Annotated in this window: 104 protein-coding genes, 1 tRNA gene, 1 other RNA gene and 2 pseudogenes (2 of these 108 running past the window's edge); 67 read left to right on the top strand and 41 right to left on the bottom strand. The window is 55.5% G+C overall.

Features of this window, described 5'->3' with window-relative positions:
* The 3 genes in view from trmB to FHC52_RS00800 are tightly spaced (at most 56 nt apart) and all read left to right on the top strand, a layout consistent with a single transcriptional unit that may run on beyond the window.
* Window positions 1-254, top strand: the 3' end of a protein-coding gene (gene trmB, locus FHC52_RS00810; RefSeq protein ID WP_023294526.1) for a tRNA (guanosine(46)-N7)-methyltransferase TrmB. 466 nt of this gene lie to the left of the window's left edge; the window shows 254 of its 720 coding nt (coding positions 467-720); its start codon lies off the left edge, out of view; it ends in the stop codon at window positions 252-254.
* Window positions 254-580 (top strand): YggL family protein, encoded by a 327-nt coding sequence (locus tag FHC52_RS00805; RefSeq protein WP_003862421.1) that lies wholly within the window; start codon window positions 254-256, stop codon window positions 578-580. The genes trmB and FHC52_RS00805 overlap by 1 nt, the downstream gene beginning before the upstream one ends.
* A 56-nt stretch (window positions 581-636) precedes the next feature.
* Window positions 637-1353: a DUF2884 domain-containing protein gene (locus FHC52_RS00800; RefSeq protein WP_008499762.1), complete on the top strand. Its 717-nt coding sequence runs from the start codon at window positions 637-639 to the stop codon at window positions 1351-1353.
* A gap of 167 nt (window positions 1354-1520) precedes the next feature.
* On the opposite strand, the gene hemW is transcribed toward FHC52_RS00800, so the two are convergent.
* The 5 genes from hemW to FHC52_RS00775 are packed head-to-tail and all read right to left on the bottom strand — an operon-like array spanning window position 1521 to window position 4841.
* Window positions 1521-2669, bottom strand: a complete 1149-nt coding sequence (hemW, locus tag FHC52_RS00795; RefSeq protein WP_008499760.1) for a radical SAM family heme chaperone HemW — start codon at window positions 2667-2669, stop codon at window positions 1521-1523.
* A complete protein-coding gene (locus tag FHC52_RS00790) occupies window positions 2662-3255 on the bottom strand; it encodes an XTP/dITP diphosphatase (RefSeq protein ID WP_023294524.1) in 594 nt (197 codons plus the stop codon). Before FHC52_RS00790 ends, hemW begins: the two co-directional genes overlap by 8 nt.
* A gap of 3 nt (window positions 3256-3258) precedes the next feature.
* Window positions 3259-3555 (bottom strand): DUF167 family protein YggU, encoded by a 297-nt coding sequence (yggU, locus tag FHC52_RS00785; RefSeq protein WP_008499758.1) that lies wholly within the window; start codon window positions 3553-3555, stop codon window positions 3259-3261.
* Window positions 3552-4118 carry a YggT family protein gene (locus tag FHC52_RS00780; protein ID WP_008499757.1) on the bottom strand — a complete coding sequence of 189 codons (567 nt, stop codon included), beginning with the start codon at window positions 4116-4118 and terminating at the stop codon, window positions 3552-3554. Before FHC52_RS00780 ends, yggU begins: the two co-directional genes overlap by 4 nt.
* A 21-nt stretch (window positions 4119-4139) precedes the next feature.
* Window positions 4140-4841, bottom strand: coding sequence for a YggS family pyridoxal phosphate-dependent enzyme (locus FHC52_RS00775; RefSeq protein WP_008499756.1), 702 nt, complete (start codon window positions 4839-4841; stop codon window positions 4140-4142).
* 17 nt (window positions 4842-4858) lie between these two features.
* Between FHC52_RS00775 and FHC52_RS00770 the strand changes: the two genes are divergently transcribed.
* Window positions 4859-5839 carry a type IV pilus twitching motility protein PilT gene (locus FHC52_RS00770; protein WP_063418227.1) on the top strand — a complete coding sequence of 327 codons (981 nt, stop codon included), beginning with the start codon at window positions 4859-4861 and terminating at the stop codon, window positions 5837-5839.
* A 10-nt stretch (window positions 5840-5849) separates the two neighbouring features.
* On the opposite strand, the gene ruvX is transcribed toward FHC52_RS00770, so the two are convergent.
* From ruvX to metK, 8 genes are all read right to left on the bottom strand, one after another.
* A complete protein-coding gene (gene ruvX, locus FHC52_RS00765; RefSeq protein ID WP_021242076.1) occupies window positions 5850-6266 on the bottom strand; it encodes a Holliday junction resolvase RuvX in 417 nt (138 codons plus the stop codon).
* Entirely contained in the window at window positions 6266-6826 is a 561-nt protein-coding gene (locus tag FHC52_RS00760) for a YqgE/AlgH family protein (RefSeq protein ID WP_008499752.1), read from the bottom strand. The genes ruvX and FHC52_RS00760 overlap by 1 nt, the downstream gene beginning before the upstream one ends.
* An 82-nt stretch (window positions 6827-6908) precedes the next feature.
* Complete coding sequence (gene gshB / locus FHC52_RS00755) at window positions 6909-7856, bottom strand: glutathione synthase (protein ID WP_008499751.1); 948 nt, start codon at window positions 7854-7856, stop codon at window positions 6909-6911.
* Window positions 7857-7875: 19 nt separating this feature from the next.
* A complete protein-coding gene (gene rsmE, locus FHC52_RS00750) occupies window positions 7876-8607 on the bottom strand; it encodes a 16S rRNA (uracil(1498)-N(3))-methyltransferase (protein ID WP_021242075.1) in 732 nt (243 codons plus the stop codon).
* Window positions 8608-8658: 51 nt separating this feature from the next.
* Window positions 8659-9366, bottom strand: a complete 708-nt coding sequence (gene endA, locus FHC52_RS00745; RefSeq protein WP_021242074.1) for a deoxyribonuclease I — start codon at window positions 9364-9366, stop codon at window positions 8659-8661.
* Between the two features lie 94 nt (window positions 9367-9460).
* Entirely contained in the window at window positions 9461-9958 is a 498-nt protein-coding gene (locus tag FHC52_RS00740) for a SprT family zinc-dependent metalloprotease (RefSeq protein WP_039024096.1), read from the bottom strand.
* A 58-nt stretch (window positions 9959-10016) separates the two neighbouring features.
* A complete protein-coding gene (galP, locus tag FHC52_RS00735; protein ID WP_220419856.1) occupies window positions 10017-11414 on the bottom strand; it encodes a sugar porter family MFS transporter in 1398 nt (465 codons plus the stop codon).
* Between the two features lie 441 nt (window positions 11415-11855).
* Window positions 11856-13010 (bottom strand): methionine adenosyltransferase, encoded by a 1155-nt coding sequence (gene metK, locus FHC52_RS00730; RefSeq protein ID WP_008499745.1) that lies wholly within the window; start codon window positions 13008-13010, stop codon window positions 11856-11858.
* A gap of 138 nt (window positions 13011-13148) precedes the next feature.
* On the opposite strand from metK, the gene FHC52_RS00725 reads away from it, so the two are divergent.
* From FHC52_RS00725 to speB, 4 genes are all read left to right on the top strand, one after another.
* Entirely contained in the window at window positions 13149-13319 is a 171-nt protein-coding gene (locus tag FHC52_RS00725) for a hypothetical protein (protein ID WP_045335271.1), read from the top strand.
* Window positions 13320-13673: 354 nt separating this feature from the next.
* Complete coding sequence (yqgB, locus tag FHC52_RS00710; RefSeq protein WP_127312443.1) at window positions 13674-13805, top strand: acid stress response protein YqgB; 132 nt, start codon at window positions 13674-13676, stop codon at window positions 13803-13805.
* A gap of 8 nt (window positions 13806-13813) precedes the next feature.
* On the top strand, window positions 13814-15790 hold the full coding sequence (gene speA / locus FHC52_RS00705; RefSeq protein WP_008499744.1) for a biosynthetic arginine decarboxylase: 1977 nt from the start codon (window positions 13814-13816) through the stop codon (window positions 15788-15790).
* A gap of 229 nt (window positions 15791-16019) precedes the next feature.
* Window positions 16020-16940, top strand: coding sequence for an agmatinase (speB, locus tag FHC52_RS00700; protein WP_008499737.1), 921 nt, complete (start codon window positions 16020-16022; stop codon window positions 16938-16940).
* 51 nt (window positions 16941-16991) lie between these two features.
* Here speB and FHC52_RS00695 read toward each other — a convergent pair whose 3' ends face one another.
* Complete coding sequence (locus FHC52_RS00695; RefSeq protein WP_126288429.1) at window positions 16992-18260, bottom strand: OprD family outer membrane porin; 1269 nt, start codon at window positions 18258-18260, stop codon at window positions 16992-16994.
* 209 nt (window positions 18261-18469) lie between these two features.
* The gene (locus tag FHC52_RS00690) at window positions 18470-19228 is read right to left on the bottom strand and encodes a M48 family metallopeptidase (RefSeq protein ID WP_021242066.1); all 759 of its coding nucleotides are present in this window, start codon (window positions 19226-19228) and stop codon (window positions 18470-18472) included.
* A 272-nt stretch (window positions 19229-19500) separates the two neighbouring features.
* Between FHC52_RS00690 and tkt the strand changes: the two genes are divergently transcribed.
* From tkt to FHC52_RS00655, 7 genes are all read left to right on the top strand, one after another.
* The gene (gene tkt, locus FHC52_RS00685) at window positions 19501-21492 is read left to right on the top strand and encodes a transketolase (protein WP_021242065.1); all 1992 of its coding nucleotides are present in this window, start codon (window positions 19501-19503) and stop codon (window positions 21490-21492) included.
* A gap of 326 nt (window positions 21493-21818) precedes the next feature.
* The gene (epd, locus tag FHC52_RS00680; RefSeq protein ID WP_032675470.1) at window positions 21819-22838 is read left to right on the top strand and encodes an erythrose-4-phosphate dehydrogenase; all 1020 of its coding nucleotides are present in this window, start codon (window positions 21819-21821) and stop codon (window positions 22836-22838) included.
* Window positions 22839-22887: 49 nt separating this feature from the next.
* Window positions 22888-24051, top strand: a complete 1164-nt coding sequence (gene pgk / locus FHC52_RS00675; protein ID WP_008499732.1) for a phosphoglycerate kinase — start codon at window positions 22888-22890, stop codon at window positions 24049-24051.
* A 92-nt stretch (window positions 24052-24143) separates the two neighbouring features.
* Window positions 24144-25223 (top strand): class II fructose-bisphosphate aldolase, encoded by a 1080-nt coding sequence (gene fbaA / locus FHC52_RS00670; protein ID WP_008499731.1) that lies wholly within the window; start codon window positions 24144-24146, stop codon window positions 25221-25223.
* A 186-nt stretch (window positions 25224-25409) separates the two neighbouring features.
* Entirely contained in the window at window positions 25410-26264 is an 855-nt protein-coding gene (gene mscS, locus FHC52_RS00665; protein WP_008499730.1) for a small-conductance mechanosensitive channel MscS, read from the top strand.
* 149 nt (window positions 26265-26413) lie between these two features.
* Window positions 26414-27049, top strand: coding sequence for an arginine exporter ArgO (gene argO, locus FHC52_RS00660; protein ID WP_021242063.1), 636 nt, complete (start codon window positions 26414-26416; stop codon window positions 27047-27049).
* Between the two features lie 92 nt (window positions 27050-27141).
* Entirely contained in the window at window positions 27142-27873 is a 732-nt protein-coding gene (locus FHC52_RS00655) for an oxidative stress defense protein (protein ID WP_008499728.1), read from the top strand.
* Between the two features lie 43 nt (window positions 27874-27916).
* Here the strand turns inward: FHC52_RS00655 and argP are convergent, their stop codons facing one another.
* Complete coding sequence (gene argP, locus FHC52_RS00650) at window positions 27917-28810, bottom strand: DNA-binding transcriptional regulator ArgP (protein WP_126288431.1); 894 nt, start codon at window positions 28808-28810, stop codon at window positions 27917-27919.
* A gap of 127 nt (window positions 28811-28937) precedes the next feature.
* Here argP and rpiA point away from each other — a divergent pair, with 127 nt between their 5' ends.
* Both rpiA and serA read left to right on the top strand, forming a co-directional pair.
* Window positions 28938-29597 carry a ribose-5-phosphate isomerase RpiA gene (gene rpiA, locus FHC52_RS00645; RefSeq protein WP_003860091.1) on the top strand — a complete coding sequence of 220 codons (660 nt, stop codon included), beginning with the start codon at window positions 28938-28940 and terminating at the stop codon, window positions 29595-29597.
* A gap of 266 nt (window positions 29598-29863) precedes the next feature.
* The gene (gene serA / locus FHC52_RS00640) at window positions 29864-31096 is read left to right on the top strand and encodes a phosphoglycerate dehydrogenase (RefSeq protein WP_021242062.1); all 1233 of its coding nucleotides are present in this window, start codon (window positions 29864-29866) and stop codon (window positions 31094-31096) included.
* A gap of 102 nt (window positions 31097-31198) precedes the next feature.
* On the opposite strand, the gene FHC52_RS00635 is transcribed toward serA, so the two are convergent.
* From FHC52_RS00635 to zapA, 3 genes are all read right to left on the bottom strand, one after another.
* A complete protein-coding gene (locus FHC52_RS00635; protein WP_126288433.1) occupies window positions 31199-31795 on the bottom strand; it encodes a 5-formyltetrahydrofolate cyclo-ligase in 597 nt (198 codons plus the stop codon).
* 24 nt (window positions 31796-31819) lie between these two features.
* A non-coding RNA gene (gene ssrS / locus FHC52_RS00630) (6S RNA) lies at window positions 31820-32003 on the bottom strand.
* A 41-nt stretch (window positions 32004-32044) separates the two neighbouring features.
* Window positions 32045-32374, bottom strand: a complete 330-nt coding sequence (gene zapA, locus FHC52_RS00625; protein WP_006811891.1) for a cell division protein ZapA — start codon at window positions 32372-32374, stop codon at window positions 32045-32047.
* A 168-nt stretch (window positions 32375-32542) separates the two neighbouring features.
* Here zapA and FHC52_RS00620 point away from each other — a divergent pair, with 168 nt between their 5' ends.
* The 8 genes from FHC52_RS00620 to FHC52_RS00585 all read left to right on the top strand — a co-directional run bounded on the left by FHC52_RS00620 (window position 32543) and on the right by FHC52_RS00585 (window position 42576).
* Window positions 32543-33121: a YecA family protein gene (locus tag FHC52_RS00620; protein ID WP_025912457.1), complete on the top strand. Its 579-nt coding sequence runs from the start codon at window positions 32543-32545 to the stop codon at window positions 33119-33121.
* A gap of 31 nt (window positions 33122-33152) precedes the next feature.
* Entirely contained in the window at window positions 33153-34466 is a 1314-nt protein-coding gene (gene pepP, locus FHC52_RS00615; protein WP_086538466.1) for a Xaa-Pro aminopeptidase, read from the top strand.
* Window positions 34463-35641: a 2-octaprenyl-6-methoxyphenyl hydroxylase gene (gene ubiH, locus FHC52_RS00610; protein WP_126288435.1), complete on the top strand. Its 1179-nt coding sequence runs from the start codon at window positions 34463-34465 to the stop codon at window positions 35639-35641. The genes pepP and ubiH overlap by 4 nt, the downstream gene beginning before the upstream one ends.
* Window positions 35642-35653: 12 nt before the next feature.
* A complete protein-coding gene (gene ubiI, locus FHC52_RS00605) occupies window positions 35654-36856 on the top strand; it encodes an FAD-dependent 2-octaprenylphenol hydroxylase (protein ID WP_126288437.1) in 1203 nt (400 codons plus the stop codon).
* A gap of 397 nt (window positions 36857-37253) precedes the next feature.
* The gene (gcvT, locus tag FHC52_RS00600) at window positions 37254-38348 is read left to right on the top strand and encodes a glycine cleavage system aminomethyltransferase GcvT (protein WP_008499719.1); all 1095 of its coding nucleotides are present in this window, start codon (window positions 37254-37256) and stop codon (window positions 38346-38348) included.
* A 23-nt stretch (window positions 38349-38371) separates the two neighbouring features.
* Window positions 38372-38761: a glycine cleavage system protein GcvH gene (gene gcvH, locus FHC52_RS00595; protein ID WP_008499718.1), complete on the top strand. Its 390-nt coding sequence runs from the start codon at window positions 38372-38374 to the stop codon at window positions 38759-38761.
* Between the two features lie 127 nt (window positions 38762-38888).
* Complete coding sequence (gene gcvP, locus FHC52_RS00590; protein WP_023294511.1) at window positions 38889-41762, top strand: aminomethyl-transferring glycine dehydrogenase; 2874 nt, start codon at window positions 38889-38891, stop codon at window positions 41760-41762.
* 70 nt (window positions 41763-41832) lie between these two features.
* On the top strand, window positions 41833-42576 hold the full coding sequence (locus FHC52_RS00585) for an SDR family oxidoreductase (protein ID WP_032675464.1): 744 nt from the start codon (window positions 41833-41835) through the stop codon (window positions 42574-42576).
* Window positions 42577-42641: 65 nt separating this feature from the next.
* Here FHC52_RS00585 and bglA read toward each other — a convergent pair whose 3' ends face one another.
* Entirely contained in the window at window positions 42642-44075 is a 1434-nt protein-coding gene (gene bglA, locus FHC52_RS00580; protein WP_023294510.1) for a 6-phospho-beta-glucosidase BglA, read from the bottom strand.
* Window positions 44076-44191: 116 nt separating this feature from the next.
* Window positions 44192-44923, bottom strand: a complete 732-nt coding sequence (locus FHC52_RS00575) for a MurR/RpiR family transcriptional regulator (RefSeq protein WP_021242053.1) — start codon at window positions 44921-44923, stop codon at window positions 44192-44194.
* A gap of 265 nt (window positions 44924-45188) precedes the next feature.
* On the opposite strand from FHC52_RS00575, the gene FHC52_RS00570 reads away from it, so the two are divergent.
* Window positions 45189-45848: a hemolysin III family protein gene (locus FHC52_RS00570; RefSeq protein ID WP_021242052.1), complete on the top strand. Its 660-nt coding sequence runs from the start codon at window positions 45189-45191 to the stop codon at window positions 45846-45848.
* A gap of 84 nt (window positions 45849-45932) precedes the next feature.
* Here FHC52_RS00570 and ygfZ read toward each other — a convergent pair whose 3' ends face one another.
* The gene (gene ygfZ / locus FHC52_RS00565) at window positions 45933-46913 is read right to left on the bottom strand and encodes a tRNA-modifying protein YgfZ (RefSeq protein ID WP_126288441.1); all 981 of its coding nucleotides are present in this window, start codon (window positions 46911-46913) and stop codon (window positions 45933-45935) included.
* A gap of 294 nt (window positions 46914-47207) precedes the next feature.
* Between ygfZ and sdhE the strand changes: the two genes are divergently transcribed.
* On the top strand, window positions 47208-47474 hold the full coding sequence (gene sdhE, locus FHC52_RS00560; protein ID WP_006178375.1) for an FAD assembly factor SdhE: 267 nt from the start codon (window positions 47208-47210) through the stop codon (window positions 47472-47474).
* Window positions 47455-47865: a protein YgfX gene (locus FHC52_RS00555; RefSeq protein WP_021242050.1), complete on the top strand. Its 411-nt coding sequence runs from the start codon at window positions 47455-47457 to the stop codon at window positions 47863-47865. Before sdhE ends, FHC52_RS00555 begins: the two co-directional genes overlap by 20 nt.
* Before the next feature lie 6 nt (window positions 47866-47871).
* Here FHC52_RS00555 and fldB read toward each other — a convergent pair whose 3' ends face one another.
* Entirely contained in the window at window positions 47872-48393 is a 522-nt protein-coding gene (gene fldB / locus FHC52_RS00550) for a flavodoxin FldB (protein WP_008499710.1), read from the bottom strand.
* 101 nt (window positions 48394-48494) lie between these two features.
* Here fldB and xerD point away from each other — a divergent pair, with 101 nt between their 5' ends.
* From xerD to lysS, 5 genes are all read left to right on the top strand, one after another.
* Window positions 48495-49391 (top strand): site-specific tyrosine recombinase XerD, encoded by an 897-nt coding sequence (xerD, locus tag FHC52_RS00545; RefSeq protein WP_008499709.1) that lies wholly within the window; start codon window positions 48495-48497, stop codon window positions 49389-49391.
* A 28-nt stretch (window positions 49392-49419) separates the two neighbouring features.
* On the top strand, window positions 49420-50133 hold the full coding sequence (gene dsbC / locus FHC52_RS00540; RefSeq protein ID WP_008499708.1) for a bifunctional protein-disulfide isomerase/oxidoreductase DsbC: 714 nt from the start codon (window positions 49420-49422) through the stop codon (window positions 50131-50133).
* A gap of 5 nt (window positions 50134-50138) precedes the next feature.
* Window positions 50139-51872 carry a single-stranded-DNA-specific exonuclease RecJ gene (gene recJ, locus FHC52_RS00535; protein WP_126288443.1) on the top strand — a complete coding sequence of 578 codons (1734 nt, stop codon included), beginning with the start codon at window positions 50139-50141 and terminating at the stop codon, window positions 51870-51872.
* Window positions 51873-51962: 90 nt separating this feature from the next.
* A protein-coding gene (gene prfB / locus FHC52_RS00530; RefSeq protein ID WP_095908218.1) for a peptide chain release factor 2 occupies window positions 51963-53061 on the top strand; the annotation gives its coding sequence in 2 pieces (ribosomal slippage) (window positions 51963-52037 and window positions 52039-53061; 1098 coding nt in all).
* Between the two features lie 9 nt (window positions 53062-53070).
* Window positions 53071-54588, top strand: coding sequence for a lysine--tRNA ligase (gene lysS / locus FHC52_RS00525; RefSeq protein WP_021242046.1), 1518 nt, complete (start codon window positions 53071-53073; stop codon window positions 54586-54588).
* Between the two features lie 38 nt (window positions 54589-54626).
* Here the strand turns inward: lysS and idi are convergent, their stop codons facing one another.
* The gene (gene idi, locus FHC52_RS00520) at window positions 54627-55169 is read right to left on the bottom strand and encodes an isopentenyl-diphosphate Delta-isomerase (protein ID WP_008499704.1); all 543 of its coding nucleotides are present in this window, start codon (window positions 55167-55169) and stop codon (window positions 54627-54629) included.
* A 163-nt stretch (window positions 55170-55332) separates the two neighbouring features.
* Between idi and actS the strand changes: the two genes are divergently transcribed.
* The 7 genes from actS to FHC52_RS00485 all read left to right on the top strand — a co-directional run bounded on the left by actS (window position 55333) and on the right by FHC52_RS00485 (window position 62549).
* Window positions 55333-56076: an amidase activator ActS gene (gene actS / locus FHC52_RS00515; RefSeq protein ID WP_045335243.1), complete on the top strand. Its 744-nt coding sequence runs from the start codon at window positions 55333-55335 to the stop codon at window positions 56074-56076.
* A gap of 80 nt (window positions 56077-56156) precedes the next feature.
* Window positions 56157-56230 (top strand) — tRNA-Gly (locus tag FHC52_RS00510).
* A gap of 323 nt (window positions 56231-56553) precedes the next feature.
* Complete coding sequence (locus tag FHC52_RS00505; RefSeq protein ID WP_063930129.1) at window positions 56554-57987, top strand: site-specific integrase; 1434 nt, start codon at window positions 56554-56556, stop codon at window positions 57985-57987.
* On the top strand, window positions 57988-58617 hold the full coding sequence (locus tag FHC52_RS00500; RefSeq protein ID WP_032420564.1) for a DUF4145 domain-containing protein: 630 nt from the start codon (window positions 57988-57990) through the stop codon (window positions 58615-58617).
* A 1319-nt stretch (window positions 58618-59936) separates the two neighbouring features.
* Window positions 59937-60233, top strand: coding sequence for a hypothetical protein (locus FHC52_RS00495; RefSeq protein WP_072031571.1), 297 nt, complete (start codon window positions 59937-59939; stop codon window positions 60231-60233).
* A 648-nt stretch (window positions 60234-60881) separates the two neighbouring features.
* Window positions 60882-61451: a recombinase family protein gene (locus FHC52_RS00490; RefSeq protein WP_032420563.1), complete on the top strand. Its 570-nt coding sequence runs from the start codon at window positions 60882-60884 to the stop codon at window positions 61449-61451.
* 783 nt (window positions 61452-62234) lie between these two features.
* Entirely contained in the window at window positions 62235-62549 is a 315-nt protein-coding gene (locus FHC52_RS00485; protein ID WP_015673660.1) for a hypothetical protein, read from the top strand.
* Here the strand turns inward: FHC52_RS00485 and FHC52_RS00480 are convergent.
* Window positions 62546-63352 carry a DUF4225 domain-containing protein gene (locus FHC52_RS00480; RefSeq protein WP_023306876.1) on the bottom strand — a complete coding sequence of 269 codons (807 nt, stop codon included), beginning with the start codon at window positions 63350-63352 and terminating at the stop codon, window positions 62546-62548. The genes FHC52_RS00485 and FHC52_RS00480 overlap by 4 nt on opposite strands.
* A 661-nt stretch (window positions 63353-64013) precedes the next feature.
* Entirely contained in the window at window positions 64014-65843 is a 1830-nt protein-coding gene (locus FHC52_RS00475) for an NACHT domain-containing NTPase (protein ID WP_220419855.1), read from the bottom strand.
* Window positions 65844-66069: 226 nt separating this feature from the next.
* On the opposite strand from FHC52_RS00475, the pseudogene FHC52_RS22725 reads away from it, so the two are divergent.
* Window positions 66070-66371 (top strand): annotated as a pseudogene (locus FHC52_RS22725) (integrase); the annotation flags it as partial.
* A gap of 148 nt (window positions 66372-66519) precedes the next feature.
* On the opposite strand, the gene FHC52_RS00470 reads toward FHC52_RS22725, so the two are convergent.
* The 5 genes from FHC52_RS00470 to FHC52_RS00450 all read right to left on the bottom strand — a co-directional run bounded on the left by FHC52_RS00470 (window position 66520) and on the right by FHC52_RS00450 (window position 73009).
* A complete protein-coding gene (locus FHC52_RS00470; protein ID WP_021242036.1) occupies window positions 66520-67590 on the bottom strand; it encodes an ABC transporter ATP-binding protein in 1071 nt (356 codons plus the stop codon).
* Window positions 67583-69352, bottom strand: a complete 1770-nt coding sequence (locus FHC52_RS00465) for an iron ABC transporter permease (RefSeq protein ID WP_023294491.1) — start codon at window positions 69350-69352, stop codon at window positions 67583-67585. Before FHC52_RS00465 ends, FHC52_RS00470 begins: the two co-directional genes overlap by 8 nt.
* 80 nt (window positions 69353-69432) lie before the next feature.
* A complete protein-coding gene (locus FHC52_RS00460) occupies window positions 69433-70521 on the bottom strand; it encodes an ABC transporter substrate-binding protein (RefSeq protein ID WP_220419854.1) in 1089 nt (362 codons plus the stop codon).
* 168 nt (window positions 70522-70689) lie between these two features.
* A complete protein-coding gene (locus tag FHC52_RS00455) occupies window positions 70690-71385 on the bottom strand; it encodes a response regulator (protein WP_023294489.1) in 696 nt (231 codons plus the stop codon).
* Complete coding sequence (locus FHC52_RS00450) at window positions 71369-73009, bottom strand: sensor histidine kinase (protein ID WP_126288453.1); 1641 nt, start codon at window positions 73007-73009, stop codon at window positions 71369-71371. Before FHC52_RS00450 ends, FHC52_RS00455 begins: the two co-directional genes overlap by 17 nt.
* A gap of 176 nt (window positions 73010-73185) precedes the next feature.
* On the opposite strand from FHC52_RS00450, the gene yjdI reads away from it, so the two are divergent.
* Window positions 73186-73416 carry a 4Fe-4S mono-cluster protein YjdI gene (gene yjdI, locus FHC52_RS00445; RefSeq protein WP_220419853.1) on the top strand — a complete coding sequence of 77 codons (231 nt, stop codon included), beginning with the start codon at window positions 73186-73188 and terminating at the stop codon, window positions 73414-73416.
* A gap of 10 nt (window positions 73417-73426) precedes the next feature.
* Complete coding sequence (locus tag FHC52_RS00440) at window positions 73427-73699, top strand: GNAT family N-acetyltransferase (protein WP_008499687.1); 273 nt, start codon at window positions 73427-73429, stop codon at window positions 73697-73699.
* A 169-nt stretch (window positions 73700-73868) separates the two neighbouring features.
* On the opposite strand, the gene FHC52_RS00435 is transcribed toward FHC52_RS00440, so the two are convergent.
* Window positions 73869-74480 (bottom strand): LysE family translocator, encoded by a 612-nt coding sequence (locus FHC52_RS00435; protein WP_045335276.1) that lies wholly within the window; start codon window positions 74478-74480, stop codon window positions 73869-73871.
* 116 nt (window positions 74481-74596) lie between these two features.
* On the opposite strand from FHC52_RS00435, the gene FHC52_RS00430 reads away from it, so the two are divergent.
* Window positions 74597-75049: an Lrp/AsnC family transcriptional regulator gene (locus FHC52_RS00430; protein ID WP_021242030.1), complete on the top strand. Its 453-nt coding sequence runs from the start codon at window positions 74597-74599 to the stop codon at window positions 75047-75049.
* Window positions 75050-75104: 55 nt separating this feature from the next.
* Here FHC52_RS00430 and FHC52_RS00425 read toward each other — a convergent pair whose 3' ends face one another.
* Window positions 75105-76334 carry an amino acid permease gene (locus FHC52_RS00425; RefSeq protein ID WP_021242029.1) on the bottom strand — a complete coding sequence of 410 codons (1230 nt, stop codon included), beginning with the start codon at window positions 76332-76334 and terminating at the stop codon, window positions 75105-75107.
* Between the two features lie 119 nt (window positions 76335-76453).
* Window positions 76454-76915, bottom strand: coding sequence for a multidrug/biocide efflux PACE transporter (locus tag FHC52_RS00420; protein ID WP_008499683.1), 462 nt, complete (start codon window positions 76913-76915; stop codon window positions 76454-76456).
* Window positions 76916-77020: 105 nt separating this feature from the next.
* Between FHC52_RS00420 and FHC52_RS00415 the strand changes: the two genes are divergently transcribed.
* The 6 genes from FHC52_RS00415 (at window position 77021) to FHC52_RS00390 (ending at window position 83614) form a co-directional block, all read left to right on the top strand.
* Window positions 77021-77887, top strand: coding sequence for a LysR family transcriptional regulator (locus FHC52_RS00415; protein WP_150147483.1), 867 nt, complete (start codon window positions 77021-77023; stop codon window positions 77885-77887).
* Window positions 77888-77980: 93 nt separating this feature from the next.
* Window positions 77981-79159, top strand: a complete 1179-nt coding sequence (locus FHC52_RS00410; RefSeq protein WP_008499681.1) for an acetyl-CoA C-acetyltransferase — start codon at window positions 77981-77983, stop codon at window positions 79157-79159.
* A gap of 240 nt (window positions 79160-79399) precedes the next feature.
* Complete coding sequence (kduI, locus tag FHC52_RS00405) at window positions 79400-80236, top strand: 5-dehydro-4-deoxy-D-glucuronate isomerase (RefSeq protein ID WP_008499680.1); 837 nt, start codon at window positions 79400-79402, stop codon at window positions 80234-80236.
* Between the two features lie 63 nt (window positions 80237-80299).
* Window positions 80300-81061 (top strand): 2-dehydro-3-deoxy-D-gluconate 5-dehydrogenase KduD, encoded by a 762-nt coding sequence (gene kduD, locus FHC52_RS00400; RefSeq protein WP_094944143.1) that lies wholly within the window; start codon window positions 80300-80302, stop codon window positions 81059-81061.
* 293 nt (window positions 81062-81354) lie between these two features.
* Complete coding sequence (locus tag FHC52_RS00395) at window positions 81355-82788, top strand: sugar porter family MFS transporter (protein ID WP_223825726.1); 1434 nt, start codon at window positions 81355-81357, stop codon at window positions 82786-82788.
* A gap of 133 nt (window positions 82789-82921) precedes the next feature.
* Window positions 82922-83614 carry an aspartate/glutamate racemase gene (locus FHC52_RS00390; RefSeq protein ID WP_126288493.1) on the top strand — a complete coding sequence of 231 codons (693 nt, stop codon included), beginning with the start codon at window positions 82922-82924 and terminating at the stop codon, window positions 83612-83614.
* On the opposite strand, the gene FHC52_RS00385 is transcribed toward FHC52_RS00390, so the two are convergent.
* Complete coding sequence (locus FHC52_RS00385) at window positions 83609-84535, bottom strand: LysR family transcriptional regulator (RefSeq protein ID WP_008499676.1); 927 nt, start codon at window positions 84533-84535, stop codon at window positions 83609-83611. The genes FHC52_RS00390 and FHC52_RS00385 overlap by 6 nt on opposite strands.
* Before the next feature lie 121 nt (window positions 84536-84656).
* Between FHC52_RS00385 and lysA the strand changes: the two genes are divergently transcribed.
* Window positions 84657-85919, top strand: coding sequence for a diaminopimelate decarboxylase (gene lysA, locus FHC52_RS00380; protein ID WP_063448246.1), 1263 nt, complete (start codon window positions 84657-84659; stop codon window positions 85917-85919).
* On the opposite strand, the gene FHC52_RS00375 is transcribed toward lysA, so the two are convergent.
* The gene (locus tag FHC52_RS00375) at window positions 85889-86926 is read right to left on the bottom strand and encodes a LacI family DNA-binding transcriptional regulator (protein WP_126288455.1); all 1038 of its coding nucleotides are present in this window, start codon (window positions 86924-86926) and stop codon (window positions 85889-85891) included. The genes lysA and FHC52_RS00375 overlap by 31 nt on opposite strands.
* A 220-nt stretch (window positions 86927-87146) precedes the next feature.
* Between FHC52_RS00375 and FHC52_RS00370 the strand changes: the two genes are divergently transcribed.
* Window positions 87147-87632: a GNAT family N-acetyltransferase gene (locus tag FHC52_RS00370; RefSeq protein ID WP_023294480.1), complete on the top strand. Its 486-nt coding sequence runs from the start codon at window positions 87147-87149 to the stop codon at window positions 87630-87632.
* On the opposite strand, the gene galR is transcribed toward FHC52_RS00370, so the two are convergent.
* Window positions 87593-88609 (bottom strand): HTH-type transcriptional regulator GalR, encoded by a 1017-nt coding sequence (gene galR / locus FHC52_RS00365; protein WP_021242019.1) that lies wholly within the window; start codon window positions 88607-88609, stop codon window positions 87593-87595. The two genes, FHC52_RS00370 and galR, sit on opposite strands and share 40 nt — an antisense overlap.
* 425 nt (window positions 88610-89034) lie before the next feature.
* Here galR and aas point away from each other — a divergent pair, with 425 nt between their 5' ends.
* A complete protein-coding gene (aas, locus tag FHC52_RS00360) occupies window positions 89035-91194 on the top strand; it encodes a bifunctional acyl-ACP--phospholipid O-acyltransferase/long-chain-fatty-acid--ACP ligase (RefSeq protein WP_008499671.1) in 2160 nt (719 codons plus the stop codon).
* Complete coding sequence (gene lplT, locus FHC52_RS00355) at window positions 91187-92380, top strand: lysophospholipid transporter LplT (protein ID WP_023326004.1); 1194 nt, start codon at window positions 91187-91189, stop codon at window positions 92378-92380. The genes aas and lplT overlap by 8 nt, the downstream gene beginning before the upstream one ends.
* 92 nt (window positions 92381-92472) lie before the next feature.
* On the opposite strand, the gene FHC52_RS00350 is transcribed toward lplT, so the two are convergent.
* The 3 genes from FHC52_RS00350 to mutH form a co-directional block, all read right to left on the bottom strand.
* Window positions 92473-93513 carry an NADP(H)-dependent aldo-keto reductase gene (locus FHC52_RS00350; RefSeq protein WP_021242016.1) on the bottom strand — a complete coding sequence of 347 codons (1041 nt, stop codon included), beginning with the start codon at window positions 93511-93513 and terminating at the stop codon, window positions 92473-92475.
* A gap of 131 nt (window positions 93514-93644) precedes the next feature.
* Window positions 93645-93863 carry a YgdI/YgdR family lipoprotein gene (locus tag FHC52_RS00345; protein WP_008499668.1) on the bottom strand — a complete coding sequence of 73 codons (219 nt, stop codon included), beginning with the start codon at window positions 93861-93863 and terminating at the stop codon, window positions 93645-93647.
* Window positions 93864-93991: 128 nt separating this feature from the next.
* Complete coding sequence (gene mutH / locus FHC52_RS00340; RefSeq protein ID WP_021242015.1) at window positions 93992-94684, bottom strand: DNA mismatch repair endonuclease MutH; 693 nt, start codon at window positions 94682-94684, stop codon at window positions 93992-93994.
* A gap of 683 nt (window positions 94685-95367) precedes the next feature.
* Between mutH and rppH the strand changes: the two genes are divergently transcribed.
* From rppH to recD, 12 genes and pseudogenes are all read left to right on the top strand, one after another.
* Window positions 95368-95898: an RNA pyrophosphohydrolase gene (gene rppH / locus FHC52_RS00335; protein WP_013098553.1), complete on the top strand. Its 531-nt coding sequence runs from the start codon at window positions 95368-95370 to the stop codon at window positions 95896-95898.
* A gap of 12 nt (window positions 95899-95910) precedes the next feature.
* Complete coding sequence (gene ptsP, locus FHC52_RS00330; RefSeq protein ID WP_008499665.1) at window positions 95911-98157, top strand: phosphoenolpyruvate--protein phosphotransferase; 2247 nt, start codon at window positions 95911-95913, stop codon at window positions 98155-98157.
* 192 nt (window positions 98158-98349) lie between these two features.
* Window positions 98350-99225, top strand: coding sequence for a prolipoprotein diacylglyceryl transferase (gene lgt / locus FHC52_RS00325; RefSeq protein ID WP_008499664.1), 876 nt, complete (start codon window positions 98350-98352; stop codon window positions 99223-99225).
* A gap of 6 nt (window positions 99226-99231) precedes the next feature.
* Window positions 99232-100026 (top strand): thymidylate synthase, encoded by a 795-nt coding sequence (gene thyA / locus FHC52_RS00320; protein ID WP_008499663.1) that lies wholly within the window; start codon window positions 99232-99234, stop codon window positions 100024-100026.
* Between the two features lie 183 nt (window positions 100027-100209).
* Window positions 100210-100674, top strand: a pseudogene (locus FHC52_RS00315) (prepilin peptidase-dependent protein).
* Window positions 100665-101225, top strand: coding sequence for a prepilin peptidase-dependent protein (locus FHC52_RS00310; RefSeq protein WP_220419852.1), 561 nt, complete (start codon window positions 100665-100667; stop codon window positions 101223-101225). The pseudogene FHC52_RS00315 and the gene FHC52_RS00310 overlap by 10 nt, the downstream one beginning before the upstream one ends.
* Window positions 101222-101623, top strand: coding sequence for a DUF2509 family protein (locus FHC52_RS00305; RefSeq protein WP_021242011.1), 402 nt, complete (start codon window positions 101222-101224; stop codon window positions 101621-101623). Before FHC52_RS00310 ends, FHC52_RS00305 begins: the two co-directional genes overlap by 4 nt.
* A complete protein-coding gene (locus FHC52_RS00300; protein WP_055322092.1) occupies window positions 101608-101931 on the top strand; it encodes a prepilin-type N-terminal cleavage/methylation domain-containing protein in 324 nt (107 codons plus the stop codon). The genes FHC52_RS00305 and FHC52_RS00300 overlap by 16 nt, the downstream gene beginning before the upstream one ends.
* A gap of 12 nt (window positions 101932-101943) precedes the next feature.
* Complete coding sequence (recC, locus tag FHC52_RS00295; RefSeq protein WP_220419851.1) at window positions 101944-105318, top strand: exodeoxyribonuclease V subunit gamma; 3375 nt, start codon at window positions 101944-101946, stop codon at window positions 105316-105318.
* 139 nt (window positions 105319-105457) lie between these two features.
* Window positions 105458-108340, top strand: a complete 2883-nt coding sequence (gene ptrA / locus FHC52_RS00290) for a pitrilysin (RefSeq protein WP_220419850.1) — start codon at window positions 105458-105460, stop codon at window positions 108338-108340.
* Complete coding sequence (gene recB / locus FHC52_RS00285) at window positions 108337-111879, top strand: exodeoxyribonuclease V subunit beta (protein ID WP_220419849.1); 3543 nt, start codon at window positions 108337-108339, stop codon at window positions 111877-111879. The genes ptrA and recB overlap by 4 nt, the downstream gene beginning before the upstream one ends.
* Window positions 111876-113696, top strand: coding sequence for an exodeoxyribonuclease V subunit alpha (gene recD, locus FHC52_RS00280; protein WP_220419848.1), 1821 nt, complete (start codon window positions 111876-111878; stop codon window positions 113694-113696). Before recB ends, recD begins: the two co-directional genes overlap by 4 nt.
* Window positions 113697-113730: 34 nt before the next feature.
* Here recD and argA read toward each other — a convergent pair whose 3' ends face one another.
* Complete coding sequence (gene argA / locus FHC52_RS00275) at window positions 113731-115062, bottom strand: amino-acid N-acetyltransferase (RefSeq protein ID WP_023294467.1); 1332 nt, start codon at window positions 115060-115062, stop codon at window positions 113731-113733.
* A 227-nt stretch (window positions 115063-115289) separates the two neighbouring features.
* Here argA and amiC point away from each other — a divergent pair, with 227 nt between their 5' ends.
* Window positions 115290-115343, top strand: the beginning of a protein-coding gene (gene amiC, locus FHC52_RS00270) for an N-acetylmuramoyl-L-alanine amidase AmiC (protein ID WP_021242006.1). It continues 1200 nt past the right edge of the window; the window shows 54 of its 1254 coding nt (coding positions 1-54); the start codon lies at window positions 115290-115292; its stop codon lies beyond the right edge, outside the window.

Here is a 115343-nt window from a genome sequence, read left to right as displayed (position 1 = left end):
TCGTTCAGGCGCCGTTTGCCGAGCTGGTTAAAAGCAAGCTGAAGCTGGGCGGTGTCTTCCATATGGCGACCGACTGGGAACCGTATGCGGAACATATGCTGGAAGTGATGTCGTCGCTCGACGGTTATAAAAACCAGTCTGCGAATAACGACTATGTACCGCGTCCGGAATCGCGTCCGGTAACGAAATTTGAACAGCGTGGCCATCGTCTTGGTCACGGTGTATGGGACTTAATGTTCGAGAGGGTGAAATAATGGCAAAGAATCGTAGCCGTCGTCTGCGTAAAAAGATGCACATCGAAGAATTCCAGGAAGTGGGCTTCTCCGTTGCGTGGCGTTTCCCGGAAGGCACCAGCGTTGAGCAGATCGATCAGGACGTGGATGCGTTCATCAACGAGGTGATCGAGCCAAACAAACTGGCCTTCGACGGTAGCGGCTATCTGGCCTGGGAAGGTCTGATCTGCACCCAGGAAGTGGGTAAATGCACCGAAGAACATCAGGCCCTGGTCCGTAAATGGCTTGAAGACCACAAGCTCGAAGATGTCCGCGTCAGCGAACTTTTCGACGTTTGGTGGGACTAATAAAGCAGTCAAGGGCCAGCATTAGCTGGCCCATTTTGTCTGAGGGAGTGTTTAAGATGCGCAAAACGTTGCTGGCTGTTGCTTTGATGGCAACCGGATTCACCGCCCATGCGGATTATCAATGTAGCGTCACCCCGCGTGATGACGTGGTGTTAAGCCCGCAAACCGTGCAGGTCAAAGGCGAGAACGGCAATCTGGTGATTACGCCAGAAGGGAACGTCACCTATAACGGCAAACAGTACAACCTGACTGCCGCACAGCGCGAGCAGGCGAAAGACTACCAGTCCGAATTGCGTACCGCGCTGCCGTGGATTAATGAAGGTGCCCTGACGCGCGTCGAAAAGAGCCGCGTGGCGCTGGATAAGATCATCACCAAAGAGGTGGGGGAGAGCAGCAACATGCGCACCCGCCTGACGAAGCTGGACAAGCAGCTTAAAGAACAGATGAACCGGATTATTGAGACGCGCTCCGACGGCCTGACGTTCCACTACAAGGCGATCGATCAGGTCCGTGCCGACGGGCAGCAGCTGGTGAACCAGGCGATGGGCGGCATCCTGCAGGACAGCATCAACGAGATGGGTGCCAAAGCGGTGCTGAAAGGCGGCGGTAACCCGCTGCAGGGCGTGCTGGGCAGTCTGGGCGGCCTGCAAACTTCCATTCAGAACGAGTGGAAAAACCAGGAAGATGATTTCCAGCAGTTCGGCAAAGACGTGTGTAAGCGCGTGGTGTCGCTGGAAGATAGCCGGAAGGCGCTGGTGGGGACGCTGAAGTAAGGTCCCCTAACCCTAACCCTCTCCCTTTTAGGGTGTACGGTCCGGGGACATGGTGAACGCTTTTTAACATCCTTTACCCATGGTGATCGACTGTTTCTTCAGGTCGATCATCTCCACACTCTGCCAGCCTTTCCCTCAGCCGGCAGAACGGGATGCAAAATCCTGAATCAGCCTTCAGCTTCTTCGGCGAGGAACAGCTCAAGAAGGGAATTGAGGAACAGTTTGCCGTGCTCGGTGATCTGCCAGTATTCCTCACATTCCGTGAGATACCCCTGCGCCAGCGCTTCGTCGATCTGCGGGCGAATCACCGACTCCGGCAGCCCGGTGTACAGCGCAAACTCAGCGCGCGGCGCGGCTTCCAGCAGACGGAAGCGGTTCATAAAGAACTCAAACGGCTTATCCGCCGCCTCGACGTCGTGCTGACGCTCCAGGTAGCGGCCTTCCATATACCCGCGAGGGTGGCGGGTTTTGGCAGTACGCAGAATACGCCCGTCCGGGAAGGTCACCTTGCCGTGCGCGCCGCAGCCGATGCCCAGATAGTCGCCAAAGCGCCAGTAGTTCAGGTTGTGCTGACACTGATAGCCCGGCTTTGCATATGCCGACGTTTCGTACTGCTGATAGCCCGCAGCGGTTAACAGCTGGTGACCCTGCTCGAAGATATCCCACAGCGCGTCGTCATCCGGCAGCACCGGCGGACGCGAGCCAAACAGGGTGTTGGGCTCGATGGTGAGCTGGTACCACGACAGATGAGGGGGATTCAGCGCAATGGCCTGGCGCAAATCGTCCAGCGCCTCTTCCAGAGACTGATCCGGCAGGCCGTGCATCAGATCGAGGTTAAAGCTGCGAAGATTAAGACCGGTCGCCAGGTTTGCCGCGCGTTTCGCCTCTTCCGGGCCGTGAATACGCCCCAGGCGCTTCAGCTTCGGCTCGCTGAAGCTCTGCACGCCGATGGAGATGCGGTTCACGCCCGCGCGCTGGTAGTCGACAAAACGGTCGGCCTCAACAGTGCCGGGGTTGGCTTCCATCGTAATTTCAGCATCCGCTGCCAGGTTCAGGCGCGCGCGCACGCCGTCCAGCAGCGTTTGCATCGCCGGGCCTGACAGCAGGCTCGGCGTACCGCCACCAATGAAAATGGTCTTAACTTCACGTCCCTGTGCGTAAGGTACATCGGCATCCAGGTCGGCCAGCAGATGCGCAACGTAGTCATCGTGCGGCACTTCGCCCTTCAGCGCGTGCGAGTTGAAATCACAGTACGGGCATTTTTGCACGCACCACGGGATGTGAATATAAAGACTCAGAGGTGGCAAATTAGCCATTACGCAGTGCTTCCAGTAACAGTTTCAGCGCGCGTCCGCGGTGGGATATCGCGCTTTTTTCTTCGCGGGTCAGTTCCGCAGCGGTTTTGCCCTCGGAAGGGACAAAGAAAATCGGGTCGTAACCAAAGCCGCCGTTGCCAGCCGCTTCACGGGTAATCACGCCCGGCCAGCTGCCGTGGCAGACGATCGGCGTCGGGTCTTCCGCGTGACGCAGATAGACCAGCACGCAGTGGAACTGCGCGGTGCGCTGTTCGTCCGGGACGTCTTTCAGGGCGACAAGCAGCTTTTCCAGATTCTGCTGGTCGGTAGCGTCAACGCCGGAATAGCGGGCAGAGTAGATCCCCGGCGCGCCGCCGAGGGCGTCTACGGCCAGGCCGGAGTCGTCGGCAATCGCGGGGAGGCCAGTTACCTGCGCAGCGTGGCGCGCTTTAATGATCGCGTTTTCGATAAACGTCAGCCCCGTCTCTTCGGCGGAATCCACGCCAAGATCGGTCTGGGCGACCACGTCCAGACCAAAATCATTTAATAGCGAGGCCAGCTCGCGCACTTTACCGGCGTTGCCGGTCGCGAGAACAACTTTCTGCATGGTTTAGTCCTGTTCTGTCAGAGCCGCGACTTCCGTCGGGATAGATTGCGGATTAAGGATTTTTACCTGTTTATGTCGCCCCAGTTCGCCTTTTTCAATGATGACCTGGCTTTTGGCGACGCGAAACTGTTTTGCCAGATATTTGGTCAGATGCGCGTTCGCCTGGCCGTCAACCGGCGGGGCAGTGATGGCGACTTTTAACTCGTCGCCATGCAGTCCAACAATACCGTCACGGCTGGCTTTCGGCTGAATATACAGCCGTAAAACCAGCCCGTCAGCGCAGGTGCTTACGGCACTCATAGCGCCATCCACAGCCCCGGCAGCAGCATATCGCCCGTGGACTGCAGCAGTTCAGCGACCCCCATGTTGATCACATAGAGCAGCAGAACCAGGATCATCGGCGAAAAATCGATGCCGCCCATAGACGGAAGCAGGTTACGGATCGGGCGCAGCAGCGGCTCGGTCAGCTGAATCAAGGCGTACTCCACCGGGCTACGGCCCTGGCTCACCCAGCTCATGATCGCCATGACCAGCAGCACCCAGAAGATCAGCAGACCGATGGTTTTGATCAAAATCAGGACGGCGACAATCCAGATGATCGGCTGGAAGGTGAAGACCATAAACAGCACAATCGCTTTGATAACGCTCAGAATAAACGCCACCAGCAGAGACGAACTGTCGATGGGCCCCATGGCCGGGATAATACGGCGCAGCGGTCCGACAACGGGTTGCGTGATTTTCACGACAAACTGCGAGAACGGATTGTAAAAATCACAGCGGGCCCACTGCATCCAGACGCGCAGCAAAAGCGCCATCGTGTACAGCTCAATGACCGTTGAGAGCAGGAAAGTCAACGTCTTCATGGCGTTCCTCAGGTTTCCTTATTATTTTGAGTAGTCGCGCGCACCGAAAATTGCCGTGCCGATGCGCACCATCGTGCTGCCTGCCGCAATGGCGGCTTCCATATCATCCGACATGCCCAGAGAAAGCGTGTCTACCGTGTTATAGCGCGCTTTAAGCGCCTCAAATGCTACAGCCATTTGCTGTGCCACGGCAAACTGCCTTTCATAACTTGACTCAGGCGCCGGGATTGCCATCAAACCACGCAGGCTTAAGCGCGGCAGTTCGGCCACCTCGGCTGCCAGCGCATCCAGCTCGCTCAGCGCAATGCCGGACTTGCTGTTTTCATCGCTGATGTTGATTTGAATCAGCACGTTAAGCGCTGGCATCTCTGCCGGACGCTGGTCGTTCAGGCGTGTCGCAATGCGCAGACGGTCAACGGTATGGCACCAGTCGAAGTGCTCCGCCACCAGACGGCTTTTGTTCGACTGCAGTGGGCCGATAAAGTGCCACTGCAGATCCGTCTTCCCCTGTTCCTGGAAGTAGCGAATTTTATCCACGCCTTCCTGGACGTAGTTTTCACCAAACGCCCGCTGGCCTGCGTCAATGGCTTCTGCGATGGCGCTCGCAGGCTTGGTTTTGCTGACTGCAAGCAGCGTAATTTCTTCTGAAGCCCGGCCGCAACGCGTTGCGGCGGCTGAGATTTTGTCCCGGACCTGTGCCAGGTTATGCGCAATGTCGTTCATTTTCCGAGGAGTAGTCTATGGATGTGGAAGAAATTGTGGCCCTTAGTGTAAAGCATAACGTCTCCGATCTACACCTGTGCAGTGATTCGCCACCTCGCTGGCGCAGAACGGGCCGCCTTGAACCGGCACCGTTTCCTTCTCCGGACCTCGGGGCGTTGTTAAAAGCGTGGCTCAACGATGAGCAGCAGGGGATATGGTGGGCCAACGGGCAGGTGGATTTTGCCGCTACGGTGGCGGGAGGCCAGCGCCTGCGCGGCAGTGCCTTTAAGCAGATGCGCGGAGTCTCTGTAACGCTACGGCTGTTGCCGCGTACCTGTCCGCAGCTCGCTTCGCTGGGCGCACCGAGGGTTATCCCGGAACTGTTAACCAATGCGTCCGGGTTGATTCTGGTGACGGGGGCGACCGGCAGCGGCAAATCCACGACGCTGGCGGCGATGGTCGATTTTCTCAACCACCATACTGACGGCCATATTCTCACGCTCGAAGATCCGGTGGAGTTTATCTATCAGAGCGCACGTTGCCTGATCCAGCAGCGGGAGATCGGTCAGCACAGCCCGTCATTTGCCGACGCGCTGCGCAGTGCCTTACGCCAGGATCCGGACGTGATTTTGCTGGGAGAGCTGCGCGACAGCGAAACGATCCGCCTGGCGCTAACGGCAGCGGAGACCGGGCATCTGGTGCTGGCGACGCTGCATACGCGCGGGGCATCGCAGGCGATTGAGCGGCTGGTCGATACGTTCCCGGCGCAGGAGAAAGATCCGGTGCGTAACCAGCTGGCCGGCAGCCTGCGGGCGGTGCTGGCGCAGAAGCTGGTTCCTGACTTACAGGACGGGCGCGTCGCGCTGTATGAGCTGCTGGTGAATACCGCGGCGGCGGCAAATCTGATACGAGAAGGAAAAACGTGGCAGCTGCCCGGCATTATTCAAACCGGACAGCAGGCAGGCATGCAGAACTTTGACCAAAGCCTGGCGGAGAGACGGGCGCAGGGGCGGCTGTAGGCCCCTGTGCTTAAAAGCCCTGCTCGAAATAGCTTTCGAGGATGATGACGGCAGAAGCGGAGTCCACGCTGCCTTTATTGAGCGCGCGGAAGCCACCGTGCTCAAACAGACCCGCACGCGCTTCGACGGTGCTGAGACGCTCGTCGTGCAGCTTCACGGAGACGCCAAAGCGGCCATGGATTTTATTGGCGAACTTACGCGCCCGGGCAGTCAGCGGCTGTTCGGTACCGTCCATGTTGAGCGGTAATCCGACAATCACGTCATCCGGCTGCCACTCTTTGAGCAGACGCTCAATGAGATTCCAGTCCGGCGTACCGTCGTTGGCCTTCAGGGCGGTAAGCGGACGCGCGGTACCGGTGATGCGCTGCCCCACGGCGACGCCAATGCTTTTGGTGCCAAAATCGAAGGCCAGAAGCGTTCCGCTCATCAGGCGTGCCCCGCTACGCCAGGCATGGTCAGGATATCAATGCCAATCAACTTCGCCGCGTCGCGCCAGCGATCGGCAATCGGCGTTTTAAACAGGATATTCATGTCCGCAGGGGCGGTGAGCCAGGCGTTATCGAGGATCTCCTGCTCAAGCTGGCCTTTTTCCCACGACGAATAGCCCAGCGCCACCAGCACTTCAGAAGGCTGCTCTGCGGTGCCCAGCGTTTCGAGCACGTCACGCGAGGTGGTGATGACGGTGTTATCCGAAATGCGAATACTGGAAGAGAACACCGGCGGCGTATGCAGGATAAAGCCGCGATCTTCTGCAAGAGGTCCACCCAGCATCACGGGCTTATCAAGCCGGATCTCCGGCAGTCGCGCTTCAGCCGGGATTTTCAGCTTGTCCAGAATCCCTTCAACCTGAAGATTTTCCAGCGGTTTATTAATGATAATACCCATCGCGCCGTCTTCATTGTATTCACAAATATAAACCACGGCGCGGCGAAAAATCGGGTCCTGGAGAGCAGGCATGGCAATAAGAAAGTGATGCTGTAAATTCATTGTCAGAGGTACTGTTTCCTGGTTTAAAAAGCGACAGCGACCAGTATGCGGAGAAACCCGGGCGCTGTCACTCATTGGTGGGTTATTTCTGCAGGCGTTTTTCGATGGCGTCCATCAGCATTCCGGTGATCGAGACCGGGAATTCCGCTTCAATTTCACGAATGCAGGTCGGGCTGGTGACGTTCACTTCGGTCAGACGATCGCCGATGATATCCAGTCCGACGAAGATCAGGCCTTTGGCTTTCAGCGTCGGGCCTACGCGGCGGGCAATTTCCCAGTCGCTTTCGGTCAACGGACGCGGTTCACCCCGGCCACCGGCCGCCAGGTTACCACGGGTTTCGCCACCCTGCGGGATACGCGCCAGGCAGTAAGGGACCGGTTCGCCATCCACCACCAGCACGCGTTTGTCGCCGTCCTTGATTGCCGGAATATAGTTCTGTGCCATGCAGTAACGGGTGCCCAGTTCGGTCAGGGTTTCGGCAATCACGCCAATGTTCGGGTCGCCTTCTTTCACGCGGAAAATCGACGCGCCGCCCATCCCGTCCAGCGGCTTCATGATGATGTCGCCGTGCTTCTGCCAGAATGCCTTCAACTGCGCCTTGCTGCGGGTCACCAGGGTTTCCGGCGTCAGGTCAGAGAACCAGGCGGTGTAGAGCTTCTCGTTACAGTCGCGCAGGCTCTGCGGCTTGTTGACGATCAGCGTTCCCTTCTCTTCTGCACGTTCAAGGATATAGGTGCAGTAGATATACTCGGTGTCGAACGGCGGATCTTTACGCATCAGAATGACGTTGAGATCGGCCAGGGCAATGTCCTGCTCGGTGCCGAACTCATACCATTTGTCGTAGTTCTGCTCGACGTTAACGATGCGGGTGCGGGCGCGGGCTTCACCGTTGATCAGGTAAAGATCGTTCATCTCCATATAGTGGAGTTCATAGCCGCGACGCTGCGCTTCCAGCAGCATGGCGAAGCTGGAATCTTTCTTGATGTTGATGTTTGCGATGGGGTCCATCACGATGCCGAGCTTGATCATCTTTCTCTCCAATAATGCGTCAACCCAGATCGCCAAACCGTACCTGTAGCGCGGTAATGGCCGTGAGTGCCGTTGTCTCAGTGCGCAGAACGCGAGGTCCCAACAGAATATCAGTAAACTGGTAACGTGCCGTCATCGCAATTTCGTCCGCCGACAGGCCGCCTTCAGGGCCAATCAGCAGGCGAACGCGCTCAACGGGCAGCGGCAGCGTATTGATGCTGGCGCTGGCGCGCGGATGAAGATTGAGCTTCAGCCCACTGTCCTCTTCTGCACACCACTCCTCCAGATCCATCGCCGGTCGGATCTCCGGAATACGGTTGCGGCCACTCTGTTCGCAAGCCGCGATGGCAATTTTCTGCCACTGCTGGATCTTTTTGTTCAGACGTTCCGCATCCAGTTTAACGCCACAGCGCTCAGAAAAAAGTGGCGTAATGAGGCTTACACCCAGTTCAATGGATTTCTGAATCGTGAACTCCATTTTCTCGCCGCGCGACATCACCTGGCCCAGATGGATATGCAGCGGTGATTCCCGGTCATCCACTTCACCGCGCAGGACGTTCACGTGTACGCTTTTTTTATCCGCCCTCGTGATTTCCGCGTCGAAAACCTGGTTAGAGCCGTCGAACAATTGTATTGCCTGGCCGGCGCCCATGCGCAGCACGCGGCCAACGTGGTTGGCGGCGTCATCAGACAGGGCGATTTCACGGCCTGCGGTAATCAGTTCAGGATGGTAAATGCGGGGAATGCGCATAGTCAGAAATTCCATGTGTCATGCGATATAAGCGAATTGCCGTAGTGTAGGTTAGCTCTTTTGCGCCTGGCAAGCCCGCTGGACGTAAGGGTTGTGATTCCCCTGGACTCTGGCGATACGCTCGTCGCGCTGGCATTCCCACTCCGTCACCGGGTATTGCTTGTCCCAGGCGTTGAACAACTGGGTCTGCTGGCGGGAGAGGTTGAGATCGTAACGGTCACGCATATAGAAATAGGTGCGGGCAATGCTGCCGCGCGCGCGGGCAGGGGGCTCGGCGACTTTCTCTTTAAAATCAATCTTCATACCGCACTGGCCGTACTGACCTTCGCCACCGTTCCACTGGCTGTACATGAAGTTGCCGCGATCGCCGTTCACTTCGCCCACCGCGGGCTGCAGGTTATGCATGTCGCTTTCCATCTGGCGGTATACCGGATCTTTGGCGCAGTTTTTACGTCCGCCATCCTGCCAGCACTGGCGCTGGTGGCCAAACTGCCATGCCGGAACGACATGTTCCCATTCAATACGGCTGGCGCGGTTTTCGTTTTTACGCACCTTGTAGCCGCAGGACTCAAGGTCTACGACCCCTTTTTTACCCTGCCAGTTAATTTTACAGCCGCAGTAGAAATCGCCCGGTACGTCAGCGTTGACCTTTACACCGGCCGCTTTGGCCTGAGAGAAACTGTTGATACCGTCGGCCAGGGCGTGGCCTGAGAGCGCCGTCGTCAGAAAGGCGACCGCGAGAGAAAAATTACGGGACATCTTACACTCCGTGTCAAAACGAGCCCGCAACGTAACGAATGTTGTTCATGTATGCAATCAGTCAGATCAGGAAAGTTCCTGAAAGTTCAGGTCATTACTCCGCAATCAGCGGCTCGCCGCATTTCACGCAGCGGTAGGTTGCCTCGCCGCGCACCACGCGATTATGGCGGCGGACGGTAAGCTGATGTTGCTGACACTGGCAGCGGTAGGGGAAGGTATTGCGACGCACCGATTCCAGCTCGAACTGATGGGTTCTGCGCGCCGGAACGCCGAGCACCGCTTCCATCATCCACTTCCACTCCTTGCCGTGGGGGGCGACGCGTCCGAAGTGTTTCCACACCAGCAGGTGCGCCAGCTCGTGCGGCACCACCTCATCAATAAACGCCTGCTGGTTTTCCATCATCAGAACCGGGTTCAGGCGGATCTCATAGGATTCCAGCCAGGCGGTACCGGCCGAGGTGCCACGCTGCTGGTAGACGAGTTTGGGTTCAGGGTAATTGCGACCAAGCTTCAGGTTCGCCTGCGCGAGTTTTTCCCGCAGGCTGCGCATAACGGCTTGCTGAATGGCGATGGGGAGACGGGGAGCTTTCATAGGGGCAGAGCATAAAGCGGGAAGCGGGGAGGCGCAAGAGGCGCCTCCCGCAAGAGGATCAGTCGTGAGCGCCGATTTCGCGCAGCGGGCGACCTTTCATCAGGTTACGTTCAATATGTTCCAGCGAAACGTGTTTGGTTTCCGGAACCAGCCAGATAGTCAGCACAATGAAGAAGATGTTCAGACCGGCGTAGACCCAGAAGGTATTGGCATTACCCAGAGTGTTGAGCATGGTCAGGAACGTTGCGCCGACGATCATGTTGGCAATCCAGTTGGTTGCGGTAGAGCAGGTGATACCAAAATCACGCCCCTTCAGCGGCTGGATCTCAGAGCACAGAACCCAGATCAGCGGACCGGCACTCATCGCAAACCCGACGATAAACATCAGCAGCATGCCTACCGCAAAGTACTGGGCGGTTGGGGAGTGAATGCCCACATGCATCATGGTACCGAGGACGCCCATACCGGCCGCCATCACCAGGAAGCCCAGCGTCAGGGTTGGCTTACGTCCCCAGCGGTCCACCAGACCGATGGCGATAGAGGTCGCCAGCACGTTGGTCAGACCCACGATGACGGTCCCCCACATCTGCTCGGTGGTGTTGGTATAACCCGCCAGCTCAAAGATTTTGGGCGCGTAGTACATGATGACGTTCATCCCGGTGAACTGCTGCATCACCTGGAGCAGCACGCCGAGGAACACCGCCCGGCGGAAGTTGCTGTTCTCTTTAAACAGCGCCCAGCCGGACTGTTTGACCTTCAGGCTTTCGCGGATCTCTTCCAGCTCGTTTTTCGCTTCCGCGCTGGTATCGCGCAGGCGCATCAGCACGCGTTCGGCATCGTGGAAGCGACGTTTTGCAGCAAACCAGCGCGGGCTGTCCGGCAGGAAGAAGACGCCAATCAGCAGCAGAACTGCAGGGATGATGATCACGCCGAGCATCCAGCGCCATGCGCCGCTGTAGCTAAACGCCGTATCGGAAAGGTACGCGCCCAGGATACCGATGGTGATCATGAGCTGGTACATCGAAATCATACTGCCGCGGATTTTCTCCGGGGCGATTTCAGACAGGTAGAGCGGGGCGGTATAGGACGCCACGCCCACGGCCAGACCGAGCAGCACGCGGGAAACCAGCAGAACCTCAACGTTAGGCGCTGCGGCAGAGAAGAGTGAGCCGGCCACGAACAGGATCGCGCCAATCATCAGGCTCTTTTTACGTCCGAGCTTGAAGGAGAGCCAGCCGCTGCCGACGGCCCCAACGGCCGCACCGAACATCATGGAGCTGACCACCCATTCCTGGGTGTGAGCGCTAATCTGAAACTCGTCAGTGATGAAAGGTAATGCACCGGCAATCACGCCGATATCCAGGCCAAAAAGTAATCCTGCCAGGGCGGCGAGGAAACAGACGAAGAATGTCATCGCCTTGTTGGACGTACGCCCCTGTTTTTTATTGTCAGGCATTATGCCCTCCAGTTGGGTTATCAGTTTTATTGATGGTAAGGGTAGGTGAGCGACCCGTAAAAATATGTGAGATTAATCACATAGGTGTAATCGGTTACACTCGTGTGCAACCGTAAATAAAATTAAAGCTTTGAAAATATAGAGGTAAATGAAGTGAGGCGCATCGCGAAAGGAGATATTTCAGACTTAACTGAAAGGGAATGTAACAGCAGAAGAATGGCGATCATGCAAAGAGAATAGTCTGAAAGCGGAGGGGTACCGGTGCGGTGTAATCGGTTCCAAAGGGTACACCTTTCAGCCGGGTGGCGGCTGCGCCTTACCCGGCCTACAAATGCCCAAAACTCGTAGGCCCGTGCAAGCGAAGCGCCGCCGGGCAAGGATGATCGCACAAATGCAAAAGGCCAGCCCGAAGGCTGGCCTTTTAAAAGCGATGACAGTCGATTACTTCAGACCGGCAGCTTCACGCAGCAGGGCGGCTTTGTCGGTTTTTTCCCATGGGAAATGTTCACGACCAAAGTGACCGTATGCAGCGGTTTCTTTGTAGATTGGGTGCAGCAGATCCAGCATCTGAATCAGGCCGTATGGACGCAGGTCGAAGAACTCGCGCACCAGCAGGGTCAGCTGTTCTGAAGGCACTTTCTCGGTACCAAAGGTTTCCACCATGATGGAGGTGGGTTCAGCCACGCCGATAGCGTAGGAAACCTGAATTTCACAGCGGTCAGCCAGGCCGGCAGCCACGATGTTTTTCGCCACATAACGTGCCGCGTACGCTGCAGAACGGTCCACTTTTGATGGATCTTTACCGGAGAATGCACCGCCACCGTGACGCGCCATGCCGCCGTAGGTATCAACGATGATTTTACGACCGGTCAGGCCGCAGTCACCCATTGGGCCGCCGATAACAAAGCGTCCGGTTGGGTTGATGAAGAATTTGGTGGCGCTGCTCAGCCATTCGGTTGGCAGAACCGGCTTGATGATCTCTTCCATCACTGCTTCCTGCAGGGATTTCTGATCTATATCTTCGGCATGCTGGGTAGACAGAACCACCGCGTCAATACCGACAATTTTACCGTCGTCGTACTGGAAGGTGACCTGGCTCTTCGCATCCGGGCGCAGCCACGGCAGGGTGCCGTTTTTACGCACTTCAGCCTGACGCTGCACCAGACGGTGTGCGTAGGTGACCGGCGCTGGCATCAGCACGTCGGTTTCGTTGGTTGCATAGCCGAACATCAGGCCCTGGTCGCCCGCGCCCTGTTCCAGCGGATCGGCACGGTCAACCCCCTGGTTGATGTCTGGAGACTGTTTGCCAATTGCGCTCAGTACCGCGCAGGAGTTGGCATCAAAGCCCATATCAGAATGCACATAACCGATCTCACGCACCGTGTTACGGGTGATCTCTTCGATATCAACCCATGCGCTGGTGGTGATCTCACCGCCAACCAGAACCATGCCGGTTTTGACATAGGTTTCACACGCGACGCGCGCTTTTGGATCCTGCGCGAGGATCGCATCCAGCACCGCATCGGAGATTTGGTCAGCAATTTTATCAGGATGTCCTTCTGATACGGACTCGGACGTAAACAGGTGTTTTGCCATGTTTTATTTCACCTAAGAGGAATTTGGTTAGCTCAAGCTGCTGTGTGGAATAGCCAAAGGAGATAATTCTACCAAGGCCTGCAGGTTTTTGACACTGGCAGTATGAGTGTTAATCAGTATAGATGGATTAACATCTGGATGGCTATTTTAGGTCACTTCTTCACCCGATTTCCAGTTTTTTTTGACTCATCTCTCACTCAGTTGAAATTGCTGCTGGCAAAAATTCCTGACGGTGCTGGCAACACGCGCATTTTTGTTTTGCTTTTTAGCCCCCTTCTCGGTATAAAACGCGGCGCGCGGCTCATATAAAATAAGCGCTCGATGAACTCATCGTGTCGCCACTTCCAGCCGGGTAAAGCAGTGAACTTTTAGCTTTGGCTTGGGGTCCGTTTCAGCAGAGGCGGCCGTGGAGGTGATACGAGATAATGAACCATCGTTTTCCGCTAATTCAGCGCAGCCGTTCTGGCGCGCATTTGATTCCCGCAACCCGCATTTCTAGTCTGCAAACCTGCCGATGTTATACCCATCTCGGCGCTTCTCAGGATTCCAGGGCCGGTCACGCTTTGTGAAAACTGAACAAGGGCGCTCTTGTTAATACAAGAGTTTTCTCGTGGTTTCGCCGAACCTTGTCATACAGAGTTCGGATACGTGTTTTACAATGATATGAATAAGAAACCGGTCGCACGGTCTGGATTTCAGCATACTCTGCTGGGAAACGGAGCCGTTTATGGGTTGTTATCGCCGTATAACGCTGCGATAGTAGTCAACTGTTTTACACTTAATACAAAGAGTTGAGGTTCGCTATGTCTGACGACATGTCTTCTTTTTCGCCTTCGTCAGCGGGCGAACAGGGTGTACTACGTTCTATGCAGGAGGTTGCGATGAGCTCCGAGGAAGCCAGCAAGATGCTGCGCACTTACAATATTGCCTGGTGGGGCAATAACTACTACGACGTCAACGAACTGGGCCACATCAGCGTCTGCCCGGATCCGGACGTCCCTGAAGCGCGCGTGGATCTCGCCAAACTGGTGAAAGCCCGTGAGGCTCAGGGCCAGCGTTTGCCTGCACTGTTCTGCTTTCCGCAGATCCTGCAACATCGCCTGCGTTCGATTAACGCCGCGTTCAAACGCGCGCGTGAATCCTACGGCTATAAAGGCGACTACTTCCTGGTTTACCCGATCAAGGTAAACCAGCACCGCCGCGTGATTGAATCGCTGATCCACTCCGGCGAGCCGCTGGGGCTGGAGGCAGGTTCCAAAGCGGAACTGATGGCCGTGCTGGCGCATGCGGGGATGACCCGTTCAGTGATCGTCTGTAACGGCTATAAAGACCGTGAATACATTCGTCTGGCGCTGATTGGCGAGAAGATGGGCCACAAGGTCTATCTGGTTATCGAGAAGATGACTGAAATCGCCATCGTGCTGGAAGAAGCCGAGCGTCTGAACGTGGTGCCGCGCCTTGGCGTGCGTGCGCGTCTGGCGTCACAGGGTTCCGGAAAATGGCAGTCCTCCGGCGGTGAAAAATCCAAGTTCGGCCTGGCGGCCAACCAGGTGCTGCAGCTGGTAGAAATTCTGCGCGAGCGTGGTCGTCTGGACAGCATTCAGCTGCTGCACTTCCACCTCGGCTCGCAGATGGCCAACATTCGTGATATCGCCACCGGCGTGCGAGAGTCGGCGCGTTTCTACGTTGAACTGCACAAGCTTGGCGTGAATATTCAGTGCTTCGACGTGGGCGGCGGCCTGGGCGTGGACTATGAAGGGACCCGCTCACAATCTGATTGTTCCGTGAACTACGGCCTGAACGAATACGCGAACAACATCATCTGGGCGATCGGCGACGCCTGTGAAGAGAACGGCCTGCCGCACCCGACGGTGATTACCGAATCCGGTCGCGCGGTGACCGCGCACCATACGGTGCTGGTCTCTAACATTATCGGCGTTGAGCGCAGCGAAACCACCGAAGCGACGCCGCCGGCAGACGATGCCCCGCGTTCCCTGCAAAGCATGTGGGAAACCTGGCAGGAGATGCACGAGCCCGGCACGCGTCGTTCCCTGCGCGAATGGCTTCACGACAGCCAGATGGATCTGCACGACATTCACGTCGGCTACTCTTCAGGCACCTTCAGCCTGCAGGAGCGCGCGTGGGCAGAGCAGCTCTATCTGAATATGTGCCATGAAGTGCAGAAGCAGCTCGACCCGAGCAACCGCGCCCACCGTCCGATAATCGACGAGCTGCAGGAGCGTATGGCGGATAAGATTTACGTCAACTTCTCGCTGTTCCAGTCGATGCCGGATGCCTGGGGTATCGATCAGCTGTTCCCGGTTCTGCCGCTGGAAGGATTGAATCATGCCCCGGAACGTCGCGCGGTGCTGCTGGACATCACCTGCGACTCTGACGGCGCCATCGACCACTACGTGGACGGCGACGGTATCGCCACGACGATGCCAATGCCGGAATACGACCCGGAGAACCCGCCAATGCTGGGCTTCTTTATGGTCGGCGCGTATCAGGAGATCCTCGGCAACATGCACAACCTGTTCGGCGATACCGAGGCGGTCGACGTGTTTGTCTTCCCTGATGGCAGCGTGGAAGTTGAGCTGTCTGACGAAGGGGATACCGTGGCGGACATGCTGGAATACGTTCAGCTGGATCCGAAAACCCTGCTCACGCAGTTCCGCGACCAGGTGAAAAACACCGGGCTGGACGATGCGCTGCAGCAGCAGTTCCTGGAGGAGTTTGAAGCGGGTCTGTACGGTTATACGTACCTGGAAGACGAATAGTCGCTGATGCCCGGTGGCGCTGCGCTTACCGGGCCTACGAATGTAGGCCGGATAAGGCGAAGCCGCCTTCCGGCATAATGCTATACTCTCTTGAACCCGTGTGCATTACCGGCGATAATTCGCCCCAATTAGCGATTTACGAATCAATCCCTTCCTCGTCGGGTTTAACGACGCGGAGGGGATTTTTTTCATCTGTTTTTAATGTATCGACTTTAAAAGAGGTCAGGACATGAGCACTTTAGGTCATCAGTACGATAACTCTCTGGTATCTAACGCTTTTGGTTTTTTACGCCTTCCGATGAACTTCCAGCCGTACGACAGTGATGCGGACTGGGTGATCACCGGCGTGCCGTTCGACATGGCAACGTCAGGCCGTGCGGGTGGGCGTCATGGCCCGGCGGCGATCCGTCAGGTTTCCACTAACCTGGCCTGGGAGCACAACCGTTTCCCGTGGAACTTCGACATGCGCGAGCGCCTGAACGTTGTGGACTGCGGTGACCTGGTGTATGCCTTTGGCGACGCGCGTGAGATGAGCGAAAAGCTGCAGGCCCACGCCGAGAAGCTGCTGGCTGCCGGTAAGCGCATGCTCTCCTTCGGCGGCGACCACTTCGTGACCCTGCCGCTGCTGCGCGCCCACGCGAAGCACTTTGGTAAAATGGCGCTGGTGCACTTCGATGCCCACACCGACACCTACGCCAACGGCTGTGAGTTTGACCACGGCACCATGTTCTTCACCGCGCCGAACGAAGGTCTGATCGACCCGAACCACTCCGTGCAGATCGGTATTCGCACTGAATTCGACAAAGACAACGGCTTCACCGTGCTGGATGCGGGTCAGGTTAACGATCGCGGTGTTGATGACATCCTCGCGCAGGTGAAGCAGATCGTGGGTGATATGCCTGTGTATCTGACCTTCGACATCGACTGCCTGGATCCGGCATTTGCACCGGGTACCGGTACGCCGGTGATCGGCGGCCTGACCTCAGACCGTGCTATCAAGCTGGTGCGCGGCCTGAAGGATCTCAACATTGTCGGGATGGACGTGGTGGAAGTGGCGCCTGCGTATGACCAGTCCGAGATCACTGCGCTGGCCGCAGCGACCCTGGCACTGGAAATGCTCTACATCCAGGCAGCCAAAAAAGGCGAATAAGCCTCTTCTGGCGTAAAAAAAACCTCTCCCTGGAGAGGTTTTTTATTGCCTTTAAAACACGTTAAACGGGTATTCCACGTAAGCGCGGATCTCGTCCCCACCCACGTTATAATCGCTGGCGTTGCTGGAGACGCGCAGTACGGAATAGCGCAGTTTCAGTTTCAGATCCTTCGCCGGGCCTTCCTGCACCTGGTACTGGATCTGATTAAACCACTCGTGCTCTTTGCCGTTGCTGGTTTCTGCGGTTTTGATGTTGTCCCCGCGCACGTAGGCGGTGGTCCAGCTGAGACCCGGCAGGCCAAGGCCACCAAAGTCCAGACCGTAGGATGCCTGCCAGGAACGTTCATCTTCGCCGTTAAAATCAGACCAGTAGGAGTTTGCCAGCCAGATGGTGTTACCGCCATCACCCACGCCGCCCTGGTCGCGGTAGCCGCCGTAGTTGTAGCCGGTGCTGCCGCTGCTCTGCTGGTACGCCACTTTGAACGTGTGAATATCCCAGATGTAGCTCGCCGCCAGGCTCCAGATAGCGTTGCTGCGGCCCGTGTCGAGGCTGTCCGCATAACTCTGGTCCAGACGGGAGTTATAACCGTTGAAGTCGAGCACCAGCTGCTGCCCGGTGCTGAACGGCTGTTTGAAGTTCAGGCCCAGATATTGCTTGTTCATCACCTCTTCATTGTGAGAGGCGTAAAACGCGCCGCTGAACTGGTCGTTGAACTGGTAGCTCGCGCCGCCGAAGGAGAGGCTCTTCAGCCCGCTGTCGTGGCGGTCGTCACTTTTACGCTGCTCGTCCGTGAAATAACCAGCGTTGATTTCCAGACCATCGATCTCTTTTGAGGTCAGCATGGTGCCGGTATAGCTTTCAAACAGCAGGCGGGAGCTGTCGGCATTCACGATAGGCAATTCTGGTCGCTGATTCCCGTAGCTCAGTACGGTATTCGAGATGCGCATTTTGGCGGTTGCGCCAAACTTTGCCAGATCGGATTTTGCCCGGCCGTCGTTTTCCTGCTTAAAGAAGTCGATGCCGCCCGCGCCGCTCTTGCCGCGGCCGCCGTCCAGGCGCACGCCGTATTGAGCAATACCGTCCACACCAAAGCCAACCGGTCCTTCAGTATAGCCGGATGCAAACGTGGCGATGATCCCCTGACCCCATTCGGCTTTGTCCTGCTGGCCCTGATGATAATCACGGCTGATATACGCATTGCGTAAAAACAGGTCCAGATGGCTGTCGTCAATAAAACCCTGGCTGTCGGATTGCTGGCTTGCAGCGGCAGGTAATGCGGCAAATAAACTTAAAGCAATTAATGATAATTCTTTTTTCACGGAGGGAACGTCTCTGTCTGGATATATTAATTGAATAACTGCAGGGGGGATAATTACCGGAAAAAGTGACCTTTGCAATAATTATGTGACCAGGTGTTTCGATGTGATAGGGCAGATTTGGCGGGGCTTTCAGGGGTGTTATCGATACGTGCTGTTAAGTTAACAATTCATGCGAAATAAAAAGGAGGCAAAACTGCCTCCTTCTGAAATTATTTAATTCCGTCTGCGGCCATACGGTCGCGAATATGCTGTGCGCGCTCTTCTGAGGCAGGGTGATCGTCAAACATGGAGCTTTGACGTCCCGCTTCCAGCTTGGCCAGTTTTTCGAAGCTGGTGGCTAAACCGGATGGATTAATGCCGCGTTTGCGCAACAGATCGTAGGAGTAGTCATCCGCTTCGGACTCCTGACGCTGGGAGAACTGAGAGTTCACCAGCTTTTCACCTACGTCGCCCAGCTGTGACTGCGACAGGCTGCCAACGATACCGCCTGCAGAGGCTGCCGCTGCGCGAATGGCATTGGTGCCCAGGGCTACCTGCATCCCTTTCTTCACGTGGCCCAGGGCAACGTGGCCCATTTCATGGCCGATAACCGCTTCCACTTCGTTGTCGGTCATCATGTCCATCAGCCCGCTGTAAACGCGGATACAGCCGTTTGCCATCGCGAAGGCGTTGACGTCTTTCGCCATGTACACCTTGTAGTTCACCGGCTGGCCGTTGATGTTATCGCCCAGCGCGGAAGCAATCTTATTCAGACGCTGCGTGTAGGTACTGTTAGCCGGCGCAAGCGTGGCTTTTCCGTCCATATCTTTACAGGCCTGGTCGCTCAGCGCTTTTACCTGCGCATCGCTCAGGGAATAGGCCTGAAAAGCCTCTGCGCCTGACGTCATCAGACCGTTAGAATCCATATTCTGACAGCCGCTCAGCAGGAGCGTTGTACCCAGGGCCAGCACTATTGCACGCATTTTCATGAGGTTGCTTCCGTACTCGTTAATCTGAATAAAATCCGAAAAGTGCACCGTCAGCGAAGCCGGTGTTGGGCTAAGTATAAGGAATATCTACAGGGCCGGGCGAGCAGATTGCGCAACATGCGAGCATGATCCAGAGATTTCTTAACAAGCAAAAGAATGCTCCATGTACATGACTTGCGGCTTGGGTTACATTGTTGGCACTTTTTTCCGGCGTAGCCCAAAACGCGCTGTCGTCAAGGGCATGGCCTTTAACAGTCCGATCTGGAGTTAAAATGTCCTCACGTAAAGAGCTTGCTAATGCTATTCGTGCGCTGAGCATGGACGCAGTACAGAAAGCCAAATCCGGCCACCCAGGGGCCCCTATGGGTATGGCTGATATCGCCGAAGTTCTGTGGCGCGATTTCCTGAACCACAACCCGCAGAACCCGTCATGGGCTGACCGCGACCGCTTCGTGCTGTCAAACGGCCACGGCTCTATGCTGATCTATAGCCTGCTGCACCTCACCGGCTACGATCTGCCTATCGAAGAGCTGAAAAACTTCCGTCAGCTGCACTCCAAAACTCCAGGTCACCCGGAAGTGGGTTACACCGCTGGCGTAGAAACAACCACCGGCCCGCTGGGTCAGGGTATTGCTAACGCTGTGGGTATGGCGATTGCTGAGAAGACCCTGGCGGCGCAGTTCAACCGTCCTGGCCACGACATCGTTGACCACTTCACCTACGCGTTCATGGGCGATGGCTGCATGATGGAAGGCATTTCTCACGAAGTGTGCTCCCTGGCAGGTACCCTGAAGCTGGGTAAACTGGTTGCGTTCTATGACGACAACGGTATCTCCATCGACGGTCACGTTGAAGGCTGGTTCACTGACGACACCGCTGCACGTTTCGAAGCCTACGGCTGGCACGTTGTGCGTGGCGTTGATGGCCACGATGCTGACTCGATTAAACGTGCAGTAGAAGAAGCGCGCGCAGTGACGGACAAACCGTCCCTGTTGATGTGCAAAACCATCATCGGCTTCGGTTCTCCGAACAAAGCGGGTACGCACGACTCCCACGGCGCGCCGCTGGGCGACGCGGAAATCGCACTGACCCGCGAAGCGCTGGGCTGGAAATACCCTGCATTCGAAATCCCATCTGAGATCTATGCTCAGTGGGATGCAAAAGAAGTAGGCCAGGCAAAAGAAGCGGCATGGAACGAGAAGTTCGCTGCTTACGCGAAAGCCTTCCCACAGGAAGCGGCTGAATTCACCCGTCGTATGAAAGGTGACATGCCGTCTGACTTCGACGCGAAAGCGAACGAATTCATCGCTAAGCTGCAGGCGAACCCGTCTAAAATCGCGAGCCGTAAAGCGTCTCAGAATGCCATTGAAGCGTTCGGTCCTCTGCTGCCTGAATTCCTCGGCGGCTCCGCTGACCTGGCACCATCTAACCTGACCCTGTGGTCCGGTTCTAAGCCAATCAACGAAGACACTGCCGGTAACTACATCCATTACGGTGTACGTGAATTCGGTATGACTGCGATTGCCAACGGTATCTCCCTGCACGGTGGTTTCCTGCCGTACACCTCTACCTTCCTGATGTTCGTTGAATATGCGCGTAACGCCGTGCGTATGGCGGCGCTGATGAAACAGCGTCAGGTGATGGTCTATACCCACGACTCCATCGGTCTGGGCGAAGACGGCCCAACTCACCAGCCGGTAGAGCAGGTGGCTTCCCTGCGCGTGACCCCGAACATGAGCACATGGCGTCCGTGTGACCAGGTGGAATCCGCGGTAGCGTGGAAATACGGCGTTGAGCGTCAGGACGGTCCTACCGCGCTGATCCTCTCCCGTCAGAACCTGGCGCAGCAGGAACGTACCCCAGAGCAGCTGGCGAACATCGCGCGCGGCGGTTATGTGCTGAAAGATTGCGCGGGCCAGCCAGAGCTGATCTTCATCGCTACCGGTTCTGAAGTTGAGCTGGCCGTTGCTGCATGGGAAAAACTGACTGCCGAAGGCGTGAAGGCGCGCGTGGTTTCCATGCCGTCTACCGACGCGTTCGACAAGCAGGATGCGGCTTACCGTGAATCCGTACTGCCTAAAGCGGTTTCCGCCCGTGTGGCAGTGGAAGCGGGTATCGCTGACTACTGGTTCAAATATGTGGGCCTGAACGGCGCTATCGTCGGTATGACCACCTTCGGTGAATCTGCTCCGGCAGAACTGCTGTTCGAAGAGTTCGGCTTCACCGTTGAGAACGTTGTCGCGAAGGCGAAAGAACTGCTGTAATCACCATTTTGCCCGGTGGCGCTTATGCTTACCGGGCCTACAAATGGCTCGAAAGTAGGCCGGGTAAGCGCTAGCGCGCCACCCGGCTTTTTTGTAAGCATTATTCCACCTAAAATGTGACGCAAGTCATATAGCTCGCTTATTCATCTGGACAGACATTCCTTTTATTCCCCGATTCGCTTATTCTTGCTGAAGCGTTTCAGTCGATTAAATGTTCGACAAATGACCAATCAATCGCAGTTTGTGACAGCAAGGATTCCCCTTCGGGCGTAGCTGGATTACTCTTTCAGCCACCTCAAACTCAGGGATTGCTTTGCAGGAGATCTATGACCGTACGCGTAGCGATTAACGGCTTCGGTCGCATCGGGCGTAATGTGGTTCGTGCTTTGTATGAATCCGGACGTCGGGCGGAAATGACCGTGGTGGCAATCAATGAACTGGCGGATGCTGCGGGCATGGCGCATTTGTTGAAGTATGACACCAGCCACGGACGCTTTGCCTGGGATGTGCGCCAGGAAAGAGATCAGCTTTTTGTGGGTGATGACGCTATTCGTGTGCTGCATGAGAACAGCATCTCCGGGCTACCCTGGCGTGAACTGGGTGTGGATGTGGTGCTTGACTGTACCGGTGTGTATGGCAATCGCGAACATGGCGAAGCGCATCTCTCTGCAGGTGCGAAAAAAGTCCTGTTTTCTCATCCCGGCAGTAACGACCTCGACGCGACCGTCGTGTTTGGCGTCAACCAGCATGAGCTGCAAGCCGAACATCGCATTGTTTCCAACGCCTCCTGTACCACCAACTGCATTATTCCGGTCATCAAACTGTTAGACGATGCGTATGGCATTGAGTCCGGCACCGTGACCACGATTCACTCCGCCATGCACGATCAACAGGTCATTGACGCTTACCACCCGGATTTACGGCGCACGCGTGCAGCGAGCCAGTCAATCATTCCGGTGGATACAAAGCTGGCTGCTGGGATTACCCGAATTTTTCCGCAGTTCAACGATCGTTTTGAGGCGATTGCCGTGCGCGTCCCGACGATCAACGTCACCGCGATCGACCTTAGCGTGACGGTGAAAAAACCGGTAAAAGCCTGTGAAGTCAACCTGTTGCTGCAAAAAGCGGCACAGGGGGCATTTCATGGTATAGTTGACTATACGGAATTACCGTTGGTCTCAGTAGATTTTAACCACGACCCGCACAGCGCCATCGTCGATGGCACGCAAACGAGGGTCAGTGGCGCACACCTTATCAAGACGCTGGTCTGGTGTGATAACGAATGGGGCTTTGCTAACCGAATGCTCGACACCACGTTAGCAATGGCTGCTCAAGGTTTCAGGTAAGGCGCATCGTGCGTCTGCAAAACTTTAAGAATCAACGAGAGGATTCACCATGTCTGTAATTAAGATGACCGATCTGGATCTGGCTGGTAAACGCGTTTTCATCCGTGCCGATCTGAACGTACCGGTTAAAGATGGCAAAGTGACCAGCGACGCGCGTATCCGTGCATCTCTGCCAACCATCGAACTGGCTCTGAAGCAGGGCGCGAAAGTGATGGTCACCTCCCACCTGGGTCGTCCAACTGAAGGCGAGTACAACGAAGAGTTCTCTCTGCTGCCAGTGGTTAATTACCTGAAAGACAAACTGTCCAACCCGGTTCGCCTGGTGAAAGATTACCTGGACGGCGTTGACGTTGCAGCCGGTGAACTGGTTGTGCTGGAAAACGTTCGCTTCAACAAAGGCGAGAAGAAAGACGACGAAACCCTGTCCAAAAAATACGCTGCACTGTGCGACGTATTCGTGATGGATGCATTCGGTACGGCTCACCGTGCTCAGGCGTCTACCCATGGTATCGGTAAATTCGCAGACGTAGCGTGTGCCGGTCCTCTGCTGGCTGACGAACTGGAAGCGCTGGGTAAAGCACTGAAAGAGCCTGCTCGTCCGATGGTCGCTATCGTTGGTGGTTCTAAAGTTTCTACCAAACTGACCGTTCTGGATTCTCTGTCTAAAATCGCTGACCAGCTGATCGTTGGCGGTGGTATCGCGAACACCTTCGTTGCCGCTCAGGGCCACAACGTCGGTAAATCCCTGTACGAAGCAGACCTGGTTGACGAAGCCAAACGCCTGCTGGGTACCTGTGATATCCCGGTTCCAACTGACGTTCGCGTCGCGACCGAGTTCTCCGAAACCGCAACCGCGACCCTGAAATCTGTAAACGACATCAAAGACGAAGAGCAGATTCTGGACCTGGGCGACGTTTCTGCACAGAAACTGGCTGAAATCCTCAAAAACGCAAAAACTATCCTGTGGAACGGTCCTGTTGGCGTGTTCGAATTCCCGAACTTCCGCAAAGGGACTGAAATCGTGGCTAACGCAATCGCAGACAGCGAAGCGTTCTCTATCGCAGGCGGTGGTGACACCCTGGCAGCAATCGACCTGTTCGGTATCGCTGACAAGATCTCCTATATCTCCACTGGTGGCGGCGCATTCCTCGAATTCGTGGAAGGCAAAGTACTGCCAGCAGTAGCAATGCTCGAAGAGCGCGCTAAGAAGTAAGCCATTCAAGGGCAGGGAACCCTGCCCAATTTTCAGCGCGCTTTTAAGAGCTCGCACCTTTTCTAACGGCCGAAGATACAGGACTAAGCAACATGTCTAAAATTTTTGATTTCGTAAAACCTGGCGTTATCACTGGTGATGACGTACAGAAAGTGTTCCAGGTAGCTAAAGAAAACAACTTCGCTCTGCCAGCAGTTAACTGCGTGGGTACCGACTCCATCAACGCCGTACTGGAAACTGCTGCTAAAGTTAAAGCTCCAGTTATCGTTCAGTTCTCTAACGGCGGCGCTGCGTTCATCGCAGGTAAAGGCGTGAAAACTGACATTCCTCAGGGTGCTGCAATCCTGGGCGCTATCTCTGGGGCGCACCACGTACACCAGATGGCTGAGCACTACGGTGTTCCAGTTATCCTGCACACTGACCACTGCGCGAAGAAACTGCTGCCGTGGATCGACGGTCTGCTGGACGCGGGTGAAAAACACTTCGCGGCAACCGGTAAGCCACTGTTCTCTTCTCACATGATCGACCTGTCTGAAGAGTCACTGCACGAAAACATCGAAATCTGCTCCAAGTACCTGGCGCGCATGGCCAAAATGGACATGACCCTGGAAATCGAACTGGGTTGCACCGGCGGTGAAGAAGACGGCGTGGACAACAGCCACATGGACGCTTCTGCACTGTACACCCAGCCAGAAGACGTTGATTACGCTTACACCGAGCTGAGCAAAATCAGCCCACGCTTCACCATCGCAGCGTCCTTCGGTAACGTACACGGCGTTTACAAACCAGGCAACGTGGTTCTGACTCCAACCATCCTGCGTGATTCTCAGGAATACGTTTCCAAGAAACACAACCTGCCGCACAACAGCCTGAACTTCGTCTTCCACGGCGGTTCCGGTTCTTCTGCACAGGAAATCAAAGACTCCGTAAGCTACGGCGTTGTGAAAATGAACATCGACACCGACACCCAGTGGGCAACCTGGGACGGTATCCTGCAGTACTACAAAGCGAACGAAGCTTACCTGCAGGGCCAGCTGGGCAACCCGAAAGGCGAAGACCAGCCGAACAAGAAATACTACGATCCACGCGTATGGCTGCGCGCAGCGCAGACGTCCATGGTGACCCGTCTGGAGCAGGCTTTCAAAGAACTGAACGCGATCGACGTTCTGTAATTTGAGCTGCTAACAGCATCAGAAGGCCCGCAAATGCGGGCCTTTTTTTATGCTTTTTCAATACCCTGCCAGCCCTGTTTTTGTGATCTGTTTGGCAAAGCCGGTGCTTTTTGTTTACCCTTTACTGACCTGCCTGTCTCCATGGGGGATGGATTTTGTGTTTTGGTTTAACAAAAGGAAGAATAAATGGAACAACTCGATGTTGTAGACAGCATCAATAACGCCGGTAACTGGCTGGTGCGCAACCAGGCCCTGCTGCTGAGCTATGCCGTGAACATCGTCGCGGCGATTGCCATCATCATCGTCGGGATGATCGTGGCGCGTATTGTCTCGAATACGGTTAACCGCGTAATGCTGGCCCGTCACATTGACGCCACGGTGGCAGACTTCCTCTCCGCACTGGTGCGCTACGGCATTATCGCCTTCACGCTGATTGCCGCGCTGGGCCGTGTGGGGGTGCAAACCGCCTCCGTCATTGCCGTTCTCGGTGCCGCCGGTCTGGCCATTGGTCTGGCACTGCAGGGCTCGCTTTCAAACCTGGCGGCAGGCGTGCTGCTGGTGACCTTCCGTCCGTTCCGCTCCGGCGAATACGTTGACCTTGGCGGCATTGCCGGAACCGTGCTGCAGGTGCAGATTTTCTCAACGACTATGCGTACCGTCGATGGCCGCATCGTGGTCGTGCCGAACGGGAAAATTATCGCGGGCAACATCATCAACTTCTCCCGTGAGCCGGTGCGTCGTAACGAACTGATTATCAGCGTGGCATACGACTCCGACATCGATCAGGTGAAGTCGCTGATTACCAACATCATTGCTTCTGACGATCGCATTCTGAAAGACAAAGAGCAGACGGTTCGCCTGAATGAACTCGGCGCTTCCTCCATTAACTTTGTGGTGCGTATCTGGAGTAAAAGCAGCGATCTGCAAAACGTGTACTGGGACGTGCTGGAACGCATTAAGCGCGACTTCGACGCCAACGGCATCAGTTTCCCGTATCCGCAGATGGACGTGAATCTTAAACGCGAGAAAGCCGCCGAGTAATCCCCCGACGTTGTAGGCCCGGTAATCGCTAGCGCCACCGGGCTTTACCTTCATAAGCTCCTCTAATACCCAATTAATATTATCCATTTCATCTAATGTGATTCGCGCAGTATAGTCAGCTTCCAGAACAACTCTGCGAGAAAATCATCATGCTATCTTATTATTTTCAAGGGCTTGCCTTAGGTGCAGCCATGATCCTTCCCCTCGGCCCGCAAAATGCGTTCGTGATGAATCAGGGCATCCGCCGCCAGTACCATCTGATGATTGCCCTGCTGTGCGCGGTAAGCGATTTGCTGCTGATCTGTGCCGGGATTTTTGGCGGCAGCGCGCTGCTGATGCAGTCTCCGTGGCTGCTGGCGCTGGTCACCTGGGGCGGCGTGGCGTTTCTGCTCTGGTACGGATTCGGTGCGCTGAAAACGGCGATGAGCAGCAACCTCGAACTGGCGAGCGCGGAGGTTATGAAGCAGGGCCGCTGGAAGATTATCGTCACCATGCTGGCGGTGACCTGGCTTAACCCGCATGTGTATCTCGACACCTTCGTCGTGCTGGGCAGCCTGGGCGGTCAACTGGACGTTGAGCCGAAACGCTGGTTTGCGCTCGGTACGGTCAGCGCCTCTTTCCTGTGGTTCTTCGGTCTCGCCATTCTGGCGGCATGGCTGGCGCCCCGCCTGCGTACGGCCAAAGCCCAGCGCATCATTAATACCCTGGTCGGCCTGGTGATGTGGTTTATCGCTTTCCAGCTGGCGAAAGAGGGGATTCATCATGTCCAGGAATTGTTCAACTAATCCTTGTCTTATGGACAACTGAATAAGACCCGCTAAGCTTGCTGGCATGCGCCCTGTTATTGGGGCACTCTTCGCAACATGGAGGAATGACAGTGAAGTTTAAAGTGATGGCCCTGGCGGCATTAGTGAGTTTCGGTGCGGTGTCGGTGCAGGCAAGCGAATTGCCGGATGGCCCGCACATCGTCACGTCAGGCACCGCAAGCGTGGACGCGGTACCCGATGTTGCAACCCTGGCAATTGAGGTGAATGTGGCGGCGAAAGATGCAGCGACGGCCAAGAAGCAGGCTGACGATCGCGTTGCGCAATACCTCTCTTTCCTCGAGCAGAACGGTGTCGGTAAAAAAGATATCAACTCTGCGAACCTGCGTACTCAACCCGATTATGACTACCAGAATGGCAAAAGCATCCTGAAAGGTTACCGTGCGGTGCGTACCGTTGAAGTGACCGTGCGTCAGCTGGATAAGCTTAACTCGCTGCTGGACGGTGCGCTGAAGGCGGGCCTGAACGAGATCCGTTCCGTGTCGCTGGGCGTTGCGCAACCGGAGAAGTACAAAGACGAAGCGCGTAAAGCGGCGATCGATGATGCCATTCACCAGGCGGAACAGCTGGCTTCTGGCTTTAAGAGCAAGCTCGGTCCGGTTTACAGCGTGCGTTACCACGTCTCTAACTACCAGCCAAGCCCGATGGTTCGTATGATGAAGGCTGACGCAGCGCCGGTATCCGCTCAGGAAACTTACGAGCAGCCGACGATCCAGTTCGACGATCAGGTGGATGTGGTGTTCCAGCTTGAACCTGTTGCAGCACAGCCGAAACCGGCTCAGTAATCTGTAGGCCGGGTAAGGCGTGGCCGCCACCCGGCTTTTCTTTTTAATCCTGTCTCAATACCTTATGCCCGTACGCCAGCAGCGCGTCAGTGACGTTGCGCATCATGCGGCTTTCCGGCGCAAAACGGTGCCAGTAGAGCATCCGACGCTGATACAGCCCCGGCGTTAAGTCAATCAGCTCACCGCTTTTCAACTCTTTCTCAATCTGCAGGTGCGGGATCATGCAGCAGGTCGTGCCCTGGCGTGCAAGCTGCACGAAGGCTTCTGACGAGTTCACGATATGGCACGGCACGCTGCCCGGCGGCAGGTCGAAGTTTTGCTGCAGGAATGCCTGATGCATATCGTCCAGATGGTCGAAGGCAACGGCAGGGGCTTTCAGCAGCGCCGCGCGGGTGACGCCGTTGGGGAAGTAGCGTTCCGCAAAGGTTTTTGAACCCACAAACAGATAGTCCAGGGCGCCTAACTGATCGACAAGGCAGCTTGGCAGCGCCTGAGGCTGAATACTGACCGCCCCAACCACTTCACCGCGACGCAGGCGTTCCTGGGTGCGGGTTTCGTCTTCAACCTGCAAATTCAGACGGATAGGGGAGTCCGCGAGGACCGGCGCCAGGGCCGGCAGCAGCCAGGTTGCCAGACTGTCGGCGTTGACCGCCAGAGAGAGCAGCAGCGGCGTAGAGCCCGTTTGTTCGTCACCCAGCCACTCGTCTTCCAGCAGTTCAACCTGACGCAGCAGAGCGAGGAGCTTTTGCCCTTGCTCTGTTGGACGTGGCGGCACGGTACGCACCAGCAGCGGCTGGCCGAACATGTTTTCAAGCTGTTTGATACGCTGAGAGACGGCGGACTGCGTGATGCAAAGCTTTTGCGCCGCGCGCTCAAAGCCTCGTTCACGAATAACTGCATCAAGTGCCTGTAGTGTTCTGTAGTCCGGACGTTTCATTGCTCTGACTGGCTCCTTAATTTTGCTTATTCTGCACTATGACACAATTTTCCCTTTGTGGCAGACGAATTCCATTCGACGTGTTCTATAATGCGCCCTGAGTTTTCACACCACAGGCAAAACGATCATGACGCAGGATGAACTGAAAAAAGCAGTAGGATGGGCCGCTCTCCAGTACGTACAGCCGGGTACCATTGTCGGTGTCGGTACGGGATCAACCGCGGCACACTTTATCGATGCGCTGGGCACGATGAAGGGGCAGATCGAGGGCGCGGTTTCCAGCTCTGATGCTTCCACGGAAAAGCTGAAAAGCCTCGGCATTACCGTTTTCGATCTTAACGAAGTGGATCGTCTGGGGATTTACGTTGATGGCGCGGATGAAATCAACGGCCACATGCAGATGATCAAAGGCGGCGGCGCGGCGCTGACGCGCGAAAAAATCATCGCCTCCGTTGCGGACAAGTTTATCTGCATCGCCGACGCCTCCAAGCAGGTGGACATTCTGGGGAATTTCCCGCTGCCGGTTGAAGTGATCCCGATGGCCCGCAGCGCGGTTGCCCGTCAGCTGGTCAAGCTGGGCGGTCGTCCGGAATATCGTCAGGGCGTAGTGACCGACAACGGCAACGTGATCCTCGACGTTCACGGTCTGGAAATTCTTGACGCGATTGCGCTGGAAAACGCCATCAACGGCATTCCAGGCGTAGTGACCGTAGGGCTATTCGCCAACCGTGGCGCGGATGTGGCGCTGATCGGCACCGCTGACGGCGTGAAAACCATCGTAAAATGATCTGACGGGGGGAGTCCTCCCCCCGCTAAAAAATTTTTGAAACGCTAAATTCGGTGACTTGTGTCACGTTTTTATGCCTCTTTTGCCGATCCTTCCGCGTTTGTAAATTTCCATAGCATTTTCCTCTGCCATTTTGCGCTGTATGACTTTCCTTCAGCGTACTGACGCAAACGTTCATATTGCTGCAATAGTTTTTTTTGATATGTTGGCTACAGCGGATTTATATCCAGCACAACATCAGTTCAGACAAAAACAGGGTCGGGTAAATGGCAAAGGTATCACTGGAGAAAGACAAGATTAAATTCCTGCTGGTCGAGGGCGTGCATCAAAAAGCAATCGATAGCCTTCGTGCGGCAGGTTACACCAACATCGAATTTCACAAAGGCGCGCTTGATACCGAAGAGCTGAAAGCGTCCATCCGTGATGCCCACTTCATTGGCCTGCGATCCCGTACTCACCTGACTGAAGATGTGATTGCCGCGGCGGAAAAGCTGGTGGCTATCGGCTGCTTCTGCATCGGTACCAACCAGGTTGACCTGAATGCTGCTGCGAAACGCGGTATTCCTGTCTTCAACGCCCCGTTCTCTAACACCCGTTCCGTGGCGGAGCTGGTGATTGGCGAACTGCTGCTGCTCCTGCGCGGCATTCCGGAGGCTAACGCTAAAGCACACCGCGGCGTCTGGAACAAACTGGCTGCGGGCTCCTACGAAGCCCGTGGGAAAAAACTGGGTATCATCGGCTATGGTCACATCGGTACCCAGCTGGGGATTCTGGCGGAATCTCTCGGTATGCATGTCTATTTTTACGATATCGAAAGCAAGCTGCCTTTAGGCAATGCCACCCAGGTTCAACACCTGTCTGACCTGCTGAACATGAGTGACGTGGTAAGCCTGCACGTGCCGGAAAATGCCTCCACCAAAAACATGATGGGCGCAGAAGAGCTGGCGCTGATGAAGCCGGGCTCACTGCTGATTAACGCCGCGCGCGGCACGGTGGTCGATATCCCTGCGCTGTGCGATGCGCTGAAGCGTAAGCATCTGGCAGGGGCGGCCATCGACGTTTTCCCAACGGAGCCCGCCACCAACAGCGATCCGTTCACCTCTCCGCTGTGCGAGTTCGACAACGTGATCCTGACGCCACACATCGGTGGGTCTACGCAGGAAGCGCAGGAGAATATCGGTCTGGAAGTGGCAGGTAAGCTGAGCAAATACTCCGACAACGGTTCTACGCTCTCTGCGGTGAACTTCCCGGAAGTGTCTCTGCCGCTGCACGGCGGTCGTCGTCTGCTGCACATCCACGAAAACCGTCCAGGCGTGCTCACCGCGATCAACCAGATCTTTGCCGAGCAGGGCGTCAACATTGCCGCGCAGTATCTGCAGACCAACTCGCAGATGGGCTATGTGGTCATTGATATCGAAGCGGATGACGATGTGGCCGAGAAAGCGCTGCTGAGCATGAAGGCCATTCCGGGGACGATTCGCGCGCGTCTGCTTTACTGATGGTGCGGTCTGTGGTGTCGGGGGGCGCTGACGCTTACCCGACCTACAATGTTTGAGGATTTACGTATGCCGGGTAAGGCGTAGCCGCTACCCGGCTTTATCCTACCAGACCCATATTTTGCTGGGCGTCACCACCGCCGGCAACGGCACATCCCATTTCTCCACCGGCAACGCCTCCACGCCCTGGCAATCATGCGCGTAGCCTACCGGCTGCAACCCATACTGCTGCCAGTTTTGTAGCGTTCTGTCGTAAAAACCACCGCCCATTCCCAGGCGCTGTCCCTGCTCATCAAACGCCACCAGCGGCGTAATCAGCACATCCAGCTGTGACAGCGGAAGCACGTCGCGCACGTCGAGTTTCGGCTCGCTGATTTTCAGACGATTCACCACCAGCTCGCTGTGCGGGTGATAGTGCAAAAAAAGCAGATTGCCTTCGCTGAACGGGTGCAGCACCGGCAGGTATACCTTCTTCCCGGCGCGCCAGAGTTGCTCTATCAGCGGTTGGGTGTCCAGCTCGCCGTCAAACGACAGAAACAGGGCAACCGTGCGCGCCATCACGACAGGGGGATACGCCATCATACGGGCGGCGGCCTGCTGGGCAAAATGCGCTTGCTGTTCTGGGGTTAACGCACGACGGCGTTGACGAATGAGCTGACGAATGTCCTGGCGTGAAGCTGAAACTTCAGGGAATTGAGTCATGGTAGTCGGTAGAAGAAAAGAGAGGGAATCTCCGAGATGCCGCCGCAGGCTGTAACCCTTGAACCCTTGGTTCAAGGTGAATGTGTCGTCATAGTTTTAAGGCTTCTCGGACGGACCGAGCATGCTCACCAACCATGGAGCGCCACATTCTTGTGGTATGAAATATCGGCTCAGGGGACTGGCCCGCTTGCGAACATCTCAGAGAAATTTTGTCTTCACAGTTACTCTACCATAGTCAACTGAGAAGTGTTATTCAAACTTGGGTCCCGGTCTTTCGGGATTGCGACCTTGATCAAGCAATGCTTGTTCTATGGTCTGCTGGAGCATTTTTATGCGCTGCTCCATGCTTGCCGCGTAGTCGCGGGTCTTCGCTTTTTCCTGAGTCAGTTCATAGCTGATGTTCAACGCGGCGATGAAAACCAGCTGCTCAGTATTTGTGACTCTAGTGCGTTCTTTTAGATCTTGCAACCGCTGATTCAAATCGTCCGCAGCCTGATTCAAAGCATCCCTTTGTTCAGGCGGACAATTCACTCGCAGTGAACGGCCAAAAATCTGGAGATCGACGGGTTGTGCAGACATGCCACCTTCCTGCTGATTGACTGCGCTGCCTTCGCTTACTGCCCCGGGGGCTGCGAAGGGGCGACACTATAGCTACCCTGATGTGAAGATACAAGCCCTTTTCTGGTATCACCAGGGTCCAAAGTGGTAGCATATCATGAAACTTCCCCCCAATGATGACGAATGCGCATGTCTATACAGAACGAAATGCCTGGTTACAAGGATTTAAACCAGTTACTGAACCAGCAGGGAGTCGGTTTAACCCCTGCCGAAATGCACGGTCTGATCAGTGGCATGCTGTGCGGCGGAAACAGCGACAGCTCCTGGCAGCCGCTGATCCACGACCTCACGAATGAAGGGCTGGCGTTTGGTCACGAGCTGGCGGAAGCGCTGCGTAAAATGCACGCCGCCATCAGCGATTCGCTGGAAGACGATGGCTTCCTTTTTCAGCTTTATCTGCCTGACGGCGACGACGTCAGCGTGTTCGATCGCGCCGATGCGCTGGCCGGCTGGGTAAACCACTATCTGCTGGGGTTGGGCGTCACGCAGCCTAAACTGGATAAAGTGACCGGCGAAGCGGGTGAGGCGATCGACGACCTGCGCAACATTGCCCAGCTTGGCTACGATGAAGACGAAGACCAGGAAGAGCTGGAAATGTCTCTCGAAGAGATCATCGAGTACGTGCGCGTGGCGGCACTGCTGTGTCATGACAACTTTACGCGCTCACAGCCGACCGCACCGGAAGTTCGTAAGCCAACCTTACATTAAGAAAAATAACGCACAGGAGGGTGTCATGGTTATCTCGAGTCAAGAGTATTCGCGCCGCCGTCAGGCGCTGCTGGCGAAAATGCAGCCAGGCAGCGCCGCGCTAATTTTTGCTGCGCCTGAAGTGACGCGCAGCGCTGACAGCGAATATCCCTATCGCCAGAGCAGCGATTTCTGGTACTTCACCGGCTTTAACGAGCCGGAAGCGGTACTGGTGCTGATTAAAAGCAATGACACCCACAACCACAGCGTGATTTTCAACCGCGTGCGCGACCTGACGGCCGAAATCTGGTTTGGCCGCCGCCTGGGCCAGGAGGCCGCGCCGGCGAAGCTGGGCGTTGACCGGGCGCTGGCGTTTAGCGAAATCAACCAGCAGCTCTACCAGCTGCTTAACGGCCTCGACGTGCTCTATCACGCGCAGGGCGAATATGCCTACGCCGATGAGATTGTCTTCACCGCGCTGGATAAGCTGCGCAAAGGCTCGCGCCAGAACCTGTCCGCACCTGCCACGCTGACGGACTGGCGTCCGGTGGTGCATGAGATGCGCCTGTTCAAGTCTGAGGAAGAGCTAAATGTGATGCGCCGCGCGGGCGAAATCAGCGCGCTGGCACACACCCGCGCCATGGAGAAATGCCGTCCCGGGATGTTCGAATACCAGCTGGAAGGCGAAATTCACCACGAATTTAACCGCCACGGCGCGCGCTATCCCTCCTACAACACCATTGTCGGCGGCGGGGAAAACGGCTGCATTCTGCACTACACCGAAAACGAAAGTGCGCTGCGCGACGGCGATCTGGTGCTGATTGACGCCGGTTGCGAATATCAGGGCTATGCGGGGGACATCACCCGTACCTTCCCGGTGAACGGTAAATTCTCGCCGGCACAGCGCGCGATTTACGACATTGTTCTCGAATCCCTTGAGACAGCGCTCAAACTGTATCGTCCGGGGACTTCCATGCAGGAAGTGACCGGCGAAGTGGTGCGCATCATGATTACCGGTCTGGTCAGGCTCGGGATCCTGAAAGGGGATGTCGACACCCTGATTGCTGAAAATGCGCACCGACCGTATTTCATGCACGGCCTGAGCCACTGGCTGGGGCTGGATGTGCATGACGTTGGCGCATACGGCACCGACCGTTCGCGCGTGCTGGAGCCGGGCATGGTGTTAACCGTGGAGCCGGGTCTCTACATCGCGCCGGATGCCGACGTGCCAGAAGAATACCGCGGGATTGGCATTCGTATTGAAGACGATATCGTGATTACCGAAACCGGTAACGAAAACCTGACCGCCAGCGTCGTGAAAAACGCTGACGATATCGAGGCGCTGATGGCAGCGGCGCGCGCATGAGCGTGATTATCGTGGGCGGCGGCATGACCGGGGCCACGCTGGCGCTGGCCATTTCGCATATGACGCAGGGCCAGCTTCCGGTGCACCTGGTAGAAGCCGTTGCGCCAGAGGCGTCGAACCACCCCGGTTTTGATGCCCGCGCCATTGCGCTGGCGCAGGGCACCTGCCAGCAGCTTTCCCGCATTGGGATCTGGCAGGCGATTGCCGACCGTGCTACGGCGATCGGGACCGTTCACGTCAGCGATCGCGGACATGCAGGCTTTGTCACGCTGGACGCGCAGGATTACCGGATTGATGCCCTGGGTCAGGTTGTTGAGCTGCACGACGTCGGATTGCGTCTGTTCCGCCTGCTCCAGGACGCGCCGGGCGTCACGCTGCATTGCCCCGCGCGCGTGGCCAGCGTGAGTCGGAGTGACGCGTCGGTCAGCGTGACCCTGGAAAACGGCACCGTCCTTGAAGGCCAGCTTCTGGTCGCTGCGGACGGTTCGCGCTCGTCGCTCGGCACCCAGTGTGGCGTGGAGTGGCGCCAGCAGCCTTACGGGCAGGTGGCGGTCATTGCGAACGTCGCTACCGCAGCTGACCACAACGGCAGGGCCTTTGAGCGCTTTACGCAGCATGGCCCGCTGGCGATGCTGCCGATGTCGGACGGGCGCTGTTCCCTGGTCTGGTGTCACCCGCAGGATAAGGCGGAAGAGGTTAAGGCCTGGTCCGACGAACGTTTTTGTACCGAGCTGCAGAAAGCCTTTGGCTGGCGGCTGGGGCGTATTACCCATGCCGGCAAGCGGACGGTCTACCCGCTTTCGCTGACCACGGCGTCTCAGTCTGTCTCCCATCGTCTGGCGCTTGTCGGTAACGCTGCGCAGACGCTGCACCCCATCGCGGGGCAAGGTTTCAACCTTGGCTTACGCGATGTCATGAGCCTGGCCGAATCTCTGGCGCAGGCGTGGGGCGAGCAAAAAGACTGTGGGGCGTATTCGGTGCTGAGTCATTACCAGAAGCGCCGACAGGCGGATAAAGAGGCCACCATCGGTGTGACCGATGGTCTGGTCCATCTTTTTGCCAATCGCTGGGCACCGCTGGTTGCGGGTCGCAACCTTGGGCTGATGGCGATGGAATTATTCATTCCGGCACGTGACGTGCTGGCGCAGCGGACCCTGGGTTGGGTCGCGCGTTAAGGAGTTATCACCGTGCAAAATGTTGATGTCGCCATCGTTGGCGGCGGAATGGTTGGACTGGCATTGGCCTGCGGATTACAGGGCAGCGGCCTGCGCGTGGCGGTGCTGGAGCAAAAGCAGCCTCAGCCCGTTGCACCGGATGCGCCGCCGGAACTCCGCGTCTCGGCGATCAATGCGGCCAGCGAAAAGCTGCTGACGCACCTTGGCGTCTGGGCAGATATTGTGGCGCACCGCGCCAGCTGCTATCACGGCATGGAAGTGTGGGATAAAGACAGCTTTGGTCATATTGCTTTTGACGATGAAAGCATGGGCTATAGCCATCTGGGGCACATCGTTGAAAACGCGGTGATCCACCACGCGCTCTGGCAGAAAGCACAGCAGTGCGGCGACGTGACGCTGATTGCGCCTGCGCAGATCCAGCAGGTGGCGTGGGGCGAAAACGAGGCGTTTATCACCCTGCAGAGTGGCGACATGCTGACCGCGCGTCTGGTAGTCGGTGCTGACGGTGCCAACTCCTGGCTGCGTAATAAAGCCGATATCCCGCTGACGTACTGGGATTACCGCCATCATGCTCTGGTCGCGACGATCCGTACCGAAGAGCCGCACGGCGGCGTCGCGCGCCAGATTTTCCACAACGATGGCATACTGGCGTTCCTGCCGCTTGCCGATCCGCACCTGTGCTCAATTGTCTGGTCCCTGGTGCCGGAAAAAGCCCAGCAGATGCATGAGGCGACGCCGGAGGCCTTTAACCAGGCGCTGTGCGTGGCCTTTGATAACCGCCTTGGCCTGTGCACGCTTGAAAGCGAGCGTCAGGTATTCCCGTTAACCGGCCGCTACGCGCGCCAGTTTGCGGCGCACCGTCTGGCGCTGGTGGGCGATGCGGCGCATACCATCCATCCGCTGGCCGGGCAGGGCGTCAACCTTGGTTTTATGGACGCGGCGGAGCTGGTAGAAGAGCTGCGTCGCCTGCATCGTGAAGGCAAAGATATCGGCCAGCATCTCTACCTGCGTCGCTACGAGCGCAGCCGCAAGCACAGCGCGGCCATGATGCTGGCGGGCATGCAGGGCTTCCGCGAGCTGTTTGCGGGTGCCAATCCGGCGAAAAAACTGCTGCGCGACATTGGCCTTAAGCTTGCTGACACCCTTCCGGGTGTTAAACCTCAACTCCTCCGTCAGGCGATGGGTCTTAACGACCTGCCGGACTGGCTACGTTAATGTAGACCCCTGTCACACTTTCTTTTCCCGGCCTCTGCGCCGGGGAAATTCCCTCGTTTGAAATATTCTAATTTCACGTCATTTTTCGCATTAGATAATCTAATGTCGTGTTTTTCTCGTTACGGAAATTCGGCCCGTTTTTCCGCACGAAATATCACCATGTGCTAAATCCTGTTAGATCATTGTTAATTTTGTGCGGGGTTAATCGCATTTTTCCAGTGGATAACTCTGTAGGCTTTTCAGCGTTTTTTGGTCATAAGCTAATGTGATGACCTGTTTTGCCTTATGGTTAACCGCCGTTTTCGGTGGTAAGTTCAGGTAAAAGAGAACGTTTGCGTCGGTGCCCGAACGCGGGGCCGATACCGGGTTTCACGGTGAATTTTTCAACGAGGACAAGATGGCTCAACAGACTCCTTTGTACGAACAACACGTGTTATGCGGCGCCCGCATGGTGGACTTCCACGGCTGGATGATGCCGCTGCACTACGGCTCGCAGATTGATGAGCACCACGCGGTGCGCACCGATGCCGGTATGTTCGACGTGTCCCACATGACGATTGTCGATCTGCGCGGTAGCCGCACCCGGGAGTTTTTGCGTTATCTGCTGGCAAACGACGTCGCCAAACTGAAGACGCCGGGTAAAGCGCTCTATACCGGCATGCTGAATGCCTCGGGCGGCGTGATTGATGACCTTATCGTCTACTACTTCACCGAAGATTTCTTCCGCCTCGTTGTAAACTCTGCCACCCGCGAAAAAGACCTCTCCTGGATCACCCAACACGCCGAACCGTATGCCATCGACATCACCGTCCGTGATGACCTGTCGCTGATCGCCGTGCAGGGGCCAAACGCGCAGGCGAAAGCCGCGTCTCTGTTCAACGATGAGCAACGTAAAGCCACCGAAGGCATGAAGCCGTTCTTCGGCGTGCAGGCGGGGGATCTGTTTATCGCCACCACCGGCTACACCGGTGAAGCGGGCTACGAAATTGCGATGCCGAACGAAAAGGCCGCTGATTTCTGGCGTGCGCTGGTGGAGGCGGGCGTGAAGCCTGCGGGCCTGGGCGCGCGCGATACGCTGCGTCTGGAAGCGGGCATGAACCTCTACGGTCAGGAGATGGACGAAGGCGTCTCTCCGCTGGCCGCCAACATGGGCTGGACCATCGCGTGGGAACCGGCTGACCGTGACTTTATTGGCCGTGAAGCGCTGGAGATGCAGCGCGAGAAGGGCACTGAACAGCTGGTTGGCCTGGTGATGAAGGAAAAAGGCGTACTGCGCGGCGAGCTGCCTGTACGTTTTACCGATGCAGACGGCAATCCTCGCGAAGGCGTGATCACCAGCGGAACCTTCTCACCGACGCTGGGCTACAGTATTGCACTGGCACGCGTGCCGGCGGGCATTGGCGAAACGGCGGTGGTGCAAATCCGCAACCGCGAAATGCCGGTCAACGTGACCAAACCGATTTTTGTTCGCGCCGGTAAGCCGGTCGCCTAACTATTTTTATCAGGAGAACTTCAATGAGCAATGTGCCAGCAGAACTGAAATACAGCAAAGAACACGAGTGGCTGCGTAAAGAGGCAGATGGCACTTACACCGTCGGGATCACCGAGCACGCGCAGGAGCTGCTGGGCGACATGGTGTTTGTTGACCTACCTGACGTGGGCACGACCGTGAGCGCGGGCGACGACTGCGCCGTGGCGGAGTCCGTAAAAGCGGCATCAGACATCTACGCACCGGTAAGCGGTGAGATTGTTGCGGTCAACGACGCGCTGAGCGACTCCCCGGAGCTGGTCAACAGCGAGCCTTATGAAGGCGGCTGGATCTTCAAGATCAAAGCCAGCGACGAATCCCAGGTTGCCGCGCTGCTGGATGCGACCGCATACGAAGCACTACTGGAAGACGAATAACGTTGTGCCGGATGGCGCTGCGCTTATCCGGCCTGGAGATCAACGTAGGCCCGGTAAGCGTTAGCGCCACCGGGCAACAGCGTTACAGATAACTACGATTCACTGCACGTTTCAGGAACCATCGCTCATGACACAGACTTTAAGCCAGCTTGAAAACCGTGGCGCCTTCATTGAACGTCACATTGGGCCGGATGCTCAGCAACAGCAGGAGATGCTGAAGACGGTTGGCGCGGATTCATTAAACGCACTGATCGGCCAGATTGTGCCAAAAGACATCCAGCTAGCCACGCCGCCTCAGGTGGGGGAAGCCACCACGGAGTTCGCCGCGCTGGCGGAGCTGAAGGCTATCGCCGGCCTGAACAAGCGCTATAAGTCTTACATTGGCATGGGCTACACCAACGTGCAGTTGCCGCCGGTGATCCTGCGCAACATGCTGGAAAACCCGGGCTGGTACACCGCCTATACGCCGTATCAGCCAGAAGTGTCCCAGGGTCGCCTGGAAGCGCTGCTGAACTTCCAGCAGGTAACGCTGGATCTGACCGGTATGGATATCGCCTCCGCGTCTCTGCTCGATGAAGCGACCGCCGCCGCCGAAGCGATGGCGATGGCGAAGCGCGTGAGCAAGCTGAAAAATGCCAACCGCTTCTTCGTGGCGGCGGACGTGCATCCGCAGACGCTGGACGTGGTGCGCACACGTGCGGAAACCTTCGGCTTTGACGTGATCGTCGATGACGCTGACAAAGTGCTGGATCACCAGGACGTCTTCGGCGTGCTGCTGCAGCAGGTGGGCACCACCGGTGAAGTTCACGACTACGGCGCGCTGATTGCCGAGCTGAAATCCCGCAAGGTGGTTGTGAGCGTTGCCGCCGATTTTATGGCGCTGGTGCTGCTGACGGCGCCGGGCAAACAGGGCGCGGATATCGTATTCGGCTCTGCGCAGCGCTTCGGCGTACCGATGGGCTACGGCGGCCCGCACGCGGCGTTCTTCGGCGCGAAAGATGAATTCAAACGTTCCATGCCAGGCCGTATTATCGGCGTCTCCAAAGATGCTGCCGGTAACACCGCGCTGCGCATGGCGATGCAGACCCGCGAGCAGCATATCCGCCGCGAGAAAGCGAACTCCAACATCTGTACCTCACAGGTGCTGCTGGCAAACATCGCCAGCCTGTACGCCGTGTTCCACGGTCCGGCAGGCCTGAAACGCATTGCCAGCCGCATTCACCGCCTGGCCGATATCCTGGCCTGCGGCCTGCAGCAAAAAGGTCTTAAGCTGCGCCATGCCCACTACTTCGATACCCTGTGCGTGGACGTGGCGGACAAAGCCGCCGTGCTGGCACGCGCGGACGCGGCAAAGATCAACCTGCGCAGCGACATCCACAACGCCGTCGGCATTACGCTGGATGAAAGCACCACCCGCGACGATATCCTGAACCTGTTCAGCGTGCTGCTGGGTGACGCGCACGGTCTGGACATTGACGCACTCGACAAAGACGTTGCGCTCGACAGCCGCTCCATTCAGGACAGCATGCTGCGTAACGACGCCATCCTGACGCACCCGGTCTTCAATCGCTACCACAGCGAGACCGAGATGATGCGTTACATGCACTCTCTGGAGCGCAAGGATCTGGCGCTGAACCAGGCGATGATCCCGCTGGGATCCTGCACCATGAAGCTGAACGCCGCGGCAGAGATGATCCCGATCACCTGGCCTGAATTCTCCGAGCTGCACCCGTTCTGCCCGCCGGAGCAGGCGGAAGGTTATCACGTGATGATTAACCAGCTTTCCGACTGGCTGGTGAAGCTGACCGGTTACGACGCGCTCTGCATGCAGCCGAACTCCGGCGCGCAGGGTGAATATGCGGGCCTGCTGGCAATCCGTCACTATCACGAAAGCCGCAACGAAGGCCATCGCGATATCTGCCTGATCCCAAGCTCCGCCCACGGCACCAACCCGGCTTCAGCCCAGATGGCGGGCATGGAAGTCGTGGTGGTCGCGTGCGATAAGAACGGCAACATCGACCTGGCTGACCTGCGCGCGAAAGCCGAACAGGCGGGCGACAAGCTCTCCTGCATCATGGTGACCTATCCGTCCACCCACGGCGTGTACGAAGAGACCATCCGTGAAGTGTGCGAAGTGGTGCACCAGTTCGGCGGTCAGGTATACCTCGATGGCGCGAACATGAACGCGCAGGTGGGCATTACCTCTCCGGGCTTTATCGGCGCGGACGTGTCGCACCTTAACCTGCACAAAACCTTCTGCATCCCGCACGGCGGTGGCGGCCCGGGCATGGGCCCAATCGGCGTGAAGGCGCACCTGGCACCGTTTGTCCCAGGCCACAGCGTTGTGCAGATCGAAGGCATGCTGACCCGTCAGGGCGCGGTCTCTGCGGCACCGTTCGGTAGCGCCTCTATCCTGCCAATCAGCTGGATGTACATCCGCATGATGGGCGCGGAAGGGCTGAAGCAGGCGAGCCAGGTGGCCATTCTGAACGCCAACTACATTGCGACGCGCCTGAAGTCTGCCTTCCCGGTGCTCTATACCGGCCGCGACGGTCGCGTGGCGCACGAGTGCATCCTCGATATTCGTCCGCTGAAAGAGCAGACCGGCATTAGCGAGCTGGATATTGCCAAACGCCTGATCGACTACGGCTTCCACGCGCCTACCATGTCGTTCCCGGTTGCGGGCACGCTGATGGTGGAGCCAACGGAGTCCGAAAGCAAAGCCGAGCTGGACCGCTTTATCGACGCGATGCTGGCCATCCGCATGGAAATTGACCGCGTGCAGGACGGCGAGTGGACGCTGGAAGATAACCCGCTGGTCAACGCTCCGCACACCCAGCACGAGCTGGTGGCCGAGTGGAACCACGGCTATTCCCGCGAGCTGGCAGTCTTCCCGGCGGGCGTGGCGAACAAATACTGGCCGACCGTGAAGCGTCTTGATGACGTCTACGGCGACCGTAACCTGTTCTGCTCCTGCGTGCCGATGAGCGAATACCAGTAACATTGCTGATGTAGTAACGTAGGCCGGGTAAGGCGAAGCCGCCACCCGGCTTTTTTATTGGGAGAAGAAAATGGGCATTGCACTTGTGACCGGCGCCAGCCGGGGCATAGGGAAGGCCACTGCGCTGCAGCTGGCCCGCGAAGGCTACACCGTGGCGGTGAACTATCATCACAACATTAAGGCCGCAACGGATGTGATCAACCAGATTGTTGAGGCGGGCGGTAAAGCCTTTGCCGTTCGGGCAGACATCAGTGATGAAGCTCAGGTGCTGGCGATGTTTGAAAGCCTCGATCGTGAAGGCGAGCCGCTGACCGCGCTGGTCAATAATGCGGGGATTCTGTTTGAGCAATCCACCATCGAGAATCTCTCCGCCGAGCGCATTAACCGCGTCCTGGCGACCAACGTTACGGGCTACTTCCTCTGCTGCCGGGAAGCGGTAAAACGCATGTCCTTCAAACATGGCGGCAAGGGCGGGGCGATAGTGAATGTCTCTTCCGCGGCGTCCCGCCTGGGCGCACCGGGTGAATATGTGGATTACGCCGCGTCCAAGGGGGCGGTGGATTCGCTGACCACGGGGCTGTCGCTGGAGGTGGCGGCGCAGGGCATTCGCGTCAACTGCGTCCGTCCGGGCCTGATCTATACCGATATTCATGCTTCCGGCGGAGAACCGGGGCGAGTGGATCGCGTGAAAGCGTTACTGCCGATGCAGCGCGGCGGCCAGCCGGAAGAGGTCGCCCAGGCGATTGTCTGGCTGCTGAGCGAAAAGGCGTCGTACGTGACGGGAAGTTTTATTGAGTTAGCGGGCGGGAAATAAGCCGGGTGGCGGCCCGGCCTCCTATTCGTGTAGGCCCGGTAAGCGCAGTGCCACCGGGCAAAAAATCACAGCGCCTCGCCGTTGCTGGCAATCACGCCTTTATACCACTCGAAGCTCTTCTTGCGGGAACGCGACATGTCGCCCGTGCCGTCGTCGTGCTTGTTCACGTAGATAAAGCCGTAGCGCTTGCTGTACTGGCCGGTGGTGAACGACACGCAGTCGATACAGCCCCATGGCGTATAGCCCATCAGATCGACGCCATCGTGGGTGACGGCTTTGATCATCTCCTCCACGTGGGCACGCAGGTAGTCGATGCGATAGTCATCGTTGATGCTGCCGTCTTCTTCCACCTTGTCGTAGGCACCGAAGCCGTTTTCAACGATAAACAGCGGCTTCTGGTAACGCTCGTACAGTTCGCACAGGGAATAGCGCAGGCCCACCGGGTCAATCTGCCAGCCCCAGTCGGACGCCTTCACGTGCGGGTTCGGCACGCTGCCTTCGAAACCGGAAATGGCATCGCCGGTGCCGCCTTCCGCCTTCACCGCGTTGGTCATGTAGTAGCTGAAGCCCAGGTAGTCGCAGGTGCCTTCGCGCAGGATCTGCTCGTCACCCGCTTCCATTTTGATGGAGAAGCCACGACGCTCCCATTCGTTCAGCACGTAGGAGGGGTAGTAGCCGCGCAGCTGGACGTCGGTAAAGACGTAGCGCTCGCGCATCGATTCCTGGGCGAACATCACGTCTTCCGGTTTGCAGGAGAACGGATAGAGCGCCACCATCGCCAGCATGCAGCCGACTTTCATCTCCGGGTTGATGCGGCGCGCGGCCTTCACCGCCAGGGCGCTGGCCACAAACTGATGATGCAGGACCTGGTACATGGTCTCTTCCGGATTTTCATGTTCCGTATAGACCACGCCCGAGCAGCAGTAGCCGAAGAGCGGGGCGCGCCAGTTACGCTGGTTGTTGATTTCGTTGAAGGTCATCCAGTATTTGACCTTGTTTTTGTAGCGCTCGAAGACCACTTCCGCGAAGCGTACAAAGAAATCGACCACTTTACGGTTGGTCCAGCTGCCGTACTCCTTCACCAGGTGCAGCGGCATTTCGAAGTGGGAGAGGGTGATCACCGGTTCGATGTTGTATTTCAGCAGCTCATCGAACATGTCGTCGTAAAACTTCAGCCCTTCTTCGTTTGGCTGCGTTTCGTCACCGTTCGGGAAGATACGCGTCCAGGCAATCGAGGTGCGGAAACACTTGAAGCCCATCTCGGCAAACAGCTTGATGTCTTCTTTGTAATGGCCGTGGAAATCAATCGCCTCATGGTTGGGATAGTATTTTCCCGGCACCACGTCCTGCGTGATTTCGCGCGGCACGCCGTGTGCGCCGCCGGTTAATACGTCGCAAATGCTTGGTCCTTTGCCGCCTTTGTTCCAGCCGCCTTCAACCTGGTGAGCGGCAACCGCGCCACCCCATAAAAAATCTTTTGGTAAGGTCAATTTTTTCATCGCTGCTATTCTCAATAAATGGCTTATTGGCATCGAGTCTAGCAAAGCGAAATTAAATGTCACGATATAACAAATTGGGCATAATGTGATTTGTCACATCCAAAAAACAGGATGTTTTATTCTGCAAGTTTCTTCGCCAGCTTACGGCCGAGAGATTCCAGAATATAGATGACGGGAATTTGCGTGGTGATATCGTAGACGCCTGCAATACGCGTCTGGGGAACGTGCCAGGAGAGATTAAAGTCCGCCAGTTTTGCGAGGCGCGAGTGCTCGTGGCTGGTAATGGAGAGCACCTTGCAGTGATGCAGGCTAAACTGGCTGGCGAAGCGCAGGATCTCCTCGGTCTCACCCGAGACGGAGAGCACAATCGCCAGCGCATTTTTCGCCATGTCATTGGTGACCGGGAAATAAGGGTCATCAATATGGTTACTGAATTTTCCGATATTAGAAAAGAAACGTGCGCCATATTTTGCCAGCGAGCCTGATGTCCCTGCGCCGACAAATATAATGCGTTCCGACGATAAAATAATATCGACCGCACTATCTAATAACGCGTCGAACTCTTCATTATTTACGCTTTTAAAGAAGCTGATTATTTCGCTGGCGCCGAAATTCGCCTGCTGGGGCTCGTTTTGTTCAAGATAAAGCTTAAAGCGAACGCGAAACTCCGAGTAGCCTTCGCAGTTAAGCTTGCGGCAAAAGCGCAGGATAGTGGTCGTCGAGACACCCGCCGCATCCGCCAGCTCGCGGATGGTCATGTACATGACTTTGTCACGGTTTTTAATGACATAGTTGTAGACCATCATCTCCAGGTTATTGAGACTGGCAATGGCGGAGTGGGTGAACATACTCACAATGGCATAACTCTTATTCAGACCTCATGTATCCATCATAACATGCGGCCAGACGGCAGGATCCATTTTTATGCTCTTGATTCTTAATGGTTAAATTTTAATGTGAACAAATGTTAGGTGAAAAATTTATTTATGTCTATGATTTATAGTCATAAATTCTGATGTGAAATTATTTTAGCTAACAGGTGTTCACTGGAATCATTCTCAGTTAGCATAGTGATGCGATGAATAATCATCTTTTGTTTTCCCGGAGTTTTGTATGGTGAGCAGACCATTAATCGCACAGGGATATTCGCTGGCTGAGGAAATAGCCAACAGCATCAGCCACGGCATTGGCCTGGTGTTTGGGATTGTCGGTTTAGTGTTATTGCTGGTGCAGGCGGTAGATGCCAATGCCAGCGCGATGGCTATTACCAGCTACAGCCTCTATGGCGGGAGCATGATCCTGCTGTTTCTGGCCTCGACGCTGTATCACGCGATCCCGCATCAGCGGGCCAAGATGTGGCTCAAGAAATTTGACCACTGCGCTATCTACCTTCTCATTGCAGGTACCTACACGCCGTTTCTGCTGGTGGGGCTCAACTCACCGCTGTCGCGCGGGCTGATGATCGTTATCTGGAGCCTGGCGCTGCTCGGGATCCTGTTTAAGCTCACCATCGCGCACCGGTTTAAGGTGCTGTCGCTGGTCACCTATCTGACCATGGGCTGGCTGTCGCTGATCGTGGTGTACCAGCTGGCAATCAAACTGTCGATAGGGGGCGTAACGCTTCTGGCCTTAGGCGGCGTGGTGTACTCGCTCGGCGTCATTTTCTACGTCTGCAAGCGCATTCCCTACAACCATGCCATCTGGCACGGCTTTGTGCTGGGCGGCAGCGTGTGCCACTTTTTGGCGATTTATTTGTACGTGGGGCAGGTGTAGTTTTTCGTCGGGTGGCGGCTTCGCCTCACCCGACCTACGGGATAAGTAGGCCCGGTAAGCGCAGCGCCACCGGGCGATACAGCATCACTCTTCCAGAGAATACGGCAGCGGCTCGATGCTCAGTGTGTTCACATCGTCACGCACGCGGAACACGCTGTCCGCTTCCATGTCGTTATTCATAACGGCCTGTACCAGAAGACGTCCATCCTCCAGCTGTACGGCGGCTAATACTGTGCCGGTACGGCGCCAGTTTTCACCCATCTTCAGCTCTAAATCTTCACTCGCTTCAGGGACGCGGCTGGCATGTCCCGCCAGCGTCCACAGCGCGCGTTTGTTTGCTCCGCGGAATTTTGCCCGCGCGACCATCTCCTGGCCGGTGTAGCAGCCTTTTTTAAAGCTGATGCCGCCCAGCGCCTGTAAGTTCGTTGCCTGAGGAATAAACTGCGCGCTGTTTGCAGCGTCAATGATCGGCAGACCCGCTTCGATGTTCAGCGCCAGCCACTGCTGACTATTGTTGAGCTGCGCTTCGCCGCGCAGCGCCTCGGTGACGCGTTCGGCAGTTGCCGCATCCGTGACTAACAGGAAACGCTCCGCCGGGTGTTCAAACCACAGGATTGAGGTGGCGCCTTCGCTGACGAGCTGCTTTTCGGCATCCGGCAGTTTGCTGAACAGGTTTTTCAGCGCCGCACGCGCCTGGAAGCCGGCCACACCCAGCAGGACATGTTCGTCGTCTGCGGCAATGGTGACTTTGGAAAAGACCGCGTATTTTTTCAGCTCTTTGAGCTGGGCGTCTCGCAGGCTGCGGCGCTCAATAAAGGCAAAGCCGTCCTGACGGCGGAACAGACGCAGGTTGCTCCACATTTTGCCTTTTGGATCGCAATGGGCGGCCAGCAGGTGCTGGTGTTCGGTCATCTGGCTGACGTCGGCGGTCACCTGGCCCTGCAGATATTTTTCGGCGTCGGCACCGGTGAGCGTTGCCAGCGCCCAGTCATCAAGAGAAATAAGCGTCAGCGGCAGACGCGCAGAGGCGGCGGGCTGGCGAGGAGAAAATGGTGTAAAGGCCATAACGATATCCTGAATTGCTTAACGCTTTGATAATGCCTAATGGTAAAAGAGCCTGCAGGCAATGCAAGCGCTTTCAACAGGCCATTTGTGCCATAAACCGGTTCTGCGTAGCGCCACGCAAAATAGTGTAATCCGCTGTGTTTGTAGGGATTATTCTGGAAGCCTGCTCGTTGATCGCAATATTCCAGTAATGAAACGGTCAAAAACACGTTACACTAGCTGGTGTCCCCGTAGAGAAATAAAGAACACCGAATGGGGTACCGACTGTGCCAAACGTAATGCAGGAAACTGAACATGGATATTAACAACAAGGCCCGTATTCACTGGGCGTGCCGTCGCGGCATGCGTGAACTTGATATTTCCATCATGCCTTTCTTCGAATATGAGTATGACACCTTAAGCGACGACGATAAGCGTCTGTTTGTCCGCCTGCTTGAGTCTGACGATCCGGATTTATTCAACTGGCTGATGAACCACGGCAAACCCGCCGACACCGAGTTGCAACGGATGGTGCAATTAATTCAAACACGGAATCGGGAACGTGGTCCTGTGGCAATCTGATCTTCGCGTCTCGTGGCGCTCGCAGTGGATGTCTTTATTGCTCCACGGCCTGGTTGCGGCCTTTGTTTTACTGATGCCGTGGCCGCTGAGCTACACGCCGCTGTGGCTGCTGCTACTTTCGTTTGTCGTTTTTGACAGCGTACGCAGCCAGCGTCGCATTAATGCCCGTCAGGGAGAGATCAAGTTACTGATGGATTCCCGCCTGCGCTGGCAGGGAAAAGAGTGGGATATTCTCGGTATGCCCTGGATGCTCAACTGCGGCATGATGTTACGGCTACGCAAGGTGGACGGCGGGCGTTGCCAGCATCTTTGGCTGGCGGCTGACAGTATGGATGCTGCCGAGTGGCGAGACCTGCGCCGGATGCTATTGCAACAGACGACGCAGGGGTAATGCGCGTTAGCTAAACTTTTCTGCCATTTCGCCGAGAATCTGCTCGCACCAGGTCTGCAGACGTTCATCGCTAAGATCGTACTGGTTGGTTTCATCCAGCGCGAGCCCAACAAACAGCTCGCCGTCGGCAATAATCGGTTTTTTACTGGTGAACTCGTAACCTTCGGTTGGCCAGTAGCCGATGAACGACACCCCTTTCGGCGCGAGCTTGTCGTGCAGCATGCCGAGTGCGTCCAGGAACCATTCCCCGTAACCCAGCTGATCTCCCATGCCGTACATGGCAATGATCTTGCCGTCGAGATTGACTGAATCGAGTTGATCCCAGATGGCTTCCCAGTCTTCCTGTATCTCACCAAAATCCCAGGTTGGGATGCCCAGGATCAGCACATCGTACTGTTCCATCAGCGCGACCGCGTCATCTTTCAGGTTATGCAACGTCACCAGTTCCGGGCCAATGATGTCGCGAATTTTCTCTGCCGCCATTTCGGTGTAGCAGGTGCTGGAACCATAGAACAGACCAATATTCATCGCGTAACTATCTCAATTCATGCTTTGACTTTGCGCGTAGTGTACCAGAAACCGGTCACAATCAGGCATAATGGCCTGACTGCAGAATCAAAGGGGCTGATGTGGAAAAGGATCTCGCACTCGTTGAACAGTTTCTCGACGCGCTGTGGCTGGAAAAAAATCTGGCCGAGAATACGCTCAGCGCCTACCGGCGCGATCTTACCATGCTGGTGGAGTGGCTGGCCCGTCGGCAGCTCTCGCTGGCGAGCGCGCAAAGCGACGACCTGCAGGCGCTGCTCGGTGAACGTGTAGAAGGGGGATACAAAGCCACCAGCTCTGCACGCTTGCTCAGCGCCATGCGTCGGCTGTTCCAGCATCTCTACCGTGAGAAGATCCGCGAAGACGATCCCAGCGCGCTGCTGGCATCCCCTAAGCTCCCGCAGCGGCTGCCGAAAGATCTCAGCGAAGCACAAGTTGAGAGATTATTACAGTCACCGGCTGTTGACCTGCCGCTGGAGTTACGCGATAAAGCCATGCTTGAGCTATTGTATGCTACCGGCCTGCGCGTTTCGGAGCTGGTTGGCCTGACGATGAGCGACATCAGCCTGCGTCAGGGCGTGGTGCGCGTCATCGGTAAAGGAAACAAGGAAAGGCTGGTTCCGCTGGGCGAAGAGGCGGTTTACTGGCTGGAAACGTATCTGGAGCACGGTCGCCCGTGGCTGCTCAACGGCGCGTCTATCGACGTTCTGTTTCCGAGCCAGCGCGCACAGCAGATGACGCGGCAAACGTTCTGGCATCGCATCAAGCATTACGCCACACTGGCCGGTATCGACAGTGAAAAGCTATCGCCGCACGTATTGCGTCATGCCTTCGCGACGCATCTGCTCAACCACGGCGCGGATTTACGCGTGGTGCAGATGCTGCTGGGACATAGCGATCTTTCCACGACGCAAATTTACACCCATGTCGCGACGGAACGCCTGCGGCAGCTACACCAACAGCACCACCCTCGTGCGTGAGTGCCGACGAATTGTAACAGGATCAACTATGAAAAAGAGTTTCGCGCTGTTCACCCTGCTGGCAGCCTCCTTTACCGGTTTCGCCCATGCTGACGACGCCGCTATCAAACAGTCGCTCGCTAAGCTTGGCGTCACCGGCAGCGATATTCAGCCAGCACCGGTCGCCGGGATGAAAACGGTACTGACCAACAGCGGCGTGCTGTACGTCACCGAAGACGGCAAACACATTATTCAGGGGCCAATGTACGACGTGAGCGGCGCGCAGCCGGTCAACGTGACCAACCAGCTGCTGATGAAAAACCTGAACGCGCTCGAAAAAGAGATGATCGTCTATAAGGCGGCGCAGGAAAAACACGTTATTACCGTCTTCACCGATATCACCTGCGGCTACTGCCACAAGCTGCATGAAGAGATGAAAGACTACAACGCGCTGGGTATTACCGTGCGTTACCTGGCCTTCCCGCGCGCGGGCGTGCAGAGCCAGCCGGAGCAGGACATGAAGGCCATCTGGTGTGCAAAAGACCGCAATAAAGCGTTTGACGACGCGATGAACGGCAAAGGCGTTAAGCCGGCCTCCTGCGACATTGATATCGCTAACCACTACGCGCTGGGCGTGCAGTTTGGCGTGAGCGGTACGCCAGCGATTGTCCTGAGCAACGGGTACGTCGTTCCGGGCTATCAGGGACCAAAAGAGATGAAAGAGTTCCTCGACGCGCACCAGAAACAGGTTAGTGGTAAATAATCCGCGTGAAAGCCCCGATAAAATTGCGCCGCCGCGAGGCGGTTGAACCGATTGATTTGCCGGACGATCTCCCGCCGCTGCTGAAGCGCCTCTACGCCAGCCGCGGCGTGCGTCGTGCTGAGGATCTTGAACGCAGCGTAAAAGGGATGCTGCCCTGGCAGCAGCTGAACGGCATCGAAAAAGCCACTGAAATGCTCTACCACGCCCTGCGTGAGGGCACGCGCATCGTGGTGGTAGGGGATTTCGACGCCGACGGCGCCACCAGCACCGCCCTGAGCGTGCTCAGCCTGCGCGCGCTGGGCTGCGATAACGTCACGTATCTGGTGCCGAACCGTTTTGAAGACGGCTACGGACTTAGCCCGGAAGTGGTCGATCAGGCTCACGCCCGCGGTGCGCAGATGATCATGACCGTCGATAACGGGATCTCTTCCCATGCGGGGGTCGATCATGCCCACGTGCTGGGGATCCCGGTGCTGGTTACCGATCACCATCTCCCCGGTGAAACGCTGCCTGCCGCCGAGGCGATTATTAACCCCAACCTGCGCGACTGTGATTTTCCGTCGAAATCCCTTGCGGGCGTAGGCGTGGCGTTTTATCTGATGCTGGCGTTGCGTACCCTGTTACGCGACAAGGGCTGGTTCGAATCCCGCGGCATTGCCGTACCGAACCTGGCCGAATATCTCGATCTGGTGGCACTGGGTACCGTCGCTGACGTGGTCCCGCTCGATACCAATAACCGTATTTTGACCTGGCAGGGCTTGAGCCGTATCCGGGCAGGCAAGTGCCGCCCGGGGATCAAGGCGCTGCTGGAAATCGCCAACCGCGACCCGCTCAAGCTGGCGGCAAGCGATTTGGGCTTTGCCCTCGGGCCGCGCCTGAACGCGGCCGGAAGACTGGACGATATGTCCGTTGGCGTCGCGCTGCTGCTGTGCGACAACATCGGTGAAGCGCGCGTGCTGGCCAACGAGCTGGACGCCCTGAACCAGACACGTAAAGAGATTGAGCAGGGGATGCAGGCCGAAGCGCTGACCCTGTGCGAAAAGCTTGAACGCAGCGGTGATACGCTGCCGGGCGGCCTGGCGATGTACCATCCCGAGTGGCATCAGGGCGTGGTCGGCATTCTGGCGTCGCGCATCAAAGAGCGCTTCCACCGCCCGGTGATCGCCTTCGCCCCCGCGGGCGACGGCACGCTGAAAGGCTCTGGCCGCTCGATTCAGGGCCTGCATATGCGCGACGCACTGGAGCGTCTCGATACGCTGTATCCGGGCCTGATGATCAAGTTCGGCGGCCATGCGATGGCGGCAGGCCTGTCGCTGGAAGAGGCGAAATTCGACGAGTTCCAGCGCCTGTTCGGCGAGCTGGTCACCGACTGGATTGACCCGGCCCTGCTGCAGGGGGAAGTGGTGTCCGATGGCGAGCTTTCACCGCTTGAGATGACGATGGACGTGGCGCAAATGCTCCGCGATGCCGGTCCATGGGGGCAGATGTTCCCGGAGCCGCTGTTCGACGGCCGTTTCCGCCTGCTGCAGCAGCGCATCGTCGGCGAACGTCATCTGAAGGTGATGGTTGAACCGGTCGGCGGCGGCCCGCTGCTGGACGGTATTGCCTTTAACGTTGACACGGCGGTATGGCCGGACAATGGCGTACGCGAGGTCGAGCTGGCGTACAAACTGGACATCAACGAGTTTCGCGGTAACCGCACCCTTCAGATCATCATCGACAATATCTGGCCAATTTAGCGGCAGTAATCTCTATAAAAAAGGGCGTGGATTCGGTACAATCCCGCTCTTATCACCGCATTTTGACAAGTCCATAAAAGAAAACAGACCATGTTTGAAATTAATCCGGTAAAAAACCGTATTCAGGACCTCACGGAGCGCTCTGACGTTCTTAGGGGGTATCTTTGACTACGATGCCAAGAAAGAGCGTCTTGAAGAAGTAAACGCCGAGCTGGAACAGCCGGACGTCTGGAACGAACCTGAACGCGCACAGGCGCTGGGTAAAGAACGTTCCTCTCTCGAAGCTATCGTAGATACGCTGGATCAAATGGCCCAGGGGCTGGAAGATGTTTCCGGTTTGCTGGAGCTGGCCGTCGAAGCCGACGACGAAGAGACCTTTAACGAAGCCGTGGCAGAACTCGACGTGCTGGAAGAGAAGCTGGCGCAGCTTGAATTCCGTCGCATGTTCTCCGGCGAATACGACAGCGCTGACTGCTATCTCGATATTCAGGCAGGTTCCGGCGGTACCGAAGCGCAGGACTGGGCCAGCATGCTGATGCGTATGTATCTGCGCTGGGCCGAAGCGCGCGGTTTCAAAACCGAAATTATCGAAGAGTCTGAAGGTGAAGTGGCCGGTATTAAATCCGTCACCATCAAGATCATCGGTGATTATGCCTACGGCTGGCTGCGCACCGAAACCGGCGTTCACCGCCTGGTGCGTAAGAGCCCGTTCGACTCCGGCGGCCGTCGTCATACCTCCTTCAGCTCCGCGTTTGTTTACCCGGAAGTTGATGAAGATATCGATATCGAAATCAACCCGGCGGACCTGCGTATCGACGTTTATCGCGCATCCGGCGCGGGCGGCCAGCACGTTAACCGTACGGAATCGGCGGTGCGTATTACCCACATTCCAACCGGGCTGGTCACGCAATGCCAGAACGACCGTTCCCAGCATAAGAACAAAGACCAGGCCATGAAGCAGATGAAAGCGAAGCTTTATGAGCTGGAGATGCAGAAGAAAAATGCTGAGAAACAGGCGATGGAAGACAACAAATCTGACATCGGCTGGGGCAGCCAGATCCGTTCTTACGTCCTTGATGACTCCCGCATCAAAGACCTGCGTACCGGGGTTGAAACCCGTAACACGCAGGCGGTGCTGGACGGCAGCCTGGACCAATTTATCGAAGCAAGTTTGAAAGCAGGGTTATGAGGAACCAACATGTCTGAACAACAAGCACAGGGCGCTGACGCGGTAGTCGATCTTAACAACGAACTGAAAACCCGCCGCGAGAAGCTGGCAGCGCTGCGCGAGCAGGGCGTGCCGTTCCCGAACGATTTTCGTCGTGACCACACCTCAGACCAACTGCACGCTGACTTCGACGCGAAAGAGAACGAAGAGCTGGAAGCGCTGAACGTTGAAGTGGCCGTTGCGGGCCGCATGATGACCCGTCGTATCATGGGTAAAGCCTCCTTCGTGACCCTGCAGGACGTTGGCGGCCGCATTCAGCTGTACGTGTCCCGTGACGATCTGCCGGAAGGCATCTACAACGAGCAGTTCAAGAAGTGGGACCTGGGCGATATCCTGGGCGCAAAAGGTAAACTGTTCAAAACCAAAACCGGTGAACTGTCTATCCACTGCACCGAGCTGCGTCTGCTGACCAAAGCCCTGCGCCCGCTGCCGGACAAATTCCACGGCCTGCAGGATCAGGAAGCGCGCTATCGTCAGCGCTACCTGGATCTCATCTCTAACGATGAATCCCGCAAGACCTTCAAAATTCGCTCCCAGATAATGGCCGGTATCCGCCAGTTCATGGTCAACCGCGACTTTATGGAAGTGGAAACCCCGATGATGCAGGTGATCCCTGGCGGCGCGTCTGCGCGTCCGTTCATCACCCATCACAACGCCCTGGACCTGGACATGTACCTGCGTATCGCGCCGGAACTGTACCTGAAGCGTCTGGTGGTTGGTGGTTTTGACCGCGTGTTCGAAATCAACCGTAACTTCCGTAACGAAGGGATCTCCGTTCGTCATAACCCAGAGTTCACCATGATGGAACTCTATATGGCGTATGCGGATTACAAAGATCTGATCGAACTGACCGAATCCCTGTTCCGTACGCTGGCGCAGGATATTCTGGGCACCACGCAGGTCCCTTACGGTGAAGAAGTCTTCGACTTCGGCAAGCCGTTCGAAAAACTGACCATGCGCGAAGCGATCAAGAAGTACCGTCCGGAAACCAACATGGCGGATCTGGATAACTTCGATTCTGCGAAAGCGATCGCCGAAAGCATCGGTATCAAGGTTGAGAAGAGCTGGGGTCTGGGCCGTATCGTGACCGAGATCTTCGAAGAAGTGGCCGAAGCGCACCTGATTCAGCCGACCTTCATTACCGAGTACCCGGCTGAAGTCTCTCCGCTGGCGCGTCGTAATGACCAGAACCCTGAAATCACTGACCGCTTCGAATTCTTCATCGGCGGCCGTGAAATCGGCAACGGCTTTAGCGAGCTGAACGATGCGGAAGACCAGGCTCAGCGCTTCCAGGATCAGGTTGACGCGAAGGCGGCAGGCGACGACGAAGCGATGTTCTTCGACGAAGACTACGTGACCGCGCTGGAGCACGGCCTGCCACCAACGGCGGGTCTGGGTATTGGTATCGACCGTATGGTGATGCTGTTCACCAACAGCCACACCATCCGCGACGTGATCCTGTTCCCGGCGATGCGCCCGGTCAAGTAAGGCGTTAAGATGTAAAAAAAGCCCCGAAAGGGGCTTTTTTATTGCGCCGCGAAGGCTATGAGTTTTTCGCGGGCGGTCGTCGCTTCCATGACCATCCACGGGCTAAAGGCCCAGGGCGTCGCGTCCAGCGCGCGGAATAGCGCGTCCAGCTCAACCCACTGATAGTCCATCACTTCATCTTCGTTTATCGTCACGTCATTGGTGATGCGGGCGGCGAACACCGGGCAAATTTCGTTTTCCACGATCCCGGATGGGTCGGTTTCCCGATAGCGAAATTCAGGGGCGACGGCGGTGATATCGGTCAGTTCTGCGCCCACTTCAAAGCGGCAGCGGCGGATTATCGCCTGGACTGTCTCTTCACCCGACTGCGGGTGGCCGCACACGGAGTTGGTCCAGACGCCGGGCCAGGCTTTTTTGCTTAAGGCGCGTCGGGTGATTAGACATTCGCCTTTTGCGTTAAAAAGCCAGGAAGAGAACGCCAGATGCAGCGGGGTATGTAACGTGTGCGCGGCATACTTTTCCTGAGTGCCAATCACCATTCCCTGGTCGTTTACCAAAATAACGTGTTCTTGAATACTCATTGATGCTCCAGTGCCAAGTTGCCGAGTGGTTCAGCACCATCAGCCGAAGCATTATACTGCATTCTTATACGAACGGTTTGGCTCGTAGAGCGGAAAAGGGCATGACCCCTGTTCGTTTTGGCTGTTATCATAGTGCGCCATTCACGCTGACCGAGGATCTGTTTTGTTTGCAGGAAGCCTGACGAGAAAACCCCTTACCGCTATTTTTTGCCTGACGCTGACGCTATTACTGGCGGGCTGTTCAGGGAGCAAATCTTCGGATACGGGAAGCTATTCCGGTTCGGTCTACACCGTCAAACGCGGGGACACCCTGTACCGGATTTCGCGCGCAACGGGGACCAGCGTGAAGGATCTGGCGCGGCTGAATAACCTCTCGCCGCCCTACACCATCGAGGTGGGGCAGCAGCTGAAGGTTAGCGGCGGATCGTCCGCGGGTAAAAAGTCCTCTTCGAAAGGCAAAACCGCCAAAGTGACGCCGTCCTATCAGGTGCCGCAATCGTCATGGCCGCCGGTTGGACAGCGCTGCTGGATTTGGCCTGCCAGCGGTAAAGTGGTCGCCCCTTACTCACTCTCTGAAGGTGGCAACAAGGGTATTGATATCGCCGCTGCGCGCGGTACGCCGGTTTATGCCTCCGGGGCCGGGAAGGTGGTTTACGTCGGTAACCAGCTGCGTGGCTACGGTAACCTGATCATGATTAAGCATGGCGAAGACTACATCACGGCCTATGCGCACAACGACACGATGCTGGTCAATAACGGGCAGAACGTCAAAGCCGGGCAGAAGATTGCCACCATGGGCAGCACCGGTACGGATTCAGTGAAGCTGCACTTCCAGATCCGCTATAAGGCGACGGCCATCGATCCGCAGCGCTATCTTCCTGCGCCCGGCAGCAAACCGAAGTGCTAAGTGATTATTTAATCGCCGGTTAGTTGTGAAGAGGCTTGTATGAAGGTGCGTAAGGTCTATAATGCCTTACGCACCTCAAAGCGGGCGTAGTTCAATGGTAGAACGAGAGCTTCCCAAGCTCTATACGAGGGTTCGATTCCCTTCGCCCGCTCCATGACACTTCTGAATCACCTCTATCTTATTGAATCCCTTGGCGATACGGCGAAAGCCTGATTGCAGAGTTACTGACTGTAACCTTCTGTGTAACCCTTCATCGGGGATTATTCACACATGGGACTCTCTGTTGCTGATTACCAGCTATGTCCATCATCATTACCTAAAGAGCTATGTACTCGTGCCGTCTGCTATCTCTATCAGCGCAACGGAATCTACTATTGCCGACTGAAAGCCTATTTATCAATGGACGTCTGGACGGCTAAATGTGGTTCTGTCAGAATATCCTCAGTCTCACTCAGGACACGGAACAGGAGAACCGCTATGCGTCACCATCATCACATCAAGTCAGCACTGAGGGCTATCCATGCCGATAACCCATTATTGACTTATGAAGACATGCGCGGTCATCTTCGAGAGATGGCTGAGATGGAGCTATCGTTAGGTCGTTCAGATATTTTCGAACCGGATATGATGGATATTTACCGTGATCAGTATGGAGAACTTGGGGAGAGTCTTGTTGACGCTATTGCTAGTGAACCATTAACTGTTGACCAGCATCGTTACATTAACGAGGCGCAAGATGTAATCAAGGCCTGCATGGCGAGGGTAGAGGGAAACAGCCAGCCACTGATTGATTATATTGACGGGTTTGATGGAGGAGTGAGGCAGTCGGCTAAGCAGGAGGTAGAAAGCGTAGAGCCACGCCCAGCGGTCACATTAAGATTCCTCGTTGAGCAGTACGAAAAGGAGAATGTTCAGAACTGGAAGCCAGCGACTTTAAAAGAGAACCAGGCGTCGCACAGTACACTCATTGAGATTTTTGATTATCTGGGGCTGACGGACCTGACTGCAATTACCCGAGCGAACATGCTTGAGGTTCGTGATGTGCTCCAGAAGATACCGAAGAACCGTAAGCAACGCTTCAAGGATGTCTCATTGGTTGACCTGCTGGCTACTGGAGAAGCCTACGAGTACATGGATGTGGTGACAATCAATAATAAATATCTGGTCAAGATGGCAGCCTTGTTTAAGTGGGCTGTACGCAATGACCTGTTAATCAAGAACCTGACCGAAGGTTTAGAGCTAAAAGTGCCACCAAAAAAGGCCTCAGAAGCCCGTAAAGCGTTCTCAGTGGGACAAGTGTGTCAGCTTATTGATGCCGCTAAGAGATACGCTCAGAAGCCTTCTGGTAAACCATATCATTACTTTGTTGTTACGCTGGCAGCCATTACCGGGGCAAGACTGAATGAAGTCGCTCAGATTCAGGTTAGAGATGTCAGGATCACCGAGGCCGGGACCGCTTATATTCATATCAATGAAGACACTAGCACTCTGCCCGGTAAGAGCATCAAGAACCCATATAGTGAGCGCCGTGTGCCTCTGGTCGATGGAGCCTATGGTTTCGCATTGACTGACTTTATGGCGCTTGTAGAGGCCCGTAGAAGCGCTGGAGGTGAGGACGCTATGGTGTTCGATGGTCTGAAGCTAATGAAGAATGGTTATGGCGAGCAGGTTAGCAAATGGTTTAACCGGACGTTATTACCTAAGGTCGTGGCTGACCGTGACGGATTGGCGTTCCATTCATTCAGACATACAGTTGCGACTCAGTTAAAACAACAAGGTGTCGAATTGGCATATGCTCAGGCGATTCTGGGACATAGCTCTGGGTCAATTACTTATGACCGATACGCTAAAGAGATTGAGGTGGATAGGTTGGTTAAGGTGATGGTAGGTATTTATAAGGAGATAAAGTAAATGGCAGTTCCATATGAACCAGCGGAGTTCAAGAAAGAAGCTTTTAACTGTCCGTATTGTCAGGCGTATGCTAAGCAAAAGTGGGACCAATTATTTCCCTACTATGATGAAACGGCTTTCCCTATGCATGTGTCACAATGTGAGCGATGTGAGGAGTACTCATATTGGTTTGAGGAGTCCCTCCTAATTCCTGCATCTGCGAATGTTGAAATGCCGAACCCAGACATGCCGGATGACTGTAAAGCCGACTATATGGAAGCCAGAAGCATTGTCAACCTGTCTCCTAAAGGAGCCGCAGCGCTTCTCCGTCTGTGCCTGCAGAAACTGATGGTCCACTTAGGTGAACCAGGGAAAAACATTAACGACGACATTAAGTCTCTCGTGGAGAAAGGCTTACCTCCTCGCATTCAGCAAGCAGCGGACATCTGTCGTATTGTTGGCAATCAAGCAGTCCACCCCGGTGAGATTAGTCTTGATGATGACCCACAGTTAACGCACGGTCTCTTTAAACTGTTGAATATAATTGTCGATGACCGAATTACGAGACCAAAAGAAATCGAAGCGATGTTCCAGAGTATGCCTGAGGGGCCGCGTCAGGGCATCGAAAAGCGCGACAAAAAGAGCGCATAAGATAGTAACGACTCACTATGGGATAGCTCGTGTTCGGCAATCCTATAGTGAACTCTTATTGCGCGAATATCTTGTCGATATTTATGAATTAAAATTCACTTCTAGTGATCTTTGCGTTTTTATTAACTATCTGTTTTATATATGTATTGTAATTAACCCTCACTAACGGGAGAGACACCCATAGGAATAACATAAAGTTTATTCATTCACATACATGCTTTCATATACGGATTGCTCATATGGTTAGACTTCAGGTTGAACCAAATGGTCCCTCGTATTCATCCACGTGTTACTATCCACTTTGCACGTTAGCAGCACGTTCAACGGCGTTTGCATTAACACCTACTATCGGGAGGAGAGCGACACGTTCGAGACAGCATGTTCGAGACACTTCCAGTTCCCACCAGTAGCGAGCAACAAACGGCAATGCCAGTTGCACTAGCTACGCCCATACGCAACGTCAACCGATAGACGAGACCCGAAGGCAGACTGATTGGAAACCATCAGCCTTCATAGTGTCGAGCTTGTATCAGGTCACACGGCAACGTTGCATTCATTCACGTAAACCTTCGTACCTTTCAGGGCGGGTAACATCAGACACCACACGCGCATTGCTTCTAATGTGCTTCTTAAGTGGACTACAGAGATGGGAGGTTGAATAGACGAATTAACAATAATACAGGGCGGAAACTCAAAGTTATTACCTTTAGTTTTACTATTAGGTTGACTTAACAGGACTGCCCTTTAGGTATAGGCTTATTTTAATTAATAATAATACCATTCATAAAGTAAACTATCAGTACCAACAAAGGAGAAAATGTTATTTCTATTTCAATTGTGTCATTTAAACAAGTGTATCGTAATTTAAATATTACTCGAAGTAAACTTATTGAGATCATGAAGAAATTCGATTTGATTAAAACAGAAGGCTTCGAGCGAGTATACCACGATAAGAAAACTGGCCGCGAGGCATTTAGTACTGAGAGATTCTCTGGTGAGTACATCGTTAATCATCATTCTGTGTGTTATAAAAGTGAGTCAGGCGGCAAGGTTCCCCAGCAATTTCTTGATAGTCGAGTTATAGAACTTCTCCGAAGATTAATGGTAGTCAACGGATAGTCGTAAATTGCTTGTCTGTCCTGATAGTGCACCAGTCAGATGCGCGGTGTCTCGTGGTAACTGAAATATGGTTGAATTCCATCGGCAGTAATCATAGATTTTAACGATCAATATCAGTACAATGATCGAAACAAACGATGATGTGAAGTGACAATGTTAAGTTATCCTTGAGTTTTCTATTGTTATCAAAGGATTGCGGGATGTTGAAAGGTATTGGTTCGTTCGTTGGAATGTCGTTGCTCATGCTGGCAGTAGGCTGTATGGCTGGTTATATTTATGGGGGGACCACATGGTCTACATACCATGCAGTCGGAAGGGCCGTTAAAGCATTTTGGTTGGCTTCAGGGGTTTTATTTATTTCAGGTATAGCTTACCGTGCTTTTTTTAATAAGCTATCCTCTGTATGCGGTATACTTCTCGCGTTGTCTTTATGTATCGCATTAGTGCTTACTGGTTATTACTATGCAATTGGTGGTGGTTGGTGGCGTGGGTATTGATATAGGTTAGCAGCAAGTAAGGACTTTGGTGTCTCCCATAAATATCTTTTCCCCTTTGCTTTTATTATATAAGTAATTTCCCTCTATAGGCTTCCAAAGTTTGAACTGAACCGAAGGAAGCCTTATAACTTAGCGAAGAATTATCATTCCAATAGTAATCTTTTTTTATAATTTTACTAATGCTATTTTCAGATTTATTGGGGCGCTTGTTACGAGGTATAACTAAATACCAAAAGAGATTATAAGCATCGCAGAGTGAAAACGTTATGACAGGACTTTATTACTCCTTAAGATTCTACAGTTTGTTATAGAAACAAGGAAGCGAGTCTACACTTTATCAAAATATAACGAAAATTTCTCTGTGCTCATGTAAATGAATCATATGGAATATTGACCCCCATTGGCTTCCCTGAGACCTGCAAAGGGAAGGATAATCAATGGCAAAAGTGAAGATAAAACTAGTTTAACCTAGAAGCTATTATGTTTGTGCTTATAGCAATATTGACTGCCCACTGAGTATCTTTTGAGTACACGCCATTGAGACTAGCCAGCAGTATCGTATTGAGTATTATAATGTGTTTGTTATAAGTCTAATGATACTGTATCGTTAGTGTCAGTTAAATGATACTTAGGGCAGGGAGAGACATAATGAGCAAGACTTTCGGTTACATCCGAGTGAGCAGCAAGGACCAGAACGAAGCACGTCAGGTAGAAGCGCTTAAGGGCCTTTGCGATGACTTGATGATTGACAAGGTATCTGGCAAGAATGCTGACCGTCCAGAACTACAGGAGCTACTCAAGGTGGTTCGTCGTGGTGATGTGGTGGTGGTCAAGAGTGTGGACCGTTTAGCCCGTAACACAAAGGACCTTCTGACCATCCTTGAGACCCTTGTTGACGCTGGCGTTACGGTTCGCTTCATTGATAACCAGATGATCTTTGATGATACGCCCACCAGCCGCTTTATGATTACCATGTTGGGGGCTGTAGGTGAGCTTGAGCGTTCCTTCATTCGGCAGCGTCAGAGTGAGGGCGTGGCGATAGCTAAGGCTCAAGGCAAGTTTAAGGGCCGTCAGAAGGATGACCAGTTAAGGATTGAGGTGGTGAAGCTGTTGGACCGTGGAGACTTGAGCGCTGACCAGATTGCTAAACTTGCTGGATGTGGGAGAGCTACAGTGTTCAGAATTAAGAAGGAGTTAAGTAATGAGGTTGCTAAGTAAATCTCACTATCTCCCTTGGTCAATCTGTTTAGTCGTCTATCAGTTGTTAACTCAACGTCAGAACTTATTGACCATAGGCGTCTATTAGCTGTAACTTCCTATGTAACCCGAGGGACTCTTCGGTGCTTTAGAATCAAATGGTTAACGATTGGAATTACTGTCAGTTCGATTCCCTTCGCCCGCTCCAATCTCCTGACAAATCAACAAGTTATTATTTATCAGTTAGTTACGTTGCCCCGCTTTAGCAGGTACAACTTAAACTACCCATTGTTCTACGCCCGCACCTGTCGCGTGATTGGTCTGTGGTACAAGGGAGCATATCATCACGCTGGCGGTGGTTCAGGTTCTTACCGCGACAGCAAAACAACGAACAAAAAGCCGCATATCTGGCATAACTCCCGAACAGGTTGATCATACGCATTTAAGCCCGATGTGTGGCCTTGTGGCTGCGTAAACAGGTGTATAGTGGTAAACGTACCTGCACACGATATGCAGGCCCTTCCAGCGCTTCCCTCACGCTCCGAAAGGTACACGAGCACCCTGATAAGGTGTGATCCCTCTGACAATCTGATTTGGTCACTGGTGACTTTCGCAAAGCGAAACCAACCAGGTTGGCCTGATGCAGTCGCTATGCTCCGCTTGTTGCTTGTACCACTAACGGGGCTCTATGGCTTCTATTGTCTGAAATCTGATACATTGCACAAACATCATGTGGATTACTGTATAGTTCATCACATATGATTATGTGTGCCATTGCCAGTTAAGAAATGTGGAGAGGACAATATGGATGTTACTGATGAGGCTTTGTTGAGTTCTGGCTTTACACCATCGGATTTGAAGAAGATAAAGAACAACGTTGAAAGCTATGGTGGAACCTTGGGGAATGCAATCAGGGACCTGGCCAGGCGATTTATTCTTGCCGTGTGGGTTGTATCCGGTTGCCTTGCTGTATTCATTTTTCTTGTGATGTTCGCATCTGAGCAGAGTGTTTTCTCTGGTGCTATTGGCCTTTCTTGTGGCGCAGCGGTTGCAATTTTTATACAACCGCCTGTACTTGCTTATAAATCTTGGCGATTCTGTAGAGCGAACAAATCTTAATTAGTACTGTTATCAGTAGCCAGAAGATCAAAAATGACTTTCGCTTTGACACCATATCCAGCGATTTTCATCGTTAGCTTAGGCTTGCTCATTGTGTCAACTTTTCGGTAGTAATCACGCGGCAGCCAACGGAATAATCGCCAAGCCCCGGGTTTCCTTGCTAAGCCGAAGATACTATAGACACTCGCCCCTAGAGTCACCGTATTATAAAGAGCTAATCCACTTTTTGGGCTAAACCCCATGAATTGTGCGGTCTCCATTGCGCCATCAGCAAAAATTCCTTCCGATTTGGATTGTTCACCATAGCGAAGATGGCTTGCTTCTTTTGTTATACCGTTAATACCATCAACAAATAAAACTGCTCCTGCAAGAACTCCAACAGGGGTCATAGTGGACATCATAACCATCCCACCAAATAATGCTGCTCCAGATACCACTATATGAATTGCCGAAATCACGTATCCGACGATTTTATTATTTTCCCTGACAAACTCGACCTTTGCATAAAGTTGGGCGGCTCTGGTTCTTAACAAGCGTTCTTGTTCTTGCAGATTATCTGTTTCGGCACGCAGATTTTTGATGCATGCAATGCATTCTTCATCGGTTTTGGCCCGTCGTGCAGTTTCAAATTCTTTCTCTACGACCTGCCTTATCTCTTCGACAAACTTGATACGTGTTATCCCATCTTGCAAATAGAATGCTGATAGCCGATTTGCAGTTTCGACGAGTTTCCGAGCTTCCAGATTTACCATGGTATCTGACCATGTTCTGTTCCAGCCCCTGTTGAGCAGCGCAATATCCATTAAAGACTCCCTCCCAAAATGTGTCTGGTCATTTTACGTGCAATAAGGTCGAAGACAACAGGAAATACTTTCACAACCCGCCCCCGTGGGTGTCCCGTTGCTTTATCCTTCCAGTTTACATTCTCCTGTTCAAAATATCCCCGGCTCTGTTGGTGATCTGCTAGACCGTCAGCCCAGGCCCTCGGTGAAAAGCACTTTTCTTCGCCAAATATCGCTACGTGATGCCTTCAGCGACACGCCTCACTGCAACAAGCAGTGCAGTTACACAATGCTGCTTTGGGCTGACGGAAGGGAGATAACTTGATGTTTTGAAGTGTATGAGCGTGATGGTAAGGACCACGCGCTAGCTCGTACTCGAAGGCTTCTCTACGTAACGTGCAGTCGTGCAGAAAAAAGCTTAGCGATTGTCATATACACATCTCAGCCAGCACTGGCGAAGCGAAATGTTGTAGCTGCTGGCTGGCTCCAAGAGAGTGAGGTTGAAATTCTATGAAGAATTCTTCCTAGTTTGACTAGCATCTGACTTTATAGATTTCGGTTGCCATAATATGCATCCATACTGAAGCCGATCATGCGTGATTATGAATAATTAGGGAGATAGTCATCAATAGGCTGCAATATTGCGTATATAAGCAGCCTTTAGCCTAGGCTAGATTGATAACTATAAATCAAAGAACTCACTTATGCTTTCAGTTTCATTCTTTATAATTTCATACGAATAAACGTACAAGTCTCTATGGATTAATAAGATATGTTCTTTGAAAATGTCTACAGCATCGTCTAAAAGGTTTAGTACATTTACTAAGTGAATAAAACTTAATTGCTTGGTGCCGCCAACTGGATTGATGATAATATCACTAGGTATATCTTTTAACTTTTCTGATACAAATAACCTACTAATCACTGAAGAATAAAGATTATTATAAATATCACCTATAAAAAGAGCTATCCAGCTCAAGAAAGATGTTGAGTAGTGAAGTGACTGAACTCTATATTTTCCTTCATCACTAACAATTATTGCAGTGGATTCAACAAAAAACTGTCTGAACAAATCTTTATAATCTATTAAAGAAAGCTTGTTCCAAGTGGAAATTTTATAATACTCACATAGTGGAATAACTAAATGTTTATTGCAATCAATCTCATCTGTTTCATGTAAGAATGATATGGTATTATGATATCTATAATCGTTTTTCTTAACATCTTCCATTATTAGAGAGTAAAACTTAGATTTCTTATCGGATGATATGTTTTTAATAAATTCGGCTGCGTGATATTCATGTATCGACTTGTGTATAAATATATATTTGTTATAACCTTCCCTCTGAATTAAACAAGTTACATCAACAAAATCCATGGCTAATGATTCAGGATCGCAGCCATCTAGTTTCCCTTTAAGCTGCATGGCAGTTTTAGTATGTTCTATCAAGGTTTGTTCAGTGAAATCATAATTATTCTTAAATATTGAGTAAAAACAAAATGCACAAAAACAATCATAAGCATCATTATGGCTTAAAGAAGATGATTTCTCACGATCGAAATTCTTCACCTTATCATGTCGCAAATATAGCGTCATAAATAAATTTGAATAAAATTCAACAGTGTTATTGGGTATAATGTCCATATATGGGTAGCAGACATGAAACAAAGTTACCAAAATTGGTGAAGTCATTACAGAAACTAAGTTCTTATTGTTTCTGATAGTATCTTTTATTTTAGGGAGTTGTTCTTTATCTATACTTCCATTGTTGCTATTAAGTTTCTCGATAATTGATAAGATATCATTCTCGTTTAAAAGTTCGACTTTATAGTTGATGATTGACGGCTCGCTACATATAGCGGTACCTGGCCTTGAGGTTGTAATGATTTGCAAAGAATAAGTTAAGTTTAAATTAATAATCTCTTGGAGGATGTTATCCTTTTGATTTGAATTGACTTCATCGTATCCGTCTAACATCAAAATAATTTTATTACTTTTTAGTAACTCTTCAATTTCGATATCAGTGGGACTTAAATTCAAACTTGTAAAAGTATTAAGTAAACTCTTTCTAATACCATCCTGAGTTACTTTACGAAGTTCTATGAAAAAAGGAATTTTATCGCCATTGAATAATTGTTCGACAAAAATTTTCCTTAAGATTGTACTTTTACCCTGCCCTGCGATACCAATGATATTAGTGATCTTTTGATCTTCGATATAAAATCCATCATTTACTGATTGAGGAACTGAAGAAGGTATCACACCACATATTCTTAAAGGATGATACATATCTTTCAGTTGAACATCGTATTCTGAGCTGTGAATAGTTCTCAAGCGAACTACTCTTGATACATGTTTTTCAAGGTAATTTATATACGCATTATTGGTCAATTCCCTTACTAACCTACGAGCGTTTAAATTTGTTCTATCCCAGCGCAAAAAAACTCTATTTAACAGCTGTGTTGTAGCGACTGTTATACCTGCTTTGGCTAATTCCTGATATAAGTCCATAATATCACCATTAATTTTATTTTATTCCATTATCCTTGATAAATGCATGTTTTTCAATAAAAAGGCAAATAAATTGCATTCAGATTTTGCACTAAGTACAAATTGTATTCTTTATACATTATTAAAATGTACCTTTGAAAAGTAGACTCTCTGCGGTACGCTTTTCAGAATCATTCACCTCGATTTTTCACGCAGCGCGCCGGAGGACTTCCGCCCCGGACGGGCCCTGAATGTCCTGATACCCGATGATGATCCTGAGCTTAACCTGTCGCCAGCTGTCATTCTACCCAATGAGAATTTCATGCCGATGCTGCCCGGAGGTAAAGACCCGGTTAATCCTGCCCGGGCCTACCTGCTTTCCCTCAACTTTGCCCGTAGTTGGCTGACCAGGGCCTCGTTCCTCGGTATTGTTGCCGGCATGCTCGGGGCCGCTTCCCTGAGTCCTACAGCTGGGGCAGCCTGCGGCGCCATTACGTAATGGCCGTCACTAAACTCCTGCGCGATACCGGCCGTGCCACTGCCACCATCTGCGGCAGCCCAGGCATTCCGCAATCTCAGTAAACCAGGCAAGTGCAGACGTTGTTGACAACGGAAAAGTAACATTTGAGAGGTAGATTGCATGCTCTCACTCTGTCAAAGCAAAAAGGCCGCATCCCGCAGCCTTTTCTTTTCAAATTCACCCTTTCGGGAACACCCAAACATGCTTCTCCGGCAGCGAAAGATGGCAGTGCTGCGGATCCCGCACCTCATGCCCATACGCGCGGATCACAAAATCATCCCCCACCGTGCGGAACAGATACTCCCAGCGGTCGCCAAGGTACATGCTGGTGAGCAGCGGTAGCTCAAGCTGATTTTCCCCAGGCCCCTCGACCACCGCGACGCGCTCGACGCGGATCACCGCCGTGGCGTCAGCGCCACTCTGCACGCCTTCACCGGCCTGGCCCCACAGCACCCAGCCTTTGCCTTCGATGCGCGCTCTGCCGTCGCGCACTTCGGTGACCTTGCCGTGCAGGCGATTGTTGCTGCCCATAAACTCGGCGGTAAACAGCGTCTTCGGCGAGCCGTACATCTCCTGCGGCGTGCCCTGTTGCTCAATTTTGCCGTTGTTCAGCAGCAGGATGCGGTCGGAAATGGACATCGCTTCGTTCTGGTCGTGCGTCACCATCAGCGCCGATAGCCCGAGCTTGATAATCAGCTCGCGCAGGAACACGCGGGCCTCTTCGCGCAGCTTGGCGTCGAGGTTGGAAAGCGGCTCGTCCAGCAAAATCACCGGCGGGTTGTACACCAGCGCGCGGCCAATCGCCACGCGCTGCTGCTGCCCACCGGAGAGCTGGTGCGGGTGACGTTTGCCAAGATGGCCCAGACCAAGCTGGTCCAGCACGTCCTGCACGCGCTGCTGGATCTCTTTGGCCGGGACTTTGCGCAGCTTGAGCGGATAGGCCACGTTCTCAAATACGGTTTTGTGCGGCCACAGGGCGTAGGACTGGAATACCAGCCCCAGGTTACGCTCTTCCGCCGGGACCTCACTGCGCGGCGTGCCGTCGTAAACTTTATTGTTGCCAATCACAATCGAGCCCTGGGTCGGTTTTTCCAGACCCGCGACGGCGCGGAGCAGGGTGGTTTTGCCGCTGCCGGAGGGGCCTAACAGGGAGACCACTTCGCCGCGCTTCAGGTTCATGGAGACACCTTTTAAAACAGGATTGTCGCCGTAGGTTAAGTGCAGATCGTCAACCGCTAATTCAATCATGTATTTTCACTCCGAAACGAAGGGCAATGCCCAGACCTACCACGACCAGCAGGATGTTAATGAAAGAGAGCGCCGCCACGATATCGATGGCACCCGCGGCCCAGAGGGAAACCAGCATCGAGCCGATGGTCTCCGTGCCGGGTGAAAGCAGGTACACACCCGTTGAGTATTCGCGTTCAAAGATCAGGAACATCAGCAGCCACGAACCGATAAGGCCGTAGCGGGAGAGCGGGATGGTAACGTGGCGGGTGATCTGCCCGCGCGTCGCTCCGGTGCTGCGCGCGGCCTCTTCAAGCTCCGGCCCCACCTGCAGCAGCGTGGAAGAGATAAGCCTCAGCCCGTAAGCCATCCACACCACGGTATAGGCCAGCCAGACGCTGAAAATGGTGCTGCGCAGCGAGCGTAGCCAGACGATGACGTTTTCACGCATCCAGTCGGTCCAGGCGAATCCGGAAAGCCAGCCGGATTTCAGCGAGTTATCCAGCCACATCGGCAGGAACAGGAACACCCACAGGAAGGCCAGACCCGCCAGCAGGCCAGGCACGGCGCGCGGCACCAGCACGCTGTAGTCCAGGAAACGCGTGGTGTTATCCGGCTTGCGGTGCATGGCAATGCCGACAAACAGGTAGCACACCACGGCCAGCGCGCCGCCAATGACGCCAATCGCCATGGAGTTGACGATGGCGCGCAGCAGGTTGGGCTGCGCCCAGATGGTGCGGAAGGTGTTCAGAGAAAGCTCGTCCCACAGCGAAACGCCCACGCCCCAGTTGGAGATAAACGCGCGCAGCACCACGCCGAGCAGCGGAACGCCAATGGTGACGGTGAGCCAGAAGGCAATCACCGCGCCAGCCACCCAGCGCCATTTACCCAGCGGCAGAGCCCGGGCCTGCGAGGCCTTGCCCTTCATGGTGACGAAGCGGTTGGCGGTGCGCATCAAGCGACGCTGGAGCATCACCAGCGGGATGGTGATGCAGATGAGCACCACGGCAACCGCCGCCATCAGGTTATAGGATGGGGTACCCATCTTGTTCGTCAGCTTATAAAGATAGGTCGCCAACACCATATTGCCTTCCGGATCGCCGAGGACCAGCATCAGGCCGAACACTTCCAGCCCGAGGAAGAACAGCAGCACGGTGGCGTACAGAATAGACGGGCGCACCATCGGCAGGCTGACGGAGGTCATCACCTGCCAGGGCGACGCGCCCGCGGTGCGCGCGGCTTCTTCCACGTCGGAGCCCACGCTGCGCAGCGCTGACGAGATATACAGATAGGCGTGCGGGACGTGCGTCAGGCCGGCAATGACCACAATGCTCGACATGTCGTAGATATTCCACGGCACAAAGCCAATCAGCGCCTCCGCCCACTGGGAGAGAAAGCCCACCGGACCGGCGGCCACCACGTAGCCGAAGCCCAGCACCATCGGTGAAACGAAAATCGGGACCAGGATCAGCGGCTCAATCAGCCGGCGACCGGGCAGGTCGGTACGCACCATCAAAAATGCCAGCACGCCGCCCAGCGGGATAGAGATAAAGACCAGCCCGAAAGCCAGAATAAAACCGCTTTTCAGGGCCTTATAAAAATCGGGGTCGGTGAAAATAAAATCAAATGATTCAAAGCTCCACTCTTTTGACGGCGAAAAGAACGGCGCGGACAGGAAGCTCTGGATCACGATAAACGACAGCGGCGTGTAGATAACCAGGGCGGTTATCAGCACGACGATGCCTCGCGGCAGGCTTTGCCACTTTCTGCGTAATGTATTCATGGGGTATCCCTGGTGTTGCAGCCCAGAAAAACGAACTCAGTCGATAAGGGCGCGCGGCGGCCAGCGCCGCGCTCAGACGCTTATTTACCGGCGGCGGTACGCCACTCTTTGATGTACTCCAGGCGTTTTTTCGGCTGCAGGTATTCCAGCAGCGTTTCATCAACCGGGATCGGCTTCAGCGCGTTGCCGAGGATTTTGGTCAGGCCGTCGATATCATTTTTCCCTTCGATATCGTTACGAATGGAGGGAATGTCCGCCTGGTTGGCCAGAATGCCTTGCCCTTGTTCAGAGAGCACGTAGTCCAGCCACAGCTTCGCGGCGTTGCTGTTTTGCGATTGTTGACTGATGAACGACACGCGCGACAGCACCAGGGTGTAGTCTTTTGGATAGGCAATGCCGAGCGACGGATCGTTTTTCGCACGCGCTTCCGCATAAGAACCGAGGATGTTGAAGCCAATCAGGTTTTCACCGGAGGAGACGCGCTCCATCATGGTGCCGGTAGACGACTGCACCGACAGGCCCCCTTTGGCGACGTCGGCCAGGGTCTTAAAGTAGTTCGGATCGGCGTTGTGATCCTGCACCGAGAGCATAAAGCCCAGCCCCGATTTTTCGATGTCGTAGGTGGTGACTTTGTTCTTGAATTTGTCCGTCTGGCTGGCAATCAGCTTCGCCAGCGCGGCGTGAGAATCCGGCACGTCACCGGCCGGGATCAGGCGCTTGTTGTAGATAAAGACCACCGGCTCATAGGTGGTGCCGTAGGCCTTATCTTTCCAGACCGCCCATTTCGGCAGCTGGCTTTGCTCCGGAGATTTGTACTCCATGGCGTAGTCGGTGGCGAGCTTCAGGCCCGTGTCCATCGAAGAGCTCCAGACCACGTCGCCGCTCACGCCGCCGGAAGCCTGTTCGCTGATGAAACGGTTGTACAGCTCGGTGCTGTTCATGTCGTTGTATTCGACTTTAATGCCCGGGTAGGTTTTTTCGAAGCCCTGGATCAGCGGGCCGGCAGCTTTGATGTCGGTGGTGGAATAGATGACAACCTTGCCCTCTTTCGTGGCGGCATCAACCACTTTTTGATACTCAGCAGGATAGCCCTGCGGCAGGGCAGAGAGTGCAGAAGCAGAGAACAGTACGGTAGTGGTAAGCAGAGAAATTCGGAACGTGTTCGACATTATAGTTAACCTTTTAGTTACATTTGAGGAACTAATTGTCAACATAGCGTAAAGCGCGCCTCCGACAATAGGGAGGCGAGGGCAATGATTCCGAAGTGTGATTGTCGCCGTCGTTTCAGCAATTAACACCATAAAATCCGCGAACGTTAGCCAACGAACGGTTGCGGATTACGGTTTATCGGGGGCTTTGCGGTATAACCGGCGAGGATGACCAATATTGCCGTACAGCATTTCAATGCTGATTAACCCACTCTCCACGCAGTATTCGAGGTAGCGACGCCCCGTGGTTTTGCTGATCCCCACGTTTTCCACCACCTCTTCAACCGACATCGCGCTGTCGGGATGCTCGGCGAACAGGCGTTTTATCCGCTCCAGCGTCTGGGGTTCAATGCCCTTTGTGGACGGCGTTACGGAGGCTTCCGCGGCAGGCAGATGAAACAGGCGATCCAGCGCATGCTGGTCGACCACCTTCACCTGCTGTACGGTGTGGATGAAGCGCATAAAACGCTCCAGCGAGGCGTGCAGGCGCTGGAAAAAGACGGGCTTGATGAGGTAGTCAAACGCGCCGCTGCGCATGGCGTGGCTGCAGGTCTGCATATCGCTGGCGGCGGTGATGAAGATCACCGAACACTCATAGCTTTTCAGCAGCGGGTTATCGATAAGCTCCACGCCTTTACCGTCCGGGAGATAGTTGTCCAGCAGGATAAGCCGCGGCTGATGCTGACGAATCAGGCTGCATGCCTGCTCAATCGACGCGGCGATGCCCACCACGCGTAAATGAAAATTCTGCTCGATATACTCGCGATGCAGCTCCGCCAGGTGCGGCTCATCTTCAACGATCACAACATCAAGTGCTCGGGTCATGCTTTTGCCCATTCGGAATAAACACAGAAAAAATGGTCCCTTGTGGCGTGTTGTCGGCAATCTCAATGCTGCCGCCAGCCTTGTCGATATATCCTGCCACCAGATACAGGCCAATACCGTGCTCGGTGCCCACAATGTCGTTTTCACGTTCCGGCTTGCTGCTGAATCCCTGGCGGAAAATATGCGGCTTCATCGCATCCTCCACCCCGCAGCCCCGGTCGGCCACCTCGATCAGCAGCTCCTGGTTACGGTCAGAAATGTAGAGTTCCACCGGCGCGGGGACCGGGGCCTTAAGGGTCGCGTCCACCGCGTTATCCAGCAGGTTACCAATAATGGACATCAGCTCCGTTTCGTTGAGCGTGGCAGGCATGCGGGTGAGCTGGCAGGCGGGATCAAACAGCAGTTCGATCCCTTTTTCGCGGGCGCTGACGTATTTTCCGAGCAGCAGCCCACACAGCGCGGGAGAGGAAAAACGGGCGGAGACAAAGTCCAGCACGCGCTGCGCGCCTTCGGACTGCACCTGAATGTAGCGAATCGCCTCGTCATAGTGTTTCATCTGCAGCAAGCCCACCAGCGTGGCGGTCCAGTTCAGCTGCTCGTGGCGCATAATGCGCAGGTTATCCGCATAGCGCTTGATCTGACTGAGCTGGCTGCTGAGGGTGTTGATGTCATTTTTGTCGCGAAAGCTGTAGACCCAGCCGCTTTCAACGCCGGGTTCGACCTCAATCGCCACGCGGTTGACGATTACCTCCCGCTGGTTCAGCACGGCAATCTGGTCGTGGCTGCCACTGCTCACCGAGGCGTAGCGCTGGGATAAAAAGCCCGGCGACGTCTGCAGAACGTCTTCCAGCGGTTTGCCGATAAGCGCTTTCTCACTTTGCCGGATATCCAACATTTCTCGTGCGGCGCGGTTAATTAAAATCAGCTGCTTCTCATCATTGACGGCAAATACCCCCTCATACATGGCTTCTAATAGCGCGCGCTGCTGCAAAACCAGCTGAGCGATATCTTTCGGCTCCAGTCGGAACATCTGTTTTTTGAGATTGCGGGTAAACAGCCAGGAGAACATAAACAGCAGCAGCAGAAGCCCCGCGCCGTACAGCCCGGACTGCCAGAGAATGCGGGCGTTAATATTGGCAATATAGGAGGTCAGATAGCCGACCGAGACAATACCAATCACCTGGTGCTGCGCGTTAAAGATCGGCGCTTTGCTGCGCAGTGAAACCCCAATCCCGCCCTGGCGCACGGAAATAATGGTTTTGCCCTGTAATACCTCCGCATTATCCCCGCCGATCATCGGTAAATTTATGCGTTCCGGGGATTCCGAATGATAGAGGTGCTGTTCCTCGGTATCGCCAATCACAATGTAGCTGGCATCGCTTTGGGCGCGCAGCGGCTGAATTAACCGGGCGATGCCGGGGATATCTCTGGCCGCGACTAGGGCCGCCAGACCCGGCATCAGCGCGATCTGGCTGGCCTGCACCCGGGCGCGCTGGCCGAGATCGTGATGGAGCTGTCGGTCAATAAAATGAAACAGGATCGTTCCCAGCAGAACTAACAGCAGGCAGGAGAAGCACACCAGCGCTAAAAACAGCTTTACCTGAAATGAGAGTCTGCGTTTCATTCAACCTGCGGATGTTATGTAAAAGTGACATTTCCCGAGCCTGACATGGGCAAATAGCGGACGCAATCTGGCAAGAAAAGAGTTGTGACCTGGCTTTTCGTTTTCGGCGTTATAGCCATCAGGATCCCGTAAGGCTATGCTTCATTCAGCACGATAATAATTACAGAGGCAATGTCATGGATAAAGAGCTACTGGATGTGGGTTACCGGGCCTATACCGGCGAGAAAATTGACGTCTACTTCAACACCGGGATCTGCAAACACTCCGGTAACTGCGTGCGTGGGAGCGCAAAGCTGTTTAATCTGAAACGTAAGCCGTGGATCATTCCCGATGAAGTGGACGTTGAAACGGTTGTACGCGTGATTGATACCTGCCCGAGCGGTGCGCTGAAGTATCGCCAAAAATAAGCGAGGAACCATGGATATTCTGGAAGGCCATAACAAGTTTTACGTGAATGATGCGAACGGCAACCAGGTCGCGGAGATTGTCTTCGTGCCAACCGGCGAGCACCTGAGCATTATCGAGCACACCGATGTGGATGAGAGCCTGAAAGGGCAGGGCGTCGGTAAACAGCTGGTGGCGAAAGTGGTGGAGAAGATGCGCGGTGAGAATCGCAAAATTATCCCGCTGTGCCCGTTTGCGAAACATGAGTTTGATAAAACGCGGGAATATGACGATATTCGGGCGTAACTCACACCGGCGATGGCCGGTGTTTTTTCAGACTGCTGACAACGTGCGATTTGTGAGTTTCGCCCGGCGGCGCTACGCTTGCACGGGCCTACAATGAATTATGCAATTAATTGATATCGTTGTGAAATGTAGGCCGGGTAAGCGCAGCGCCACCCGGCAAAAAAGACAGTTATCTCACCTGCTCAAACAGCAGTACCAGCGCTATCAGCACCATCAACCCTCCCGATGCCCTGCTCACCAGACGGGCCGCCTGTGGCCGGGTCGCCAGCACCGCTTTCGAACCATACCCCACCAGCAGATAGACCAGGGTACAGGTGATAAGGTGCATCATCCCAAGCGCAGACATCTGCATCGCTATCGACCAGCTTCCGGTTGGGTCTGTGAATTGCGGAAGCAGGGCCAGGAACAGCAAAAAAACCTTCGGATTAAGGCCGCTAATGCAGAGTCCTTTCATCGCCCACTGCGTCCAGTTACCCGCATGCTGGGTGGCCTTCTCCGGTGCGGCCGGGTGACGCAATAACGTTATGCCAAGCCACAGGAGATACAGGGCTCCCGCCACGGTCAGCCCGGCTAACGCCAGCGGATGTTGAGCAATCAATACCCCCACGCCTGCCACCACAATCAATGTGGCTAGCAGATGCCCGGACATCAGCCCCATCACCGCCGGGACCACGCGGCGGCCGTTGATTCCGGCGCTAATAGCGTAGGCCCAGTCGGCCCCCGGGGTCATGATGAGCAGAAACGAAACCACCCAAAAGCCGGCCACAATACTCATTTCCATCGTCCTGAAATACTCCCGCAGTGCGTTATACGTTGCGAAAAAGAATATCGCTAACACTGCGAAATAGGCTTTCAATGTTATGCTCATAACACGGTGAAAATGAGAAAATCTTCCACATGGATAGCATCGATAGAAAAATTCTTGCTGAACTGCAGTCTGACGGCCGCCTGTCGCTTACCGAACTGGCTGAGCGGGTGAATCTGAGCCTTTCGCCGTGCCACCGTCGCGTGCGGGCGCTGGAGCAAAGCGGGGCCATAACGGGATACCGTGCCAGCCTCGACCCCGCCAAAATGGGGTTTAACTTCCTGGCAATCGTCTTTGCGACGCTGAAAGAGGGGGACCGCAAGGCGGTCAGCGCGTTTGAAGAGGCGGTGGAGGAGATCCCGCAGATCGTGCTGGCCCAGCGCCTGTTTGGCGATCCTGATTATCTGATGCACGTCGTGACCCGCGACCTTTCCGCTTTCCAGAAGCTCTACGACGAGAAGCTCTCCGCTATGCCCGGCGTGCAGCATCTTCGCTCAACGCTTGTCATGAAAACAGTGGTGCAGGACAGGCCTTTTCCGCTGTAAGCAGGAGGCCGGGACTGAATGGCCTGCCCGGCAGCGCGCCGGGCAGGAAAGGGAATTAGCCGACAAACATCACCGACACGCACAGCACCCCGACGATCAGCGTCAGCAGGTTGCCAATGGAACGGTACGGTTTCAGGGAGGGGATCAGATACGTCGACAGCGTCGGCATGATAAACAGGATCATGGCGATAAGCGGGCCGCTGATGGCGTAAATCATCGAAATGGCGTTCGGGTTAATGCAGCAGACGGCAAAGGTGATTAACGACACCCCCATGATGGATATCGCGCGGTTAAAGGCGCGGCTCTTTTTCACGCCCACCTGGTTCAGCGACGACTTCACGATCTCCGTCGCCCCTTCAATCACCCCAAAATAGGTGCCGAGAAACGATTTCGACATCGCAATAATCGCCACGACAATCCCGGAAATTCCCAGCCACGCCGGTGAAGAGGGCATCATCGACAGCGCGGACAGGATCGTCACCCCTTCCTCTTTGGCGGCCACAATATACGACGGCGGAATAGAGAGCAGGCAGCTGAAGACAAAGAACAGCACGCTCAGGCAGATAATCAGGTACGCCACCTTCATGATTTTCTTGCATTTAGCCATGGCCTCGTCCCCGAACTTCTCGCGGCGGTCAACGGCAAACGTCGAGATAATCGGCGTGTGGCTGAACGCAAACACCATCACCGGAATCGAAATCCAGACCTGGTGCAGCGTATGGCGATCGACGGCCATCTGGCTGGTCAGCAGCGAGGGTTGCCAGCTGCCGATCAGGTAGAGCGAGACAAACAGGAAATAGGCGATCAGCGGAAACACCAGGAAGCCCATCACTTTTATCGTGATATGCCGTCCCATCAGGAAGATCAGATTCAGGACCAGCACCACGCCCAGGCTAACCAGCACGCGAACGGTAGTGTCTACCGTCAGGTGTTTTGCCAGCTGCTCGGTTAACGAGTTGGTGATGGCCACCGCATAAATCTGCACCACCACAAAGAAGGCGATGAAATAGAGCGTGGTGATCAGGTTGCCGATCTTCCTGCCGTAATAGTGCGAAACGGCGCCGGTGATCCCTTCGTTGCCTTTCGTTTTCGACGAGAGGATAAATTGCGCCAGCGCTTTGTGCGGCCAGTAGGTTAAGGGGTAGGCCACGAGGGCGGTAATAAACAGGACGATTGCGCCTGCGGAGCCCAGCTGAATGGGCAGGAAGAGCGTTCCTGCGCCCACGGCCGTGCCGTAGAGAGCGAAACTCCAGAGAGTCTCATCTTTTGACCAAATTTTCGACATTAGAGCAACGTATCAACTATCAAACCATCAGAATGGCGTGCAATTTACCATAGTTATGCCTTAAGAGCGCAGTTGCTTCGAAGGCGTCGGGCCGGAACGGGCGTCCGGCCAGAGGCGGTTTAGCCTGCCAGGGCGCGTCGTTGCTGGCGGCGCTTAAGAAATTTCTCACGCAGATTATCGTACGCCCAGTTATAGAACATGGTGTACGGCAGGAAGAACAGGAAGAAACCTATTTCCAGTGTGAATGCCTGCAGCAGGGTGACGCCCAGCACGGCGGCGACAATCGACACGCCAATCACAATAAAGCCGCATTCGAACCCCAGCGCATGCAGCGCACGCACTTTTGCCGTACGTTTGACGCGCTGAACAGGCCAGAAACGGTCGAAGCCGACGTTATAAATAATGTTCCACAGCATGGCGGTGGTGGCCAGAATAATGGTCAACCCACCCATTTCCACCACGGAACGCTGCATCAACCACGCCGCGGTAGGGGCGAGGATCGCCGTCGCAATCCCTTCAAAACAGACAGCATGAAAGATCCGCTCCGGCAGTTTACGTTGGAGTGCATCCTGATGTTGCATAGCGATAGACCTCGTTAATTCGCCAGTATGGGCGTTGATGTGGCCTATTTTTATCGCTAAAGCTGATATATTAAAGATAGTATCCATCGTAAAAGTAGATAGGTTATGCGCTATTCACCCGAAGCTCTGACCGCGTTTGTCGAGACCGTTGCAGCAGGCTCTTTCTCTGCGGCCGCACGCCGGCTGCGTAAAAGCCAGTCGACGGTCAGCACGTCCATTGCCAACCTTGAAGCCGATCTGGGATTTGAGCTGTTTGACCGCTCGGCGCGCCAGCCGGTGTTAACGGCCCAGGGGGAACAGGTGCTGGGCTACGTGCAGGCTATTCTCGCCGCCAGCACGCGGCTGGATGAGCTGGCGGTGTCCCTCACGGCGCGAACCGAGGCGCGTCTGACGTTTGTCCTTTCCGATACCCTCAACCCGGATGTGCTGGAAGAGATGATGAAGCAGTTTGATGCGCGCTTTCCCCATACGGAATTCGAATGTCTGATTGGCGAGGAGGAGGACGTGATCGATCTGCTGCAAAAGGAGCGCGCGCAGATTGGCCTCACCGAAGCGCGAGACGGTTATCCTACGGATATCGGCGCCATCCGGCTGCCGATGCAGACCCGCATGGCGATCTATGTCGCGACCACGCATCCGCTGGCCGGGCTGGATGACGTTCAGCGTGACGAGCTGCACGGCTGGCGAGAGCTGCGGCTGAGCACCTATCTTGAGCGTGAGGCGGAGATCGCGCGCGGGCCCGTCTGGTCAGCCCCGAATTACCTGTTACTCTTGAGTATGGCGGTACAGGGATTTGGCTGGTGCGTCTTGCCGTGCGCGCTGGTGGAGGAATTTGCCGCCGCGAAATCCCTGGTACAGCTCAATGTTCCCGGCTGGCCGCGGGCGATCGGCATCGATCTGCTGTGGAATAAACGATCCCCTCCCGGCGTTGCCGGAAGCTGGCTGCGGCAGTATCTGCAGGATGCACGCTGATCCTTGTGATTAAACTCACTATTTTTAAACAATTAAGATAATTGCCAGTAACAATCCTCTACTATCGTCATGTCATTTAACACAGAGGTCGTGATGAAAGATGTCGTAATAGTGGGTGCGTTGCGTACAGCTATCGGCTGTTTTCAGGGAGCGCTCGCGCGTCACTCGGCGGTTGACCTGGGCAGCGTGGTGGTGAAAGCGCTGGTAGAACGTAGCGGGATCGCAGCACATGAAGTTGATGAGGTGATTCTGGGACAGGTCCTCACGGCCGGTGCCGGGCAAAACCCTGCGCGACAGGCGGCGCTGAAGGGCGGACTGCCCAATACCGTCTCCGCTATCACTATCAACGACGTCTGTGGTTCAGGATTAAAAGCGCTGCATCTCGCGACGCAGGCCATTCAGTGTGGTGAGGCGGACGTGATCATTGCGGGCGGGCAGGAGAATATGAGCCGCGCGCCGCACGTCCTGACCGACAGCCGTACCGGCGCGCAGCTGGGTAACAGCCAGCTGCTCGACAGCCTGGTGCATGACGGGCTGTGGGATGCCTTCAACGATTATCATATGGGCGTAACGGCGGAAAACCTGGCGCGCGAGTACGGCATCAGCCGTGAGGTGCAGGATGCCTATGCGTTAAGCTCGCAGCAAAAAGCGCGTGCGGCGATTGATTCCGGCCGTTTTCGCGACGAAATTGTCCCGGTCAGCACGCAGCGTCAGGGGGGCGAGGTTATCGTTGTGGATACCGATGAGCAGCCGCGCACCGACGCCAGCGCTGAAGGGCTGGCAAGGCTGAATCCTGCGTTTGAAATGCAGGGCTCGGTCACGGCGGGAAATGCCTCTTCCATTAACGACGGCGCCGCGGCCGTCATGATGATGAGCGAAAGCAAAGCCCTTGAACTCGATCTCCCCGTGCTGGCCCGCATTAAGGCATTTGCCAGCGTGGGCGTGGATCCTGCGTTAATGGGGATCGCGCCGGTCTATGCGACCCGTCGCTGTCTGGAGCGTGCGGGGTGGCAGCTTTCTGATGTGGATCTGATCGAAGTGAACGAAGCCTATGCCGCGCAGGCGATCTCCGTCGGAAAAATGCTGGAGTGGGATCCGCTGCGGGTCAACGTAAACGGTGGGGCGATCGCGCTGGGGCACCCGATCGGGGCGTCCGGCTGCCGGATCCTGGTTTCGCTGGTCCACGAAATGAAGAAGCGCAACGCCCGCAAAGGGATTGCCACGCTCTGTATAGGCGGCGGACAAGGGGTGGCGCTGGCCATTGAACGCTAATTTTTCCTCATTAAAAAAAGACCTCCTCCGGGAGGTTTTTTTTATCGTGATCTTTATCTCCCGACGGTTTTAGCGTGATCCGGGCATCAATTCCGCGATAAACAAAAATAAAAATGAAACGTTGTTTTAAATATAATTGAAAAGCCCACTTTATGCCGATAGTATGTGCTCATCATGTAAAACGGAACGCTGTTTCGTTTTACTTCCCGCCTTCGGGCATGACCACATCTGGAGGTTACCGTGGACGTCAGAGAAAGCATCCACAGCGCGCACGCCAAAACGCTGGATACGCAGGGGCTGCGTAAGGCATTTTTAGTCGAGCAGATATTCGAGGCTGACAGGTACACCATGGTTTACAGCCATATCGACCGCATTGTTGTGGGCGGAATAATGCCCGTCACGAAAAGCGTCTCCGTGGGCGGCGAGGTCGGTAAACAGCTGGGCGTAAATTATTTCCTCGAACGTCGCGAACTTGGGGTGATTAACATCGGCGGGCCGGGCACCATCACCGTAGACGGACGGTGCTATGAGATTGGCCATCGCGAGGCGCTGTACGTGGGTAAAGGGGCGAAGGACGTGGTCTTTGCCAGCATCGACGCCAGCAGGCCTGCGAAATTCTACTACAACTGCGCGCCGGCCCACGCCACCTGTCCAACCAAAAAGGTGACCCCGGCAGACGTCGCGCCCGTGACGCTGGGCGACAACCTCACCAGCAACCGCCGCACCATTAATAAATACTTCGTGCCGGACGTGCTGGAGACCTGCCAGCTCAGCATGGGGTTGACCGAACTTGCGCCGGGCAACCTGTGGAATACCATGCCGTGCCATACCCACGAGCGCCGCATGGAAGTCTACTTCTACTTCAACATGGATGAGGACGCCTGCGTGTTCCACATGATGGGACAGCCGCAGGAAACGCGCCATATCGTGATGCATAACGAGCAGGCGGTGATTTCGCCGAGCTGGTCTATTCACTCCGGCGTAGGGACAAAAGCCTACACCTTTATCTGGGGAATGGTGGGTGAAAACCAGGTCTTTGATGATATGGACCATGTTGCGGTCAGCGATCTGCGCTAGTCGCGGGCAGTGACGCATAAACCTGCCTGTGAGTGACAGGCTCTGAAAGAGTAAGGAATAAACATGATTCTGGATGCATTCTCTCTGCAGGGGAAAGTGGCGGTGGTTTCCGGGTGTGACACCGGGCTGGGTCAGGGGATGGCGTTAGGCCTGGCGGAAGCGGGCTGCGATATCGTCGGAATTAATATCGTTGAACCGACGGAAACCCTCGAGCGCGTGACGGCCCTGGGCCGCCGCTTCCTGAGCCTGACCGCCGACCTGCGTAAAATCGATGCCATTCCTGAACTGCTGGATCGCGCGGTGGCGGAATTCGGTCATATCGACATTCTGGTCAACAACGCCGGGCTGATTCGCCGTGAAGATGCGATCAGCTTCAGCGAGCGCGACTGGGATGACGTAATGGACCTGAACATCAAAAGCGTATTTTTCATGTCCCAGGCGGCGGCAAAGCACTTTATCGCGCAGGGAAACGGCGGCAAGATCGTGAATATTGCCTCCATGCTCTCATTCCAGGGCGGTATCCGCGTGCCGTCTTACACCGCCTCCAAAAGCGCCGTGATGGGCGTGACCCGCCTGCTGGCAAACGAGTGGGCGAAACACAACATCAATGTGAATGCGATTGCGCCGGGTTACATGGCGACCAACAACACGCAGCAGCTGCGTGCGGACGAGCAGCGTAGCGCGGAAATCCTCGACCGCATTCCGGCGGGGCGCTGGGGGCTTCCGGGCGATCTGATGGGGCCGGTGGTCTTTCTGGCCTCGTCGGCATCGGATTATATCAACGGCTACACCGTGGCGGTCGATGGCGGCTGGCTGGCGCGATAGCCCGCATCGGGTCTGGACCTCTGCTTTTGGGCAGAGGTTTTTTTTGCTTAAAAATTGTCAAAATCCATATGGATAAAGACGGAAAATCCATACTAAAAAGTCATGAACGACAGTCATCACACTTTTAATCTTTAAAAATTAGATGATTAGTAAAAGCATGTGATTATTCAGCGTTAGTTGAAATTGTAATGTCCATCACAGAACGCTATGTCGCAGCGAAATAATCCATATCTTCACCTTTTCCCGCCTGACACTTTTTCTCGCTATCTCGTAATTTCACTTAACGAATTTCACTGTTCAGGCAGGAAAATATGACATCTATAAATGACTCTACCCTAATGCCCGCTGCGCTGCGTGATACTCGCCGCATGAACCAGTTTGTCTCTATTGCCGCCGCCGTGGCGGGCCTGTTATTTGGACTGGATATTGGCGTCATTGCCGGTGCATTGCCCTTTATTACCGATCACTTTACCCTAAGCAGCCGCCTGCAGGAGTGGGTGGTGAGCAGCATGATGCTCGGCGCGGCCATCGGCGCGCTGTTCAACGGCTGGCTCTCGTTTCGCCTGGGGCGCAAATACAGCCTGATGGCCGGGGCGATTCTTTTTGTCGCCGGCTCCATTGGCTCCGCCTTTGCCGCAAACGTTGAGGTTCTGCTGCTTTCCCGCGTGCTGCTGGGCGTGGCGGTGGGGATTGCCTCCTACACGGCACCGCTTTATCTCTCCGAAATGGCGAGCGAGAACGTGCGCGGGAAGATGATCAGCATGTATCAGCTGATGGTCACGCTGGGTATCGTGCTGGCGTTTCTGTCTGACACCTACTTCAGCTACAGCGGCAACTGGCGCGCAATGCTCGGCGTGCTGGCGCTGCCAGCGGTGGTTCTGATTGTCTTAGTGATTTTCCTGCCGAACAGCCCGCGCTGGCTGGCGCAAAAAGGGCGCCACGTGGAGGCGGAAGAGGTGCTGCGCATGCTGCGCGATACCTCTGAAAAAGCCCGCGAGGAGCTGAACGAGATCCGCGAAAGCCTGAAGCTCAAGCAGGGGGGCTGGGCGCTGTTTAAAATCAACCGCAACGTGCGCCGGGCGGTCTTCCTCGGCATGCTGCTGCAGGCGATGCAGCAGTTCACCGGCATGAACATCATCATGTACTACGCGCCGCGCATTTTCAAAATGGCCGGGTTCACCACCACCGAACAGCAGATGATCGCCACCCTGGTGGTCGGGCTGACCTTCATGTTTGCCACCTTTATTGCCGTATTCACCGTGGACAAGGCGGGCCGCAAACCGGCGCTGAAAATTGGCTTCAGCGTGATGGCGCTCGGCACGCTGATCCTCGGCTACTGCCTGATGCAGTTTGATAACGGCACGGCTTCCAGCGGACTCTCCTGGCTTTCTGTCGGGATGACCATGATGTGTATCGCAGGTTACGCGATGAGCGCCGCGCCGGTGGTGTGGATCCTGTGCTCCGAAATTCAGCCGCTCAAATGCCGCGACTTTGGCATCACCTGTTCCACGACCACCAACTGGGTATCGAACATGATCATCGGCGCGACCTTCCTGACGCTGCTGGACGCGATTGGTGCAGCGGGAACGTTCTGGCTCTATACGGTGCTGAACGTGGCATTTATTGGCGTCACGTTCTGGCTGATTCCAGAAACCAAAGGCGTGACGCTGGAACACATCGAGCGCAAGCTGATGGCTGGGGAGAAGCTGCGGAATATTGGCGTGTGATCGGATTGCCTGTTTATGTATCCCAACGTATGCAGGAGATAACCGATTTTTGTTTAACAAGGCGCTGAACAGAGCGCCTTTTTTTATTGGCACCGGTTGTGTTAAAAGAAGAAATCAACGAAAAGGAGGGATGATGAAAACGATCGGCCTGTTAGGTGGAATGAGCTGGGAATCGACAATCCCTTATTATCGCCTGATTAACGAAGGGGTAAAACAGCGTCTGGGGGGGCTGCACTCCGCAAGCCTGCTGCTGCACAGCGTTGATTTTCATGATATCGAAGCCTGCCAGTCGAGCGGCGAGTGGGATAAAGCCGGGGAAATCCTGGCTCAGGCGGCGCTGGGGCTGGAGCGGGCTGGCGCCGAGGGGATATTGCTTTGTACCAATACCATGCACAAGGTGGCATCGCATATTGAGAACCGCTGCTCGCTGCCGTTCCTGCATATCGCTGACGCGACCGGGCGTGCAATTGCGGCATCCGGGATGCGCCGCGTAGCGCTGCTGGGCACGCGCTACACCATGGATCAGGATTTCTATCGCGGTCGTTTGCGCAGCGCGTTTGGGATCGAAAGCCTGATCCCTGAAGAAGAAGACCGGGTGCGCATCAATCAGATTATCTTTGACGAGCTCTGTCTCGGCACCTTCAGCGAAACCTCCCGCGCCTTCTACGTCAGCGTCATCGAAAAACTCGCGCAGCAGGGGGCTGAAGGGGTGATCTTCGGCTGCACGGAGATCGGTTTGCTGGTACCCGTTGAGCGAAGCCCTCTTCCGGTATTTGATACCACCGCTATCCATGCTGCGGATGCCGTGGCGTTTATGCTGTCATAATGGGTCCTGCAGGTCAGGTAAGCGAAGCGCCACCTGACGCGCGTGCTCCATGACGTGTTCGGTGAAAGCATCCACCAGCGCGGAAGCCGGACGGTGTAGCGGACGGATCAGGCTCACGGTGAACGGGACGGACACGCTAAAGCGGCGGATGACGATCCCGCTTCCGGCATAATCCAGTGCCGTGAGTGGATTGACCACCGCGACGCCGACGCCGGCACGCACCATCGCGCAAATCGAGGCCGCGCTGTGCGTTTCCACCGCCATTCGCCGTTTGACCTGATGCTCGGCAAACAGGGTATCCAGCAGCTGTCTGTAACTGTCGGTCTGCGACAGGCTGATGTAGTTTTCCCCGTGGAAATCCTCCGGCGTGAGCACCGCCTTACCGGCAAGCCGATGCCCGGCGGGCAGAACGCACACTTCATCTAATGAGAGCAGCTCCGTGCGCGCCGTGCCCGCTGGGGTGGTGAGGGTTTCGGTTAGCCCTAAATCATGGCGCTGTGCCGAAAGCCACTCTTCAAGCAGGGGAGATTCCTGCGGCACGATGGTGAGACTGACCTCAGGATAGCGGGCCAGAAAGGGTTGAAGCAGCATCGGCAAAAAGGATTGCGAAAAGACGGGCAGGCAGACAATCGACAGCTCGCCCTGGCGAAACTCGCGCAGGCTTTCCGCGGCACTTACTATTCTGTCCAACCCGTACCAGGAGCGCTGAACTTCCTCGAACAGGCGTAACCCCTGTACCGTCGGGTGAAGCCTGCCACGGGTGCGTTCGAACAGCTTCAACCCCAGCACTTTCTCGAAGCGCGCCAGCTCGCGGCTCACCGTCGGCTGCGAGGTGTGCAGCATCTGTGCGGCTTCGGTGAGATTGCCGGTGGTCATCACGGCGTGAAAAATCTCGATATGGCGTAAATTGACGGCGGGCATAGGGCACCTGAAAGCAGAGAACTGTCCATATCATTTTTGCATAGACTCGCGATAAAACGATATTTTTTATTCTCCTTGCGCTGTGGCGTAATCATCAAAACGCATTTATCCGGAGAAGACCATGCCACGCCCGCTGAACCAGACTGATACCGATTTGAACGCCGACAACCTGCTGCGCCTGCCTGCCGAGTTTGGCTGTCCGGTGTGGGTCTACGACGCGCAGATCGTCCGCGAGAAGATCGCCGCCCTGCATCAGTTCGACGTGGTGCGTTTTGCCCAGAAGGCCTGCTCCAATATTCATATTCTGCGCCTGATGCGTGAGCAGGGCGTGAAGGTTGACTCCGTTTCACTCGGCGAAATCGAGCGCGCGCTGGTAGCCGGATACGATCCGAAAGCCGACAGCGACGCGATCGTCTTTACTGCCGATGTGATCGACGATGCGACGCTGGCGCGCGTTCACGAACTGCAGATCCCGGTAAATGCCGGTTCTGTGGATATGCTCGAGCAGCTCGGTCAAGTTTCTCCCGGCCACCGCGTCTGGCTGCGCGTAAACCCGGGCTTTGGTCATGGCCACAGCCAAAAAACCAATACCGGCGGCGAAAACAGCAAGCACGGGATCTGGTATGCCGACATGCCTGCCGCGCTGGAGGTGTTACAGCGCTACAACCTGAAGCTGGTGGGTATTCATATGCACATTGGCTCTGGGGTGGATTATGGCCACCTGGAACAGGTGTGCGGCGCGATGGTGCGTCAGGTTGTCGACTTCGGTCAGGATCTGGAGGCGATCTCTGCGGGCGGTGGTCTCTCCATTCCTTATCGCGAAGGGGAAGAGGCGATCGATACCGATCACTATTACGGTCTGTGGAGCGCCGCGCGCGATCAAATTGCCGCGCATCTGGGCCACGCGGTGAAGCTGGAAATTGAGCCGGGTCGTTTCCTGGTGGCGGAAGCCGGCGTGCTGGTTTCGCAGGTCCGCAGCGTGAAAGAGATGGGGTCTCGCCACTTCGTCTTGATTGATGCAGGCTTTAACGACCTGATGCGTCCGTCCATGTACGGCAGCTATCACCACATTACCGCCCTGGCTGCCGACGGCCGCGATTTAACGCAGGCGCCGCGCGTTGAGACGGTCGTTGCGGGGCCGCTGTGCGAATCGGGTGACGTGTTTACCCAGCAGGAGGGCGGCAAAGTGGAAACCCGCGCGCTGCCAGAGGTCAAACCGGGTGATTATCTTGTGCTGCACGACACCGGTGCCTACGGGGCATCTATGTCTTCTAACTACAATAGCCGCCCGCTGCTGCCGGAAGTGCTGTTTGATAATGGCAAGGCGCGGCTGATCCGCCGTCGCCAGACCATTCAGGAACTGCTGGCTTTAGAACTCGTCTGATGAAAATACGGCCCCGTTGTGACCGAATCGCGTAACACCAGCGTGCCGGTAAACGGCGGGATGGCATCGACCGGCTGGTTTCTTGCCAGCCGGATCGCCTGATCGATGGCGGTGACAATCATATTGTCGATGGGCAGATAAACCGACGAGAGCGCAGGCTCCAGCCATTTCGCGCTTGGGGCATCATCAAAGCCGAACAGGGAGATATCCTGCGGGATTTTCAGCCCCGCCTGGTGCAACGCTTTGGACGCACCCAGCGCCATATCGTCGTTACAGGCAAACAGGGCGCTAAACGGTACTCCGTCGGCAATCAATTCCTTGCAAAGCTCGTATCCCCGCGTCATTCCTGCATCGCCGTACTTTATCCGACGCTCGTCCAGACGGATACCATGCTTTTCCAGCGCCTTGCGATAGCCCATCAGCCGTGCTTTACCCGTGGGAGTGTGGATCGGGACGGTGATACAGGCGATCTCCCGATGGCCCTGGCCGATCAGGTAATCAACGGCCTTGAATGCGGCATCCTGCTGTTCGAAGAACACGCAGCGATCCGGCGCCTGGCTCACTTCACGGTTAATGACCACCAGCGGCGTTTTCACGGTGTTCATCAGTTTGACGATCGCTTTTTCGCTCATGTAGCGCGTGTAAAGCACGATGGCGTCGCATTGGCGATCGGCGAGCATCTGCACCGCCTGCTCTTCCTGTTCCGGCGCGTCGTGACCGTCGGTGACGATCAGCTGTTTCCCGTGAGTTTCGGTCTGCCGCGACGCCTGCTGGAGAAGGCGGCCAAAATAAAAGCCGTCAAAGGTCGAGACGACCAGACCAATGCTGTTGCTGGTCTGGTTAGCCAGCGAGCGCGCGAGAAAGTTCGGGCGATAGCCCAGCTCTTCCATCGCAGCAAACACCTGCTGACGCGTACTCTCTTTTACCTGACCTGTGCCGTTCAGCACGCGCGATACCGTGGCCTTCGACACGCCCGCGCGCAGTGATACATCCAGCATTGTTGCCATTCTATATTCCTGCTTCCACGTAACGATCTGCAGTTTACCACAGAGCTTATGCCGTATAAGCGATGCGGGAAGCGCAAAAACTCTGCCACGATCACGCTTTTTGGTAACGATTCATCCGGCCAGCCTGAAGTCAAACTCAATAGCCTGACTCTGGTAAGATAATCACCGAACCGGGCTGGAGCATCAGGCCAGTAAATACATGAGAAAATGCAGGTGAAACATGAATAAGGCTGTCATCCTCCCGCTTTACAAGGCGCCACACTTCGCAGAGCAGGTTACCGACTGGATCTGGCAGGCCTTTGGCGAAGGGCTTCCTCGGGCATTTTTCCACAGCATTGTTGAGCACAGCCAGACGCCTGGGGCATTACCGTTGACGTTTATTGCCGTTGACGGCGAACAGCTTCTTGGCACGGTGGGACTCTGGCGCTGCGATTTGATCACCCGTCAGGATCTCTGTCCGTGGCTGGCGGCGCTCTACGTTGACGACGCGGCGCGAGGCAAAGGGCTGGCGGGGCAGCTTCAGCAGCATGTTATCGCTTACGCCGCGCAGTCCGGGTATGAGGAGCTCCATCTCTGGTCTGCCTGCCGCGACTTTTACGAACGTTACGGCTGGCAGTATATCGGTGATGGGCTGGAATACCCCAACACGCGGGTGCACCTCTACCGTTATTCGCTTTGCGCTTCTGCAGGCGACGCAACGGAGTGACGACGGACCAGCGTCGGGCTAAACAGATGGGTAATTTCCGGCGGCTGGCGCTGTTCAGCCAGCGCGAGTGCCAGCTCGGCGGCCTGCGTTGCCATGGTGATGATTGGGTAGCGCACGGTGGTCAGACGCGGGCGAACGTAGCGGGAGACCAGCACGTCGTCGAAGCCAATCAGCGAAATTTCTGCCGGTACCTCAATTCCGTTGTCATTCAACACCCCCATTGCCCCTGCGGCCATAGAGTCGTTATAGCTGGCAACCGCCGTGAAATTCCGTCCGCGGCCCAGCAGCTCGGTCATGGCCTGTTCACCGCCGCTCTCGTCCGGTTCGCCGTAGGCCACCAGACGGTCATTACACGGCAGCCCGTTTTCACGCAGGGCATCGTAGTAGCCCTGCAGACGGTCTTCCGCATCAGAAATGGGGTGATTGGAACAGAGATAGCCAATCCGGGTATGGCCCTGCTGAATCAGGTGCCGCGTGGCAAGCCAGGCGCCGTAGCGGTCGTCGAGGGCCACACAGCGTTTCTCAAAGCCGGGAATGATGCGGTTGATAATCACCATTCCGGGCATCTGCTTCATCAGGTGAATCAGTTCGGCATCCGGGATCATTTTAGCGTGAACCACCAGCGCCGCGCAGCGGTGGCGGATCAGCTGTTCAATGGCCTGGCGTTCCTTTTGTTCGTTATGATAGCCATTGCCGATCAGCAAAAAATTGCCTGTCTGATAGGAAACCTGTTCAACCGCTTTCACCATGGCGCCGAAAAAGGGATCAGAAACATCGCCCACCACCAGACCAATCGTTTCTGTGGACTGCTGGGCGAGCGCGCGAGCGTTGGCATTGGGATGATAATTCAGGGATTCCATGGCGCTTTGTACCGCCTGACGTGATGCGTCACTGGCCTTTGGTGAATCATTAATCACGCGCGAGACGGTTGCCACCGACACGCCAGCCAGACGGGCCACATCCTTTATTGTCGCCATTCATTACCTTCTTATTGGGGGTAAGCGTTTACACACCAAATAGTGTTGCGGAAAAGCGGCGTGCATTCAAGGGGAGCGGATTTCCGCTCTCCACAAACGTGACGCAGCACACCCCTGGCGGTGTAATCGTTACACGCCCAGTCATGTCTGAAAAATGTGAATCTGAACCTTTAGTTACACTTTGCCTCAGGCTGTTGCGATTGTCCGATAGCAAGGGCGTTAAAGAGGTTGATACAGTTGAGATCCCAGAGGTATTGATTGGTGAGAATTCTTAGTACGGTTTCGTACTCATCTCTTGCACCAACCTGCGCGGATGCGCAGGTTTTTTTTCGCCTCCACTTTTGCTGTCGCTCCCTTATCACTTCTCGTGTAATCTGCCACCATTTACTAATAACCCTCCACACTGGCTGGCAAAGGGAGTTGAGATGCTATTTGGGTTCTTCCGTACGCTTTTCCGTATTCTTTTTCGCATCCGCATCACTGGCGACACCCGGGCGCTTAGCGGCGAACGCGTTTTGATCACACCAAACCATGTTTCCTTTATAGACGGCATCCTGCTGGCGCTGTTTTTGCCCGTGCGTCCGGTGTTTGCGGTGTATACCTCCATCAGCCAGCAGTGGTACATGCGCTGGCTCTCGCCGCTGATTGATTTTGTGCCGCTCGACCCGACAAAGCCGATGATGATTAAGCATCTGGTACGTCTGGTCGAGCAGGGGCGCCCGGTGGTCATTTTCCCTGAAGGACGGATCTCCGTGACCGGTTCGCTGATGAAAATCTACGACGGCGCGGGGTTTGTTGCGGCGAAGTCAAAAGCGACCGTGGTGCCGCTGCGTATTGAAGGCGCGGAGCTGACCCATTTCAGCCGTCTGAAGGGGCTGGTGAAGCAGCGTCTGTTCCCCAAAATCACGCTGCATATCCTGCCGCCAACGTCATTACCGATGCCCGACGCGCCGCGTGCCCGCGATCGCCGTAAAATCGCCGGGGAAATGCTGCATCAGATCATGATGGAAGCGCGTATGGCCGTGCGCCCGCGCGAAACGCTCTACGAATCCCTGCTTTCCGCGCAGTACCGCTATGGCGCGAAGAAAAACTGCATCGAAGACATCAACTTTACTCCGGATACCTATCGCAAGCTGCTGACCAAAACCCTGTTTGTGGGCCGTATTCTGGAGAAGTACAGCAAAAAGGGCGAAAAGATTGGACTGATGCTGCCTAACGCGGGCATCAGCGCGGCGGTGATTTTCGGTGCGGTTTCCCGGGGCCGTATTCCGGCGATGATGAACTACACGGCGGGCGTGAAGGGGCTGACCAGCGCGATAACCGCTGCGCAAATCAATACCGTATTCACCTCCCGCCAGTTCCTGGACAAAGGCAAGCTCTGGCATCTTCCCGAGCAGCTCACTCAGGTGCGCTGGGTCTTCCTGGAGGATCTGAAAGCGGACGTGACCACCGGCGACAAGCTGTGGATTTTTGCGCATCTGCTGATGCCGCGTCTGGCCCAGGTCAAACAGCAGCCGGAAGATGACGCGATTATCCTCTTCACGTCGGGATCGGAGGGCAACCCGAAAGGCGTCGTCCACAGCCACAAGAGCATTCTGGCGAACGTCGAGCAGATTAAAAGCATCGCCGACTTTACCGCGAACGACCGCTTTATGTCGGCGCTGCCGCTGTTCCACTCCTTTGGCCTGACGGTGGGGCTGTTCACGCCGCTCCTGACCGGTGCAGAAGTGTTCCTTTACCCAAGCCCGCTGCATTACCGCATCGTGCCGGAGCTGGTGTATGACCGTAACTGCACCGTGCTGTTCGGGACCTCTACCTTCCTGGGGAACTATGCGCGTTTCGCCAATCCGTATGACTTCTATCGCGTGCGGTACGTGGTGGCTGGCGCGGAAAAACTGCAGGAGAGCACGCGGCAGATCTGGCAGGACAAGTTTGGCCTGCGCATCCTCGAAGGCTATGGCGTGACCGAGTGTGCGCCCGTGGTCTCGATTAACGTGCCGATGGCGGCGAAACCAGGTACGGTTGGCCGCATTCTGCCGGGGATGGACGCGCGTCTGCTGGCGGTGCCGGGCATAGAGGACGGCGGCCGTCTGCAGCTGAAAGGGCCAAACGTGATGAACGGGTATCTGCGCGTGGAAAATCCGGGCGTGCTGGAAGCGCCGACGGCGGAAAACGTCAACGGCGAGGTTGAAACCGGCTGGTACGACACCGGTGATATTGTCCGCTTTGATGAACAAGGCTTTGTACAGATCCAGGGACGCGCAAAACGCTTCGCCAAAATTGCCGGCGAAATGGTCTCTCTGGAAATGGTGGAGCAGCTGGCGACGGCCGTGTCCGCCGAGAAGATGCACGCTACCGTCGTGAAGAGCGATGCCAGCAAAGGTGAGGCGCTGGTACTGTTTACGACCGACAGTGAGCTTAAGCGCGACAGATTACTGAGCTATGCACGCGAACACGGTATTCCTGAACTGGCCGTGCCGCGCGATATTCGCTACCTGAAACAGCTCCCGGTGCTGGGCAGCGGGAAGCCCGATTTCGTGACCCTGAAAGGCATGGTTGAAGAGGCGGAACAGCAAAATGCGTGAGTCAGTACACACTAACACATCCCTCAGGTCGAAAGGCATGATGGCCGTCATCGCCGCGCAGTTTCTCTCTGCGTTCGGTGATAACGCGCTGCTGTTTGCCACGCTGGCGCTGCTGAAAGCCGAGTTTTACCCCGATTGGAGTCAGCCGATCCTGCAGATGGTGTTTGTGGGCGCTTACATTATCTTTGCTCCGTTTGTGGGACAGGTGGCGGACAGCTTCCCCAAAGGCCGGGTAATGATGTTTGCCAACGGCCTCAAGCTGCTGGGGGCGGCCAGCATTTGCTTTGGCTTCAATCCGTTTATTGGCTATACGCTGGTGGGCATTGGGGCCGCCGCTTACTCGCCGGCGAAGTACGGCATCCTCGGAGAGCTGACCACGGGGGATAAGCTGGTGAAAGCCAACGGCCTGATGGAATCGTCAACGATTGCTGCTATTCTGCTCGGATCCGTCGCGGGCGGCGTGCTGGCCGACTGGCATGTGCTGGCGGCACTGGGCGTGTGTGCGGTGGTGTATGGCGGGGCGGTCGTGGCGAACCTGTTTATTCCGAAGCTGCCGGTGGCTCGCCCGGGCCAGTCCTGGCGCGTTAAACCAATGACCGGCAGCTTCTTTAATGCCTGCCGCGTGCTGTGGCGTAACGGTGAAACGCGTTTCTCCCTGATGGGGACCAGTATGTTCTGGGGTGCGGGCGTTACGCTGCGCTTCCTGCTGGTCCTGTGGGTGCCGGTGGCGCTGGGCATTACGGACAACGCGACGCCGACCTATCTTAATGCGATGGTGGCCATCGGCATTGTTGTGGGGGCAGGTGCGGCAGCGAAGCTGGTGACGCTTGAGACGGTTGCGCGCTGCATGCCAGCAGGGATCCTGATTGGCGTGGTGGTGCTGATCTTCTCGCTGCAGCATGCGTTATTGCCTGCTTATGCCCTCCTGATCCTGATTGGTATCCTGGGGGGCTTCTTCGTGGTGCCGCTGAACGCGTTACTGCAGGAACGGGGCAAGCAAACCGTCGGGGCGGGGAATGCCATCGCGGTACAAAATCTGGGTGAAAACCTGGCGATGCTGTTAATGCTGGGACTCTACTCGCTGGCGGTAAAAGTGGGTGTGCCGGTGGTGGGGATTGGCGTCGGGTTTGGCGGGCTGTTTGCGATTGCGATTGCAGGCTTGTGGATGTGGCAACGTCGCCGTTGATATATAGCCGGGTGGCAGCTTCGCCTTACCCGGCCTGGGTTTGAGCACCTGCAGGCCCGGTAAGCGTAGCGCCACCGGGCAAAAGTATCAGGCTACGGTGCAGGATAAGTATAAACCTGATGCACCGCTTCAATCTCCGCTAACACCTCTTCACTCAGGTTCAGATGGAAACTCTCAATATTAGTTTTCAGCTGTTCCATCGTGGTTGCGCCCAGCAGGGTACTTGCAACAAACGGCTGACGACGCACGAAGGCCAGCGCCATCTGCGCAGGGTCAAGACCGTGACGCTTCGCGATATCCACATAGGCGGCAACGGCTTTCTGCGTCTGCTCGCCGCTGTAGCGGGTAAAGCGGCTAAAGAGGGTATTACGCGCACCGGCCGGTTTCGCACCGTTCAGGTATTTCCCCGTCAGCGTGCCGAAGCCGAGACAGGAGTAGGCGAGCAGTTCCACCTCTTCATACTGCGTCACTTCGGCCAGACCCACTTCATAGCTGCGGTTAAGCAGGCTGTACGGGTTCTGAATAGTCACGATACGCGGCAGATCGTGCTTATCCGCCAGGTGCAGATAGCGCATGACCCCAAAGGCCGTTTCGTTAGACACGCCAATGTAGCGGATTTTTCCCGCACGCTGGCATTCGGTCAGCGCTTCCAGCGTTTCCAGTAGCGTCACGGTAGGGGCGCTCTCATTCCAGCTGTAGCCGAGCTTACCAAAGCAGTTGGTTGGCCGCTGCGGCCAGTGCACCTGGTAGAGGTCGAGATAGTCGGTTTGCAGACGCTTGAGGCTGGCGTCCAGCGCGGCGCGGATATTTTTGCGATCGAGGATCTGGTTCGGGCGGATCCCGGTATCGTTGTTGCGCGCGGGGCCACTGACTTTGGAGGCAATCACCAGCTTTTCACGGTTGCCGCGTTTTGCCAGCCAGTTACCGACGTAGGTTTCGGTAAGTCCCTGCGTCTCAGGACGTGGCGGTACAGGGTACATCTCTGCGACATCAATCAGGTTAATGCCCTGGCTGACGGCGTAATCGAGTTGTGCATGGGCATCGGCTTCGCTGTTTTGTTCACCAAATGTCATCGTGCCCAACCCCAGTTGGCTAATTTCCAGAGCGCTGTGGGGGATACGGTGATAATGCATAGCCGGCTTCCTCAGTAGACTTATAGACCGCGTCAGGCCGTGCCCGACAAAGGAATATAAACATGGCAGAGGGGAAGCAAAAGGGGAAGAAAAAAATCAAAAAGGCCAGCAAGCGACTGACCTCTCTCTGTTTATCGCTCGATAATTTGCGAGACTTCGTCGCGATTGATCTGCATTTTATTGCCTTCCTGGTCGCGGTAGCTGACCAGACCGGTATCATCGTCGACTTCGGGTTTGCCGTCGGTCAGGATCATTCGACCATCTTTTGTCGCCATGACGTAATCGCTGCTACAGCCCGATACAGCAAACGCTAAACCGACTGCTGACACTAACACTGCCCATTTTTTCATCGTTATCGTCCTCATCTGGCTTGTATCAAATCATAATCTAGTATTAACCCGATATGGCGACTTGAGGAAGCGGTAAAATCTTAAAAAGCAGTCGATTATGTTCGAGAGCTCTCAAAATAAGTAAAAAACTATGTTTTCAACAGGAAATGACGTGCGAGTAGTGCACCGGTGAAATTCTTTTTGAGATAAAAACCGCGAGGCAACGTCAGGATAGGCTCGCCCTGCGCGCCGATTGCCTCGGTAAGTGCTTTACTGTTGGCCGCTTTCGGACGCAGCTGTAATACTTCTCCGTGTCGGGCGGTGATACGCTCTACCTGCCCAAGCACAATCATGTCCATCAGTTCCTCCCAGTCCAGACGCAGCTGATGCTCCTCATCCTCGTCAGGGCTCCAGAGCAGCGGCGCGCCAACGCGTCGGTCGGCCAGGGGGATCTGACGCTCACCCTCAACCGGTACCCACAGTACGCGCTTCAGCTTATGGCGAACGTGGCTGGTTTCCCAGGTTACGCCGGTATTGCCGGTTAATGGCGCAACGCAGACGAAGGTGGTCTCAAGCGGCTTGCCCTGGCGGTCTACAGGGATGGTTTTTAACTCCACGCCAAGGGCTGCAAAATCCTGCTCGGGTTTGCTCCCTGCGCTGGCACCCAGCCACAGCTCCAGCAGCATACCGATCCAGCCTTTATCCCGCTTCAGATCCTTTGGGATCGGAAGCCCGGCCATTGCCGCCAGCTCGCCAAGCGAAAAGCCAGCCAGACGCTGTGCCTGCAGTAGCAACTGGCTCTCGCTGGACGGTGGTGAGAGCAAGGGTGTAAGCGGGTGCATGACGGTAACCTTTTGATTAAAAAATAAACGAAGAAATTGTCCCCTGTGGATAGAGTTTAACTATTTCTGTACCAATATGACATCTCTATGATTTATAGGATTTTTTATTGGTCTGAAATCGTTCCGCCTGGGTGAGAAAACCGGTTGTTCAAATCTGGTCACTGACAATGAACAGGATCTTACACCATGTTATCCACAGAAAAATGGGATAACTGGGCATAACCCTGACTACTGTTTCCATTTACAGCCTTGACGTGCGATGAAAATCGAATTTTCAAACAAATTGTGACTAACTTATTGGCACAATCTGTGGATAAAACCGACGCTGTTCGATCTTTCATCAGTGCGACGATCCCTGATGTGACGATCGTCACGCCAATCAGTTTTTTGTTTATGTAAATACGTATAACTATATGAAAATAATCATATTAATGCGGTGGGGTATAAAAGGGTCTTTCGCGGCGCTTGAGGTTGTTCATCGGTAATCAGACACTTCTTCACAACTATATCCACAGAAAAGGTGAATAAAATTCCCTTTGCTGTCTCACATCTGTTTATAACTCCGCACATATTTGTGAGTTATTCAATTGTTATTAGGTTGCAGGCCTGTAAGAGAGTGGTTTACCGCCTCCCTGTAGTGTGAAACAATCATTCATATATAAGGTTTAGTTTGGGGTAGTCCGGTGATTGATGACGATGGCTACCGCCCAAACGTAGGAATAGTAATTTGTAATCGTCAGGGCCAGGTGATGTGGGCCCGTCGATATGGTCAGCACTCCTGGCAGTTCCCGCAAGGCGGGATCAATCCTGGAGAGTCCCCAGAACAAGCGATGTACCGGGAGCTTTTTGAAGAGGTCGGTTTGAGCCGAAAAGATGTTCGCATCCTGGCTTCGACCCGCAACTGGTTGCGTTACAAGTTACCGAAACGTTTGGTGCGTTGGGACACAAAGCCGGTTTGTATCGGCCAGAAACAGAAGTGGTTTCTGTTGCAGTTGGTGGGCAACGATTCAGACATCAATATGCAAACCAGCAGTACGCCGGAGTTCGATGGCTGGCGCTGGGTGAGCTATTGGTATCCTGTTCGTCAGGTCGTGTCATTTAAGCGCGATGTTTACCGTAGGGTGATGAAAGAGTTTGCAAGTGTGGTGATGCAGCTTCAGGAGATCCCGCCTAAGCCGCAGAGCGCACCTGCCTGGCGACGTAAAAGAGGTTAAGCTACGCAAATCATGCTCACCCGCTTGCGAGAAATAGTCGAGAAGGTGGCCAGCGCGCCGCGTCTGAACGAGGCGTTGAATATTCTGGTCACCGACATCTGTCTTGCGATGGAGACCGAGGTCTGTTCGGTGTATCTGGCCGACCACGATCGGCGCTGCTATTACCTGATGGCGACCCGTGGTTTGAAAAAACCGCGTGGACGCACCGTAACGCTCGCATTTGATGAGGGTATCGTGGGTCTGGTTGGGCGACTGGCTGAACCCATTAACCTTGCTGACGCGCAAAAACACCCCAGCTTTAAATACATTCCTTCCGTAAAAGAAGAGCGCTTCCGCGCTTTCCTTGGCGTGCCGATTATCCAGCGTCGCCAGCTTCTCGGCGTGCTGGTTGTCCAGCAGCGTGAGCTACGTCAGTACGACGAAAGCGAGGAGTCATTCCTCGTCACGCTTGCCACGCAGATGGCGGCGATCCTCTCCCAGTCTCAGCTTGCCGCGCTCTTTGGCCAGTATCGCCATACGCGCATTCGTGCCCTTCCGGCCTCGCCAGGCGTGGCGATTGCTGAAGGCTGGATGGATGCCACGCTGCCGCTCATGGAGCAGGTTTACGAAGCCTCAACGCTTGATGAAGCGCTGGAGCGCGAGCGTCTTACCGCCGCGCTGGAAGAGGCCGCGAATGAATTTCGTCGCTACAGCAAGCGCTTTGCCGCAGGCGCGCAAAAAGAGACGGCGGCCATCTTTGACCTCTATTCGCACCTGCTTTCCGATGCGCGCCTGCGCCGTGAGCTTTTTGCGGAAGTGGATAAAGGCTCGGTCGCGGAGTGGGCGGTTAAGAAGGTCATCGAAAAATTTGCCGATCAATTTGCGGCACTGACCGACGGTTACCTGAAAGAGCGCGCAGGCGACCTGCGCGCCCTGGGGCAGCGCCTGCTGTTCCATCTTGATGACACCATTCAGGGGCCTAACGCCTGGCCAAAACGGTTTGTTCTGGTCGCCGATGAACTCTCAGCAACGACGCTGGCTGAACTGCCGCAGGACAGGCTGGCTGGTGTGGTGGTGCGCGATGGTGCCGCCAACTCGCACGCCGCCATTATGGTGCGCGCGCTGGGTATCCCTACCGTTATGGGGGCGGACATTCAGCCGTCGGTGCTTCATCGCCGTACGCTGGTGGTCGACGGCTATCGCGGTGAGCTGCTGGTCGATCCTGAGCCGGTTCTGCTCCAGGAATACCAGCGTCTTATCAGCGAAGAGAATGAATTAAGCAAGCTGGCGGAAGATGACGTTAACCTGCCCGCCCAGCTTAAGAGCGGTGAGCGGATCAAAGTCATGCTCAACGCCGGTTTAAGCCCTGAGCATGAAGAGAAGCTGGGCAGCCGCATCGACGGCATTGGCCTGTACCGCACCGAAATCCCGTTCATGCTGCAAAGCGGTTTCCCCTCTGAAGAGGAGCAGGTGGCGCAGTATCAGGGCATGTTGCAGATGTTTAACGACAAACCTGTCACCCTGCGAACCCTGGACGTCGGGGCGGATAAACAGCTGCCCTATATGCCGATCAGCGAAGAAAACCCGTGCCTGGGCTGGCGTGGGATCCGCATTACGCTCGACCAGCCTGAGATCTTCCTGATCCAGGTGCGCGCGATGCTCCGCGCCAACGCGGCGACGGGCAATCTCAGCATCCTGCTGCCGATGGTCACCAGTATCGATGAGATCGACGAAGCGCGTCGGTTGATCGAACGTGCAGGCCGTGAAGTGGAAGAGATGATCGGTTATGCGATTCCGAAACCGCGGATCGGCGTCATGCTTGAAGTGCCGTCTATGGTCTTTATGCTGCCGCAGCTGGCGAACCGGGTTGATTTTATCTCTGTCGGCACGAACGACCTGACGCAATATATTCTGGCCGTCGACCGTAACAACACCCGCGTCGCCAGTATCTATGACAGCCTGCATCCGGCGATCATTCGCGCCTTAGCGATGATTGCCCGTGAAGCGGAGCAGTACGGCATTGATTTACGCCTGTGCGGTGAAATGGCCGGGGACTCCATGTGCGTTGCGATCCTGATTGGTCTGGGATATCGCCATCTGTCGATGAACGGTCGCGCTGTTGCCCGCGTGAAGTATCTGTTGCGGCATATTGACATCAATGATGCCCGCGAGCTGGCTGAACGTAGCCTTGAGGCGCAGCTGGCTGCTGAGGTTCGCCACCAGGTCGCGGCGTTTATGGAACGACGCGGTATGGGCGGTCTGATCCGCGGCGGCCGCTAAAGCCTTTCTCCCTCTCCCTGTGGGAGAGGGCACCAGCGCGCATAAAACCCTATACACATCTTTTACATCTCGGGCGCATCCTCTGCGCCCGCCTTGTGCTATGATTCGCAACTTTGGAGCCTCTGCTTACGGCAGAATCGCATTTCTACCGCTGTCCACTTTCAGCGGAATAACAACATCTTGTGGTGACAGATGAACAGTGGTTATCTGCATTTTCCGGAATTTGATCCGGTCATTTTCTCAGTAGGACCTGTTTCGCTTCACTGGTACGGTCTGATGTACCTGGTGGGCTTCATTTTTGCCATGTGGCTTGCGGGCCGTCGCGCCAGCCGTCCTGGCAGCGGCTGGACTAAAAACGAAGTTGAAAACCTGCTCTATGCGGGCTTCCTCGGCGTGTTCCTGGGTGGCCGAATTGGGTATGTGCTGTTCTATAACTTCCCGGTATTCCTGAATGACCCTCTCTATCTGTTCCGCGTCTGGGACGGCGGCATGTCCTTCCACGGCGGCCTGATTGGGGTGATTCTGGTGATGGTGATTTTTGCCAAACGCACCAAACGCAACTTCTTCCAGGTGTCAGATTTCATCGCACCGCTGATCCCGTTTGGTCTCGGGGCAGGCCGTCTGGGCAACTTCATCAACGGTGAGCTGTGGGGGCGTGTCGACCCGAGCGTTTCCTTTACCATGCTGTTCCCGGGGTCGCGCGCGGAAGACATGGCGCTGTTGCCGTCGCATCCTGAGTGGCAGTCCATTTTCGATACCTACGGCGTGCTGCCGCGCCATATGTCCCAACTGTACGAGCTGGCGCTGGAAGGCGTGGTGCTGTTTATCATCCTCAACCTGTTTATCCGCAAGCCTCGTCCGATGGGGGCTGTTTCCGGGCTGTTCCTGATTGGCTATGGCGCGTTCCGCATCATCGTCGAATTCTTCCGCCAGCCTGACGCACAGTTTACCGGCGAGTGGGTACAGTACATCAGCATGGGGCAGATCCTCTCCATTCCGATGATCGTCGCGGGTGCCATTATGATGATTTGGGCGTATCGTCGTCGTCCACAGCAACAACTTTCCTGAGGAACCATGAAACAGTATCTTGAATTGATGAAAAAAGTGCTCGATGAGGGCACGCCGAAAAATGACCGCACCGGTACCGGTACGCTCTCCATTTTTGGCCACCAGATGCGCTTCAACCTGCAAGAAGGCTTCCCGCTGGTGACGACAAAGCGCTGCCACCTGCGCTCGATCATTCATGAACTGCTCTGGTTCCTGCAAGGCGATACTAATGTTGCGTATCTGCACGAAAATAACGTCTCCATCTGGGACGAATGGGCAGACGAGAACGGCAACCTGGGCCCCGTTTACGGCAAGCAGTGGCGCGCATGGCCCACGCCTGATGGCCGCCATATTGACCAGATCACCACCGTGATGAACCAGCTGAAAAACGATCCGGACTCGCGCCGCATCATCGTTTCCGCCTGGAACGTTGGCGAGCTGGATAAAATGGCGCTGGCGCCGTGCCACGCGTTCTTCCAGTTCTATGTCGCTGACGGCAAGCTCTCCTGCCAGCTCTACCAGCGCTCCTGTGACGTGTTCCTCGGCCTGCCGTTTAACATTGCCAGCTATGCGCTGTTAGTCCACATGATGGCGCAGCAGTGCGACCTGGAAGTGGGTGATTTCGTCTGGACCGGTGGGGATACCCATCTCTACAGCAACCATATGGAACAGACGCATCTCCAGCTAACCCGCGAACCGCGTGCGCTGCCGAAGCTGATCATCAAACGCAAACCGGCATCAATCTTCGACTACCGCTTTGAAGATTTCGAGATTGAGGGCTACGACCCCCATCCGGGCATCAAAGCGCCTGTCGCGATCTGATGCCGTAAAGCCTGACACAACCGGTGCTGTTTAGCGCCGGTTTTTTTCGCCTTTCTCCCGTTTCCCGAAGCGCTATCCAGAAGGCGTGCAACGCGCTGCAACCCTCCCAATTCTGCGGATGACGCCTCGTAAAACGATAATCCGATGCTCGTCATGTTCACGGCGCTTCGCCACACTCCCGGTATGAAAAAAGAGAACGGTTTTACGCTTATCGAAACGCTGGTCGCCGTTTCGCTTGTCGTCATCCTCAGCGCCTCAGGCCTGTACGGCTGGGACTGCTGGCAACGGCAGCAGCGGCTGTGGCAAACCGCCAGTCAGGTGCGAGATTACCTGATGTTTCTGCGCAACCATGCCAACCGCCACAACCGCGACCATCAAATTACCCGTTAGCGGGTTGGCGACAGGGACTGTCTGGTGAGCTCTGCCGTGCAGGGCTGTGAGAAGGACAGTCCCTTTGTGCTGCTCCCCCTCTGGCCTGAGGTCGCGATCGGCGAGGTCACGCCGTCGCTGGGGTTCTATGGATTACGGGATACGGCATGGGCAGGGCGGATACGCGTTCAAAGTCGTGCCGGAGACTGGCTGATTATCGTTTCAGACGGAGGGCGCATCAGGATGTGTAAGGTCTCCGAGGGAGGACAATGTCGATGAGACAGGGCGGCTTTTCGCTTTCCGAAGTGCTGATTGCTACGGCCATCAGCAGCCTGTTATTGATAAGCGCATCGCGCTTTTTACCCGGATTACAGCGGGCGGTATTACTGCAATCTGCCCAGCGAGAGCTGGAAGAAGAGGTCTGGCAACGCCTGTTCGCCCTCGGCAAACAGCTTCAGCGTGCAGGGTACTGCGCGGGAAATTGCCAGGGACAGGCGCTGACGATCGGCAGGCAGGGGCGCTGCATCATTGCGCGGTGGGATGCCAACAGTAACGGCTACTGGGATAGCAGCGCATCAGAAAATGACAGCACCGGTTTTCGTCTGGAATCGGGGGCGCTGGAAACCCTGCGTGGCGCGACGTCGTGTGAAGGAAAAGGGTGGGAAAAGCTCACGGACCCGGACAGGCTTGCGATAGCAAACTTTGTGGTGAGGAGAGTCGAACATGCCGGTTTTGCGCCAGAGCTGAATATCGAACTGGCCGCGAGGCGTAAAGATGAAAAAGGGGAACCCTGGCAGGCGTTGTATACGGTCACGGGGTACAACCTGTGAATCGTCAACGCGGCATATCTTCGCTGGCGCTGGTTCTGCTTTTACTGGTGCTTGGTACTTTGATCCTGACGGGCCTCAATCAGCAGCTCACAACGTTCAGTGCACTCGTCGGCGGTGAGAGCCGCTCGCTTCAGCAGCAGGCGACGGTGCAGTCCGCGCTTGAGTGGGGGCGCGTTCAGCGCTGGGCGTCAGCGCCACCAGTCCAGTGCAAAACGACATCGGCATGGCGGGTGTGTTTGCGTCAACTGAGCGAGGCGCGGGTACTGCTGATAGCCGGCGGCAACGACCTGCTGCTCTGGCGCAGGGGAGAGATCGTCGACGGGATAGTGCGCTTTTCGCCTCACGGCTGGAGCGATTTTTGCCCCCTTAAGGAGAGTGCGTTATGTCAGCTGCCATGAGCAGAGAAAAAGGGTTTAGCATGGTTGAGGTCCTGCTGGCGATGATGCTGCTGGTGGTGGTCGTGACGGCACTGTCGGGGTATCACCGGGCGCTGGCGGCGCGGTTCACCGTGTTTAATCAGTATCGCCAGCTCTGGCACCATGCCTGGAACCAGTCTCAGCTCTCAACAAATGTTCTCCCGGCAGGCTGGCAGGCCAGTCGGGGGCAGACAACGCTCGCAGGATGTGTCAGCATCACGGTTACACTTATTTCTCCTCTGGGTCGGCGCGGTGAGTTAACGCGTCTGCATTGCCCGGTTAGCCAGTAGTCGGGAGCGTCTATGTTAAGGGTCTACCACTCAAATCGTCTGGATGTGCTGGAAGCACTGATGGAGTTTATCGTTGAGCGCGAGCGGCTTGACGATCCTTTTGAGCCTGAAATGGTGCTGGTGCAGAGCACCGGTATGGCGCAGTGGCTGCAAATGTCGCTTTCCCGCAAATTTGGCATTGCCGCGAATATTGATTTTCCGCTGCCTGCGAGCTTCATCTGGGAGATGTTTGTCCGCGTGTTGCCGGATATCCCGGAGCAGAGCGCCTTCAACAAGCAGGCCATGAGCTGGAAGCTGATGGCGCTGCTGCCGGAAATGCTGCAGCACGATGAATTTGCCATGCTGCGCCACTACCTCAATGACGATACCGACAAGCGCAAGCTGTTCCAGCTGGCATCGCGCACTGCCGATCTCTACGACCAATACCTTGTTTACCGCTCTGACTGGTTAATTCGTTGGGAAGCGGGCGAGTTGGTTGAAGGCCTGCCGGAGGCGCAAATATGGCAGGCCCCGCTGTGGAAAGCGCTGGTGGAGCATACCGAGAGACTGGGCCAGCCTAAGTGGCACCGTGCCAATCTCTACGATCGGTTTATCTCGATACTTGAAAATGCGTCGGAACGCCCGGCCCGACTGCCGTCACGCGTTTTTATCTGCGGGATATCCGCATTACCCCCTGTCTATCTGAAGGCGCTGAATGCGCTGGGTAAACATATTGATATTCATATTTTGTTTACCAACCCTTGCCGACAGTATTGGGGGGATATTCTCGACGAACGCTGGCTTGCACGGCTGGTAACTCGCCAACGAAAACGCCTTTTTGAAGAACGATCCATCCCGCTGTTTAAAGACGGCTCGACGGCCGGGCAGCTTTTCGATGAAGACGGTATCCAGAACCTGCCCAATCCGCTGCTTGCCTCGTGGGGGAAGCTGGGGCGTGACTACATTCACATGCTTTCAGACATCACTTCCTCAGGTGAAGGTGATGTGGATGCCTTTGTTGAGATCGCCCCGGACTGCCTGCTGCATAACATTCAGTTAGATATTCTGGATCTGGAAAACCGCGCCGTCATGGGCGTGACGGCGAACGAGTTCGAACGCAGCGACAATAAGCGAAAACTGGATCCTGACGATCGCAGTATCACGATCCACGTTTGCCACAGCCCGCAGCGTGAGGTCGAAGGGCTTCACGACCAGCTGCTGGCGATGCTGCAGGAGGATCCCGATCTGACGCCACGCGATATAGTGGTGATGGTGGCGGATATCGACACCTACAGTCCCTTTATTCAGGCCGTCTTTGGCAGCGCGACGGGGGAACGATACCTGCCTTACGCGATATCTGACCGTCGTGCCCGCCAGTCGCATCCGGTATTGCAGGCGTTTATCACTCTCCTGTCACTGCCGGATAGCCGGTTTATCTCCGAAGATGTCCTGGCGTTGCTGGATGTTCCCGTGCTGGCCGCACGCTTCAACATTAATGAAGAGGGTCTGCGCTACCTTCGTCAGTGGGTGAATGAGTCTGGCGTGCGCTGGGGGATCGATGACGATAACGTTCAGGAGTTCGAGCTTCCCGCAACCGGACAGCACACCTGGCGATTTGGCCTGACGCGTATGCTGTTGGGCTACGCCATGGAAAGCAGCCAGGGTGAGTGGAATGAGGTGCTGCCTTACGATGAGTCCAGCGGGTTAATTGCTGAACTGGTGGGGCATTTAGCATCGCTATTAATGCAGCTTAATCGCTGGCGATATGCGCTGTTGCAGCCGCGTCCACTTGAAGAATGGCTCCCGGTCTGCAGGGCGTTACTCAATGATTTCTTCCTGCCGGACAATGACACCGAAGCGGCGATGGCGCTCATTGAAACCCAGTGGCAGGCTATCATCGACGAAGGCGTGAATTCCCACTACCACGAGGCCATCCCGTTGTCGCTGTTGCGTGATGAGCTGACGCAGCGGCTTGACCAGGAGCGAATCAGCCAGCGTTTCCTGGCGGGGCCTGTCAATATCTGCACCCTGATGCCCATGCGTTCTATCCCGTTCAGGGTGGTCTGCCTGCTTGGCATGAACGACGGTGTGTATCCGCGCGCGCTGCCGCCGCTGGGGTTCGACTTAATGAGCGCAAACCCAAAACGGGGCGATCGTAGCCGCCGCGATGATGACCGCTACCTCTTCCTTGAAGCGCTCATTTCTGCTCAGAGCAAGCTCTATATCAGCTATATCGGCCGTTCTATTCAGGACAACAGCGAGCGTTTCCCCTCCGTACTGGTGCAGGAGCTGGTGGACTATATCGGCCAGAGCCACTACCTGCCGGGAGATGAAGAGCGCAACTGTGATGAAAGCGAGCAGAGGGTGAAAGCCCATATCACCTGTTTCCACAGCCGCATGCCGTTTGACCCGGTGAACTATATTGCCGGCGAGCGCCAGAGCTATGCCCATGAGTGGTTACCGGCGGCGAAAAAAGAGGGGAATGCGCATACTGATTTCATTCAGGAACTTGACCCGCGCCCCATCGACACCCTGACCTTCGAGCAGCTTCAGCGGTTTTGGGCACATCCGGTGCGCGCCTTCTTCCAGCAGCGACTGCAGGTCAACTTCCGCTCTGAAGAGAGTGAAATTCCTGATGCAGAACCGTTTACGCTGGAAGGTCTGGAGCGCTACCAGTTAAACCTGCAGCTGCTGAATGCGCTGGTTGAAGAGGAAGATGCGGACAAACTTTACCGTCGCTACCGTGCTGCGGGTCAGCTGCCCTTCGGAGCGTTTGGGGAGATCGTCTGGGAGGCGCAGTGCCAGGAGATGACCGCTCTGGCAGAGCGCGTAAGAGCGTGCCGACAGCCGGGGAAAAGTATTGAAATTGATCTCAACTGCAACGGGGTACAGCTCACGGGCTGGTTAACCCAGGTACAGCCGGATGGGCTGCTGCGCTGGCGGCCCTCAATGCTAAGCGTTTCGCAAGGATTGCAACTCTGGCTGGAACATCTTGTCTACAGTGCGGGTGGGCATAAAGGCGAAAGCCGCATTTTCGTGCGCAAAGAGGGCGAATGGCGCTTCCCGCCGATGGAAGCCGAGCAGGCGTTAGGTTATCTGTCTTTGTACATTGAAGGCTACCGTCAGGGAATGAACAAACCGCTCCTGTTACTACCGGAAAGTGGCGGCGCCTGGATAAAAGCCTGTTATGACGCGCAGAATGATGCGATGTTAACGGATGAGGCTTCGCTCCAGAAAGCGCGCAGTAAGTTTATGCAGGCCTATGAAGGAAACATGATGGTGCGGGGTGAAGGTGAGGATGTCTGGTATCAGCGTTTGTGGCGAGCGCTCGAGCCAGAATACTTTGAGGCGATCACGGAAGAGGCGCAGCGCTACCTGTTGCCGTTGTTTAGATTTAATCAGTCCTGAGTGCTGTATAAAAATTGCGCAGATAAAGGTGTTCATTTATGATGCACTTCTTATCACGGACTGATGTACCCAAAGAAAGAGATGTTGGCGTGTCCAGCACGCAGTTTGTTAATGATGTAGCCGTGATAAAGAGGTCGTAATGCCAGGCAGCACCTTGTTTAAAGCGTTTGTTTTGTTTATTGCCCTTTGGGCGCCCGTCACTCACGCAGACTCCGGTTGGCAACCCGTTCAGGAAACTATCCGTAAGAGCGAAAAAGATACCCGTCAATATCAGGCTATTCGCCTTGATAACGGGATGACCGTGCTGCTGGTTTCCGACCCGCAGGCGGTGAAATCCCTGTCGGCATTAGTGGTGCCGGTTGGGTCGCTGGAAGATCCTGACGCTCATCCAGGGCTTGCACACTATCTGGAACATATGACGCTGATGGGGTCAAAAAAATACCCGCAGCCAGATAGCCTGTCCGAATTTCTGAAGATGCATGGCGGCAGCCACAATGCCAGTACGGCACCGTACCGCACGGCCTTTTATCTCGAAGTCGAAAATGATGCGCTGGAAGGGGCGGTCGATCGCCTCGCTGATTCCATCGCCGCGCCGTTGCTGGATAAAAAATACGCCGAGCGTGAACGCAATGCAGTGAATGCCGAGCTGACCATGGCCCGCACCCGAGACGGTATGCGCATGGCGCAGGTCAGCGCCGAAACCATCAACCCGGCGCACCCGGGCTCGCGCTTCTCCGGTGGTAACCTGGAAACCTTGAGCGACAAACCGAACAGCCCGGTGCTGGATGCCCTGCACGCGTTTCGCGATAAATACTACTCCGCCAACCTGATGAAAGCGGTCATCTACAGCAATAAAACGTTGCCGGAGCTGGCAGCCATGGCGGCCAAAACCTTTGGCCGGGTGCCGAATAAAAATATCGACCTGCCGCAAATAACCGTTCCGGTGGTCACTGACGCGCAAAAAGGCATCGTGATCCACTACGTTCCTGCCATGCCGCGCAAAGTGCTGCGCGTGGAATTCCGCATTGATAACAACACGGCACAGTTTCGCAGTAAAACCGATGAGCTGGTCACCTATCTGATTGGTAACCGTAGCCCGGGTACGCTGTCTGACTGGCTGCAAAAGCAGGGGCTGGCGGAAGGCATTCGCGCCGACTCCGATCCGGTTGTGAACGGCAATAGCGGCGTGCTGGCGATCTCCGCGACCCTGACTGACAAAGGACAGGCCAACCGTGATGAAGTCGTAGCGGCTATCTTTAGCTACCTCTCCTTACTGCGTGAGAAAGGCGTCGATAAGCGCTATTTTGATGAACTCGCGCACGTGTTGGATCTCGATTTCCGCTACCCGTCCATCACCCGCGACATGGATTATGTGGAGTGGCTTGCTGACACCATGATCCGCGTGCCGGTGGAACATACCCTCGACGCGGTAAATATTGCCGACCAGTATGATGCCGGGGCGGTAAAAGCCCGCCTGGCGATGATGACGCCGGAGAATGCCCGCATCTGGTACATCAGCCCGAACGAACCGCATAACAAGACGGCGTACTTTGTCGATGCCCCTTATCAGGTGGATAAAATCAGCGCCCAGACCTTCGCCGACTGGCAGAAGAAGGCCGGGGAGATTGCGTTGAAGCTGCCGGAGCTGAACCCCTATATTCCGGATGACTTCTCGCTGATCAAAACGACGAAAGATTACCCGCATCCGGAACTCATCATTGATGAGCCCACGCTGCGCGTCGTGTACACCCCAAGTCGCTATTTCGCCAGCGAGCCAAAGGCCGATGTCAGCGTGGTGCTGCGTAACCCGAAAGCCATGAACAGCGCCAAAAATCAGGTGATGTTCGCGCTCAATGACTATCTCGCCGGTATCGCGCTCGATCAGCTCAGCAACCAGGCCGCCGTGGGCGGGATCAGCTTCTCCACCAACGCCAATAACGGTTTGATGCTTAATGCAAACGGCTATACCCAGCGCTTGCCTCAGCTGTTCCAGGCCCTGCTGGAGGGCTACTTCAGCTACACGCCGACGGAAGAGCAGCTTGAGCAGGCTAAATCCTGGTATGCCCAGATGATGGATTCTGCCGAGAAGGGCAAGGCTTACGATCTGGCGCTTATGCCAGCGCAAATGCTGTCTCAGGTTCCTTATTTCCAGCGTGAGGATCGCCGCGCGCTGCTGCCTTCCATCTCCTTAAAAGACGTGCTCGCGTACCGCGACGCGCTGAAAACCAACACGCGTCCGGAGTTCCTGATCGTTGGCAACATGAGTGAGGAGCAGGCCAAAACCCTGGCGCAGAATGTCCGCACTCAGCTCGGCTCTAAAGGCGACGAGTGGTGCCGCAACCAGGACGTGCTGGTTGAGAAAAAGCAGAATGTGATCTTTGAAAAAGCGGGTAACAGCACGGATTCCGCGCTGGCCGCGGTCTTTGTGCCAACGGGCTACGATGAATTCGCCAGTTCAGCGCAGAGCGCCGTGCTGGGACAGATTATTCAGCCGTGGTTCTATAACCAGTTACGCACAGAGGAGCAGCTTGGCTACGCGGTGTTTGCCTTTTCCATGAACGTCGGTCGTCAGTGGGGGCTGGGTTTCCTGCTGCAAAGCAGCGATAAACAACCGGCGTATCTCTGGCAGCGTTACCAGGCCTTCTTCCCGCAGGTGGAAGCAAAACTGCGTGCCATGAAGCCGGAAGAGTTCGCTCAGATCCAGCAGGCCGTCATCGCGCAGGTGATGCAGCCGCCGCAGACGCTGGGTGAAGAAGCCTCGCAGCTGAGCAAAGATTTCGATCGCGGTAATCTGAAATTTGATTCGCGTGATAAAGTAGTGGCCGAGATAAAACAGCTGACGCCGCAGAAGGTTGCCGACTTCTTCCATCAGGCGGTCATTAAGCCGCAGGGAATCACCATCCTGTCTCAGGTTTCCGGTAGCCAGAACGGGAAAACGGAGTACGTGAACCCGAAAGGCTGGAAAGTCTGGAAGAGCGTCAGCGCGCTGCAGCAATCTATGCCCTGGAGTAAGAAAGAATGACCGATACCGCTGAGTCCCTTGATCCCTTACGTTTACCTCTGCAGGGTGAACGATTGATTGAAGCCTCAGCGGGAACGGGAAAAACCTTCACCATTGCCGCCCTCTATCTGCGCCTGCTGTTAGGCCTTGGCGGCAACGCCGCTTTTCCACGTCCTTTGAGCGTGGAAGAGCTGCTGGTGGTCACCTTCACCGAGGCCGCTACCGCGGAGCTGCGGGGCCGTATTCGTACCAATATCCACGAGCTGCGCATCGCCTGTCTGCGTCAGAGCACGGATAACCCCCTCTACGCGAGCCTTCTGGAAGAGATTGCCGATAAGCAGCAGGCAGCCCAGTGGCTGCTGCTCGCTGAACGGCAGATGGACGAAGCGTCCGTCTTTACCATTCACGGTTTTTGCCAGCGCATGCTGAGCCTGAACGCGTTCGAGTCCGGTATGCTGTTCGAACAGCAGCTTATTGAAGATGAATCCGTGCTTCGCTATCAGGCCTGCGCGGATTTCTGGCGTCGCCACTGCTACCCCTTACAGCGCGATATTGCCGAAGCGGTACACGCGCTCTGGAAAGGCCCGGAAGCGCTGCTGCGCGCGATCGATCGTTATCTGCAGGGGGAAGCGCCGGTCATCAAATCCCCGCCACAGGCAGATGAAACCCTGGCCACGCGGCATGAAAAAATCATCGCGAAAATTGCAGACATCAAGCAAAAGTGGATGGAGTCAGTCGGCGAGATTGACGCCATTATCGAAAATTCCGGCATCGATCGTCGCAAGTTCAACCGTGGCAATCAGGGAAAATGGATCGACAAGGTCAGCGCCTGGGCGCAGGAAGAGACGCGGGGCTACCAGCTCCCGGACGCGCTGGAGAAATTCTCCCAACGTTTCCTGGCTGAGCGGACAAAAGCCGACGGCATTGTACCTGAGCATCCCCTGTTTGTGGCGATTGAAACCCTGCTGGCGGAGCCCCTTACGCTCAACGATCTGATGATCGCTCGCGCCATGACGGAAATTCGTGAAGCCGTGGCGCGCGAAAAGCGCCGCCGTGGCGAGCTGGGGTTCGACGATATGCTGAGCCGCCTGGATGCGGCGCTGTGCAGTGAAAATGGCGAAGCGCTTGCCGCCGCGATTCGCACCCGCTTCCCGGTGGCGATGATAGACGAATTCCAGGACACCGACCCTCAGCAGTACCGCATTTTCCGCCGTATCTGGCGCCAGCAGCCCGACACCGCGCTGCTGTTAATCGGCGATCCGAAACAGGCCATCTACGCCTTCCGCGGTGCGGATATTTTTACCTATATGAAGGCACGCAGCGAGGTTGCCGCGCACTACACGCTCGATACCAACTGGCGCTCCTCTCCCGGCATGGTGGAAAGCGTCAACGCGCTGTTTAGCCGCATGGATACGGCGTTTATGTTCCGTGAGATCCCGTTTCAGCCGGTAAAATTTGCCCCGAAAAACGCCTCGTTGCGCTTCGAGTTTAACGGCGTGACGCAGCCTGCCATGAACTTCTGGCTGCTGGATGGGGAAGGCTGCGGCGTTGCCGACTATCAAAATGCCATGGCCCAGCACTGTGCTGCGCAAATCCGTGACTGGCTCAGTGCGGGAGCGCGGGGCGAGGCGCTGCTGTGGAAGGGGGATAACCCCACCCCGGTAAAGGCATCGGATATTACGGTGCTGGTGCGCAGCCGTCAGGAGGCCGCATTCATCCGCGACGCCCTGACGTTACTGAATATCCCCTCCGTCTACCTCTCGAACCGTGACAGCGTCTTTGAAACGCTGGAGGCGCAGGAGATGTTATGGCTGCTGCAGGCCGTGCTGGCCCCGGAGCGGGAAAGTACATTGCGCAGCGCATTAGCCAGCGCGATGCTCGGACTGAACGCGCGCGATATTGATGCGCTCAACAATGACGAAGCCGCGTGGGATGCGGTGGTGGAAGAGTTTGTCCACTACCGGGAAAGATGGCAGAAGCGTGGGGTGATGGCGATGGTGCGCGAGCTCATGGCTCAGCGCCACATTGCCGAGAATATGCTGGCTACCGCAGGTGGCGAGCGGCGTTTGACCGATATTTTACACATCAGCGAACTCTTGCAGGAAGCGGGTACGCAGCTGGAGAGCGAGCACGCCCTGGTGCGCTGGCTGGCGCAGCAGATTGCCGATCCGAACAGCAATTCCTCCAGCCAGCAGATGCGCCTCGAGAGTGATAAACATCTGGTGCAGATCGTCACCATCCACAAGTCGAAAGGCCTGGAATATCCGCTGGTCTGGCTGCCGTTTATCGCCAATTACCGCGTGCAGGATCAGGCTTTTTACCACGATCGCGAGTCTTTTGAGGCGGTGCTCGATCTCAGCAACGCGGAGTCCAGCGTTGAGCTGGCAGAGGCCGAACGTCTGGCGGAAGATTTACGCCTGCTCTACGTGGCGCTAACCCGCTCGGTCTGGCACTGCAGCCTGGGCGTTGCGCCGCTGTTCCGGCGTCGGGGCGAAAAGAGCGGGGAGAGCGATTTTCATCTGAGCGCGCTGGGGCGGCTTATTCAGCAGGGTGAACCCAAAGACGCGGCGGGCCTGCGCCAGTGCATCGAATCCCTTTGCTCTGAGCATGTTGCCCTGCATATTCCTTCGCTGCCCGACAACAGCCGCTGGCACATGCCGGAGCCGCACGAGTCAGATCTCCATGCCCGTCAGGTGGTACGTACGATTGCCGACGACTGGCGCGTTACCAGCTACTCTGGCTTACAGCAGCACGGGCAGAGTATTGCGCAGGATCTGATGCCAAAACTGGACGTGGATGCCGCAGGCGCCGGTAGCGTACCCGCTGAGCCGGTGCTGACGCCGCACCAGTTCCCGCGCGGCGCCTCGCCGGGCACGTTTTTACACAGCCTGTTTGAAGAGCTGGATTTTACCCAGCCGGTTTCCGAAGCGTGGGTGCTGAAGATGCTACAGAGCGGTGGTTACGACGCGCAATGGCAGCCGGTTCTTACTGAATGGATCCGCGCGGTTCTGCACGCCCCGCTCACGGCCCAGGGGATCTCGCTTAGCCAGTTGACCACCAAAGATAAGCAGGTGGAGATGGAGTTTTATCTCCCCATCGCCAGCCCGCTCAGGGCCGAGGCGCTTGATGCGCTGATCCGCGAGTACGATCTGCTATCCGCCGGGTGCCCGCCGCTGAACTTCCGCCAGGTGCAGGGAATGCTAAAAGGCTTTATCGACCTTGTTTTCCGCCACGACGGGCGCTACTACCTGCTGGATTACAAATCGAACTGGCTGGGCGAAGACAGCACAGCCTATACCCAACAGGCGATGGCGTCGGCTATGCGACTGCATCGCTACGATCTGCAGTACCAGCTTTATACCCTGGCGCTGCACCGTTACCTGCGCCATCGTATTGCCGATTACCGTTACGACGCGCATTTTGGCGGCGTGATTTACCTGTTCCTGCGCGGCGTGGATGCCAACGACCCGCATTCCGGCGTCTTTAGCACGCGTCCGGCTGTGGAACTGATTGAAAAAATGGATAACCTGTTTGCCGCAGGCACGGAGAAGATGGCATGACGATGCAGGCGCTACTGCTGGACGCGGTTGAACAACGATTACTGCGCCACCTGGACGTGCAGTTTGCCATGATGGTGGCAGGCGAGGAGCCTGCCGTCATGCTTGCCGCCGCCATTCTGAGCAAAGACGCGGGGGAAGGGCACGTATGCCTGCCGCTGTCGCGTCTGGCGGTGGATGAGAAAATGCCTCCGGCTTTACAGGCGTGTTTCGCGCTGCTGGGTGACGCCGTGGACTGGCAGGCGATACTACGCGGTTCGCCTGCCGTGAGCGGGGCCGATACCGGGACGCCAATGATTCTGGTCGGCGAGCGTTTGTATCTTAACCGGCTGTGGCGTAACGAACTGACGGTGGCGCGCTTCTTCAGCGAGACCAACGCCCCGCTTCCCTGCGATGAAACGCAGCTCCGGCAAACGCTGGATGCGCTGTTTTCCTCTGACGAGGCGACAGACTGGCAGAAAGTGGCGGCAGCCGTGGCCTTAACGCGTCGGATCTCGGTGATTTCAGGCGGACCGGGCACCGGGAAAACGACCACCGTGGCAAAACTGCTTGCCGCGCTAATTCAGCTGTCGGGTGAGCAAAAGTGCCGTATTCGCCTGGCGGCCCCCACCGGTAAAGCGGCGGCGCGTCTCACGGAATCGTTAGGCGGCGCGCTGCAAAAGCTGCCGCTTACCGGGGAGCAGCTGGCGCTTTTCCCCAACGAAGCCAGCACGCTGCACCGTTTGCTTGGCGCTCAGCCCGGCAGCCAGCGTTTGCGCTACCATGCCGGTAATCCCCTGCACCTGGATGTGCTGGTGGTGGATGAGGCGTCGATGATTGACCTGACGATGATGTCGCGTTTGATTGATGCCCTACCGCCGCACGCGCGCGTTATTTTCCTGGGCGATCGCGACCAGCTTGCCTCCGTGGAGGCGGGGGCTGTGCTGGGCGATATCTGCACCTATGCCAGCCTGGGATATACCGCAGAACGCGCTCAGGAATTAGCCCGTCTCACCGGATGCTCGCTCACTTCTGAAAACCATTCGCTTGCAGGAGCGCTGCGCGACAGCCTGTGTCTGCTGCAGAAAAGCTACCGCTTCGGCAGCGATTCCGGTATCGGCCAGCTTGCGGCGGCCGTGAACCGGGGCGACCGGCGCACAACCACTGCGGTGTTTGACGGCACCTTTACGGATATTGAGAAAAAATCGCTGCAGACCGGGGAAGAGTATCAGGCGATGCTGGATGATGCCCTGCAGGGGTATCAGCACTTTCTGACGGGCGTACAACAGCAGCGTTCACCGGAGCAGGTCATTGCTGCATTTGGTGAATATCAGTTGCTCTGTGCGCTGAGGGAAGGGCCCTTTGGTGTCCGGGGCCTGAACGACAGGCTGGAACAGCTGCTGGTGCAAACGCGTAAAATAAACCGCACCCCGCACTCGCGCTGGTATGAAGGGCGGCCGGTGATGATTTCCCGCAACGACAGCGCGCTGGGGTTGTTTAACGGGGATATCGGGATTGCGCTCGACTGCGGCCAGGGGCTGCGCGTCTGGTTCCAGATGCCGGACGGGAGCGTGAAGTCTTTCCAGCCCAGCCGTTTGCCCGAGCATGGAACCGCCTGGGCGATGACGGTGCATAAGTCCCAGGGCTCCGAGTTTAACCACGCGGCGCTGATCCTGCCCACGCAGCTTTCCCCCGTCATTACCCGCGAGCTGATCTATACCGCCATTACGCGCGCGCGTCAGCGCCTGTCGCTGTATACCGATGAACGCGTGCTGGTGCAGGCGATTGCCACCCGCACGGAACGCCGAAGCGGGCTGGGCGCGATATTTGAGTCCCTCTGAACGAACGCCCTCGCCGCACGGTGAGGGCGTCGTATCATCCCAGGTCCGCCATCAGCACTTTTGAACGGCGCTGATAGTTGTACATCTCTTTCTTCGTTTCCGGCAGAGAATCGATATCCACCGGCGTGAACCCGCGCTCCTGGAACCAGTGAATGCTGCGCGTCGTCAGGACGAACAGCTTGCTCAGCCCCATCTGGCGCGCCTGTGCCGCCACGCGCTCAAGCAGCATTTCACCGCGTGAAGAGCTGCGGTAATCAGGATGCACCGCCACGCAGGCCATTTCACCGATCTTCTCTTCCGGGAACGGATAGAGCGCGGCGCAGGCGATGGTCAGGTTATCGCGCTGAATAATGGTGAATTTGTCGATTTCCATCTCAAGCTGCTCGCGTGAACGACGCACCAGAATACCCTGCTGTTCCAGCGGGCGGATCAGCTCCAGAATACCGCCGATGTCGTTAATGGTGGCGCGGCGGATCTGCTCCGCACTCTCCATGACAATCTGCGTACCAATACCGTCGCGGGAGAACAGCTCCTGCAGCAGGGCGCCGTCTTCCTGATAGCTGATCAGGTGGCTACGACGCACGCCGCTGCGGCAGGCCTTCACGGCGCCACGCAGGAAGCGGACCGTGCCGGAGTAGTAATCGCCTTCGGCTTCCAGCGCCTCCACGCGGGCCTGGGCTTCATTCGGGAAGAGTTCCGGCACGATCGTTCCTTCATCATTCACGACGCCCTGCGAGGAGCAGAACCCAATCATTTTTTCCGCCTTCAGCTTGATCGCCAGCTGCGTGGCGATCTCTTCTGAAGTGAGGTTGAAACTTTCGCCGGTCACCGAAACGGCGACCGGGCCCATCAGCACGATGGCGCCGCTGTCCAGCTGGCGGTGAATGGCTTCTTCATCAATACGACGAATGCGGCCGCTGTGGCAATAATCCACGCCATCGTCCACGCCGAGCGGCTGGGCAATGATGAAGTTGCCGCTCACGACATTGATATGCGCGCCCTGCAGCGGCGTGTTGTTCAGACTCATGGACAGGCGAGCTGTGATATCCAGCTGCAGCAGACCTGCCGCCTGCTTCACCAGCTCAAGGGTTTTGGCATCCGTGACGCGGGTATGCTTGTGGTAAATCGGCTCGTGGTGGTGAGCGGCCAGGTTAGCGTCGATCTGCGGGCGCGCGCCATAGACCACCACCAGGCGGATCCCCAGGCTGTGCAGCAGGCCAATGTCATTGACGATGCTGGAAAAATTTTCATGCTCAATGGCTTCGCCGCCAAGCATGATGACAAACGTTTTTCCCCGATGGGCGTTTATATAGGGAACAGAATGGCGGAATCCCTGGACCAGTTCGGTTCTACGTTCCTTCACCATGGCACAACCCTTAATGAATGTTTATTCGTAATTTCTGTATTTTTATTCGATTGTGGCCGCGTGTGCAAGCGCAAATTTTCCGCGACCCACAGAAAATGATAAGTAATCCGTGCGTTAGCGTATGATTGTTTACCCTTTTATAGATGACAGTTTATGCGTCATTCGTTAAAGTTTTCGGTCAATCTGGACATTTTGTATATCAGTCAGTGTTCTTGCTCGGGAGAAGCATGTCGGGATCCAATTCAGCAATAAGCCGCCGCCGTTTGTTAAAAGGGGCCGGG

Source organism: Enterobacter sp. EC_64, assembly GCF_019584165.1.
Taxonomy (GTDB): Bacteria; Pseudomonadota; Gammaproteobacteria; order Enterobacterales; family Enterobacteriaceae; genus Enterobacter; species Enterobacter roggenkampii.
This window is presented reverse-complemented; position numbering and strand designations above follow the sequence as displayed.

Bases quoted from the DNA above. Each gene is read 5' to 3' on its own strand.
- FHC52_RS00390 (WP_126288493.1), top strand. From the start codon at position 82,922: ATGAAAACGATCGGCCTGTTAGGTGGAATGAGCTGGGAATCGACAATC.
- FHC52_RS00375 (WP_126288455.1), bottom strand. From the start codon at position 86,926: ATGGCAACAATGCTGGATGTATCACTGCGCGCGGGCGTGTCGAAGGCC.
- tkt (WP_021242065.1), top strand. From the start codon at position 19,501: ATGTCCTCACGTAAAGAGCTTGCTAATGCTATTCGTGCGCTGAGCATG.
- FHC52_RS00345 (WP_008499668.1), bottom strand. From the start codon at position 93,863: ATGAAAAAATGGGCAGTGTTAGTGTCAGCAGTCGGTTTAGCGTTTGCT.
- dsbC (WP_008499708.1), top strand. From the start codon at position 49,420: ATGAAAAAGAGTTTCGCGCTGTTCACCCTGCTGGCAGCCTCCTTTACC.
- FHC52_RS00740 (WP_039024096.1), bottom strand. From the start codon at position 9,958: ATGAAAGCTCCCCGTCTCCCCATCGCCATTCAGCAAGCCGTTATGCGC.
- rsmE (WP_021242075.1), bottom strand. From the start codon at position 8,607: ATGCGCATTCCCCGCATTTACCATCCTGAACTGATTACCGCAGGCCGT.
- argP (WP_126288431.1), bottom strand. From the start codon at position 28,810: ATGAAACGTCCGGACTACAGAACACTACAGGCACTTGATGCAGTTATT.
- FHC52_RS00450 (WP_126288453.1), bottom strand. From the start codon at position 73,009: ATGAAACGCAGACTCTCATTTCAGGTAAAGCTGTTTTTAGCGCTGGTG.
- FHC52_RS00500 (WP_032420564.1), top strand. From the start codon at position 57,988: ATGGCAGTTCCATATGAACCAGCGGAGTTCAAGAAAGAAGCTTTTAAC.
- ubiH (WP_126288435.1), top strand. From the start codon at position 34,463: ATGAGCGTGATTATCGTGGGCGGCGGCATGACCGGGGCCACGCTGGCG.
- FHC52_RS00805 (WP_003862421.1), top strand. From the start codon at position 254: ATGGCAAAGAATCGTAGCCGTCGTCTGCGTAAAAAGATGCACATCGAA.
- FHC52_RS00635 (WP_126288433.1), bottom strand. From the start codon at position 31,795: ATGACTCAATTCCCTGAAGTTTCAGCTTCACGCCAGGACATTCGTCAG.
- FHC52_RS00725 (WP_045335271.1), top strand. From the start codon at position 13,149: ATGGCTATTTTAGGTCACTTCTTCACCCGATTTCCAGTTTTTTTTGAC.
- bglA (WP_023294510.1), bottom strand. From the start codon at position 44,075: ATGAAAAAATTGACCTTACCAAAAGATTTTTTATGGGGTGGCGCGGTT.
- ruvX (WP_021242076.1), bottom strand. From the start codon at position 6,266: ATGAGCGGAACGCTTCTGGCCTTCGATTTTGGCACCAAAAGCATTGGC.
- yjdI (WP_220419853.1), top strand. From the start codon at position 73,186: ATGGATAAAGAGCTACTGGATGTGGGTTACCGGGCCTATACCGGCGAG.
- galR (WP_021242019.1), bottom strand. From the start codon at position 88,609: ATGGCGACAATAAAGGATGTGGCCCGTCTGGCTGGCGTGTCGGTGGCA.
- epd (WP_032675470.1), top strand. From the start codon at position 21,819: ATGACCGTACGCGTAGCGATTAACGGCTTCGGTCGCATCGGGCGTAAT.
- FHC52_RS00350 (WP_021242016.1), bottom strand. From the start codon at position 93,513: ATGCATTATCACCGTATCCCCCACAGCGCTCTGGAAATTAGCCAACTG.
- FHC52_RS00300 (WP_055322092.1), top strand. From the start codon at position 101,608: ATGTCAGCTGCCATGAGCAGAGAAAAAGGGTTTAGCATGGTTGAGGTC.
- gshB (WP_008499751.1), bottom strand. From the start codon at position 7,856: ATGATCAAGCTCGGCATCGTGATGGACCCCATCGCAAACATCAACATC.
- ygfZ (WP_126288441.1), bottom strand. From the start codon at position 46,913: ATGGCCTTTACACCATTTTCTCCTCGCCAGCCCGCCGCCTCTGCGCGT.
- FHC52_RS00455 (WP_023294489.1), bottom strand. From the start codon at position 71,385: ATGACCCGAGCACTTGATGTTGTGATCGTTGAAGATGAGCCGCACCTG.
- lysA (WP_063448246.1), top strand. From the start codon at position 84,657: ATGCCACGCCCGCTGAACCAGACTGATACCGATTTGAACGCCGACAAC.
- serA (WP_021242062.1), top strand. From the start codon at position 29,864: ATGGCAAAGGTATCACTGGAGAAAGACAAGATTAAATTCCTGCTGGTC.
- speB (WP_008499737.1), top strand. From the start codon at position 16,020: ATGAGCACTTTAGGTCATCAGTACGATAACTCTCTGGTATCTAACGCT.
- aas (WP_008499671.1), top strand. From the start codon at position 89,035: ATGCTATTTGGGTTCTTCCGTACGCTTTTCCGTATTCTTTTTCGCATC.
- FHC52_RS00430 (WP_021242030.1), top strand. From the start codon at position 74,597: ATGGATAGCATCGATAGAAAAATTCTTGCTGAACTGCAGTCTGACGGC.
- fbaA (WP_008499731.1), top strand. From the start codon at position 24,144: ATGTCTAAAATTTTTGATTTCGTAAAACCTGGCGTTATCACTGGTGAT.
- gcvT (WP_008499719.1), top strand. From the start codon at position 37,254: ATGGCTCAACAGACTCCTTTGTACGAACAACACGTGTTATGCGGCGCC.
- FHC52_RS00425 (WP_021242029.1), bottom strand. From the start codon at position 76,334: ATGTCGAAAATTTGGTCAAAAGATGAGACTCTCTGGAGTTTCGCTCTC.
- argO (WP_021242063.1), top strand. From the start codon at position 26,414: ATGCTATCTTATTATTTTCAAGGGCTTGCCTTAGGTGCAGCCATGATC.
- lgt (WP_008499664.1), top strand. From the start codon at position 98,350: ATGAACAGTGGTTATCTGCATTTTCCGGAATTTGATCCGGTCATTTTC.
- gcvH (WP_008499718.1), top strand. From the start codon at position 38,372: ATGAGCAATGTGCCAGCAGAACTGAAATACAGCAAAGAACACGAGTGG.
- sdhE (WP_006178375.1), top strand. From the start codon at position 47,208: ATGGATATTAACAACAAGGCCCGTATTCACTGGGCGTGCCGTCGCGGC.
- argA (WP_023294467.1), bottom strand. From the start codon at position 115,062: ATGGTGAAGGAACGTAGAACCGAACTGGTCCAGGGATTCCGCCATTCT.
- FHC52_RS00570 (WP_021242052.1), top strand. From the start codon at position 45,189: ATGGTGAGCAGACCATTAATCGCACAGGGATATTCGCTGGCTGAGGAA.
- FHC52_RS00620 (WP_025912457.1), top strand. From the start codon at position 32,543: ATGTCTATACAGAACGAAATGCCTGGTTACAAGGATTTAAACCAGTTA.
- recD (WP_220419848.1), top strand. From the start codon at position 111,876: ATGACGATGCAGGCGCTACTGCTGGACGCGGTTGAACAACGATTACTG.
- FHC52_RS00465 (WP_023294491.1), bottom strand. From the start codon at position 69,352: ATGAATACATTACGCAGAAAGTGGCAAAGCCTGCCGCGAGGCATCGTC.
- FHC52_RS00480 (WP_023306876.1), bottom strand. From the start codon at position 63,352: ATGGATATTGCGCTGCTCAACAGGGGCTGGAACAGAACATGGTCAGAT.
- gcvP (WP_023294511.1), top strand. From the start codon at position 38,889: ATGACACAGACTTTAAGCCAGCTTGAAAACCGTGGCGCCTTCATTGAA.
- ptsP (WP_008499665.1), top strand. From the start codon at position 95,911: ATGCTCACCCGCTTGCGAGAAATAGTCGAGAAGGTGGCCAGCGCGCCG.
- FHC52_RS00770 (WP_063418227.1), top strand. From the start codon at position 4,859: ATGGATGTGGAAGAAATTGTGGCCCTTAGTGTAAAGCATAACGTCTCC.
- recB (WP_220419849.1), top strand. From the start codon at position 108,337: ATGACCGATACCGCTGAGTCCCTTGATCCCTTACGTTTACCTCTGCAG.
- galP (WP_220419856.1), bottom strand. From the start codon at position 11,414: ATGCCTGACAATAAAAAACAGGGGCGTACGTCCAACAAGGCGATGACA.
- metK (WP_008499745.1), bottom strand. From the start codon at position 13,010: ATGGCAAAACACCTGTTTACGTCCGAGTCCGTATCAGAAGGACATCCT.
- hemW (WP_008499760.1), bottom strand. From the start codon at position 2,669: ATGGCTAATTTGCCACCTCTGAGTCTTTATATTCACATCCCGTGGTGC.
- kduD (WP_094944143.1), top strand. From the start codon at position 80,300: ATGATTCTGGATGCATTCTCTCTGCAGGGGAAAGTGGCGGTGGTTTCC.
- FHC52_RS00775 (WP_008499756.1), bottom strand. From the start codon at position 4,841: ATGAACGACATTGCGCATAACCTGGCACAGGTCCGGGACAAAATCTCA.
- FHC52_RS00415 (WP_150147483.1), top strand. From the start codon at position 77,021: ATGCGCTATTCACCCGAAGCTCTGACCGCGTTTGTCGAGACCGTTGCA.
- FHC52_RS00490 (WP_032420563.1), top strand. From the start codon at position 60,882: ATGAGCAAGACTTTCGGTTACATCCGAGTGAGCAGCAAGGACCAGAAC.
- FHC52_RS00470 (WP_021242036.1), bottom strand. From the start codon at position 67,590: ATGATTGAATTAGCGGTTGACGATCTGCACTTAACCTACGGCGACAAT.
- FHC52_RS00420 (WP_008499683.1), bottom strand. From the start codon at position 76,915: ATGCAACATCAGGATGCACTCCAACGTAAACTGCCGGAGCGGATCTTT.
- FHC52_RS00790 (WP_023294524.1), bottom strand. From the start codon at position 3,255: ATGCAGAAAGTTGTTCTCGCGACCGGCAACGCCGGTAAAGTGCGCGAG.
- FHC52_RS00440 (WP_008499687.1), top strand. From the start codon at position 73,427: ATGGATATTCTGGAAGGCCATAACAAGTTTTACGTGAATGATGCGAAC.
- mscS (WP_008499730.1), top strand. From the start codon at position 25,410: ATGGAACAACTCGATGTTGTAGACAGCATCAATAACGCCGGTAACTGG.
- yqgB (WP_127312443.1), top strand. From the start codon at position 13,674: ATGAATAAGAAACCGGTCGCACGGTCTGGATTTCAGCATACTCTGCTG.
- FHC52_RS00485 (WP_015673660.1), top strand. From the start codon at position 62,235: ATGGATGTTACTGATGAGGCTTTGTTGAGTTCTGGCTTTACACCATCG.
- speA (WP_008499744.1), top strand. From the start codon at position 13,814: ATGTCTGACGACATGTCTTCTTTTTCGCCTTCGTCAGCGGGCGAACAG.
- yggU (WP_008499758.1), bottom strand. From the start codon at position 3,555: ATGAGTGCCGTAAGCACCTGCGCTGACGGGCTGGTTTTACGGCTGTAT.
- ptrA (WP_220419850.1), top strand. From the start codon at position 105,458: ATGCCAGGCAGCACCTTGTTTAAAGCGTTTGTTTTGTTTATTGCCCTT.
- zapA (WP_006811891.1), bottom strand. From the start codon at position 32,374: ATGTCTGCACAACCCGTCGATCTCCAGATTTTTGGCCGTTCACTGCGA.
- FHC52_RS00410 (WP_008499681.1), top strand. From the start codon at position 77,981: ATGAAAGATGTCGTAATAGTGGGTGCGTTGCGTACAGCTATCGGCTGT.
- FHC52_RS00475 (WP_220419855.1), bottom strand. From the start codon at position 65,843: ATGGACTTATATCAGGAATTAGCCAAAGCAGGTATAACAGTCGCTACA.
- FHC52_RS00760 (WP_008499752.1), bottom strand. From the start codon at position 6,826: ATGAATTTACAGCATCACTTTCTTATTGCCATGCCTGCTCTCCAGGAC.
- FHC52_RS00370 (WP_023294480.1), top strand. From the start codon at position 87,147: ATGAATAAGGCTGTCATCCTCCCGCTTTACAAGGCGCCACACTTCGCA.
- endA (WP_021242074.1), bottom strand. From the start codon at position 9,366: ATGTCCCGTAATTTTTCTCTCGCGGTCGCCTTTCTGACGACGGCGCTC.
- FHC52_RS00575 (WP_021242053.1), bottom strand. From the start codon at position 44,923: ATGTTCACCCACTCCGCCATTGCCAGTCTCAATAACCTGGAGATGATG.
- FHC52_RS00435 (WP_045335276.1), bottom strand. From the start codon at position 74,480: ATGGAAATGAGTATTGTGGCCGGCTTTTGGGTGGTTTCGTTTCTGCTC.
- idi (WP_008499704.1), bottom strand. From the start codon at position 55,169: ATGAGTATTCAAGAACACGTTATTTTGGTAAACGACCAGGGAATGGTG.
- lplT (WP_023326004.1), top strand. From the start codon at position 91,187: ATGCGTGAGTCAGTACACACTAACACATCCCTCAGGTCGAAAGGCATG.
- FHC52_RS00495 (WP_072031571.1), top strand. From the start codon at position 59,937: ATGTTGAAAGGTATTGGTTCGTTCGTTGGAATGTCGTTGCTCATGCTG.
- FHC52_RS00780 (WP_008499757.1), bottom strand. From the start codon at position 4,118: ATGAAGACGTTGACTTTCCTGCTCTCAACGGTCATTGAGCTGTACACG.
- recC (WP_220419851.1), top strand. From the start codon at position 101,944: ATGTTAAGGGTCTACCACTCAAATCGTCTGGATGTGCTGGAAGCACTG.
- FHC52_RS00505 (WP_063930129.1), top strand. From the start codon at position 56,554: ATGCGTCACCATCATCACATCAAGTCAGCACTGAGGGCTATCCATGCC.
- FHC52_RS00385 (WP_008499676.1), bottom strand. From the start codon at position 84,535: ATGCCCGCCGTCAATTTACGCCATATCGAGATTTTTCACGCCGTGATG.
- FHC52_RS00460 (WP_220419854.1), bottom strand. From the start codon at position 70,521: ATGTCGAACACGTTCCGAATTTCTCTGCTTACCACTACCGTACTGTTC.
- thyA (WP_008499663.1), top strand. From the start codon at position 99,232: ATGAAACAGTATCTTGAATTGATGAAAAAAGTGCTCGATGAGGGCACG.
- FHC52_RS00800 (WP_008499762.1), top strand. From the start codon at position 637: ATGCGCAAAACGTTGCTGGCTGTTGCTTTGATGGCAACCGGATTCACC.
- FHC52_RS00585 (WP_032675464.1), top strand. From the start codon at position 41,833: ATGGGCATTGCACTTGTGACCGGCGCCAGCCGGGGCATAGGGAAGGCC.
- pgk (WP_008499732.1), top strand. From the start codon at position 22,888: ATGTCTGTAATTAAGATGACCGATCTGGATCTGGCTGGTAAACGCGTT.
- lysS (WP_021242046.1), top strand. From the start codon at position 53,071: ATGTCTGAACAACAAGCACAGGGCGCTGACGCGGTAGTCGATCTTAAC.
- FHC52_RS00690 (WP_021242066.1), bottom strand. From the start codon at position 19,228: ATGAAAATGCGTGCAATAGTGCTGGCCCTGGGTACAACGCTCCTGCTG.
- fldB (WP_008499710.1), bottom strand. From the start codon at position 48,393: ATGAATATTGGTCTGTTCTATGGTTCCAGCACCTGCTACACCGAAATG.
- rpiA (WP_003860091.1), top strand. From the start codon at position 28,938: ATGACGCAGGATGAACTGAAAAAAGCAGTAGGATGGGCCGCTCTCCAG.
- mutH (WP_021242015.1), bottom strand. From the start codon at position 94,684: ATGCACCCGCTTACACCCTTGCTCTCACCACCGTCCAGCGAGAGCCAG.
- FHC52_RS00310 (WP_220419852.1), top strand. From the start codon at position 100,665: ATGTCGATGAGACAGGGCGGCTTTTCGCTTTCCGAAGTGCTGATTGCT.